This window comes from Ruegeria sp. BB1, from assembly GCF_056539465.1.
The window spans coordinates 115,344-197,752 of the sequence record NZ_JBQFVB010000007.1 but is presented as its reverse complement, the minus strand read 5'-3'; the positions used below and the strand labels follow the sequence as shown (position 1 = coordinate 197,752).

At 55.6% G+C, this 82,409-nt stretch carries 78 protein-coding genes (1 of these 78 only partly in view); 49 read left to right on the top strand and 29 right to left on the bottom strand.

What is annotated here, in order from left to right; genetic code table 11:
* The first annotated feature begins 62 nt into the window (after positions 1-62).
* Complete coding sequence (locus tag ACR0AL_RS15905; protein ID WP_170350776.1) at positions 63-1,448, top strand: MFS transporter; 1,386 nt, start codon at positions 63-65, stop codon at positions 1,446-1,448.
* Between the two features lie 617 nt (positions 1,449-2,065).
* Here ACR0AL_RS15905 and ACR0AL_RS15900 read toward each other — a convergent pair.
* Positions 2,066-2,821 carry a globin domain-containing protein gene (locus tag ACR0AL_RS15900; protein ID WP_170350777.1) on the bottom strand — a complete coding sequence of 252 codons (756 nt, stop codon included), beginning with the start codon at positions 2,819-2,821 and terminating at the stop codon, positions 2,066-2,068.
* Positions 2,822-2,881: 60 nt separating this feature from the next.
* On the bottom strand, positions 2,882-3,970 hold the full coding sequence (locus ACR0AL_RS15895) for an NAD(P)/FAD-dependent oxidoreductase (protein WP_480663804.1): 1,089 nt from the start codon (positions 3,968-3,970) through the stop codon (positions 2,882-2,884).
* A 74-nt stretch (positions 3,971-4,044) separates the two neighbouring features.
* Between ACR0AL_RS15895 and ACR0AL_RS15890 the strand changes: the two genes are divergently transcribed.
* Positions 4,045-4,380: a winged helix-turn-helix transcriptional regulator gene (locus ACR0AL_RS15890; protein ID WP_170350779.1), complete on the top strand. Its 336-nt coding sequence runs from the start codon at positions 4,045-4,047 to the stop codon at positions 4,378-4,380.
* A 142-nt stretch (positions 4,381-4,522) separates the two neighbouring features.
* Here ACR0AL_RS15890 and ACR0AL_RS15885 read toward each other — a convergent pair whose 3' ends face one another.
* Positions 4,523-5,470, bottom strand: a complete 948-nt coding sequence (locus ACR0AL_RS15885) for a helix-turn-helix domain-containing protein (protein ID WP_480641877.1) — start codon at positions 5,468-5,470, stop codon at positions 4,523-4,525.
* 127 nt (positions 5,471-5,597) lie between these two features.
* On the opposite strand from ACR0AL_RS15885, the gene ACR0AL_RS15880 reads away from it, so the two are divergent.
* The 14 genes from ACR0AL_RS15880 (at position 5,598) to ACR0AL_RS15815 (ending at position 15,496) form a co-directional block, all read left to right on the top strand.
* Positions 5,598-6,908 (top strand): sterol desaturase family protein, encoded by a 1,311-nt coding sequence (locus tag ACR0AL_RS15880; protein ID WP_170350781.1) that lies wholly within the window; start codon positions 5,598-5,600, stop codon positions 6,906-6,908.
* A gap of 182 nt (positions 6,909-7,090) precedes the next feature.
* Complete coding sequence (locus ACR0AL_RS15875) at positions 7,091-7,456, top strand: VOC family protein (RefSeq protein WP_170350782.1); 366 nt, start codon at positions 7,091-7,093, stop codon at positions 7,454-7,456.
* A 242-nt stretch (positions 7,457-7,698) separates the two neighbouring features.
* Positions 7,699-8,070 carry a YciI family protein gene (locus ACR0AL_RS15870; protein WP_170350783.1) on the top strand — a complete coding sequence of 124 codons (372 nt, stop codon included), beginning with the start codon at positions 7,699-7,701 and terminating at the stop codon, positions 8,068-8,070.
* A 3-nt stretch (positions 8,071-8,073) separates the two neighbouring features.
* Positions 8,074-9,309, top strand: a complete 1,236-nt coding sequence (locus ACR0AL_RS15865; RefSeq protein WP_170350784.1) for an RNA polymerase sigma factor — start codon at positions 8,074-8,076, stop codon at positions 9,307-9,309.
* A gap of 68 nt (positions 9,310-9,377) precedes the next feature.
* Positions 9,378-9,764 (top strand): VOC family protein, encoded by a 387-nt coding sequence (locus ACR0AL_RS15860; RefSeq protein ID WP_170350785.1) that lies wholly within the window; start codon positions 9,378-9,380, stop codon positions 9,762-9,764.
* A 24-nt stretch (positions 9,765-9,788) separates the two neighbouring features.
* Positions 9,789-10,187 carry an MAPEG family protein gene (locus ACR0AL_RS15855; RefSeq protein ID WP_480663802.1) on the top strand — a complete coding sequence of 133 codons (399 nt, stop codon included), beginning with the start codon at positions 9,789-9,791 and terminating at the stop codon, positions 10,185-10,187.
* A gap of 88 nt (positions 10,188-10,275) precedes the next feature.
* Positions 10,276-10,530, top strand: coding sequence for a hypothetical protein (locus tag ACR0AL_RS15850; protein ID WP_480663800.1), 255 nt, complete (start codon positions 10,276-10,278; stop codon positions 10,528-10,530).
* Between the two features lie 12 nt (positions 10,531-10,542).
* Complete coding sequence (locus ACR0AL_RS15845) at positions 10,543-11,202, top strand: DUF2461 domain-containing protein (protein WP_480663798.1); 660 nt, start codon at positions 10,543-10,545, stop codon at positions 11,200-11,202.
* 506 nt (positions 11,203-11,708) lie between these two features.
* Positions 11,709-12,128: a hypothetical protein gene (locus ACR0AL_RS15840; RefSeq protein ID WP_480663796.1), complete on the top strand. Its 420-nt coding sequence runs from the start codon at positions 11,709-11,711 to the stop codon at positions 12,126-12,128.
* A gap of 35 nt (positions 12,129-12,163) precedes the next feature.
* A complete protein-coding gene (locus ACR0AL_RS15835; protein ID WP_480663794.1) occupies positions 12,164-12,649 on the top strand; it encodes a plastocyanin/azurin family copper-binding protein in 486 nt (161 codons plus the stop codon).
* A 2-nt stretch (positions 12,650-12,651) separates the two neighbouring features.
* Positions 12,652-13,353, top strand: coding sequence for an RNA polymerase sigma factor (locus tag ACR0AL_RS15830; protein ID WP_480663792.1), 702 nt, complete (start codon positions 12,652-12,654; stop codon positions 13,351-13,353).
* Positions 13,354-13,485: 132 nt separating this feature from the next.
* Positions 13,486-13,758: a hypothetical protein gene (locus ACR0AL_RS15825; protein ID WP_480663790.1), complete on the top strand. Its 273-nt coding sequence runs from the start codon at positions 13,486-13,488 to the stop codon at positions 13,756-13,758.
* A 23-nt stretch (positions 13,759-13,781) separates the two neighbouring features.
* Positions 13,782-14,996: an NnrS family protein gene (locus ACR0AL_RS15820; protein WP_480663788.1), complete on the top strand. Its 1,215-nt coding sequence runs from the start codon at positions 13,782-13,784 to the stop codon at positions 14,994-14,996.
* Positions 14,993-15,496, top strand: coding sequence for a DUF2478 domain-containing protein (locus ACR0AL_RS15815; RefSeq protein WP_170350793.1), 504 nt, complete (start codon positions 14,993-14,995; stop codon positions 15,494-15,496). The genes ACR0AL_RS15820 and ACR0AL_RS15815 overlap by 4 nt, the downstream gene beginning before the upstream one ends.
* Before the next feature lie 564 nt (positions 15,497-16,060).
* Here the strand turns inward: ACR0AL_RS15815 and ACR0AL_RS15810 are convergent.
* Both ACR0AL_RS15810 and ACR0AL_RS15805 read right to left on the bottom strand, forming a co-directional pair.
* Positions 16,061-19,315, bottom strand: a complete 3,255-nt coding sequence (locus ACR0AL_RS15810; protein WP_480663786.1) for an adenylate/guanylate cyclase domain-containing protein — start codon at positions 19,313-19,315, stop codon at positions 16,061-16,063.
* A gap of 248 nt (positions 19,316-19,563) precedes the next feature.
* Positions 19,564-20,397 (bottom strand): IclR family transcriptional regulator, encoded by an 834-nt coding sequence (locus tag ACR0AL_RS15805; protein ID WP_170350795.1) that lies wholly within the window; start codon positions 20,395-20,397, stop codon positions 19,564-19,566.
* A 245-nt stretch (positions 20,398-20,642) separates the two neighbouring features.
* On the opposite strand from ACR0AL_RS15805, the gene ACR0AL_RS15800 reads away from it, so the two are divergent.
* The 9 genes from ACR0AL_RS15800 (at position 20,643) to ACR0AL_RS15760 (ending at position 30,274) form a co-directional block, all read left to right on the top strand.
* Positions 20,643-21,737, top strand: a complete 1,095-nt coding sequence (locus ACR0AL_RS15800) for a TRAP transporter substrate-binding protein (RefSeq protein ID WP_170350796.1) — start codon at positions 20,643-20,645, stop codon at positions 21,735-21,737.
* A gap of 81 nt (positions 21,738-21,818) precedes the next feature.
* Entirely contained in the window at positions 21,819-22,427 is a 609-nt protein-coding gene (locus ACR0AL_RS15795; RefSeq protein WP_170350797.1) for a TRAP transporter small permease subunit, read from the top strand.
* Positions 22,420-23,784 carry a TRAP transporter large permease gene (locus ACR0AL_RS15790; protein WP_170350798.1) on the top strand — a complete coding sequence of 455 codons (1,365 nt, stop codon included), beginning with the start codon at positions 22,420-22,422 and terminating at the stop codon, positions 23,782-23,784. The genes ACR0AL_RS15795 and ACR0AL_RS15790 overlap by 8 nt, the downstream gene beginning before the upstream one ends.
* The gene (locus ACR0AL_RS15785) at positions 23,781-25,127 is read left to right on the top strand and encodes an amidase (protein ID WP_480663784.1); all 1,347 of its coding nucleotides are present in this window, start codon (positions 23,781-23,783) and stop codon (positions 25,125-25,127) included. The genes ACR0AL_RS15790 and ACR0AL_RS15785 overlap by 4 nt, the downstream gene beginning before the upstream one ends.
* A gap of 12 nt (positions 25,128-25,139) precedes the next feature.
* Entirely contained in the window at positions 25,140-25,334 is a 195-nt protein-coding gene (locus ACR0AL_RS15780; protein WP_170350800.1) for a hypothetical protein, read from the top strand.
* A 4-nt stretch (positions 25,335-25,338) separates the two neighbouring features.
* Complete coding sequence (locus ACR0AL_RS15775) at positions 25,339-26,301, top strand: 2-hydroxyacid dehydrogenase (protein ID WP_480663782.1); 963 nt, start codon at positions 25,339-25,341, stop codon at positions 26,299-26,301.
* A gap of 240 nt (positions 26,302-26,541) precedes the next feature.
* Positions 26,542-26,784, top strand: a complete 243-nt coding sequence (locus ACR0AL_RS15770; protein WP_170350802.1) for a glycine zipper 2TM domain-containing protein — start codon at positions 26,542-26,544, stop codon at positions 26,782-26,784.
* Positions 26,785-26,912: 128 nt separating this feature from the next.
* On the top strand, positions 26,913-27,377 hold the full coding sequence (locus ACR0AL_RS15765) for a GNAT family N-acetyltransferase (protein WP_480663780.1): 465 nt from the start codon (positions 26,913-26,915) through the stop codon (positions 27,375-27,377).
* A gap of 362 nt (positions 27,378-27,739) precedes the next feature.
* Positions 27,740-30,274 carry a cation:proton antiporter gene (locus ACR0AL_RS15760; RefSeq protein WP_170552935.1) on the top strand — a complete coding sequence of 845 codons (2,535 nt, stop codon included), beginning with the start codon at positions 27,740-27,742 and terminating at the stop codon, positions 30,272-30,274.
* Between the two features lie 212 nt (positions 30,275-30,486).
* Here the strand turns inward: ACR0AL_RS15760 and ACR0AL_RS15755 are convergent, their stop codons facing one another.
* Both ACR0AL_RS15755 and ACR0AL_RS15750 read right to left on the bottom strand, forming a co-directional pair.
* The gene (locus ACR0AL_RS15755; protein WP_480648601.1) at positions 30,487-33,807 is read right to left on the bottom strand and encodes an ATP-binding protein; all 3,321 of its coding nucleotides are present in this window, start codon (positions 33,805-33,807) and stop codon (positions 30,487-30,489) included.
* A gap of 279 nt (positions 33,808-34,086) precedes the next feature.
* Positions 34,087-34,998 carry a LysR family transcriptional regulator gene (locus ACR0AL_RS15750; protein WP_480663778.1) on the bottom strand — a complete coding sequence of 304 codons (912 nt, stop codon included), beginning with the start codon at positions 34,996-34,998 and terminating at the stop codon, positions 34,087-34,089.
* Between the two features lie 107 nt (positions 34,999-35,105).
* Between ACR0AL_RS15750 and ACR0AL_RS15745 the strand changes: the two genes are divergently transcribed.
* From ACR0AL_RS15745 to ACR0AL_RS15725, 5 genes are all read left to right on the top strand, one after another.
* Positions 35,106-35,882 carry a CmcJ/NvfI family oxidoreductase gene (locus tag ACR0AL_RS15745; protein ID WP_170350807.1) on the top strand — a complete coding sequence of 259 codons (777 nt, stop codon included), beginning with the start codon at positions 35,106-35,108 and terminating at the stop codon, positions 35,880-35,882.
* A 12-nt stretch (positions 35,883-35,894) separates the two neighbouring features.
* Positions 35,895-36,866, top strand: a complete 972-nt coding sequence (locus ACR0AL_RS15740) for an LLM class oxidoreductase (protein ID WP_480663776.1) — start codon at positions 35,895-35,897, stop codon at positions 36,864-36,866.
* 5 nt (positions 36,867-36,871) lie between these two features.
* On the top strand, positions 36,872-37,660 hold the full coding sequence (locus ACR0AL_RS15735; RefSeq protein WP_480663774.1) for an SDR family NAD(P)-dependent oxidoreductase: 789 nt from the start codon (positions 36,872-36,874) through the stop codon (positions 37,658-37,660).
* Positions 37,661-37,753: 93 nt separating this feature from the next.
* On the top strand, positions 37,754-38,599 hold the full coding sequence (locus ACR0AL_RS15730) for an enoyl-CoA hydratase/isomerase family protein (protein ID WP_480648594.1): 846 nt from the start codon (positions 37,754-37,756) through the stop codon (positions 38,597-38,599).
* Positions 38,600-38,679: 80 nt separating this feature from the next.
* Positions 38,680-39,666, top strand: a complete 987-nt coding sequence (locus ACR0AL_RS15725) for a zinc-dependent alcohol dehydrogenase family protein (RefSeq protein ID WP_480663772.1) — start codon at positions 38,680-38,682, stop codon at positions 39,664-39,666.
* Between the two features lie 158 nt (positions 39,667-39,824).
* Here ACR0AL_RS15725 and ureG read toward each other — a convergent pair whose 3' ends face one another.
* The 9 genes from ureG to ACR0AL_RS15680 all read right to left on the bottom strand — a co-directional run bounded on the left by ureG (position 39,825) and on the right by ACR0AL_RS15680 (position 45,239).
* Entirely contained in the window at positions 39,825-40,454 is a 630-nt protein-coding gene (ureG, locus tag ACR0AL_RS15720) for an urease accessory protein UreG (RefSeq protein WP_170350812.1), read from the bottom strand.
* Positions 40,451-41,116, bottom strand: coding sequence for an urease accessory protein UreF (locus tag ACR0AL_RS15715; protein WP_480567557.1), 666 nt, complete (start codon positions 41,114-41,116; stop codon positions 40,451-40,453). The genes ureG and ACR0AL_RS15715 overlap by 4 nt, the downstream gene beginning before the upstream one ends.
* Positions 41,088-41,540, bottom strand: a complete 453-nt coding sequence (locus ACR0AL_RS15710) for an urease accessory protein UreE (protein WP_170350814.1) — start codon at positions 41,538-41,540, stop codon at positions 41,088-41,090. The genes ACR0AL_RS15715 and ACR0AL_RS15710 overlap by 29 nt, the downstream gene beginning before the upstream one ends.
* Positions 41,541-41,571: 31 nt before the next feature.
* On the bottom strand, positions 41,572-41,793 hold the full coding sequence (locus tag ACR0AL_RS15705; RefSeq protein WP_170350815.1) for a DUF1127 domain-containing protein: 222 nt from the start codon (positions 41,791-41,793) through the stop codon (positions 41,572-41,574).
* Between the two features lie 130 nt (positions 41,794-41,923).
* Entirely contained in the window at positions 41,924-43,684 is a 1,761-nt protein-coding gene (gene ureC / locus ACR0AL_RS15700) for an urease subunit alpha (protein WP_480663770.1), read from the bottom strand.
* Complete coding sequence (locus ACR0AL_RS15695) at positions 43,659-43,991, bottom strand: urease subunit beta (protein WP_170350817.1); 333 nt, start codon at positions 43,989-43,991, stop codon at positions 43,659-43,661. The genes ureC and ACR0AL_RS15695 overlap by 26 nt, the downstream gene beginning before the upstream one ends.
* Complete coding sequence (locus ACR0AL_RS15690; RefSeq protein WP_170350818.1) at positions 43,988-44,149, bottom strand: hypothetical protein; 162 nt, start codon at positions 44,147-44,149, stop codon at positions 43,988-43,990. Before ACR0AL_RS15690 ends, ACR0AL_RS15695 begins: the two co-directional genes overlap by 4 nt.
* Before the next feature lie 18 nt (positions 44,150-44,167).
* On the bottom strand, positions 44,168-44,470 hold the full coding sequence (locus ACR0AL_RS15685; RefSeq protein ID WP_170350819.1) for an urease subunit gamma: 303 nt from the start codon (positions 44,468-44,470) through the stop codon (positions 44,168-44,170).
* Position 44,471: 1 nt separating this feature from the next.
* On the bottom strand, positions 44,472-45,239 hold the full coding sequence (locus ACR0AL_RS15680; protein WP_174820537.1) for an urease accessory protein UreD: 768 nt from the start codon (positions 45,237-45,239) through the stop codon (positions 44,472-44,474).
* A gap of 444 nt (positions 45,240-45,683) precedes the next feature.
* Here ACR0AL_RS15680 and urtA point away from each other — a divergent pair, with 444 nt between their 5' ends.
* Genes urtA through urtE form a run of 5 tightly spaced genes read left to right on the top strand, consistent with a single transcriptional unit; the run spans position 45,684 to position 51,646 of the window.
* Complete coding sequence (gene urtA / locus ACR0AL_RS15675; RefSeq protein WP_480663768.1) at positions 45,684-46,964, top strand: urea ABC transporter substrate-binding protein; 1,281 nt, start codon at positions 45,684-45,686, stop codon at positions 46,962-46,964.
* A gap of 60 nt (positions 46,965-47,024) precedes the next feature.
* Positions 47,025-48,977, top strand: a complete 1,953-nt coding sequence (gene urtB, locus ACR0AL_RS15670; RefSeq protein ID WP_480663766.1) for an urea ABC transporter permease subunit UrtB — start codon at positions 47,025-47,027, stop codon at positions 48,975-48,977.
* 3 nt (positions 48,978-48,980) lie between these two features.
* On the top strand, positions 48,981-50,210 hold the full coding sequence (urtC, locus tag ACR0AL_RS15665; RefSeq protein WP_480663764.1) for an urea ABC transporter permease subunit UrtC: 1,230 nt from the start codon (positions 48,981-48,983) through the stop codon (positions 50,208-50,210).
* Positions 50,207-50,947: an urea ABC transporter ATP-binding protein UrtD gene (urtD, locus tag ACR0AL_RS15660; RefSeq protein WP_170350824.1), complete on the top strand. Its 741-nt coding sequence runs from the start codon at positions 50,207-50,209 to the stop codon at positions 50,945-50,947. The genes urtC and urtD overlap by 4 nt, the downstream gene beginning before the upstream one ends.
* 3 nt (positions 50,948-50,950) lie before the next feature.
* Positions 50,951-51,646: an urea ABC transporter ATP-binding subunit UrtE gene (gene urtE, locus ACR0AL_RS15655; RefSeq protein ID WP_480648579.1), complete on the top strand. Its 696-nt coding sequence runs from the start codon at positions 50,951-50,953 to the stop codon at positions 51,644-51,646.
* Between the two features lie 24 nt (positions 51,647-51,670).
* On the opposite strand, the gene ACR0AL_RS15650 is transcribed toward urtE, so the two are convergent.
* Positions 51,671-52,549, bottom strand: coding sequence for a LysR substrate-binding domain-containing protein (locus tag ACR0AL_RS15650; protein ID WP_170350826.1), 879 nt, complete (start codon positions 52,547-52,549; stop codon positions 51,671-51,673).
* A 118-nt stretch (positions 52,550-52,667) separates the two neighbouring features.
* On the opposite strand from ACR0AL_RS15650, the gene ACR0AL_RS15645 reads away from it, so the two are divergent.
* Both ACR0AL_RS15645 and ACR0AL_RS15640 read left to right on the top strand, forming a co-directional pair.
* Entirely contained in the window at positions 52,668-53,417 is a 750-nt protein-coding gene (locus ACR0AL_RS15645; protein WP_170350827.1) for an SDR family oxidoreductase, read from the top strand.
* A 15-nt stretch (positions 53,418-53,432) separates the two neighbouring features.
* Positions 53,433-53,822: an ectoine synthase gene (locus ACR0AL_RS15640; RefSeq protein ID WP_170350828.1), complete on the top strand. Its 390-nt coding sequence runs from the start codon at positions 53,433-53,435 to the stop codon at positions 53,820-53,822.
* A gap of 166 nt (positions 53,823-53,988) precedes the next feature.
* Here the strand turns inward: ACR0AL_RS15640 and ACR0AL_RS15635 are convergent, their stop codons facing one another.
* Entirely contained in the window at positions 53,989-54,630 is a 642-nt protein-coding gene (locus ACR0AL_RS15635; RefSeq protein ID WP_170350829.1) for a TetR family transcriptional regulator C-terminal domain-containing protein, read from the bottom strand.
* 190 nt (positions 54,631-54,820) lie between these two features.
* Here ACR0AL_RS15635 and ACR0AL_RS15630 point away from each other — a divergent pair, with 190 nt between their 5' ends.
* The 7 genes from ACR0AL_RS15630 to ACR0AL_RS15600 all read left to right on the top strand — a co-directional run bounded on the left by ACR0AL_RS15630 (position 54,821) and on the right by ACR0AL_RS15600 (position 63,625).
* Positions 54,821-55,684: an ABC transporter permease gene (locus ACR0AL_RS15630; protein WP_170350830.1), complete on the top strand. Its 864-nt coding sequence runs from the start codon at positions 54,821-54,823 to the stop codon at positions 55,682-55,684.
* Positions 55,681-56,475, top strand: a complete 795-nt coding sequence (locus ACR0AL_RS15625) for an ABC transporter permease (RefSeq protein ID WP_170350831.1) — start codon at positions 55,681-55,683, stop codon at positions 56,473-56,475. The genes ACR0AL_RS15630 and ACR0AL_RS15625 overlap by 4 nt, the downstream gene beginning before the upstream one ends.
* Before the next feature lie 20 nt (positions 56,476-56,495).
* A complete protein-coding gene (locus tag ACR0AL_RS15620) occupies positions 56,496-57,611 on the top strand; it encodes an ABC transporter ATP-binding protein (protein ID WP_480663762.1) in 1,116 nt (371 codons plus the stop codon).
* The gene (locus ACR0AL_RS15615) at positions 57,608-58,663 is read left to right on the top strand and encodes an ABC transporter substrate-binding protein (RefSeq protein ID WP_170398014.1); all 1,056 of its coding nucleotides are present in this window, start codon (positions 57,608-57,610) and stop codon (positions 58,661-58,663) included. Before ACR0AL_RS15620 ends, ACR0AL_RS15615 begins: the two co-directional genes overlap by 4 nt.
* Positions 58,664-58,756: 93 nt before the next feature.
* Positions 58,757-60,823 carry an oxidoreductase gene (locus ACR0AL_RS15610; protein ID WP_480663759.1) on the top strand — a complete coding sequence of 689 codons (2,067 nt, stop codon included), beginning with the start codon at positions 58,757-58,759 and terminating at the stop codon, positions 60,821-60,823.
* Positions 60,824-60,831: 8 nt separating this feature from the next.
* Positions 60,832-62,031, top strand: a complete 1,200-nt coding sequence (locus tag ACR0AL_RS15605; protein WP_170350835.1) for an aromatic ring-hydroxylating oxygenase subunit alpha — start codon at positions 60,832-60,834, stop codon at positions 62,029-62,031.
* Positions 62,032-62,056: 25 nt separating this feature from the next.
* Positions 62,057-63,625, top strand: a complete 1,569-nt coding sequence (locus tag ACR0AL_RS15600; RefSeq protein WP_170350836.1) for a trimethylamine methyltransferase family protein — start codon at positions 62,057-62,059, stop codon at positions 63,623-63,625.
* 63 nt (positions 63,626-63,688) lie between these two features.
* On the opposite strand, the gene ACR0AL_RS15595 is transcribed toward ACR0AL_RS15600, so the two are convergent.
* Positions 63,689-65,083 carry an aminotransferase gene (locus tag ACR0AL_RS15595; protein WP_480663757.1) on the bottom strand — a complete coding sequence of 465 codons (1,395 nt, stop codon included), beginning with the start codon at positions 65,081-65,083 and terminating at the stop codon, positions 63,689-63,691.
* A 171-nt stretch (positions 65,084-65,254) separates the two neighbouring features.
* On the opposite strand from ACR0AL_RS15595, the gene ACR0AL_RS15590 reads away from it, so the two are divergent.
* A complete protein-coding gene (locus tag ACR0AL_RS15590) occupies positions 65,255-65,854 on the top strand; it encodes a TetR/AcrR family transcriptional regulator (RefSeq protein ID WP_480663755.1) in 600 nt (199 codons plus the stop codon).
* 112 nt (positions 65,855-65,966) lie between these two features.
* On the opposite strand, the gene ACR0AL_RS15585 is transcribed toward ACR0AL_RS15590, so the two are convergent.
* The 3 genes from ACR0AL_RS15585 to gph all read right to left on the bottom strand — a co-directional run bounded on the left by ACR0AL_RS15585 (position 65,967) and on the right by gph (position 70,004).
* The gene (locus ACR0AL_RS15585) at positions 65,967-66,746 is read right to left on the bottom strand and encodes a HalD/BesD family halogenase (protein ID WP_480663753.1); all 780 of its coding nucleotides are present in this window, start codon (positions 66,744-66,746) and stop codon (positions 65,967-65,969) included.
* 141 nt (positions 66,747-66,887) lie between these two features.
* Positions 66,888-68,780 (bottom strand): DEAD/DEAH box helicase, encoded by a 1,893-nt coding sequence (locus tag ACR0AL_RS15580; protein WP_480663751.1) that lies wholly within the window; start codon positions 68,778-68,780, stop codon positions 66,888-66,890.
* Between the two features lie 549 nt (positions 68,781-69,329).
* Positions 69,330-70,004, bottom strand: a complete 675-nt coding sequence (gene gph / locus ACR0AL_RS15575) for a phosphoglycolate phosphatase (protein WP_480663749.1) — start codon at positions 70,002-70,004, stop codon at positions 69,330-69,332.
* A 225-nt stretch (positions 70,005-70,229) separates the two neighbouring features.
* On the opposite strand from gph, the gene hemP reads away from it, so the two are divergent.
* Positions 70,230-70,397: a hemin uptake protein HemP gene (gene hemP / locus ACR0AL_RS15570; protein ID WP_170350842.1), complete on the top strand. Its 168-nt coding sequence runs from the start codon at positions 70,230-70,232 to the stop codon at positions 70,395-70,397.
* Positions 70,394-70,870 (top strand): hypothetical protein, encoded by a 477-nt coding sequence (locus tag ACR0AL_RS15565; RefSeq protein ID WP_170350843.1) that lies wholly within the window; start codon positions 70,394-70,396, stop codon positions 70,868-70,870. Before hemP ends, ACR0AL_RS15565 begins: the two co-directional genes overlap by 4 nt.
* A 50-nt stretch (positions 70,871-70,920) precedes the next feature.
* On the opposite strand, the gene ACR0AL_RS15560 is transcribed toward ACR0AL_RS15565, so the two are convergent.
* The 6 genes from ACR0AL_RS15560 to ACR0AL_RS15535 form a co-directional block, all read right to left on the bottom strand.
* Positions 70,921-73,986, bottom strand: a complete 3,066-nt coding sequence (locus tag ACR0AL_RS15560; RefSeq protein ID WP_480663747.1) for an aminotransferase class III-fold pyridoxal phosphate-dependent enzyme — start codon at positions 73,984-73,986, stop codon at positions 70,921-70,923.
* A 109-nt stretch (positions 73,987-74,095) separates the two neighbouring features.
* Positions 74,096-74,968: an NAD(P)-dependent oxidoreductase gene (locus ACR0AL_RS15555; RefSeq protein WP_480648560.1), complete on the bottom strand. Its 873-nt coding sequence runs from the start codon at positions 74,966-74,968 to the stop codon at positions 74,096-74,098.
* A 95-nt stretch (positions 74,969-75,063) separates the two neighbouring features.
* Positions 75,064-75,453: a Cu(I)-responsive transcriptional regulator gene (cueR, locus tag ACR0AL_RS15550; RefSeq protein ID WP_170350846.1), complete on the bottom strand. Its 390-nt coding sequence runs from the start codon at positions 75,451-75,453 to the stop codon at positions 75,064-75,066.
* Positions 75,450-77,927 carry a heavy metal translocating P-type ATPase gene (locus tag ACR0AL_RS15545; RefSeq protein ID WP_480663745.1) on the bottom strand — a complete coding sequence of 826 codons (2,478 nt, stop codon included), beginning with the start codon at positions 77,925-77,927 and terminating at the stop codon, positions 75,450-75,452. Before ACR0AL_RS15545 ends, cueR begins: the two co-directional genes overlap by 4 nt.
* A gap of 314 nt (positions 77,928-78,241) precedes the next feature.
* Positions 78,242-78,862: a pyridoxamine 5'-phosphate oxidase family protein gene (locus tag ACR0AL_RS15540; RefSeq protein WP_480663743.1), complete on the bottom strand. Its 621-nt coding sequence runs from the start codon at positions 78,860-78,862 to the stop codon at positions 78,242-78,244.
* A gap of 12 nt (positions 78,863-78,874) precedes the next feature.
* Complete coding sequence (locus ACR0AL_RS15535) at positions 78,875-79,339, bottom strand: nuclear transport factor 2 family protein (RefSeq protein ID WP_480663741.1); 465 nt, start codon at positions 79,337-79,339, stop codon at positions 78,875-78,877.
* Between the two features lie 258 nt (positions 79,340-79,597).
* Between ACR0AL_RS15535 and ACR0AL_RS15530 the strand changes: the two genes are divergently transcribed.
* Together ACR0AL_RS15530 and ACR0AL_RS15525 are read left to right on the top strand one after the other, a co-directional pair.
* The gene (locus ACR0AL_RS15530; RefSeq protein ID WP_170552853.1) at positions 79,598-80,161 is read left to right on the top strand and encodes a TetR/AcrR family transcriptional regulator; all 564 of its coding nucleotides are present in this window, start codon (positions 79,598-79,600) and stop codon (positions 80,159-80,161) included.
* 108 nt (positions 80,162-80,269) lie between these two features.
* The gene (locus tag ACR0AL_RS15525; protein ID WP_480648554.1) at positions 80,270-81,427 is read left to right on the top strand and encodes an acyl-CoA dehydrogenase family protein; all 1,158 of its coding nucleotides are present in this window, start codon (positions 80,270-80,272) and stop codon (positions 81,425-81,427) included.
* Positions 81,428-81,539: 112 nt separating this feature from the next.
* On the opposite strand, the gene ACR0AL_RS15520 is transcribed toward ACR0AL_RS15525, so the two are convergent.
* A protein-coding gene (locus ACR0AL_RS15520; protein WP_170507159.1) for a LysR substrate-binding domain-containing protein crosses the window boundary here: on the bottom strand, positions 81,540-82,409 show its 3' portion. It continues 30 nt past the right edge of the window; 870 of the gene's 900 nt are visible here — the last part of the coding sequence; its start codon lies off the right edge, out of view; it ends in the stop codon at positions 81,540-81,542.

The window sequence follows — 82,409 nt, the reverse complement described above, 5'->3', positions numbered from 1 at the left end:
CTCAAGTCGACTTGAAGTAGCAGGATAGCTCCTCACTGGCACATGAGACAAGAGAGTTTACGATGACTGATACGGTGCAGGCGCAATCTTCCATTCCCATCCTGATCACTCTCGCTGCAGCGACATTGACCGCCTCATTGGGTATCAGTATTGCCGCGGTAATGCTTCCGACGCTGACGCGTAGCTTCGCTGCGACAGTTTCCGAGGTGCAGTGGGTCGTACTGGCTTACCTGACATCCGTGACCATCACGATCGTATCCGCCGGGCGGCTTGGCGATCTATTCGGCCACGGTCGCTTGCTGATTGCTGGTCTCATCGTCTTTATTGCAGCGTCGGTTCTGTGCGCTATGGCCCCGAGCCTGGGCTTGCTGATTACTGGGCGCGCGTTGCAGGGGCTTGGCGGAGCGATCCTGATCGCGCTTCCAATGTCTATCGCACGTGATTTTGTCCCGACTGAGCGGTTGGGTACGGCAATGGGATTGCTTGGCACGACTTCTGCTGCGGGGACTGCCCTGGGCCCCTCACTGGGCGGTGTGTTGTTGGCGATGGGCAACTGGCGCATGGCATTCTGGTTTCTTGCCGGCTTTGCTGGTGTCACGCTTATACTGTCTGTCACCGCAATCACGCGCGATTCTGAACGTCCGACAGTATCCTGCCGAGAATTGGATTTTCCGGGAACCATAGTGTTGGTTATTGCACTGGCAGCCTACGCTCTGGCAACCAGTGGCGGAGCCTCACGTATCCCCGTGCCACCGGTTGCATTGTTTTCTGCTGCTCTGATCGCAATCGTCTTTTTTGGGCTTGTCGAAACCCGTGTAGCTTCACCGCTGGTGCCGATGAAATTGCTCCGCGACCAGAGGACAAGTATCGGGCTTTTTTCGAACCTTCTGGTCAGCGCAATCATGATGTCCACTTTGGTCGTTGGTCCGTTCTTTCTGGCATTTTCTCTGGAATTGAACGAAGCGATCATCGGTTTGGTTATGGCAGTTGGGCCGCTGGTCGCTGCGCTCTTCGGGGTTCCGGCCGGATGGGTGACGGACAGGTTTGGTTCGGATCGCGCGATGACCATCGGCCTTGTGCAGACTACGGTTGGTCTGCTGTGTCTGGCGTACCTGCCGGGATACTTCGGTGTCGGCGGCTATTTGGCCGCACTCATCATGTTGACGCCCGGCTTCCAACTTTTTCTTGCCGCTAACAACACAGCGGTTCTGATACACGCCGCCAAAGAACAACGTGGCCGGCTCTCTGGCCTTCTCGGGCTCTCGCGGAACCTGGGTCTGATGACGGGTGCCTCTGCAATACCCACGCTATTCGTCAACATAGTCGGGAAGGGAGATGCCACTAATGCTCCGGCCGCAGATGTTGCCTATGCTTTTTCGATGACTTTCACGGCCACTGCATGTTTGGCCCTGATTGCCCTGGGGCTGGCAATTAGCAGCCGAGCCTAGCGCGCCCGCAATGCGCCGACCCCCGCCGAGTGACGTTGCCGAGAAAGGTAATCCGCGTATTGCGGGGCGATTGTGGAGCAGCCAGAATTCTTGTTTTCGGATCGAAACGGCCTTTGAAGTCACTACGGCAATGCAAAGTGGACGGGCAGGGTTGCTGATCCTCCCCCTCTGAAGTGGTCCGACGTTATGGTTAAGAAAATGAAGGAACCACATGGCGAACAAGCGACCGAAGCCGGAAGAGATTGTATCAAAGTTGCGGCAAGTTGAGTTATTGATGGGCAAGGCATGTCCCGTCTGGATGCTTTGGACCGGTGGCTTGAAGCCATGGAATCTTCTGGAATCCCGTTGTGAGGCACCCTTTACTGATCACGCTTGGATTGCGTGCCGGCATTTCTTTCCTGTTCCGACTTATAAACACTGTTGGGGACCGGCATTCATGTTCACGCCATAATCAAGAGACTGGCTATTCCGTACAGCCCGGCAATGACGGCTCGTGTGTTTGCGCAGCAGGTGAGTTCGTACCCGCCTCAGTTTTCGGTCGCCGCAAATGGCCGGTCTGGTGAAGCCTCACCACGGCTCATAACGGCCTTGCCTAAGTCCGCTATGAGCCGGATGGGTTACATCATCAGTGCCTTTCCTACCAATGCTTGCTTGTTTGGATATTGCGAAACATCAACACCGCGCTCCATCAGTGCTTCGCTAAGTTCTTCCTCGCTCAAGGCTTCGATCGCTTCGGTTGTCATTTTCATGAAATTGATCCGGCGCTTGAGCAGGCCGTTTGTGTCACCAAAAACGTGTCGATCCTCAAACGCGAACTCATCCGCGTATTTGGTCATGAAGTAAGTTAGGAAGGTGTTTAGGCTGGTTCGGACACGGGGATCATCCGCCATCAAATCCGAGGATGCATCAAGCGTTTCTCGCATCAGGGTGACCCAACGCTTGGCCCCTTTGTCGTTCATCAGGGCCATCGCGTTGTGGGTGTGATGGAAACTCAGCCGGAACTCTGCGCCGTGATAGTACGGGCCGCCGCCCATGACATCGATCCACATTGACGCCTGAGTTGTGACATGGTGGTTCAGCCCACCGACCCGTTCAAACACGGACGTGAACCAAGGCTCATCGGCAAAGACACGTTCATAGAACCTATGCACGATGCCGACGATGGGCTCTTGCCCGAGGACGGAATAGAGTTGCCAAAACTGAATGGGCTTGCTCAGGTCACCGGGGGCCGTCAGCGAGACAACCTCTGCCATCCGGAGTGCTTCCGGCGGTAGCAGCCCCTTATCGATTGCCGATTTAATATAGGCCTGCTGGATTCTCTCGCTCATGTAACCATGGCGGGTCGGAAATTTGGGAAGGTCAACACGGAGCATTGGGCGAATTCCTAGAGCGTCTTGATGCCAGAAAAATGATGGCTGGGGCAGGGCAGACCGTCACCGCCCAAATGCCTTGCGGTACTTCTGGATAAAGAGTTCTTTTCCTTTCATCTTCCGTGTGACCCAGTCACCGACAGTCGCAAAGAGCCAACTGTTTCCGATTTTGGGGCCTAGCGGAACGAGGATCGGTGCCATTTTCCAAGGCGCGTAGGGCTTTTGTTTCTCTACGGGTTGCCCGCTGAGGACCTGTTTCAGGGTCTTGATCAGCCAAGGGTTCTGACGAGAGATCGCAACAATCGTCATACTGTCACCGACGTCGGCTATGTCCCCGGCGATGAAGACATTTGGGTACTCGGACGGGCGCAACCAGCTATCCGTCTTAATCCGGCCAGAGGGCGCCACGGTCACCGCGGGCAGCGTTTGCGCCAATGCCGTATTTGGTTTGGACCCGATCACGGGGAAGACCAGATCAGCTTCGATAACGCGGCCATCTGACAGTTTTACTGATCCGGCATAAGGTTTGTCCGCGTGCTGCAGATTCTCTGCCCTTTGACCTACCACGACGTTCACGCCGGCGCGTTCCAGCTTGCGTTTGAGCTCTGCCCCCAGCTTGACGGGATACGTTGGAAACAAGCTGTTGTCAGACGAAACCAAAGTGATGCCCTTACTGGGCTGTGCCGCTGCAATCTCTCCGGCCAACTCGGTACCGACGGGGCCGGCCCCAACGATGACGACCGATTTCGCAGACGCCAGCCGAGCGCTGACATCGGCACTGGCCTTGCGAAAGTCATCCATACTTTCGCCCGCCGGTTTGAAAGGGGCTGCATAAGACGAACCAGTTGCCAGGACGATGTAATCCGCAGGGTAAGCAGAGCCGTCTTCCAGCGTTACCTCGGATTGAGTCACAGTAGCGGCACGGCCGCGGATGACCCGTCCATTCTTCAGCAAGCGGTCGTAAGGCAAAATGATCTGATCCAGCAGATCGGGATCTAGTAGCGCACGAATGGCCGCTGGCGGCTGCATGAAAGCCTCTCGCTGCTCGATCAGAGTGACATCAGCGTATTCATCCAACTCTTTTGCAACTTCAAAGCCGACGTACCCACCGCCAACTATCACGACTTTCTGCTTGTCCATTCTGTTCCTCATTGCTTTCCGTCCGTCTGAGCCGTAATTAGAAACACAAGATCACAACGACAAGTACGGTCATTTGGGATACTGTCATGGCGCCTGTTGAACCGGATGAAAATTGCCTCATTGAACCTTTGATTGAGGCGATATCGGGTAAGTGGAAGCTCTTGGTCATCTATTGGCTGGCGCAGGAAACCTCGCGGTTCAATCAATTGCAACGAAATCTTGGCAGCATCACGCACCGGACGCTGACCCGCCAGCTTAGCGAGTTGCAAGACGCCGGGTTTGTGTCGCGCAAAGATTTCAAAACGATCCCACCGCATGTGGAGTATAGCCTCACACCTTTGGGCCTAAGCCTGATACCAGTGTTACAAGTTATGCATGATTGGGCAGCGGCAAATGTGGACAAGCTAGCCACTAGGAAGTGAGGGCTTCGTACGTCAATTGTTGCGTATTTGCAGGAGAAAGAAGAATAGTCTGAGGCGCTGCACATCAATGTTCGCTTGTGAATAAACAGAAACGCTGCACTGGACACTTTGATCAAGGTCAGCAAAGGGCGGCTGGCTGCGATCATTCCTCTCGTAACAACGCTTCGTTTCGGTATTCTGTGGGGGTCTTGCCTGTTTGCGAGCGAAAGGCCCGATTGAATGGCCCAAGCGAAGAGAAGCCAACGTCAAAAGCAATGCTGAGCACTGTACGCTCGGCCATTTCCGGCTTTTCCAGCATCGCTTGCGCCTCGTGAACGCGAAATGCGTTCACGAAGCTGGTGAAATTGCGGTGCCCCATTCCTTGATTGATCGCAGACCGTAGCCGATGCTCTTGCGTCCCGAGTTTGGCCGCCATTTGTGCTACGGTCAGCCCTTCCTCTCTCCAAAGACCTGCAGCCATCGCAGTATCAATACGCTTGATCAATGCCGCTTGCGCAGGGTTCGGGTTTATGTCGCGCTGCGAGGCAGCAGAGTGTTCGATCCAAATGTCGGGTGCAACACGCACCGACCAAACCAGGAAGGTCGCTGCAGACAGGCAAATTGCTGATGCCTGTAGCGGGAATACCCAATACGGAAGCACCTGATCCAAATGGGTGATTTCAATCACCGTGATGATTATGCCAAGGGTCAATAGCCAGACCAGAAACCAACGGCGAAACCGGCGGCGTTCGGCAATCAAATCTTCGACCTCGCCTGACACAACAATTTTCAGCATGTGCAAAAAGAAGATCAGCACGCATGCGCCACGAACCACACCGAGTGGAAATTGCAGCTGGGTCAACCAGCTTGTCCCAACGATCAGAACCGCAACTGTGATCTGCCAGGGTCGAATGACGACGTCATCCTGAAACAGCTCAATCGCGGCCCAATAGATCAGAACCGGGATCACGCCCGCGATCATCACAAGTACAAACCGGATTGGCCCCTCGCTCAGATCGATACCCGGAGAGGACACGATCACATAAGGGCCTAGGCTCAGGCACAGCAGCACGACGGCCAGACTTTTCCGGGTTCGGGGTCCGTTTGCCAAAAAGATCACAGCACAGAGAAAGAGAACGCCAACGGCGCTACCACGCAGGAAAATATCGAAGACCGCTAAATCTGACATCACGCGCATAAGCGAAGTGCGAATTGGCTTGCCGGTCAATGGCTGGACCATGTCGAAAATGAAAAATACTCGCCGAAAACTCAAGTTGCCCATCGTTTTTCGAAATCAGAGGGAATCCGATACCCGCCTGCGTCAGGTCGTTTTGCATGTCCTTTCGCACTTGGAGAAGCCAATGACACATCTCACTACACTGCTTTCCGTCTATGCAAATGTCTTTGGCGGAGACTTCTTGCGCTATGTTTTGGGCGCAGGCGGTACGTATCTGTTGATCAATGTCCTTCTGGCACGTCGGCTTGCCGCGCAAAAAGTCCGCCTGTCGGATCCACCCAAGGGCCAGATCCGTCGCGAGATCCTGGTAAGCCTGCGGACCGTTCTGATCTTTACTGCTGCTGGTACATCAATCGTGCTGGGCGCCAGGGCAGGGGTCATCACGATATACCAACAGGTCGCGACATTTGGCTGGGCCTATTTCGCGTTCAGCATCGTGGCGCTGATCGTCCTCCACGATGCGTGGTTTTATTGGACACACCGCGCGCTGCACTACCCGCCGCTGTTTCGGCGGTTCCACCGGTTGCACCATAAATCACACCAACCTACGCCCTTCACCTCCTATAGCTTCGATGTCGGTGAGGCTGTGGTAAACGCGGTTTACCTGCCTTTGGTATTGATTCTCCTCCCGGCGCATCCATTGGCGTTGTTCGTTTTTGTAACCCATATGATGCTGCGCAATGCAGTGGGTCACTGCGGGATCGAGATCTTTCCAGCCGATCAGAAAGGCCGCCCTGTCTTCGGCTGGCTAACAAGCGTCACCCATCACGATCTGCATCACGCTTATGCCGGTTACAACCTCGGCCTGTATTTTTCTTGGTGGGATCGGCTGATGAAGACGGAACATCCCAAGTACCTCACCGAGTTTGCCCGCGTTGCGCCGCGCATCCGGCCTGTTGGTCTGAAAGCAGCACTTCTGTTTGTAGCGATTGTTGGGGGTCTGGCAGCCAGTCGCGGCGATGCCTTCGAGCTCAGTGGTCGCTACGCGTCGCCTGGTCTTGGTATCATAGTTGAATTCGAGGATTGTGGCGCGGATGGTGCCACCAGATGCGGTCGGTTGCTCTGGAGTTGGGAGGGGCAGACACCCCATGCGAAGAGAGGCGATTTGATCCTGACGGATCTTGTGTTCAACGGTACTGCCTGGGAGGGAATGCTGCGGGACCCAGAATCCGGGCGGACATATCGAGGCACAATCAGACAAGCGAGCCAACATCGGCTTATCCTCAAGGGCTGCGCCGGCATCATCTGTGCAAGCCAGACATGGCACTCTACAAACTACCTTCGATCCGTACTTTCTGAACACGGAGGTTAACTCCACGCATTGCGTGTGAACACGTTACCAAATCGGCGTCGGGACCGTAATGCGATAGGCGGCTTTGTCAAAGTTGCGCTGGAGGGCCAGTGTGTTCCATGGATGTCTCCTGTGGGCTGAGCTTATCAAATGACGTAAATTGAAGTAACGTATTTTGGTTAACAGTAGGTCTTGTTTTTAAGATGGAAAAAGTGCTGGGACTTGGCGGGTTTTTCTTCAGATCTGAGGATCCTCCCGCGTTGGCAGATTGGTACCGCGATCATCTGGGAATTGATCTTGTCCCCAATGATTATGAAACGCCCTGTTGGACACAGGAAGCGGGCGAAACTGTCTTTGCCCCGTTCGAGAAGGTGACCGAGTATTTCGGAAATCAGGAAAAGGCATTCATGTTGAATTTTCGTGTTCGCGACATTGAAAAAATGATTGCGCAGTTGGAATCCAAAGGTGTCGAAGTGCGTCGCGATCCAGATTCTCCTTATCCGAATGGCAAGTTTGCGTGGCTCAATGACCCTGAAGGCAATCCGATTGAGCTTTGGGAACCTGCTTAATTTCTGGGCCCACTGGTTTAATTATCCCGATCCTGTCGGCGTAATAAAGCGCCGCGAGTTTCTGTGCTGCACAATGACTGGATTTCTTCAGATGATCGACGGGAAGATATCGGTCCTCCGGGCGCAATGCGTGTTGCAATTGCAGAACCACGGTATCGAGCCAAACATCCAAATTGGTTGGCCGTCGGATTTGCATGTGCTCGCGCGTCCTTGCAGCATGTATCAAAAGGACGGAGGTAATTATGATCTATGCAATCACGATCTATGGAGAGGCGGGCGTGTTTGAGGCTCTGCCGAGAGACCGTCAGGATGAGGTAATGTCGGGCCATGGTGCACTGCAAACAGCGTTAAATAAGCGGGGGGAGTTTGTTTCGATAAAGCTGATGCCGCCGACCTCTGCAGTGATGGTCGAACCGGCCGCCAGCGAGGGCACCGCGCCGCTGATTACCGACGGTCCGTTTGCCGAGACGAAGGAGAACTTCCTTGGGTTTTACGCTGCCGATTTCAAAGATCTTGATGAGGCTTTGGAATACGCAAAGATGATTTCCTCACCCGTTGCGCGGCTCGAAGTACGGCCTGTGGCCTGGGCCGGGGGTGTCATTTCATCGGAGTAGCTCATGTCGGACTGGCTGGAGGCCACATTCGCCCTACAACGCCCACGTGCCATTGCGGCCCTGACGCGGGTGTTTCGCGATATCGATACGGCCGAAGAAGCCTTTGCCGATGCGTGCCTTAAGGCGCTGACGGTTTGGCCCAAGGATGGCGCGCCCCGTGATCCGTTGGCGTGGCTACTGACGACCGCCCGCAATGCGGGTCTTGACCATATCCGCAAATCCCAACGCCGCGCGGCAATTCTGTCGCGCCATACAGAGGAGTTTCAACCAGCGCCCACCGAAACACCTGACCCTGATGAGATGCGCGACGATGTCTTGCGACTGTTGTTCGTATGTTGCCATCCGGAATTGGATCAACGGGATCAGATTGCCATCGCTCTACGCGTGGTCGCGGGGTTGAGCGTCGACGAGATTGCCAGCGGATTCCTGGTTAAACCAAAGACAATGGAACAGCGGATCACCCGTGCCAAAAAGAAGATTGCGAGCAACTCGGTCGCTTTTGAAACGCCCAGCCCGGCAGAGAGGGGAGCGCGGCTGGGTGAAGTTTCCCTGATGGTCTACCTGATGTTCAGCGAAGGGTGGTCGACTTCGGCCGGTCCCAAACAGATGAAGCTTACATTGTGTGAAGAGGCCATCCGCCTCGCCCGCCTGCTTGTGGCGTTGTTCCCGGCCATGGGTGAGCAGTCTGCCTTGTTGGCGTTGCTGTTGCTCCAGCACGCCCGTCGGCGGGCACGTATCGATGCGGATGGAAAGCTTGTCGCGTTGGACGATCAAGATCGCGACCTTTGGGACCGTTCGGACATCGCCGAGGCAACGGGCCTTTTGCAAAAAGCCCAACGTATTGGTCATCGCGGGGTCTATATCATCCAGGCCGCAATCGCTGCGGCCCACGCCCGCGCGGCCTCATCTGAAGACGCCGACTGGGCCTTGATAGAGAGCCACTACGCCGCCCTTCATGCGCTGCAGCCGACCCCTGTGGTTAAACTCAACCAGATCGCTGCACAGGCCAAGTTGCACGGCCCGCAATATGCGTTGAAGGCGATGGAGGTAGTGGCAGAGGATCTGATCACCTATCGCTGGTATCACGCGATGCGGGGCGGCCTGTTGCAGGAAACTGGCGACCACAAAGCCGCCATCGCCGCCTTTGAGACCGTGATGACACTCGCTCCAACGGGCCCTGAACGCGTTGTGATCGCAGATAAAATCGCGATCAGCCAAAAAGAACTGCGCGGCGTGTAGGAAAGCCGGCACCTCGCGCGTCCTTGGATCAGACCCGTATGTGGCGGGCACAACCAAGGGAGACACCCATGAGTATTCTAGAGATGACAACTGTCGGCAATTCCGGATGGATCGGGCATTCCGGACCGGATCAGGGCAAAGCCAAAGCCTTTTATCAGGATGTGTTGGGCTGGGCGATAAACGACATGCCGATGCAGGACGGGTCGAGTTATTCGGCCGCAGTGGTGGGCGAGACGCCCATTGGTGGCTTTTCACCGATGCCTGAGGACAATGGAAGCTGGACGATCTTTTTTACCGTGGACGACGTGGATGCGAGTGTTGCAAAGGCGCAAGCCAAGGGTGCCGCGGTCATTCAGCCTGCGATGGATATGCCGGGGGTCGGGCGCATGGCGACGCTAACCGACCCGCAGGGCGCGCGGTTCGCGCTGATTACCTATGAAAGCATGGCGTCCTAAGCGTCGCTCGAAAGGAGGGATCAGATGGAACAACTGCCCCAAATTGCGCTGATCGTGACAGCGGTGTTTGTCTTGATGAGCATTCCCATGGCAATCGCCGTTGGCGTGCGTCGTGCCAGGACTGGGATACTTTTACTCCATGGTGAGGATGAGGGACTGCTACGCCTGATGCGGGCACACGGGAACATCATCGAATATGTCCCGCTTGCCCTGCTTGCCCTCGCGGGTGCCGAGATTGCGGGAACGGCACCCTGGCTCATAGCTGTCTGTGGTGGGGTTCTGCTGCTAGCCCGCCTCATCCACTACTTCGGTTTGCGCGCATCAGCAGAAAGCAAAGGACGCGCAATTGGGGCGGCCCTGACGACCTTGACTATGATGGTGCTGGCTTTCGCCATCCTCTGGCAACTCGGCACAGCCGCCTGATGCCGGTAGATGAAAACCTTAACACTCGTGTGCGCGATGCTTTGGCCGCGCATGCGGGCATCTCCGAAAAGCGGATGATGGGCGGCCAGTGTTTCTTTTAAACGGCAACATGCTCTGCGGCGCGCGCCGTCACAAAGATGGGGTCGGTCGGTTCATGTTCCGGGTGGGTAAGGCGAACGAGAGCATGGCGCTGAAGGATCCAATGGCTAAGGAAGTGATCCATGGAACCCGTAAACTGGGGGGCTTTGTATATGTTGAAGAGGGCGACTGCGATGACCCAGCATTGCGACGCTGGGTAGAAATTTGCCTCGAACACGCCGCAGCCCTCCCGGCGAAAGACTGAATGGAGGATGTGATGGCTACATTTGAGAGTTTCTCGTCTGAGGCACTTGGTTTTCTTGAGGGTCTTAAGGCCAACAACACGAAGGATTGGTTCGCAGCGCACAAGACAACCTACGAAACCCAGTTGAAGGACCCCAGCAAGCATTTTGCCGACGGCATGGCTGGCGCATTGCAAGACCTGACTGGGCAGGGCCACCGCAGTAAGATCTTTCGCATCTACCGTGATGTCCGGTTCTCCAAGGACAAGACGCCCTACAACGCACACCTGCATATTGCGTTCATTCCGCAGGGCAACGCGGTTCAACCACCGATGTGGTTCTTTGGGCTATCGCCCGAAAAACTGTCCCTTGGCTGCGGGGTATTTCAGTATGGCAAAAATGCACTGGACGCGTTCCGCACGGCAATGGCTGGTCCAAAAGGGGCAGAGTTGATCCAGCTCACTGAAGATATGCGACAGGATGGTTTCCGGATCGAGGACCCAGAATTGAAACGCGTTCCGACTGGCTTTGACAAAGATCATCTCCACGCAGAGGCATTGCGCCGCAAGGGCTTTGCCGTTTGGATGGACGCCGGGGCTCCTGCGTTTGTTATCGAACCGAACCTCATAGAACGAACGTCTGTGTTATTCGGGAAACTCATGCCGGTGTTTCAATTGCTTTCCAGGGTCATGTAGCCAAGAATTTGCGCTCGCAGCGAGCGGCAGCTTAGACGAGTTGCACTGCGGCGAAGTAGTCCTGTTCCGGATCGCCGATCAAGTTGTCGAACGGCATTGCAAAACATCGCAACGGGCAAGCGCTGTTTTTGACTTCAACCTCTCCCAATTCCTCGAGCCTGATATAAATGCGAGGGCGGATTTGATCCTTTGCAGCGCGCGAAAGGCATATTCCACCTGGTGCCGCCAACCGGGCACCTCAGCACTTAGTCCACAGCGGTCCAATCCTGACATCCACCCTACCTTCAGGATGCTGCGGCGCGCCCCGTCGAAGGAGACATGCGCTGAGAGTGCAAATTCCGGAAGTAGTTGAATTCATACATAGCTGACAATGCCACCCTGCAGCGCATTCACGATCAGCTTGCGCGATTTCGTCGAATTTCGGGAACCTTTCCGTGTTTCCTGCATCTAAGGAACCAGGAACGCACTAAAGCGAACCCGGTGAAACCCTTGGAAAGGACCAAACCATGTTCAGAAAAACCGTAGTTGCTTTTGGATTTATTGTCGCTGCCGCCCCAACTGCTAAGGCTCACGATGAACAAGCTCTCGCCACTGCCCCAGCCGGCGATCCTTATGTGAAAGTGAGCGACGTATTGCCATTGCCCGAGTTCATCCCTGGTCTGGGAACGCTCTTCGTCGACCCAACCACTCTGCCCGCAGGTCCGTTCCTCGCATATGATCGCGACGGTCGATTGTCAGCCACGGTCTACATGACACCACTCGACGATCTGCAAAACGGTGCATCATTTGACGGATTGAACATCGGTTCACACACCGTCAGCTCGACAGATATCTATTTCAATGCCGGGCATCCCGGCGTGGACAAGCCGCACGCGCATGTCGTGCTGTTTCACGACGAAAACGCAAAAGAGCGTCTGGCCGAATGATCTGTACGCGCCGTCATGCTGTATGGCTTGGGGGATTGGCCGTTGCTTCCGTCGCCAGTTCGCGGATCGCGCTTGCGCAACCGATCGCCACGGTTGAGATGCGCGGCAGCCCGCGCGGCGAACGTATCTGGTATGATCCTGTTGGACTTGCTGTGTCTTCAGGCACCACCGTCCGGTTCACCAATCGTGATCCCGGCAACAGTCATACAGCAACCGCCTATCATCCGGCGAACTATGATCGAAGGCGACGCATTCCCGCTGCGGCCGACCCGTGGGACAGTGACTTTTTGCTTCCGGATGAGTATTTTGAAGTCACCCTGATTACGCCAGGTGTATATGACTACTATTGCCTGCCACACGAAATGGCGGCGATGGTTGGTCGCATAGTAGTTGGAACCCCCAGCGACGCCGACTGGGAGGGAAGTTCACACGACAAGAGCGATGTTTCGGAAGATATTCTGACAGCTTTGCCTTTGGTAGAGAGGATCCTTTCGGAAGTTACCGTTCGCAGGGAGGACTGATCATGAAGGTCCAAACAAACCTCACTCAACAAGCAACCAGCGATGCGGCCAAATCAGAAGCTGAGCTTGTAAATGCCGCGCGTGACGGAAGCGAGCTGGCGGTCCGGGAACTTATCCGTCGCTTGAACCCCCGCCTGTTTCGCGTTGCCAGAGGTATCGTTGACAGCGACGCCGAGGCAGAAGAAGCGCTGCAGGAGGCTTATCTGTCGGCGTTCAGCAAACTGCAGGGTTTTCGTGAGCATGCCAGCTTTTCCACCTGGATCACCCGGATCGTGATCAACACGTCGCGTATGCAGCGCAGACGAGAGCGTACTGCTGAAGAGTACAACACCGTGGACGAAACCAGTGCACCGAGTGTGATTATGTTCCCCGGACAAAATTCTGAACTCCCCGACGCAACGCTTGGGCGCGCGCAATTGAGAGATTTGCTTGAATCTGCCGTTTCCGATCTGCCACCCCATCTGCGACTGCCGTTTCTGCTGCGCGAAGCAGAGGAAATGAGTATTCTTGCCATCGCCACCGAGCTTCAGGTCAACCCGATAACAGTAAAAACACGCCTTTATCGCGCCCGCCGCAGGTTGCAAACTACAATTGAAAACCGGGTCCGGGGCGGCTTCGAAGCAATTTTCCCGTTTGGAGGCAAACGATGCGCCAACATGACCAATCTTGTAGTAGCGAAATTGCAAGAAGTCGGCGTTCTATGACGCAGTTCTTTCGGCTCAGATCGACCATCCTGCAAACCGCGCTCAGGATTTTTCCCCGGCAACAACGCAAATGCGGCGGCAGATTGACAACGATCAATTCCTTCGCGCCAAAGGAAGCTTAGGAAAACCCGTGTGGTAAACCTTGCTAAAACAGCAGGAGGTCTGTTTGTCGAACCCTCAAAACCCTATTCTGCTATGCTCTACCGCGTGACGGGCGCGCTGCGGGTCGCCCTGCTTACGCCCCTGTCGCGTTCTTTGACCTTTATTGCGCAAAACCGTGAACCGTGTCGCCAGCTTCTCGACCGAAATGTTGGGCGAGGAGCTATGGCGGATGACTTTCTGCCCGGCGCTCCTGATTTCCAGCTGAACGACGGGTTCCTGATTGGCGTGCGTGGCGCCGAGTGATCAGGGTTGACCAGCGCAATATTGTGATTTCGCGCAAGGTCGTCCCATACCGTGTCCTGTTTCCCGCGGCATTTCTTTGCGCGTTGCTCACGATTGCCCTCTGGCCCCTAAGCGCATGGATTGATGGTTTTGGTCCAGCGTTTGAGCCTGCAATTATCTGGCACGTTCACGAGCTGATTTTTGGCTTTGTTGGCGCGGCGATTGGTGGGTATCTGCTGACGGCATTGCCAAGCTGGACAGGCCGACCGCCGGTTCAGGGTGGAGTTCTGATCACATTGTTGGCGTTGTGGGCCCTTGCGCGTGTTGCTATGGCGCTGGCGGATTTCGTGCCTTCCGGGCTGCTTGTCGTCTTCAATGCCGGGTATTTTCTCCTACTGGCGGTTGTAATCGGAACTCATCTTCTGTTGGCGGGCATCTATCAAAAGCTTGGCTTTGTGTGTGCGATAGTGGGGCTTGGTATCGGTGAATTCTTGTTTTTGACCGCGACGCTGATGGGGTCCCCGTCCCGAAGCCTGGAAATGGTTGATGTATTTCTGCTTGGTCTCGCATTGCTGATGATCAACATCGGATTGCGCGCAATTCCGGCTTTCACAGGCAATTGGCTTACTCTCCACGACCGCGTCGGGCCTTTGGTCCCGAGCACTCAGTCATTGGTCGTACCGCAGGTGCTGTTAGGTTTGGCCATTGCGGCCAGACTGATTGGCGCATCAGACTTGGCATATTTCGCGATGATTTGTGCGGCATTGGCAGTTTTGTGGTTAATGCTCAAATGGCGGACGCTGGCGATCATCCGGAACCCATTGCTTGTGGCACTGCACCTGGCCTTTTTCTGGGTACCCTTTGGTTTGATCGCCGTGGGTTTATCGGGGATTGCACCGTCGTTCTACCCTAGGGCGGACGCCTTGCATGCCATCACAATCGGCGGAATGGCCGGAATGATTATGGCGATCGCAGGCCGGGCAGCAGCGCATACCGCCGAAGGTGGCTTGAGGGCCAATTGGGGGTTTACCATTGGAGTTTGGGCGATTTGGATTGCAACCTGCATTCGCATTGCGGCACCGGTTTTTCCGGGTCTTCCTCTCGTACTCTGTGTTGCTGTGCTGTGGTGCCTTGGCTGGACTGCTTTTCTGATCGGATTTATGCCTGCTCTCAGAGGAACACCACGGCGCCCAGTTTTGAGCGGCCGCAGGCATCAGACGAAAGTGAGTGCGGCATACACTGAAAGGACAGAGGGATGAAAATTGCATACGTCTCTTCGCAGAAACGGGGCGAAGCTGACAGGTTGTTGTCGGAACTGGCCGATGAGCTGAACAACAACGGGTTTGAACTGCGCGGAATCGTGAAGGAGGCGAGCCATTCGCCCATTTATCAGGATGGGTGCGATATGAGCGTGCGAGTACTGCCAGATGGAGCGGTCATCAAGATTACGCAGAACCTCGGTGTCGGCTCGGAGGCGTGTAGATTGGATCCCAGTGCGCTTGCCGAAGCCGTGGCGCAAGTGGAGCAAAGCAGTTTCGAGAACGCCGATCTGTTCATACTGAATAAGTTCGGCCCCGAGGAATGCGCTGGCCGTGGATTCCGCTCGGTGATGGGCAAGGCCTTGGAACACGGTGTTCCGGTGCTGGTTGGCGTAGGGCCTGCATCCATCCCACAGTTTCAGGCCTTCGCTGACGGCCTTGCCATATCGCTGCCGGATGACGCCGTATCACTTCTTGACTGGTGCCTGACGCGCAATTAACAGCCAACTCAATTTGAACGGTTCCCTTAGCGCTGTTGCATTAACCGGCACTGGTAGCGATGGTTCCCGTCTGATCTTCGATCCTTGAAGCCTACGATGAGCCGGAAACCCTCCTCTATGCGAAAACCCTGAATTGTCCCATTGCTGCTAACGTCAGACACGTATGGGCGAATTCTACACCTGGCTTAAAGACGCTGAAGAGGACCCGGCGACATCAGTCCTCAGGGGATTTTGTGCGTGAAAACTATCCGCTGCAGACCGGTGCGAAAGTTCTGGGTACGGGAATCTCAGCATCCAAACTCATCACGCTTGAACGCGCGCGAGAGCGAAAGGCTGCAGTATGATTAATGGCAGTAGTGGGCTCTCATCGCAGGTTCGCAATCGTCCTGTGAGCGTAAAAATCTAGCGATCAGTCTTGTCGCACATCGTAAGTCTCGCGCAACAAGCATCAAACAAATGCCTATCCTTCAAAAAATTTCATCTGTTTTTTCGCTTTGTCCCAAGAAGCCCCTAACTTCTGCTCGAGAGGCTTCTTCCAGCCTCACACCGTTGTTCAACATGCGCCTAGGTTCGTTTGTCCCTGGGATGACCAAGTCCATCAAAAAACTTGTTTTCCCGGCTCATAGGATCTTGGGTATCGGTATGCCCTATCCTGGATTTAATTCGGCTCAGCCCGCGTTCGCACTGTGCCGCTAATGGGCGCATTTCCAGCTCAGTTGAAATCTCCAAGGCACGCTCATAGCATTTCATCGCGTCGTATTCCTCACCAGCGCCTGCATTGCTTAAGACTTCGCCCATCACAAACAAACCAAAGGCTTCGTGACCGCGTTCACCACGACTGCGCGCTATTTCGAGTGCGCGACCGAGACGTTTGGATGCGTCTTCGATGCGACCGGCTTTGAGATATCCGAAGGCCAGCTGGGTAAAAACCAGGGACTTGAACAAACCAAGCCCGATGTCATCATACAACTGACAAGACTGCTCAAGCCTCGCCAGGCCCTTCTCAACCTCTCCGGCCAGGATTTCAGCAAACCCAAGAAATCCGTTCGTGAAAGGGGATAGATAGGTGAGGCCCCAAACGTCGATGATCGAACTCGCGTTGCCAAGAGTCGCACACGCAGCCGCGATGTCACCACGTACAATCTGATAATAGCCAATATCGTAACCGATATGCGCGCGGTTGAAAGGATTGTCTTGAAGATCCGCAAGCGCGACGGCTTGTTCTGCATGATGCGAAGAACGTTCAAATTCGCCACGCTCGGCGTAAGACCAGACCAGCCAGGACCGGGCGATAATCGCAGGTGCAAAAGGCAGCCCACACTTTTCGAGCGCAGCATCGCCAGGCAGATTTGAAACAACACGTTCGAAGTATCTCTCGGCTGTGCGCAGTTCACCAGAGGTTACGAATGTACAGCCAAGGTAAAAATCAGCCGCAACTTCCAGCGATCGATCACCGGAATCCCGAGCAATATCGCGCCCGCGTTCGGCGGCTGCCTTGGAGTCAGCAGAGCGTCCGACTTGCCACAAACTTGCGCCACGATAAACGGAAACCCAACCAAGGCGCACATCGTCTTCCAACGTGAGCGACAACTTCTCGGCTTCGTCAAGTGGATCTAGAATAGCGGCGAACTGTCCCAGTGCCCAAAGAACGTTCCGTAGCGCAAATTTCGTATCTATTGCTGCGGTTGCAGTTTCGGCATCCATTTCAAAATTTTTACGCGCGTCGAGCGCCCTGCGAAACTGGCCTGCTGCTTCGCGCAGTGCCGAGCGTTCAACCGCGTCTTCGCCCGCTCTGCGAAACTCTCGGAAAGCACGCGGCCAATCCTCGCCAAGAAAGGCGTGATGGGCCACAATTCCTGCGGTCTCGCTATTGTTATCAGAACTTTTTCTTTCAAGCAGATCGGCAAATGCTGAGTGCAACTCGTGGCGTCGGCTCTTTAATAAAGTGGAGTAGGCAGCATCTTGGACGAGAGCATGCTTGAACATGTAGCTTGCCATTGGCGGAACGCCCATGCGGAGTATCAATCTAGATTCAACAAGCTTTTCAAGCGCTTGCAGGCAGTCCATGCCGACCTCTGCCGACAAGTCCACAATGTCTTTGTGATCGAATTCACGCCCAATGACGGACCCAATCTGAGCAATCGCTTTTGCCGACCCAAGCCGATCCAGGCGTGCTGAAAGCGATGTGTGAAGCGTGGCGGGAACAACATCCCCACTGCTCAACCCCGCCTCTTGAAATGCCTTGGTCAGTTCCTCGATGTAGAGCGGCACGCCATCGGCACGTTTAATAATTTGCGCGGCGGCTTCCTCGCTCACGTCTCCCCCAGAAACGGAGTTTAAAATCCGCAAAGATTGCCGCCGACCGACCCGACTAAGGACAATCTCACGCCAATAGCCGCAGTCGTTCCAATCAGGCTGAAATTCCGGTCGGTACGTTAGCAATAACATGATTGGCGCTTCAGCGGCCTCAGAAATCATGTTTTGCAGCAGCTCCAGCGTCGACGGATCGGCCCAATGGATGTCTTCAATAACTATGATGATCGGGTGCTGTGCGCTCATACGCAGCACTTGATCTATCAGGCAGCGAATTATCGCGCGGCGCAATTGCACCGGAGGGAAATCCGGGGCATCGTAGCGCCCTTCAGTTTCTACCCTTAACAGCGACGCGATCAGAGGCACGCTTTCGGTCAACGGGATATCCGTCAGCCCCAGTATGTTCTCTAGTTTTTCAAGTTGCGCCGCTACCGAGTCCTGTTCTGCAATCCCGGCTGCTCTCCGCATCCCGGTGATCAATGGAAAAAAGGCATCGTTGGTGTGATGAGGAGAGCATTGGTAACGATAGCCGAAACGCCTGTCTCCAGAGATTTCGTGCCGCATTTCTTCTACCAATCGCGATTTGCCGATGCCCGGATCTCCGGTCAATGAAATCACTTGACCCGATCCTGCCTTTGCTTGCTGCCATGCATCACGAATTAAGTGAAGGTCCGAAGCTCGTCCAACCAATGGCGTTGAACCTTGGAACCGGGATGCTTCAAAACGTGTTTCGACAGTTGTTTCCGTGCCGACGCGCCAGGCTTGTACAGGCTCGTCAAACCCTTTCAATTCATGTTGGCCAATGTCTTCCACTTCAAATCGGCGGCCCAAGAGTTGACGGGTTAATGGGCCAACAACAATTTCGTATGGCCGCGCCAGGCGTTGAAGCCGGTCAGCCAAGCCGGGTGTTGCCCCGATGACGGCGGCGTCATCATTCATGACATCGCCAACTATTGTTCCAATAACAACTTCTCCGCTAGCTGCACCTGCACGCGCTTGGAGTTGCCGTCCGTCTTGTGAGTGAATTTCCTGAATTGCTGCAAAGGCATCTTTTGCTGCCTTTACTGCTCGTTCAGCTTCATCTTCATGGGCTTCGGGCCACCCAAAATAGGCCAAAACGCCATCTCCGAGAAATTTGGCGACATAGCCTTGATACCGAAGGACAGCTGATACAACTGCCGACTGGTACTTTGTGACCAGATTCCGCATCTCTTCGGGGTCCAGCTGTCTTGAGAGGACAACGGAATCCACAATATCAACGAACAAAACAGTAAGCAGCCGCCGCTCGGGTGCTGCGTTTTCAATCGTGTCTTTCTTTACGGCTTGTGCCGCTGGCGAAATGGCCGCAAGCAGGCGACGACGGTGCCCAAGGCTGAAGCCAAGGTCTTTCAAGTCCTCGTCATTCAGATGGCGCAGAGTCTCAATGTCGACGTCGTTTTCTTCCAACAACGAAGCATAGCTCTCCAATCCCAGGCGACTCAGCCAGGCACGCAATCGTTGATCCACGTTGCCCCCCTCAGGTTTTTCGGGCTTATTGTATCACATCACAGAGAATTTATCTTTCGTATTGACAGTGTGATGGCCAGAGCCATTGGATGAGGGTCAGATTGTCAATCGTTGTCCCAAGCCGAGAATTAGCGCATTCCACAGCATTTTTTGCGGCACTGCCCCTAAAAAAACCATCCAGTGCTGCGGCTTTTCACCGAAAATTCAAAAATCGCAACAAGTTTCAATAACCTGCGGCGTTTATGCAATCAGCTTCCAATTGGGGAATTTTGGAGCCTTTCTGAAATGGTTTTGGCAGCTTGGACAACCGATGCTGCCAGATCTTCAAGCTTGTTTTCGGGAAATCTTGTAACTGGACCGGAAACCGAAACGCCCGCAACAACTTTGCCCAGCGAGTCGAAGATAGGCGCAGCAATACAACGCATACCCAAAAACCGTTCTTCATCGTCCAAGGCCCATCCACGCTGTCTGGACTTGCGGAGTACTGACTTCAGCTCTTGCAGGTCTGTAATGGAATTGGGCGTCTGGCGGACTAGTGTTTGTGGGGCCAAAAGGGTCTCAACCGCGGCCTCGTCCATAAATGCCATCATAGCTTTTCCCACACCGGATGTGTGAAAGTACGCCGCAGTTCCGTTTTTGAAAGAAGCCCTTATTGGGTTATCGGATTCGACCTGAATGAGAAACAATAGCTGCCCACATTCTTCGATTGCCAGATTTGCTGTCTCACCGGTGTCTTCTGACAGCGTGCGCATCACTGACGGCGCGACTTCGAGCAAATTTGATCCATCTTCAAACGTACTGCCGATCCGGTAGGCCTGCGGTCCAATTCGCCATTTGCCTTGCTCGGCATAATGAACAACCATGCCTCGCTGCTGCAACGTGGTCAAAAGCCTGTGTACCGTCGCAACTGGGATTGCCGTGACTCTGGCCAGTTCCGCAAGTGTCGCGCAGCGCGTATCTGAGAGAGCGATCAGCACGCGAATGCCGCGATCCAGCGCAACAACGGGCGATGTTTCGGCTTTCTCCTCATTCGCTTTTAGGCGCGGGCGTCCTCGGCGAAGCGGGTTTTTTTGTTCATTCATACTCAGGGCAACCAATGCTCAGTTTCTTGCTGAAAGATTCTAGCTCGTTCAGCGGGGTAAAAAAATGAAAAATAAAAATATAAAATAATCAATAGGTTGAATGGATTTGTTGTCCAAATTTCAAGAGTATTCCAAAATATTTTGAAATATTTGGAATCTGTCTTATCGTTACTCCTATCCGCTGGAGAGTGGATTGGTGCCAATGCCGAGGCAAAATCGGTCAAGGCCCAGTTAAGGGAGGAAACATGACAAAATCTTTGAACCGCAGAAATTTTCTGCGTGGCTCTGCTGTTGTGGGCGCCGGTGCGCTTGCAGCTCCAGCTGTCCATGCTCAGGAAGGAACCAACCTTAAGATGCAGGCCGCCTGGGGAGGCGGTATTTTTCTGGAAAACGCGCAGTCTTACGTTAACCGCGTGAACGAAATGTCCGGCGGGAAACTCACGATCGAACTGTTGCCCGTGAATTCCGTCGTAAAAACAAGCCAGATGCAGGATGCTGTTCACCGCGGCGTTCTGGATGCTGCGCACTACGTGCCGGCCTATTGGTACTCTAAGTCGAAGACAGCGTCGCTCTTTGGAACTGGCCCCTGCTTTGGCTGGTCCAGCCAGGAAGTTCTGGGTTGGGTGAACTATGGTGGTGGTCAGGAACTATTCGACGAATTGATGGGCATTCTGGGCCTCAATGTCGTATCATTCTTCAACTCACCCATGCCGGCTCAGCCGCTTGGCTGGTTCAAAGAAGAAATCACAAGCGCAGATCAAATGAATGGTCTGAAGTACCGCACCGTTGGTCTTGCGGCAGATGTTTTGCTTGAGATGGGAATGTCGGTCGTACAGCTGCCGGGAGGTGAAATTCAGCCAGCAATGAAGTCAGGTCTGATCGACGCGGCGGAATTCAACAATCCAACGTCGGACCGTGACTTTGGGATGCAGGATGTGTCCAAGCATTATCACCTTGCGTCGTTCCACCAGAGTCAGGAATTCTTCGAGGTCACGTTCAACAAGGACAAATACAACGCCCTTGCGCCTGAGCTTCAAGCCATTTTGAAGTATGCGTCAGAAGCCGAAAACTCCAACTTCTACTGGAACAACACCAAGCGCTATTCCGAGGATCTGGTCACACTGGCAGAGGAGCAGGGCGTTAACGTATATCGCACCCCCGACAGTGTGATGCAGGCACAGCTGAATGCTTGGGATGTGGTCGTTGAACGGATTGCCAACGAGGATCCGTTCTTCGCAAAGGTAATTGAAAGCCAGAAGGCCTATGCGAAGACCGTGATGAATTATCTCAACCTGAACCAACCGGACTACAAGCTTGCATACAAGCACTACTTCGGTTGAGGCCTGAATACCTTTGAAATGAGGAGGTCGCGTTGTGGCGCGGCTTCCTGAACTCCGGGCAGAACAGGCGAGGAACTGACCTTGATCAAGACAATCCACGCCATTGAAGGGCTAAGCCAATGGGTCGGCAAAGCCTTTGGATGGTGCATCCTAATTCTGACACTTTCCGTGTCTTACGAAGTGTTCGTCCGGTATGTGCTGAACAAGCCAACCGTCTGGGCGTTCGACATGATGGTCCAGATGTATGGCGCGTTGTTTCTGATGGCAGGGGCCTATGCGCTGGCGCAAGACGCGCACGTCCGCGGCGATGTTCTGTACCGGCTGTTCTCTGTCCGCTGGCAGGCTCGGGTCGATTTTGTTCTATACATTCTGTTCTTCTTTCCCGGCATGTTCGCTTTGTTCTGGTACGGGTGGGAGATCGCGAAAGACAGTTGGCGCTATGAAGAGGTCAGCTGGAACAGCCCTGCGCGCATCCAGATTTACTTTTTCAAAACCCTGATCCCGGTCGCTGGTTTCCTTCTTATGCTTCAAGGCCTTGCCGAAATGGCCCGGTGCTGGCTGGCGATGCGAAATGGCGTCTGGCTCGAGCGGCTCGATGACGTGCGCGAAACCGAAGACATGTTGATGGAAAATACCATCGACAAAATTCGAACAACTGGCACTCAAGAAGGAGGTCGCAGCGATGACTGATCCACAAGTCGCCATCCTGATGCTCAGCCTCTTCATTGTTTTGGTGCTGCTGGGTTTTCCCATTGCGTTCACGTTGCTCGCCATGGGTGTCGGTTTTGGGTACTACGCCTACTACCAGTCCGCGCCCGAGACCATTGCGGACATCTTCAACAACAACATCTTCTACCTTCTGAACCAAAACACCTATTCGGTGATGGAGAATGATACGCTAGTTGCCATCCCATTATTCCTATTTATGGGATACGTGGTCGAGAGGGCGAACATTGTCGATCGCCTGTTTTTCTCGCTCTACATGGCGGCGCGAAATCTGCCAGGCTCGTTGGCCATTGCGGCGCTGCTGACCTGCGCAGTTTTTTCGACCGCGTCTGGGATTGTTGGTGCAGTTGTTACTCTGATGGGTCTGCTTGCATATCCTGCGATGGCGAATGCCGGGTATCAGCGCAGCTTCGCCTCTGGCGTTATCTGTGCGGGTGGAACTTTGGGAATTCTGATCCCACCGTCGATTATGCTGATCGTCTATGCCGCCATTGCAGAGCTATCACCATTGCGCTTGTATGCTGCGGCTGTTTTCCCGGGTCTTTTGTTGGCGGGGTTATACATCGTCTATGTAATGGTGCGCGTCTGGATAAACCCGTCGCTGGCACCAAAACCACAAGAGGAAGACATTCCTCCGAAACGGCAGATTTATATGGATTTGCTGGTTTCGTTTGTGCCTTTGACCGTTTTGATCATGCTAGTGCTTGGCTCCATTCTTGGTGGTCTGGCGACCCCGGCTGAAGCGGCGGCAATGGGCGCATTGGGCGGTTTGGTTCTGGCGATGCTGTATCGATCGCTCACTTGGGACAAAGTCAAACAGAGTGTCTTTCTCACAGCTAAGGCAACGGCCATGGTGTGCTGGTTGTTTGTCGGCTCTTGGACCTTCGCCTCGATCTTTTCCTATCTTGGTGGACACGATGTGATCGAGCATTGGGTCGTCGGTATGAACCTTCAACCCTGGCAGTTCTTGGTCCTTGCTCAGCTGATTATCTTCCTGCTCGGATGGCCGCTTGAGTGGTCCGAGATCTTGATCATCTTTGTGCCTATCTTTCTGCCGATGCTGGATACGTTTGGGGTCAATCCGTATTTCTTCGCGATGCTGGTTGCACTGAATTTACAGACCTCATTCCTGACGCCTCCCATGGCCATGTCAGCCTATTATCTGAAAGGGGTTCTGAAGAACCAGATCCAGTTGATGGAGATCTTCAAAGGTCTGATGCCCTATCTGGCTATCGTGATCCTGTGCATGGTGCTGATGTATCAGTTCCCGGGGATCGCCCTGTGGCTTCCTGATTATCTGTTTGGGGTTTGGGTGCCATGACCAAGCATGATCTGTCACTGTTCTCGGCGGTTCAATCCGCCGAAGCTATCCGAACCGGACGCATTTCATCCGAAGCATTGGTTGAGGCCTGCTTGGCGCGAATTGAGGAAACGGATGACAAGGTTCGGGCATGGGCATACCTGGACGCCGGCGTGGCACTCGATCAGGCGCGTGAGCTGGATCGTATTCGCAAGGCAGGGCGGGCGATAGGGGCACTGCATGGCGTGCCCGTCGGACTGAAAGACATTGTCGATACAAAAGACATGCCCACGCAACGCGGATCGGTAATTTTTTCAGGCCGCCAACCTGAGACGGACGCTCGGCTGGTTGAGCATCTTCGTGAAGCCGGAGCGGTGATCATGGGCAAGACCAAGACCACTGAATTTGCCTTCATGAATCCGGCCGACACCACCAACCCTTTGGATCACAGCCGAACTCCGGGCGGGTCCTCCAGCGGATCTGCCGCTGCAGTTACGGCCAGACACGTTCCATTGGCGATTGGAACCCAGACCGGTGGTTCGGTGATCCGCCCCGCCTCGTATTGTGGCGTATACGGTTTCAAACCCTCCCGCGGAACAATCTCGCGTAGCGGTGTCTTTCGCACATCTGTGTCGCTGGATCATGTCGGCGGATTTGCAAATTCTCTGGAAGACATAGCTTTGTTTACAGACGTCCTGTCTAGCTATGACCAAGCCGATCCCGCCAGCTTTGCCAGACCGCGGGCTAACATGCTGAAAGGCGTGCGGGCAGAGGTGCCTGTCGAACCGAACATCGCCTGGCTGGATTTTCCGTTCAATGATCGTTTGGATGTGGATACCGTCGAAGGCCTTAATGCCGTTGTCGAAGGCTTGGGCGGCCGGGTCGAGCGATTTTCGGCATCCCGTCAATTAGCTAACCTCATTAATGTTCACAAAACGATCTACGATTACGAAATTCGCGAGAACATGGTTGAGATTTCCGAAGCTCATTGGCCGGAACTCAGCCTCGAGATGCAGTCTGCAATAACCCGAGGAACAGAAATAAGCTTGGCGCAGTATGAAGATGCCTTGGCTGTCATGATCTCTGCTCAAAGCTTTTTCGCAGAATACTTCACCGAATTCGATGCAATCCTTGCCCCTGCGGCTACAGGAGAGGCCGTGCCACTGACAGCAGGGCATACTGGCGATTCAGTCTTTTGCCTGACTTGGACGCTGGCGGGGTTACCGTGCCTCACCTTGCCTTTGCTGGTTGGGCAGAATGACCTGCCAATCGGCGTGCAATTGATTGGCGCAGTCGAGGAAGATGACCGGCTTCTGCGCACTGCATCATGGGTACAACGCACCCTCGCCGAACAAGAACAGTAAGGAAATTAAACGATGTCGCGACTTACAAACATTCTTATGGGCATTATCGGCACCGGTCTGATGATGGTTTTTGTTCTTGGCCTTGCACACAGCATTTCAACTGGCTTTGCCGGGTTTTGGGGCGGTTTGCCTTTCCTGTGTATTGCGGTCTTTGTAATTGCCTTGGCGCTTTATAATTTCTGGGAAGACGCCGTCAAAAAGGACTGAACGCATGAGTGACAGACCAGTCCTATGGCTGCCGCGCCGCGTGTCCGACGCAACCATAGCGCGTGCGCGAAAGGATTATGACGTGATCCTGAACGAAGCCGATACTCCGGGCACGTCAGAAGAGATCATTGAGATGAGTTCCAAGGTGGACGCAATAATGCCCTGCCATTCGGAACACTTCTCAGCAGAGGTCGTGTCAAAGCTTGACCCGCGTTTGAAAATTGTCGCGAACCATTCTGTTGGTGTGGACCATTGCGACCTGCCGGCCTTGGCAGCAAGGGGGATCGTGGTGACAAACACACCAGATGTCCTTTCTGACGCTACGGCGGAACTTGCAATGTTGCTCATGCTTGGTGCGGCGCGACACGCTGTCCGAGGCGATCGCCTTATGCGTACAGGTGCTTGGGACAGTTGGAGCCCATCTTTCATGGTCGGCAAGCAACTCACGGGTGCGCGTCTGGGCATCGTCGGGATGGGGCGCGTGGGTCGGGCATTTGCAATAAAAGCGCGCGGGTTTGATATGGAAGTTCACTATTTCAACCGCACCCGCCTGTCACCTGATAAGGAACAGGGGGCAATTTATCACGAAAGCGTCGATACTCTTTTGCCAGTGGCCGACTTTTTATCGCTTCACTGTCCTGCGACGCCCGAAACTCTGGACCTTATGAATGCCGAACGGTTGGCTGCGCTGCCTGACGATGCAATACTCGTCAACTCAGCTCGTGGCGCTCTTGTTGATGAAGACGCGCTGCTGCAAGCCATTGAAAGTGGAAAGCTGGCTGCCGCAGGGCTTGATTGCTTTAAGACAGAACCGGGCGGAAATCCAAAGTTCGCAGCGCACGAAAACATCTTCATGTTGCCGCATATAGGTAGCGCCACGACTAAAACCCGGGACGCCATGGGCTTTCGCGCATTGGACAACTTAGACGCATTCTTTGCTGGAAAAACACCGCGAGACCTTTTGTAGATAAGAAACGGTAATGGCAAAAATTGCTTTTCTCGGCCTGGGTGTGATGGGCGAGCCAATGGTGGGTTAAGCTGCGGTTCACCCCGGTATTGCGCGGCGATATTTCTCAATTGGCGAAACACCGCGCCACTAGGCGGGTTTTCGCGTCTAAATCGACCGCGGGTTGGAGAGCAGTTGAGCAGACCCTACATGTCCAGAAACAAGCATCTAAGACATACGCGTGAACGTAAGGAAACCGACATGAAGAAGACAGCAGTAGTATGCCTGCTTGGTGGCACGTTGCTCTTGGCAGCATGTGGAGCCCCGACAACACCAACTCAGGCTCAAGCACAAAACGACGCCCGATGTGCCGCTGGGATATTGGGGGGTGCAGCCTTGGGTGGCGTCTTAGGCAATCAGGTTGGTTCGGGCACAGGCCAGACCCTTGCAACGGCGGCTGGTGCCGGACTTGGAATGTATGCAGGCCAGTCGGCTTGTAACTGACGAATAGGCACAGAAAGTGGGGTGCTGGTCTTACCTTTGCCTTATCGTGCGCTGAAACATTGCGTCTGAGTGTCGAAAAAAGTCGCTCCGGATTGCTGCCCGCATCGTGGCTTAAGGTGAACTAGAAAGTGACAAATCCAATAATCAAGCCAACGTCTTCTGACGACATTCCAGGTCTCAAAGCCGTGCTGGACAATACAGGACTTTTCCCAAGCGAGATGCTTCCGGATATGCTGGCACCTACGTTGTCAGGGGAAACAGAAGCTCTCTGGCTTACGTGCCACTCAGACGACGAAGCCGTCGGCTTGTGCTACATCGTTCCAGAAGACCTTGCTGACGGAACCTGGAAGATGCTCGCGCTCGCGGTGCGCCCAGACTTGCAAGGCAAACGTCTGGGCGCGGCCTTGGTCAAGGCCGCGGAACAGTATTTGAAAGACAAAGGGCAACGTATCTTAATCGTAGACACATCTGGCACTGACAACTTTGCACTCGCGCGCAAGTTCTATGCTCAGAATGGCTATGAGGAAGAAGCGCGCATCCGCGATTTCTGGGCGGACGGCGATGACAAGATTATCTTCCGAAAGGCCCTGTGACGCAATAGGCCCTCTGCCGCTGATATGGCAGAGGGTACCACAAGAAAGCTAGCAGCTTACGCGCCTTGCAACTTCTTCATGGTCACAGCTTGGTGGATAGCACTGCTCCGAATGTGGCCAGTGATCTTAAAGTTGTTTGGCGCCCATTGAAGTCATCGGAACCTAACGCCTGGGGGCGGCCTAATCGGTTGGCTTATTCAATCCTTCAAATCGTGGGTCTGGTGCCGTAGTTTGCCCAGTCACTGCTGGCATCGGCTGCAACTGCACAGCCTGGCGAGTGTATTTTAACACTTTGATCCGATGTGGTCGAAACGCTTGAAGGGTGGATTCCATTAGGTCGAGTTCTCAGGTAATACGTATGGATGGATATCGTCGTCATTACGACCATCATCACTTCTCTTTTTGTTGTAATCGGGGTGGCGGAACCACTGGCCGCGCGATTGCGCTTGCCCTACAGCGTTATCCTAGCTGTTCTTGGGATAGTGATTGGGCTTGGCGCGGCATTCTTTCTTAACACCGACCTGACGGATGCGCTGAACCCGGGCGCGCAAGCGATTATTGACCTGCCGATCCGGTCTAACGTCTTCCTCTATGTTTTCCTGCCAACATTGCTCTTTCAGGCGACGCTTGGCATGAACCTGCGCAGGATGCTGGACGATTGGATGCCCATCCTGATGATGGCGGTTGTCGCGGTGATCGTGGCGACACTTTCCATTGGCTATGCGCTGAGTTGGGTAAGTACGCTGCCACTGGCCGCCTGTCTGTTGATCGGCGCAATTGTGTCGACAACTGACCCTTCGGCGGTTGTCAGCATTTTTCGATCGATCTCCGCACCGCGCAGGCTGTCGCGAATTATCGAAGGCGAAAGCCTCCTTAACGATGCCGCTGCCATTGCTCTTTTCGGACTATTCATGAGCTTTGTCATGCTCGGAAGGCCCGACCCATTGCTAAGTGAAGCTGTGGGGCAATTTCCGCTGCTAATCGCAGGAGGTGCTTTCACCGGTTGGCTCATGGCGCGCATGGCTGTTTGGGTGATGGCGTTCGTCGACCGCTGGGATATGGCACAAATTTCTATTTCCGTTGCACTGCCTTATCTCGCGTATATCGTTGCAGAACAAAGCATCGGGGCTTCTGGTGTTATCGCCGTGGTGGCCGCAGGTCTTACGCTTAACCTCACGGGTCCCGGTCGTTTGTCACCGGCCGGTTGGACAAATCTTCAAGAAGTATGGGACCTGCTGGCACATTGGGCGGGCGCGCTGATCTTTATTCTTGCGGCATTGCTGATTCCGAGACTGTTGGAAGGGGTGCAGCCGTCTGACTTCGGTCTGTTGGCCGTCGTGGTTCTTGCTGCAGTATTTGCACGGGCGGCGGTTCTGTTCGGCTTGTTGCCATTGCTCACGACAATCGGTCTGTCGCCAGCTGTTGAACGCCCCTATCGCACCGCGATGCTGTGGGGTGGACTGCGGGGAGCCGTGACACTGGCGTTGGCGCTGGCAGTCACCGAAAGCACGCATATCCCGCTGGAGACCAAGCGACTGGTCGGCATCCTGGCCACTGGCTTTACGCTGTTTACACTGATTGTGCAGGGAACAACCTTGCGCGCAGTGATCACAAAACTGGGGCTCGATAGGCTCTCTCCGCTTGATACGGCACTGTCACGCCAAGTGGTCGCCGTCGCCTTGCAATCGGTGCGCGAGGACGTGTCCCGCATTGCAGAAAACTACGACTTGACCCACGATATCGTCAGAAACGAAGCCAAACAGTTCAGTGAACGCCTCGACGAGGCCGTAAACGCGGCTGAAGACAGCGCGCAGATTCTTGATCGTGATCGGATCACACTTGGCCTTATTGCGCTGGCTGGGGCAGAGCGGGATTCCGTATTGGCCCGGATGCGAGAGCGCACCACGTCATCTGTGCTGAGTGAGAAGATTCTGTCCGACGCGGATCGCCTCATAGAAGGCGCACGGACCGGAGGGCGGCTCGGCTATCAGCGCGCGTCTAACCGGTCCGTCGTTTACGGCAGGTCTTTCCGGATCGCCGTTTTTTTGCACAACCGGCTTCGAATCTCGTTTCCACTCACGCGTATTACAACGGATCGGTTTGAAAGACTGCTCATGCAGCGACTGATCCTGCGGGACCTTGATGGGTTCGTCCGTGGGCGCATACGTCGAATCCACGGCCGCCGGGTTGCGGAATTGCTTGACGACCTGTTGGCGCGTCGATCCGAGGCGGTTGAGGCAGCGCTTGACGGATTGCGGCTCCAATATCCAGGCTACGCCGAAAAGCTGGAGCGGCGGTTCATCCGGCGAACGGCGCTCCGGCTGGAAGAGCGTGAATACGCGGTCATGCGCGAGGACGGCCTTGTGGGCGAAGAGCTCTATTCGGTGTTGATGCAGGAAGTGGCGGCGCGACGTGCTTTGTCTGAAGGGCGTCCGGTACTGGACATTGCCCTTAAAGGACGGGATCTGGTCCGGCAGTTTCCACTATTTTCTGATCTCGACAAAGCGTCACTGAGGAAACTCAGCAGAGCATTGCGAACCCGATATGCCAACGCGGGTGACACGATCATTTCCAAAGACGAATTCGCGGGGAGTGTATTCTTTATCGCTTCTGGGGCAGTCGAAGTGGAACTCGGCAGACATACTACGCGGTTAGGTCGTGGTGAAATGTTTGGGCAATTGGCCATGCTGTTGAAACGGCCCCGTCGCGTAAACGTGCGGGCATTGGCCCCCTCGACACTGCTAATGCTCGACGAAGCGCGTTTCCGGCGATTGCTCCGGCGCAGTGAGGCAATGCGGAATTCTGTCAAGATGAGCGCAAACAAACGCATGATCGACCCCGCAGTGTTGGATCTGGATGAGCCCGTAGGATCTTCTGAACAAGGGCCCAATTCCTGATAGGCCATCAATGGAAGGAGATTGCGACCCATTCTAGCCGTTTGTAGCCGGTTATTTTTTGCTGGGTTGCGGACGGTAAAACTAGCTATTCGCCGCGTGCGTAAAAAGGCTGCACGGACACAAACTGTGCGATTGCCGTTACAAAATCTGCACAAATACCTAACGAAAACACAAAGCTTCAGCTTCGGCCATTTCATGCGGATATCTGAGGTTCAACTGACAGATTTTTCAGCAATTAGCTTCAATGCATCACTCACATCGGTCGTATGCTCACCTCCTGTGATCCTCTCTAAAACGGCACTTAGATCAAAGGCGGCAATCTGCGCTTGTTCAAAACGATTGCATTGCTTGATGTAATCTACCGAGACGCGTAGCTCGAGCATTCCTGCCTTTTGCCGCCTCGCAGATTTCAAAGCCTCACGAAACTCTTGTTCGGCCACTTCATTCTCGCACCGCGCAAGCGCATAGACCCGATCCGTCTCAGATTGGGCCCATCCCTCATTGGTTTGAGTTTGGTATTCACGCGCCTGAGTCAAAAAGCTCAAGGCACCTTCCCGATCACCGGTTTTGAGTGCGAGTTCGGCAATCAGAGTAAGAAAGAACGGCTTATAGTTTCCCGCCCCGCTTGCCCACCAAGCTTCTGAAGCTTTCAGTAACGAAAGGATCGTTTCCCGGTTTGGCGAAAGATACGCATTCACCCAGCATCGCCAGAGGGTCGCAGTCAAGGACATGAACGTGAATGAGTGTTTGACTGAAAGCGCCTCAAGCTTTTCAACAGCCCCGAGTACGTTATCAGGTTCACGTCTCAGGAGGTAAAGCATGCACAGATAGGTCAGCGACTGCGCAATGCTGTGGGCATGCTCAAGTTCTTCTGCGCCCGCCACCGCTTGCGTCTGAACTTCAAGAGCGTTGTCTGGATCCCCGCGCATCCACATGGCCAAACTTAAAAAGCACGAAGTGATGGCCGCATGGTCCGACCCGTAAATGTACGCAAGGTGGCCATCACGTTTCCGGCTGTAGAGTTCTAACGCCTTGTTCAAATGCTCGTATGCTGAACCCAATTCCCCGATATGAAACAACACGGCGCCCATGGCGCGATGTGCCACCATTTGGTGCTGCGTCTCGCGTGTTGTAGTCGCCAATTCCAGCAATTGCGTGGCAACGTTCTTGGCCAAATCATACTCGGCGCGCACCAAATGAAAGGAATACAAACCGTTCAGAACCGGGAACAGATGATCGGTTTCTTCAACGCGTTCGCACAGGTCGCGAATCCTTGCGTAGACCGAGCCGGTCTCATCCGCTGCAATCCCAGCGGTTGATCGTAGAACGCCTGCTTTCAGAACCTGAATCTCAATTTCCTTGCGGTCTCGCTCAGTGCTTTGTTCCAGTTCACTCAACTGTTCGATCGCCAAGGAAAGCTGCGTGTTCGCCTCTGTATTCGCGGATCGTTGGACAGCACGCTGACCGGCAAGATACCGGTAATTGACGGCCTCCTTACGCATGCCAGCCATAGTGTAATGATGGGCCAGCACTTCTGGGCTGGCATCACCCGTGTGCGTCGAAGTGTCATCAAGTTGTTGCGCTACGCGAGAGTGCAGAACGCGACGTTCCCGCTTTAATAGGCTGTTGTAGGCAGTGTCACGAATGAGGGCATGACAGTAGCTGAAGGTTTCAAAATCTTCAGAGCGAGAAACGGTAACGATGCCTGCCTCTAGCAATAGTTCCAGATTCGCACGCAGCGCTTCATCGCCAATACCGGCCACTTTAGAGATCAAAGGATAGCTGAATTGCGGCCCGATTACGGCCCCTATCTGGGCCACCTCCTTGGCAGAACTCAAACGATCAAGGCGCGCCATAAGTGCATCATGTAACGTGCTGGGCACCGAGTTGGCCGGAGAGGCCCCACCCATCGTGTAAGTGTCTCGGCCTTTGGTTAGAATACCAGATTCAAGGAGATCTTTGGTCACTTCCTCTATGTATAGCGGCACTCCGTCAGATCTCGCCGCGACCGCGTCGTACATCTCGTCCGAGATCACCTCACCTTTGGCGACTTCGTCCACAATGCTCTTCACCTCTTGAAAATCCAACTGCTTCAAAACAACTTTCGTGAGGTTCGATTGCAGCGTCCAGCCCGGGTCGTACTCGGGCCTGAATGTCATGACGACCAGAACCGGAAGGTCGCGAATTCGGTCCACTATTCGGTCCAAAAGCAGCTTGGTCGTTGGATCAATCCAATGCGCATCTTCAAACAAGAATAGAACCGGCCGCTCCCTTGCTTCAGACGTGAGATTGCCTAGCAGCAGGTCTAATGACTGATCCATGAGCTGCTGAGGCGTCAGGTTCAGGGGGCCCAATTGATCCTCGAATGGGATGGACAGAAGGGACGCGGCCAGCTTCAATGCATCGTTGGAATGATCGTCCAGAACAGCGCGGACTTTTTCAAGCTTTGCCTCGTTCGAGTCTTCGGAACGGAGCTTGGCGACATTCTCAAGTTGTCGAATGACAGGATAGAACGCAGTCGCAAAATGGTAGGGAGAACACTGATATCGCATCTGGATGCCCGGCAGATCCGAAGAATTTTGCCTGAATTCTTCCACCAGCCGCGACTTGCCAATTCCAGGCTCGCCCGACACCAACACAACCTGTCCCTGACCACCGCTGGCAAGCGTCCATTTGTCATTGAGGGTCTCTAATTCTGCGGAGCGACCCACCAACGGCTTAAGCAACACATCATCTATTGCCAAAAAACGGCTGACGGTTTGCCGCTCACCCGTCACCTGCCAAGCTTCGACCTCTTTAGCAAAACCCTTGAGCTTGAACGCGCCTCGCAGAACGTATTCGAAGGTATCACCGGCCAACTGATGCGTGCTGGGGGCGACGATCATCGTACCTGGATCCGCCATTGCCTGAAGGCGCGCGGCCAGGTTCGGCGTCTCACCCATCGCCGTCCCGTCCTCAAACATGTTTTCGCCACGCAGATCACCGACGACAACTAATCCGGTCGCAACCCCGATACGGACGTTAAGTTTCGCGTGGGTGCGAATTTTCGGCATTTCATTCATAATGCGCAGGCCCGCCCGAATTGCCCGCTCTGGATCATCTTCATGCGCGTGGGGAAATCCAAAAAAGACCATAATCCCATCGCCGTAATAGCTGGCAATATGGCCATCAAACGCAGCAACCGACGCAGCACATGTTTCTTTGAAAAGTCGAAGAACATCGGCCAGATCTTCCGGATCGACGCGTTGTGAAATTTCCGTTGATCCGACCAAATCGATGAACATGACGGTAAGCTGTCGCCGTTCCGCGATGATCTCGGGGCCAGTACCGGTGTTGTGTGGGTCTAGGCCTGGCTCTGCATCGAAGCGAACAGCCTTCATGAAACGCCGCCTTGGTCCGAGGGGGAGGCCGATTGTCACAAGGTCATCGTCTGTTAGCTCAGAAAGATCACCATGTTCGATTTCGTGTTCTGCAAAGGCAGCAGCATACTTGGACAAACCATGTTTTATTAGCCAAGACGCTATATCGGACATCTACATTTTTGCTTGCCGTTTCAGCAGAACTATCGCCTGCGCCCTACCAGCATGCTTCCCCTTGTTGGTTTGACCCGTCGTGCAAACGGTGTTTTCTGATCATGTTCTACTCAATGAAGAACTCTGATTCAAAGTAGGTCAAGGATTTCATTGGCGTATTGGACGTTAAGCCGTGTACGGCAACGATCGACTTAGATTGGCGGCCTTGGCAAAATCAACATCGCTTGATGCCATAGAACCCGATCTGTGCCCACACGACAGCGACAGATCTTTTCCGGTTCATGTTTCCCATGGTGGGGCTGCGCCAATCTCTGCGATCAGAAAGTCCATGAACACCCGCACTTTGGGGGATAGCACGTTGGACTTGGGATAGATCAACCACAAGACATTGTCCTCTGCGGCTTCAAAGTTCGGCAAAACCTGTGTCAGCCGGCCTGACTTCAGTTGCTCATGCACACTCCATAAAGCGTTCAAGGAAATACCGGCCCCTGCCAGCGTGGCGCAGACCTGGCTTTGGCCGTCGTCGATAATCAATTGACCTTTGGCAGATGCGGGGTCGAATACAGCACGTTCGCCTGCTGGGCCTGTCAGCGGGCGCGGTTGACGGTTTTGGAAGGCGATCAGATGGTGGTTTGCCAGTTCGGCGGGCGTATTGGGGGTTCCGTACGTTTCAAGATAGTGCGGCGCAGCGCACAGGATGCGCCGGTCATCGGCCAATTTGCGGCCTTTCAAGCTGGTGTCCACAAGCGGAGCGTTTCTAAGTGCAAGGTCAAAGCTGCCTTCGATCAGGTCGAACTGAACATCAGAAAGGCGCAAGTCCAGTGTGAGATCAGGGTGCTGTTGAAGAAACCTCGGTAGGATCGGCGCGATGTAGAGTTGGGCAAAGCTGCTTGGCGCAGCAAAGCGCAATGTGCCCCGGATCGTTGTCGTCTGCTTGCCCAGGGCCGCAAGCGCGGCTTCTTCCTGCGCGATGATCTCGCGGGCGAAGGGCAGGAAATCGGCCCCTTCGACAGACAGCGACACTTTGCGGGTCGTTCGGTGCAATAGTTCAGAGCGCAGGCTCTGTTCCAACTTGGCAAGCTTTGCGCTGGAGACAGCTGGGGCCATGCCCAACGTGCGCCCCGCAGCACTGATGTTGAGCATTTCTGCCGCCCTTACAAACAGTCGGAGCGCATCTGTATCAAGGCTCATTATATCCAAAATCCGAATTATAAATCCTGATATTGGCAGTTTATCTGCAATTTGATCGACATTAAATCCCTTTCGTAGACGCAAAAGGGCCTAGGCAGGAGGCGCAGATGACACGGACAGCCACAGTCAACTACCATGTTCACAAGCCCTATCGGCAAGCCTTTGAACTTGATTCAGGTGGGGTTGCGGGCAACCTGATTTCCCCAGAACTGGCTCCAACGACTGTTGCGCTGGCGGATACCCGCACGAAGGCAACGTCAGTCACATTTGCATCTGATGCCGCAGAATTCACATTGCTGAAATCGCAGGTCCGGGATTTTACCGGGGACTCCTGGAAACAGACATATGATGCGGAACTGACCGGGATGCTTCTGGACAGGCTGAGTGCGCAAGAGGTTGTGATTTTTGATCACACCGTTCGGGTCGACGATCCCGGTGCCACGCGCAAGCCCGCGCGCAACGTCCACAGTGACTACAGCAAGGACGGGGCTGAGCAGCGCCTTGTCGATCTGCTGGGGGCCGAGACCGCAGCTGAATGGGCGCAAGGTCACTTTGCCTTTGTCAATGTGTGGCGTCCTGTTGAACATCCGATTAATTCCGCCCCGCTGGGCTTTGTTCGCCCGTCTTCAGTTGACCCGTCTGACTGGATTCTGCTGGACCTGATCTATCCCGACCGCAAAGGGCAAATCATGGGGTTGGTGGGAAACCCTGACCATGAATGGGTCTATCTTTCCAAGATGACGCCGGACGAGGTTGCGTTTTTCAACATCTACGACAGTCAAGGGCTACCGTCGGTGGCACATAGCGCGCTTGATATGATCGAGGATCCAAACGTCACCACCATTCGCAAGAGCATCGAGAGCCGCACCTTGGTGCGCTATTAAAGGGGTCCCGAGATGTTGGATAAAATGCAGCCTAACGAGTTTGCCCAGATCAATGTGGCCTACAACCGGGTGTTTCGTCCGGGCCGGCTGAGTGTCGGCCTTGTGTTGCCGCTTGAATCCTACGCGGTCGGCGCAGAGCCGACGATGCAGGGCCACTTAGAGGCCGCGCGGAGGGCAGAGGACCTTGGGTTTGCAGCACTTTGGCTGCGCGACGTGCCTTTCAATGTTCCAAGTTTTGGTGATGCCGGACAGGTTTTCGATCCCTTTGTCTATTTGGGTGCGCTGGCAACGGTGACAGACCGGATTGCGTTAGGAACGTCGAGTGTGATCCTGCCTCTGCGTCACCCAGCCCATGTGGCCAAGGCGGCGGCGACCGCGGACGTGCTATCGGGTGGTCGGTTGCTCTTGGGTGTTGCTTCTGGTGACCGGCCCGAGGAGTACCCGGCGATGAGCCAGGGCTTTGACGATCGGGGGGCACGTTTCCGCGATAGTGTTGAGTACATCCGCGCGGTCGGATTGGACTATCCCACGCATGAAAGCGGGCAGGGCACACTGTCTGGCGACATTGATCTGTTGCCAAAGCCGCATGGCACGCGTTTGCCGTTGCTTATCACTGGCGGCAGCCAGCAAACCTCCGATTGGGTGGCACAGAACGGGGACGGTTGGATAACCTATCCACGCAACGCCGCAGCCCAAGGGCGGGTCATCGCGGAATACCGAACACGCACGAAGGCGGCAGGGCAACCGGACAAGCCGGTTATGCAATCGCTTTATGTCGATGTCGTTGCCGATCCCGCTGCACCTCCGTGCCCGATCCACCTTGGGTTTCAGTCCGGAACTGATTTCCTGTGCAACTATCTTCGCGAGATTGAAACCCTTGGGGTCAATCACGTGGCGCTGAACTTAAGGTTCAATCAAGCACCCATCGACACAACACTTGAACGTCTGGCAGACGTTGTGCTGCCAGGCTTTTCTAAAGGATAAAACTGATGACCAAGACTGTTCTTATCACCGGTTCAACTGACGGCATTGGCTTGCTGACAGCGAAGAAACTGGCCGCTGACGGGCACCAAGTGCTTTTGCACGGGCGCAGCGCACCAAAATTGGAGAGCGCTGCCGCCGAAGTCGGTGGCAATGTCGAAACCTATACCGCTGATCTAAGCGATCTGTCCGCGGTTCGAAAACTGGCCGAATCCATACGCGCCAAACATGACCAACTGGATGTGTTGATCAATAACGCGGGTGTGTTGAAAGCCCCGCAAACGGTGCTTGAGAATGGGCAGGACATCCGCTTTGTCGTGAACACGCTTGCACCCTATCTGTTGACCGAATTGTTGTTGCCGATCATTCCCTCCGACGGGCGCGTTGTGAACTTGTCATCGGCGGCGCAGGCCCCGGTAAACGTCAAGTCCATGCAGGGCAATGTGCCGCTGACAGACATGGAGGCCTATGCCCAAAGCAAGCTGGCTATCACGATCTGGACCAGGGAAAGGGCCAAATTACAACCCGATGGGCCGGTGATGGTGGCAGTGAATCCCGGATCGCTTTTGGCCTCGAAGATGGTGAAAGAGGGCTTTGGCGTTTCTGGGAACGATATGAGCATTGGCGCTGATATACTGATGGATGCGGCCCTGGGCGGGCGGTTTGCTGACGCGTCAGGTGCCTATTTTGACAATGACAGTGGGGCCTTCGCTGATCCACATGCCGCAGCGCTCGACAAAGATCACGCGGCCAACGTCATGAACACAATCAAGGGCTTGATTAGCCAGACAGGCTGATCCGGGCGGCGCGGTAGCCTCAAACACACATCCACCTTTACCTCCTATCACCCCTCACGCGCGCCGCGTCGAGGCCCAAGAAAGGACTGCCTTATGAAATACGAAAACTTCCAAACTTTTGAGGTTGCCGTTAGAAAAGGTATCGCCACGGTGACATTCAATTTCGGTTCCGTGAACGTGCAAGGCCAGGAAATGTTGGCCGACCTCAACAGCCTGGCCATGCGGCTAGAGCGCGACCGCGACACCAAAGTAGTGATCTTCCAATCCGCCAACCCAGAAATCTGGGTTTGCCACTACGACACCGATCTTCTCAAAGACATGTCGACCGAGGCGGTATCCCGCGAGGATGCACAGCTGTTGGACCTGCAATCGGTTTGCGAACGGATTAGCAAGGTGCCGCAGGCCACTATTGCTAAGCTGGAGGGGTTCGCACGCGGTGGCGGGCACGAATTGGCACTGGCGCTCGACATGCGTTTTGCCGCGCGGGGAAAGTACAAGTTCATGCAGATGGAGGTCGGTATGGGCATCCTGCCCTGCGGCGGTGGCGCGTCGCGGATGGCACGCCAAACCGGCCTTGGCAAAGCGCTTGAGATCATCCTGAGCGCGCAGGATTATGACGCGGATGATGCAGAGCGTCTGGGCACGATCAACAAGGCTTTGGAGCCGGATGAGATTGGCCCATATGTGACCGCGCTGGCCGAACGGATCGCGCAATTTCCGGCAGAGTCGATCAACGCCTGCAAGCAGATGGTCTATGAATCCATCGACAAACCCATTCATGAGGCACTGAAGGCCGAAGCCTATTGGCTTTATCAGGCCACCAGCAAAACCCCGGCTGTCAAACGGTTTGCCATCGCGGATGAACAAGGTTTGGAACACGACATCGAAAATCAGCGTAAGTGGGGCGACCTGGTTATGCAGGTGCAAGATATCAACTGAACCCCCATCAAAATAACTATGCCCAGGCGCCCGATATCTCGATGCGCGCCCCAGCGTGGTGCTAGAAAAGGAATTTCCCAATGAAAGCAATGGTTCTGAATACCTATGGACCCGACGCACAGTTTGAGCCCGCAGAAATGCCAGACCCGGTTGCGGCACCCGGACATGTGGTGGTCCAGGTGGCGGCCACCAGCGTCAACACAGTCGACACGATGATCCGAAGCATGGGGGCAGAACTGCCCCTGTCCCCCGCGCTGCCTGCCGTACTTGGCATGGATTTTGCAGGCACAGTCGTTGCATTGGGCGACGGAGTGACAAACTTCGCCCTAGGTGATGAGGTGTACGGCTGCGCCGGTGGTCTGATGGACATTTCTGGCACTCTGGCAGAGTACATGAACGCAGACGCCCGCCTGATTGCACACAAACCCAAATCGCTGAGTATGCGGGAAGCCGCAGCGCTGCCCCTCGTCGGTATCACCGCCTACGAAGGGTTGACCCGTGCTGGTGTAGGCGATGGGCAGACCGTGCTGGTACAGGGCGGCGCCGGAGGCGTTGGCCATGTCGCAGTGCAAATTGCCCGTCACCTTGGTGCAACCGTGTCCGCAACAGGTCGCGGCGCGGATCAGATGGCTCTGATTGAGGGGTTGAGTGCGCGTCCTTTGGATTTCACAACGCAAAAGGTTGAAGACTACGTGGCTGCGCACACTGATGGCGTGGGCTTTGATGTGGTGTTCGACAGCGTTGGTGGGCCGAACATGACAAACTCGTTCGCAGCGGCCAAGCTCAACGGCCATGTCGCCTCAACCGTTGCGATGGTCGAGATTGATTTGACGCCCGCGCATTTCAAAGGTCTGTCCCTGCACGTCGTCTTCATGCTGATCCCGATGATGCATGATGTCGGGCGGCAAACCCATGGTGACATCCTCAAGACATTAGCGAATCTGGCGGATGCAGGGGGGCTCAAACCTATTGTTGACGAACACAAGTTTGGGTGGGCCGATGTCGGCGCAGCCTATGCGCACCTGACGAGCGGAGCTGCGGTCGGGAAAGTGGTTGTAGAGTTGTAATCCGCACCTGTTGAGTTTGGTGCGCACAGGATGATCGTGCGCACCAATCTTAGGTAGCTTCCGGACAAGCGTGAAAAACACGATTGTCCTTTTGACCCCTTCAATCGATGTCCAACATCGGCTTTGTGTGCCGACAACTTACCATCTTTGCTGGCGATCTAACGCGCTTGCGAAATCCTTAGACCTCCGCCTTTCACAAGGAGGTCCACAATTGCGTCGACCCCTTTTCTGCGACGAAGGGACGAGAACAAAAACGGCCGTCCTTTGCGCATTCTTTGCGCATCACGTTCCATAACTTCTAACGAAGCACCAACATGCGGCGCCAAGTCGGTTTTGTTGATGACCAGAATGTCCGATTTCGTAATCGCCGGCCCGCCTTTGCGTGGAATTTCCTCTCCGGCGGCGACGTCAATCACATAAATTGTTAGGTCTGCGAGTTCCGGACTGAACGTAGCCGATAAATTGTCCCCGCCGCTTTCGATCAGAACCACATCAAGATCGGGATGGCGGTCTTGCATTTCGGCGACCGCAGCCAAATTAATCGAGGCGTCTTCGCGGATCGCTGTGTGTGGGCACCCACCGGTTTCCACGCCAATGATCCTGTCTTGCGGCAGGATCTGCATGCGCATCAGCGCTTCGGCATCCTCCTGCGTGTAAATGTCATTGGTGATAACGCCCACTGAGCAGACATCGCGCAGGGCTTCGGATAACGCTGCGGTCAAAGTGGTCTTTCCGGCGCCCACCGGACCACCGATGCCAACGCGCAGGGGGCCGTTCATACTGCTCATGTTCGGAACATCCTTGAATACTGTGTTTCGTGTTTCATCGACGCGATGTCTGTCAGGAACGCGGTCGAGTTCAAATCATCCAGGCTGGCCTTTTGCGCCGTTTCGGCAATACGGGCGCATAGCGGTGTCAATTCTCGGATCACTTTCTGAGACGCGGTCTGGCCCAACGGCACAAGGCGTGTTGCGCAAGAGGCTAGGTTGCTTGCAAAGGCTTGCAGAAACATCTTTGTCGTCAGCAAAAGGGGAAGGCCTTGCAAACGCGCGGCCTGGCCTAGTGAGACGGGATAGGAGTACTTTCGAAGGTCTAAATCCCAGACATTTCCAGTCACCGTCCCGAATGCCTGTCCTAGGAACTCGGTTTCCATTTTTCTTTCGGAGGACGCGCAAAAGGCCCGTGCAGTAACGTCGATGCCGATAAGTTCATCTTTATCCGGCGCGTTGTATGCCGAAACAACGAACAGAGCGTCGTTCCAACCAGAACCATGTTCCAGCACATCTGAAATCCAGGCTTGGGTGCATCGTGAATCGGTGACGGTCCCTTCGTCAATTGCGGTCTCTAGCCCGTGAGAATAGGCAAAGCCCCCTACAGGGTAAGCGGGCGACAACCATTGCGTCAGCGTCAGGATGTCGGCGTCAGTGGGCGTGGCCATGAGTCCTGCCATGGCCATAGGCCCCGCCTTCGGGGGTGAACGGTTCATGCACTTCCCGCACCGAAGCCCCGATTTTCAAAAGCATGTCTTGGATGACGTGATCGACTTGGATCAGCAGATGATCCTTTTCGATCTGACAAGGCGTGTGGCGGTTGCCGATATGCCAAGCGACGCGCGTCAGATCCGGGGCGGTTATTTCCAGCAACGCTTCGGGTGCAGCTTGTATTTCTACTTCGCGGCCATCATCCAGAACCAAAGCGCCGCCGTGGTTCAACGACGTCGTTTGCGCCAGATCGACAAGAATCTGTTCGCCACTTTCGCAGGTCAGAACCTTGCGGCGCAAAAAACGGTCATCATAGGTCAGTGACAGGGCGTCCGCAGGCTCGCCGTGTAAATGATCAGAATATTGCCGTGCTGTACAAAGGAGGATGGTCATGCCAACGCCCCCTCTGTGGAACGGGCAGCTGTTACCAGATAGAACCCGCGAAAACGTGTTGTACGATACGGTCGCGGGACAGGCCGCGTTTGCGCAGTTCTTCGTCGCTCAGCGATTGCAGGAACTGGATTTGATCGGTGCGCGATCGTGCTTCGGCCAATCGAGCAAGAGCCGAATAGATCGACGAACCAATCGTCGAGAACAGACCGAATACGGAAAAACCGGAATGCGGTTGATTTTCTGTGTGTGCCATTGGGACCCTCGTATGCTTGCGAGACGTTGGTCCTCCCTTGCGTGATAGTATCCGTCATATTGCACTCGCTTAGTAGTGGGCAATTGGTCATGCCCGGGATGCGCTTGCTGCAATGCAGCGAAATTTTTAATCAGAACATGAAGTATCGCTGTGCCATCGGTAGAACTTCGGCTGGCTGACAGGTTAGCAATTCACCATCCGCACGGACCTCGTAGGTTTCCGGGTCGACATCGATCTGGGGTGTTGCATTGTTCAGCAACAGATCGCGTTTGCCGATATTCCGCGTGTTGTGCACGGCGACAGTTTGCTTCGCCAAGCCCAGTGAATCACCAATCCCGTCGGTCTGTGCGGCCTCAGAGACAAATGTGATCGCCGAATGCTCGACCGAGCGGCCATAGGCCCCGAACATCGGACGGCTATAGACAGGCTGCGGTGTCGGGATTGAGGCATTGGGATCGCCCATCTGCGCGCAGGCAATCGTGCCGCCCAGCAAAACCATTTCGGGTTTCACGCCGAAAAACGCCGGGTTCCACAGCACCAGATCAGCGCGTTTGCCTTCTTCGATACTGCCGATCTGATGGCTGAGCCCATGGGCGATAGCCGGGTTGATGGTGTATTTCGCGATGTACCGGCGGACGCGCAGGTTGTCGTTGTCCCCGGTTTCCTCGGGCAGCCGGCCCCGTTGTTTCTTCATCTTATCAGCCGTTTGCCATGTACGGATCAGCACCTCGCCCACACGGCCCATGGCCTGACTGTCGGAGGCGATGATGCTGAACGCGCCCATGTCGTGCAGGATATCTTCTGCGGCAATGGTCTCGCGCCGGATGCGGCTTTCGGCAAAGGCCACGTCCTCGGGGATCGATTTGTCGAGATGATGGCAGACCATCAGCATATCCAGATGCTCTTCGACCGTATTCACGGTGAACGGTCGCGTCGGGTTGGTCGAGGACGGCAGAACATGGTTCTCACCGCAGATTTTGATGATATCTGGGGCGTGACCACCACCTGCGCCTTCGGTGTGGAAGGCGTGGATGGTGCGACCTTTCATGGCAGCCACGGTATTCTCGACAAATCCGGATTCGTTCAGCGTATCGGTGTGGATCATCACCTGAACATCCATCGCATCGGCCACTGACAGGCAGCAGTCGATGGCGGCAGGGGTCGTTCCCCAATCCTCGTGCAGTTTCAGCGCGCAGGCCCCGGCCTTGACCTGTTCCTCCAGCGCCGAGGGTAGTGAGGCATTGCCCTTGCCCGCAAAGGCAAGGTTCATCGGAAAGGCATCCGCAGCTTGCAACATCCGACCGATATGCCAAGGGCCGGGGGTGCAAGTGGTCGCCAAAGTACCATGTGCCGGGCCGGTACCACCGCCAAGCATTGTCGTCAGGCCGGAATGCAAGGCGTCTTCGATCTGTTGTGGGCAGATAAAGTGGATATGGCTGTCGAACCCGCCCGCCGTCAGGATGCGGCCCTCGCCTGCAATTGCCTCGGTTCCTGGGCCAATGATAATGTCCACGCCAGGCTGCGTATCCGGGTTTCCGGCTTTGCCGATCTTGGCGATACGCCCGTCCTTCAGCCCCACATCCGCTTTGTAAATTCCGGAATGATCTACAATCAGTGCGTTGGTGATGACCGTGTCAACGGCCCCCTCGGCGCGTGTGGCCTGAGATTGGCCCATCCCGTCGCGAATGACTTTGCCACCGCCGAACTTGACCTCTTCTCCATACACATCTTCGCGGTGCCCGGTTTCGCTGAACCGTGCAGCTGTTGCGCGTTCCACGATCAGATCTTTTTCAACCTCTAGGATCAGATCGGTATCCGCCAATCGTACTTTGTCGCCGACCGTTGGGCCGAACATAGAGGCATAATCACCCCGACTGATCTTGCCCGGCATCTTTCAAAGCCCCCATGATGTGCATATTGAAACCGTAGATGTGCCGGCGCCCCTCAAATGGCACCAACATAACTTCGCGAATTTGGCCCGGTTCAAAACGCACAGCGGTGCCTGCGGGGATGTCCAGCCGCATCCCCAAGGCCGCGTAGCGATCAAAATCCAAGGCAGAGTTTGCTTCGGCAAAGTGGTAGTGGCTACCGACCTGAACTGGCCGATCACCAGTATTGGCGACAACAACAAGACGGCTGCTGCGACCGGCGTTGAGCGTCAGTGACCCTTCGGCAGGTATGATCTCACCTGGGATCATTTCGGCAGCTTCAAGATCACGGTGATGGCGATGACGGCGATCAAGGCCAACCCAGCTGCCAACGCGGCGTAATCGCTGCCGTGTGCATGAACATGAGTGTCCGTGTGGGCCATGGCCGGACCAGCCAGAATAAGAGCGGGAAAGAGCATGCGGTTCATTTGTATCTCCTTTGGTAATTAGCGAATGGGGTTGTGGACTGTTACAAGCTTGGTGCCATCCGGGAAGGTGGCTTCGACCTGTACCTCGTGGATCATCTCGGGCACGCCTTCCATGCATTGGCCTCGGGTGATCACTTCCGCCCCGGCTTGCATCATATCGGCGACCGAACGACCATCGCGCGCGCCCTCGACCACGGCATCGGTGATCAGGGCGATAGCCTCGGGGTGGTTCAGCTTGACGCCGCGGGCCAACCGTTTTCGGGCGACCTCGGCTGCCATGGCGACCAGCAGTTTGTCTTTTTCACGAGGGGTCAGGTTCATGTCAGAGCATCCAGCATCGGGGTAACGTGTCTTTGTTCAGTCTGCGCAAAAGCGGCATCAACGCGCTCCGAAGGGCAAAGCTGCTTTTGGCCAGAACACGGATAACCAGCAGGTCGTCCCGGATAAGGGTTGCACCGGCGGTTTCGGGCAGCATTTCGCGAACAGGGTCCAACTGACCTGCGGCGGACCTTGAAGCAAAGACGATCAGCGCCATCGCCCCTGCGCCATTTGCGGTATGCGGCTTGGACATATGCGCGTGCCAATCGCCAGAGAACCGGATTGCATCCAGAAACACCGGCACCCCTTCGCGCCGTATCTCGATCCGATCGTTTAGGCGGATATCGGTCAATGTTTCGCCCATGGCCGCGCGCCCAAAGACCAGCGGCTCTACCATCAGCGTCTCGGCATCCGGGCACAGGTCGATCCTGAGGCGTCGGTCCAAAGTGCAGCCATTGAACAGAATGGTTTCTTGCGGCAACCAGTTCAGCCGGGCGCCTGTCTCGACTGTCAGATGGTTGGTGATCTGGCCGCATTCTTCGGGCTGAGCCTTGTAAGCGCGTTCGCAGGCTTGTGTTGTCAATGTCAGCGCCGTGCCTTCCGTTGCCTTGCCGGAAAACCGGAATGTGTCGCCTCCGGTCACGCCACCTGCTGTGTTCAATAGAACGGCATCAAGATCAGGCGTCGTGGTTCTGGGAAACAGGCACTTAAAGGACCCCGACTGGCGAAACTTGTCCAGAACCGTTCTGTCGCCCAATTTCTTGGTGCTCAAACTGACGGTGCCAGCAGCACGCGGCGGCACTGCACTGTGCGTGGGTAATATGGCTGAAACTTGGGTAATAAGGCACCTTTAGCGCGTGGTTTGGTGCCTCTTGTTTCTCTGTTGAAGGGTCAGAACACTAACTTGCAGTGTCGGAAACTGCTTATTTCCAAATCGTGCGTCTAATTTTTAGACAGTGACCTTAGTCTTGGATGAAAAATTGGGCGCTTCTGGCTGATTCCGTAAATTGAGTTAGAGGCAAGTTGCCAATCTTGCTGCAATGCAGAAACCGTATAGGTGCCACCGCGGAGATGACCCGGGGGTGTGTGACGGCTGCGCGAATTGGACCTCGAACACAACCGCCACACGTAAACGCAACAACAGTTGCGGGGATCAGGTAGAAGAGAAACGTGCCTTTGCGCAAGCCCTCTCTCCCGGCCCCGCCAGGAGGATTACATGAAACCGCTCAAATCCACGCTCGCCGGATCGGTTGTCTTTGCGGCCATAGCTACTGCTGCATTGTCGGCCGAAGATACGATCAAGGTCGGAGTGCTGCATTCGCTTTCGGGCACGATGGCAATCTCGGAAACGACGCTGAAAGACACCATGCTCATGCTGATCGATCAGCAAAACGCCAAGGGCGGTCTGTTGGGTAAACAGCTTGAAGCGGTCGTCGTGGACCCCGCATCGGACTGGCCCTTGTTCGCGGAAAAAGCGCGTGAGTTGCTGACTGTTCACGAGGTGGATGTGATCTTTGGCAACTGGACATCGGTCAGTCGCAAGTCGGTTCTGCCGGTGATCGAAGAACTCAACGGTCTTTTGTTTTACCCGGTTCAGTACGAGGGAGAAGAAAGCTCGAAAAACGTGTTCTACACCGGTGCCGCGCCAAACCAACAGGCAATCCCTGCGACCGACTATTTCCTGGATGAACTGGGAGTCGAGAAATTTGCGTTGCTTGGCACCGACTATGTCTATCCCAGAACCACGAACAATATTTTGGAAAGCTATCTGAAGCAGAAGGGGATCGCGGATGACGATATCTTCGTCAATTACACGCCCTTCGGCCATTCCGACTGGTCCAAGATCGTGGCTGACGTGATTGCGCTGGGCGCAGATGGCAAGAAGGTTGGCGTGATCTCGACCATCAATGGTGATGCAAATATCGGCTTTTACAAGGAACTGGCCGCGTCCGGCGTATCGGCGGATGACATCCCGGTTGTGGCCTTCTCGGTCGGGGAAGAGGAATTGTCGGGTCTCGATACCGCCAACCTTGTCGGCCATCTAGCGGCTTGGAACTACTTTCAGTCGGCCGACACCGATGAGAACGCCGAATTCGTTGACACCTGGAAAGCCACCATGGGTGACGGGCGCGTGACGAACGATCCGATGGAGGCGCATTACATCGGCTTTAACATGTGGGTGAACGCCGCGACCGCAGCCGGTTCAACCGAAGTCGACGCTGTGCGCGCCGCGATGTACGGGCAGGAATTCCCGAACTTGACCGGTGGTACTGCTATCATGCTGCCGAACCACCACCTCGCCAAGCCGGTTCTGATTGGCGAGATTCAGGAAGACGGCCAGTTCGACATCATTAGCGAGACAGATGTTGTGCCAGGCGACGCCTGGACCGATTACCTGCCGGAATCGGCGGTCCTGAAATCGGATTGGAAAGATCTTGGTTGCGGTATGTACAACACCGAAACCAAGACGTGCGTTCAGACCCTGTCGAACTACTAATCTGCAAGCAAGGCGGGTGTAATCGCCCGTCTTGCCGCCAAGACACACGGGTTTCACCACATGTTTCGACTATTCCTTGCGAGCCTCGCAATTCTGTTTGCCTGCCTGCCCGCCAACGCGCAAGAGGCTGGCCTGGAGCCGATCTTGCAAAGCCATCAGGAGATCATCGCCAAGAGCTCGCGCAAGACGATCAAACCGGCGATTGATGCGATTACGGCCAGTGGGTTACCACAAGCGCAGGTGATGCTTGAAACATGGGCCGCCAAGGACATGTGGATGCGCAAATCCGATGGTTTGTTCTTTGCGGGAAAAAGGGTTGAAGGGCGGTCATACGAGCTGACCGATTTCGACACAGGCGAGGTAATCGGCACCTACGAGAAATCCGATCTGAAACAATTGAAACCCAACAGCGGCGTCCGCGCCATGATCGGGACCGCTTTGGTGCAGTACCAACTGACCGATCAGGATCGAAAAAGGCGCCTGGCCGCTCTTCAATCTATTCAACGTGACCCCGAAGGCGCTCTGCTTGAACCTTTGCGCGCCTCGATCGAGGATGAAACGGATGCAGATTTGAAGGCGCAGAAACTGCGGCTCGAACGATTGCTGACCATTGGGTACGACGCAGACACCGCGGCTCGCGTGGCTGCGGTTGAGGAAATGTCAAACGACTTGGGTGTCGACGTGCGCGCGGCGCTGAACCCTTTGGTGGTGACCACACGAATGGTCGCGCCGAATCTGCCGACGGATGAGAATATCGCTGTCGTTCTGGAACCCGGATCAGAGGCCTTGTCGCGGGACGAAGCATATGACTTGCTGGTCGCCAGCAACCTTGCGGCTCCGCGTGTGTCTCAGGACGACATCCGCACGGCTTTGTCAGCGAATATCGACCGAGGCCGCGTCGGTGGCGTCCCGGTTGCACAATTGAACAACGAAACCGCTCGCACTCAAGCATATGCCGCCTTGGCTGAAACGGTGGCGGTTTCCGCGTTGGTAACAGAGGCGGATATCGATGACGCGCTGGGCAAACATGTCTTCTTTGAAACCTATCGCGAGGCCTCGCCTGCGGTAACTGCCGCTGCCGAGAAGGCTTTGGATCATATTGAATTCAAGGTCGGGTTGAACCAGACACTCGACCTGTCGCTGGACGCGATCTCACTGGCATCAATCTATTTTCTGGCGGCCATCGGTTTGGCCATCACTTTTGGGGTGATGGGCGTGATCAATATGGCCCATGGCGAATTCATCATGATGGGCGCCTATACGGGCTATGTCGTTCAGCAATTCATCCCCGACCACACGCTGTCGATTATTGTCGCGATCCCGATGGCCTTTGCCGTCACCTTCGCCATGGGTGTCGCGATGGAGCGGTTGGTGATCCGCTGGCTCTATGCCCGCCCGCTCGAGACGCTTCTTGCGACATTCGGCATCTCAATTGCCCTGCAACAACTGGCCAAGAACATTTTTGGCACGCAGGCCCGTCCACTGACAGCGCCGGGTTGGCTGGATGGGGCGTGGGTGCTGAATGATGTGGTTTCGATCAGCTATATCCGCATCGCGATCTTCGTGCTGGCTCTGATCTTTCTGGGGCTGTTCCTGTACATCATGAAACGCACACGGCTGGGGCTTGAGATGCGCGCGGTTACGCAGAACCCACGCATGGCTGGATCAATGGGGATCAATCCCGGGTGGGTGAATATGCTGACCTTTGGCTTGGGTTCCGGCATCGCCGGGATTGCAGGGGTCGCCATTGGCCTTTTTGCCAAGGTCACGTCGGATCTGGGCAGCGACTATATCGTTCAAAGCTTCATGACCGTGGTCGTAGGCGGCGTTGGCAACATCTGGGGGGCACTGGCCGGGGCGGGGATGATCGGCTTCCTGCAAAAAGGGATCGAGTGGATGAACCCCTCGAACACCCTTGCGGCACAAACCTACATGATCGTCTTCATCATTGTTTTCATCCAGTTCCGACCAAGGGGCATCATCGCCCTCAAAGGTCGCGCGGCGGGGGATTGAGACATGGAACGCAGCTTCGTCGCCAAGAACCCGTCCGTGCTGGTCTTTCTGGCCATCCTGTCATTGTTCACATTGGGCGTGACCATCCTGTCCGAAGGGTTCGGGATCGGCGTAATCTCAACCAGTTTCGTCAAGACCTTGGGCAAGACCCTATGCTTGTGCCTGATCGCAGTGGCGATGGATCTGGTCTGGGGTTTCACCGGTATCCTGTCGCTGGGCCACTTCGCCTTCTTCGGGCTGGGCGGCTACATGATCGGCATGTGGCTGATGTACGAACGCACCCGCCTGATCGTGGTCGAGTCGTTGTCGCAGGCCGACATCCCGCCAACACCGTCCGAGGTCGTGGACGCCATCGGGACGCAGATTTTCGGCGTCGTCGGATCATCGGAATTCCCGCTGATCTGGGCATTTTCCCACAGTTTGGTTCTGCAGTTGGCGATGATCGTGCTGGTGCCCGGTCTTCTTGCGCTGATTTTTGGCTGGTTGGCTTTCCGCAGTCGCGTTACCGGTGTGTACCTGTCGATCCTGACTCAGGCGATGACATTGGCCTTGGCGCTGTATCTGTTCCAAAACGACAGCGGTTTGCGTGGCAACAACGGGCTGTCGGGCTTGCAGAACTTGCCCGGCGTGACCGCCTCGCAGGACGTGGTGTCGATCTGGTTCCTCTGGGCTTCGGCATTGGCGCTGGGACTGGGTTACATGCTGGCGGCGTGGATCGTTTCGGGTAAGTTTGGCTCGGTCATCCGCGGCATCCGCGATAACGAGGCGCGGGTGCGGTTTCTTGGATATTCGGTCGAGGTTTACAAGCTGACCGTCTTCACCCTGACCGCCTGCATAGCCGCCATCGCGGGTGCGCTTTATTACCCGCAGGCAGGCATCATCAACCCCGAGGAGATGGCCCCCATCGCGTCTATCTATCTGGCCGTCTGGGTCGCCATCGGTGGGCGCGGGCGTCTTTATGGTGCCGTGATCGGTGCGGCCTTTGTAAGCCTGCTCAGCACCTGGTTCACCGGCGGGCAAGCGCCCAACACTCCGTTGGGTTTCTACACCGTCAAATGGGTCGACTGGTGGCAGGTGCTGCTGGGCGTCTCGTTCGTGCTGGTCACTCTGTTCGCTCCGCAAGGGATAGGCGGGTTATTCGACTTATGGAGCGACCGGCGACACCCGGATCGCCACGGTGCCAACCTGGGCCCCGATGACGGAGCGTTGCGTGAAAAGGAGGCCATTGAATGAGTACTCTGCTAGAGGTGAGCGGTGTCTCGGTCACTTTTGACGGTTTCCGCGCGATCAATAACTTGTCGTTCCAAATTGGTGATGCCGAATTGCGCGCCGTAATCGGCCCTAACGGTGCAGGCAAGACCACGTTCATGGACATCATCACAGGTAAGACACGACCTGATGAGGGGCGGGTTATCTGGGGAAAGAAGTCCATTTCTTTGTTGGACATGACCGAGGCAAAAATCGCGCAGGCAGGGATCGGGCGGAAGTTTCAGAAACCAACCGTCTTCGAAGATCAGACCGTACAGGATAACCTGCTGATGGCACTTAAAAACAAACGTGGTTGGCTGGGTGTGTTACTTTATCGCCCTTCGGCAAATGATCTGCAGAAAGTCAAAGATCTGGCCGCCGAAATTGGTTTGCATCAGGAACTAAGCCGCAAATCCGGTGAACTGAGCCATGGGCAGAAACAGTGGTTGGAAATTGGCATGCTGCTTGCACAAGACCCACGTCTGCTATTGGTTGACGAACCCGCCGCGGGCATGACACCGCAAGAGCGTGAACACACTACAGACTTGCTTGTTCAGGCCGCAAAAACCCGCGCTGTTGTGGTGGTTGAGCATGACATGGAGTTTGTGCGGCGTCTGAACTGCAAGGTCACGGTTTTGCACGAAGGATCTGTTTTGGCCGAGGGCGGTCTTGATCACGTGACATCTAATCAGGACGTCATCGATGTCTACCTGGGGCGCTAAACAATGCTGAAGCTGACCGATCTGACTTTGCACTATGGGCACTCGCAAATTCTTAACGGGATTTCCATGGAAGCCAGGCAAGGTGAAGTGACCTGCGTCATGGGGACCAACGGTGTCGGGAAAACCAGCCTGATGAAGGCAATCTCGGGCACGCATCCGCGTTCCGGTGGAAAACTGGAGCTTAACGGGGAACAATTGGGTGTCTTACCTGCGCATCGGATGGCCTGGAAAGGTGTGGCCTATGTCCCGCAAGGGCGCGAGATATTCCCTTTGTTGACAGTTCGCGAGAATCTGGAAACTGGGTTCTCTTGCCTGCCTGTCAGTGAGCATTTCGTCCCGGATGAGATATTCGACCTGTTCCCGGTCCTCAAACAGATGCAGAACCGGCGCGGCGGTGACCTTTCCGGCGGCCAGCAGCAACAGCTGGCCATCGCGCGGGCGCTGATCACAAAGCCGAACCTGTTGCTGCTTGACGAGCCAACCGAAGGCATTCAACCGAACATCATCCAACAGATTGGCGAAGTGATCCGGCACCTCAGAACGACAAGTAGAATGGCAATTGTTCTGGTCGAGCAGTATTTCGACTTTGCCTATGACCTTGCTGACAGGCTTGTCGTGTTACGGCGTGGCGAAGTCATGATCAAAGGCACAAGAGATAACCTTACGCGTGATCAGTTGTTGCAGGCCGTATCCGTCTAGGGGGAATTTGATGAAACCCGTAGGTCAAATCGACAAAAGCCATTTCTTGAAAATTCTCACCGAGACTCGATCCTGATCGCTGGGTCGACAGACAAAGTAGAGCCCGCGATCTAGTGGAACATGGCTTTCGTCCAGACGGATCAGACGACCAAATTCCAAGTCTCTCGCCGCCAAGAGGTGTCTTGCCAATGCCACGCCCTGTCCGTCAATCGCGGCCTCCAAAAGCACAGCACTATCCACGTATTTGATGCTCTGCGAGTTGATCTGATCCGCGTTCAGACCAACTTGCGCGGCCCAGCTTTCCCAGCCGATGTTGAAGGCATCGTGCAACAATGGAAGATCGGTGATGTCAGTGGCACGCATTGGCAGCTGTGTATTCTCGACAAGCGATGGCGCGGCCACGACGACCAGCTCCTCTTGTCTTATTTGCTCGTGATAAAGCCCGTCCCAACCCGGTTCTCCAAATCGCAGGGCTACATCAACCTCGGACGTATCGAAATCGGCAAAGGCATCATTTGTGTCCAGTAATAGCGCGATACCCGGATGTTCTTGTTGAAACGAACTTAGTAACGGCACAAGCCATTTGAGTGCCAATGATGTGGATAAAGACACTGTAATCGACTGGCGGTGATGTAATCGCTTCACCTCCATCACGCCCAACTGCAATGCAGAAAATGCCCCGCGTGTTGATTGGTGCAGGCGTTCGCCGGCTTTGGTCAATTCAACACCGTTGGGGCGGCGATGAAAGAGTGTCACCCCAAGGTGCAGTTCCAGCAACTTTATTTGTCGGCTGATCGCTCCGTGGGTGACGTTCAGCACACCCGCTGCCTTGGTCAGGCTGGAATGGGTTGCAGTTTCGTCAAACGCCTGAAGGGCACGAAGGTGTCTGAGATTTTCCATCATGTGAGAAAATCTAACAGTAACGTGCTAAAAATTCGATAGATGCGCCTAAATGTAAGAAGTTAGACTGATTTAAACACAAAAAATCTCATACTTTGCTTGCCTAAAGAAGGGAATTCCCATGCCCGAATCCAAAGTCGCGCTGATGACAGGTACAGGCCAAGGCATTGGCCGGGGCTGTGCGGTCGAAATGGCAAAAGCAGGCTACAAGGTCTCGCTGATGTCCCCGTCGAACCGCTCGGTCGAACTGGCCGAGGAGCTTGGGGGCATCGGCCGCCGCGGTTCTGTGCTGGATGTCGATGATCTGCAAGCAATGATCGACGACACCATGAGCGAATATGGGCGGATTGATGCAATCGTCAGCAACATGGGCCACGGCGGAACGGTGCCCGAAGCCATCAAAACGGTGGGATTCGACCCCGACTTTGACGGACCGCTTTTGGAGCTGAGCGATGAGTTGTGGCACGAAAGTCTGGACATGTATGTGCTGAACGTCGTCAAGATTGCTCGTATCGTCACGCCTATCTTGATTGAACAAGGCGGGGGCGCTTTCGTAAATATTTCGTCCATGAACACAATCGAACCACGTGCGCCCTATCCCATGAGCATGCTGCGCGGCGCTTTGCACAGTTTCTCAAAGCTCTATGGGGATCGCTATGCACGTTACAATATTCGAATGAATAACCTGCTGCCCGGCTTCTGCGAGAACGTAAACCTGTCCGAACGGGCCCGCCGTGAAATTCCCGCTCAGCGGTCAGCAACTTTTGAAGAGATTGGACAGGCTTGTGTCTTTCTTTCCAGCGAGGGAGCCCGGTATATTAACGGTCAGAGTATATTGTCCGACGGCGGGATGAACCGCGCGGTTCGGTAGCAACGAGGCAGAAATATGATTGTTAGGGCACTCAATGAAATCCTAGGTACAGATCGGGATGTTTCCGGTCCGGGTTGGAACAGCAGACGACTGTTGCTGGCATCTGATGGCATGGGGTTTTCGCTTACGGATACGATCATCAAAAAGGGTGAAATGCTTGAGCTTGAATACACCCATCATCTAGAGGCGTGTTACTGTATCGAAGGCAAAGGGCAGATAAAGACCTCAGGCGATGAAACCTGGCATTCGCTTGAGCCATTTACTCTTTATGCATTGGATCAACATGACCGGCACCTCGTTCGCGCAACAGACGCTGATTTGCGGCTTGTCTGCGTCTTCAATCCGCCACTCAGCGGGCGCGAAGTGCATCGCAAAGACGGAAGCTATGCGCCGACTGAATCCTGATGAGGGCAGGGACGAACCACCGAAGGACGCCTATTGCTGTAGGCAATCTTATGTATGGAAACCTGGCGCGTTCAGTCAGTCTTGTGACTGCAACACAAGAAGGAAAGCGCAAACCTTGTCGGGTACCCCAAGCTAAAATGGCCAGACAGGCACTGTGTCGCAAGCTTCATTGATATAACCGGGCGCCACTAAGGTCGAAATGTTTGGGGAACATTGCCCTCAGGAACCGAAAGACAATTCGCATTGCTTCGTCGCGATCAAAGGAATCCGGGTGAAGCAGGTAGTCAGTCCACATGCCTTCCAACATGGCGAGCGTGCCGTGAGTGGCGTCGCGCGCAACTTGATTTGGGTGTTCGATTTCAGTCTCTTTCGCTATGCGGGCGAACGCGTTGAAGATCAGTTTCCGAAGCTTTGCATCGCGGGTATCTGAAAACGCAGCGATTGCCGCTCTGTTCCTGGCCTCACCTCGAAACGCGTACCATATTGCGACGTTTTTCTTATTGAGAATGGCTTCGCTCAAGTCACCCCGAACGATCATCTCAATATGTTCCTGGCCTGTTTGTCCGGTCGTTTCCAGCATGGCATAAATGCCATTGTAATATTGCTCGGACGAATAGCGCGCAGCTTCGTCGACAAGGTTGTCCTTACCCCCGAAATGAAGGTGAATCATGCCGCGGGATAAATCGGCGCGTTGAATGATTTCGCTGACCGACGTCTCGGAAATCCCCTTTTCTGCGACCGAGTCGAGTACCGCCTCGATCAGTGATAGGCGGTTTCGTTCTCGAATTTCTTGTCGTCTTCCAGTCATCTGATCAGGTGGTTTTGTTTGTTTTCAGTCTCTTGCGGGTCCTTCTAATGGCCTTTGGGAAATTGGCCAGCCCCGGTTGTGAAAATATCAGTTGACACAGCTAGCCCTAAAATTCCAGATTTAAATGGACGATTGTCCATTTTGTGATCGATATTGTCGCGCCACCGAAAGCAAAGTTCAGCAGGGAAGCATGGCTGGAGTCATACGAAGTGAAATGGGCAAGGGCCTGGCACTGAGCGCGCCTGCGACGCTCTATGTCGGTCTGCTTGTGGCCGTGCCCCTGTGCATTCTTGTCGCCTACAGCTTTTGGACCCAGACCTATGTCGAGATTGACCGCACGCTGACATGGGCGAATTACCAAGAGGCGTTCACCGATCCGTTGGTCCGGCATCTTATGATCCGATCGGTTGCGATAGCGGGGGCGGTGACGCTGGCAACAGTCGGTCTGGCCTATCCGATTGCCTACTTCATCGCATTTCGGACGCAGAAAAAGACCCTCTGGCTATTGCTGATCACCATTCCCTTCTGGAGCAGCTACCTGCTGCGGGTGTTCAGTTGGAAACTGATCCTAGGCTTTAATGGGGTGATGAATTCGGCCCTTATTTCGCTGGGGTTGATACAGGAACCACTGACCTTCCTGCTCTACAATGAATTCGCCGTTGTCCTTACACTTGCACATGCATGGGCGCCATTTGCGATCCTGCCGATTTACGTGTCGCTGCAAAAGATCGACCGCAGCTTGTTAGAGGCCGCAACCGACCTTGGGTGCAGCAAGCTGGAACGGTTTGTGCGCGTGACTTTGCCCCTGACGGTGCCGGGGATCATCGCCGCCTGCTTGATCATCTTTATCCCCACTGTGGGCGACTACGTCACGCCGGCCCTGGTCGGTGGATCGCAGGGGAAAATGGTGGCCAATTTAATCCAGGTTCAGTTTGGCGCTGCCAACAACTGGCCCTTGGGTGCAACCCTGTCTCTGCTTGCCATGCTTTCGGTCGGCTGCGTCGCGATCCTGTTCGTGGTGGTCGTCACCGCTCTGGGGCGGAGGATCAGATGACCAAGGCCATTCGTATCCCATGGTTGCTTGTTTACGCGATCGCCTACCTGGTGTTTCTCTACCTGCCGGTTCTGCTTTTGCCGTTGTTTTCGTTCAATGACGGAACCATCGTGGCCTTCCCTTTAAAGGGTTTTACGCTGAAATGGTACGCGCAGTTGGGTCAGCAGGACACACTGCTTCAAGCGATGGTGAACTCGCTGATCGTTGGCAGCGTGACTGCCTTGATGGCGACGTCTCTGGGCCTTTTCGCTGCGCGCGCCTATGTCCGGTACCGGTTCAAAGGGCGGGAATTCTCCGAAGGTCTGGTCATGCTCCCGCTGGTCGTTCCCGGCATTATCGTTGCTAGTTCCATGCTGGTGCTGTTCATCAGCGTCGGACTGAAGCCATCGCTGACAACAGTGATCCTTGGCCATGTATTCGTGGCCTTGCCCTTTGCCGTGTCGATCATGAAATCCGCCTTTGACGATTTCGACCAGTCGTTGGAAGAGGCCGCGTTTGATCTAGGTGAAAGCGTTGTGGGGACCTTTCGGCGTGTCACTCTGCCAATCGTTGCGCCGGGCATCATCGCCAGCCTTTTGGTCACGTTCACCGTGTCATTCGACGAGTTTGTTCTGGCCTTCTTCCTGTCCGGCAACAGCCCGACATTGCCGGTCTATATCTGGAGCCAGATCCGCTTTCCGGCAAAGCTGCCTAATACACTGGCGCTGGGGTCGCTGCTTTTGCTGTCCTCGGTTCTGCTGCTGTTGATTGCCGAATATTTCCGCCGCCGTTCCATCCAATCCTCAGATTGAAACCTAAGGAAACCAACCTGATGAGCGAACAGAACATCATCGAAATACAGGGCGTCGAAAAACGCTTTGGTTCCTTTGTGGCCGTGTCCGACCTGAACCTGACCTTGAAAGAGGGCGAGTTCTTTTCGCTGCTTGGGCCTTCGGGCTGCGGAAAGACAACGGCCTTGCGCATCATCGCGGGGTTTCAGGATCACGAAGAGGGCGAGATCCGGATTGACGGACGGACGATGGGCGAGGTGCCCGCTAACAAGCGGCCCACCAACATGGTGTTCCAAAGTTATGCGATCTTTCCGCACCTGAATGTGGGTGACAATGTCGGGTTCGGCTTGCGAAAGACAAAGCTGTCGCGAAATGAAATCAAGGAACGCGTTGCCGAGGCGCTTGAGATGGTGGAACTCGGCGGCTTGCAGGATCGCAAGGCCAATGAGTTGTCAGGCGGGCAACGGCAGCGTGTGGCGCTGGCCCGCGCATTGGTCATGCGGCCCAAGGTGTTGCTGCTGGATGAACCATTATCCGCGCTGGACAAAAACCTGCGCGAAGCGATGCAATTGGAAATGCGCCGCCTGCAGCAAAAGCTTGGCATTACCTTCGTCATGGTCACGCATGACCAGTATGAGGCGATGACCATGTCCGACCGGATCGGGGTCATGTTTGCTGGGCAGCTCAAGCAAGTCGACAAGCCCGAGGTTCTTTATTCCCAACCTTGCAACCGAGAAGTGGCCTCTTTCATCGGCGGGATGAACTTTCTGAATGCCGAAGTGACTGCTGAGAACGCCGACACGCTGGACGTGAATGTTCAAGGGTTTGGCTCGATGACTATTGGGGTGAACCCCAACGTTCAGGTGCATGACATGGATCTATTGGTCGGCGTTCGCCCCGAGCAATTGGAGATCAGCGCAGAAAAACCGGATGGGTACGACGCGCATGTTCAGGGCAAGGTGTCGGACGTCGCCTTCTATGGCGAAAGCGTCCACTATTATGTGCGCGTCGACGGGTTGCCGGAAAGCATCGCCGTTGCAGTGCCAAACTACTTTCACACAGTTGATCACAGCCGCGACGATACCGTCTGGCTTGGGGTTCAAAGCGCCTCGGTGATCGACTTGGGTAAACGTGAATCTTTGGGAGGAGAGAAATGAATAAAGCAGCATCACTAACGGCAGCAGTGGTTGCCACCTTCACGGCAAGCCAAGCATTGGCCGACGCGGCTGATCTGACCGTTTTCGACTGGTCCGGATATGAGGATCAGGGGTTCTTTGGTGATTACGTCGAAAAATACGGCGGGCCGCCCAGCTACACTTATTTCGGCAGCGTGGAAGAGGCTTTCACCAAGCTTCAATCTGGGTTTGAGGCCGATCTGGCCCATCCGTGTACGGACGCCCTGAGAAAATGGGTCGCAGCGGATATGATCAAGCCGATTGACACCAGCAAGCTGGAAAACTGGGACAAACTGATGCCCAAGATCAAAGAGGTCGATGGTATCACGATCGACGGTCAGACCTATATGGTACCCTTTGAATGGGGGAACACCGGCCTGATCTACCGCACCGACATGATTTCGGCTGATGATGTTTCGCTGCAATTGTTGTTAGATCCGGCCTATCAGGGCAAGGTTGCCGTTCCGGATGCAGCCTCCAGCGCGTTCGCCATGGCTGCACTGGCAACTGGTGCCTCAAGCTATTCCGATATGAGCGAAGAGGAGTTCCAGAAGGCGGCGGATTACCTGCGGGCAATTCATCCCAATGTACGTTTCTACTGGTCTGATGCAGGTCAACTGGATCAAGCCATTGCCAGTGGTGAGGTGACCCTGGGTTGGGGCTGGAACCAATCGGAGTTGAACCTGATTTGGAACGAAACCCCGGCAGTCATGATGCGTGATGTGGACAAAGGCATCGCCACCTGGGTCTGCGGTTACGTGCATCTGAAGTCTGCCAAACAGTCCGATGAACAGGTCTACGACATGCTCAACGCGCTCAGCTCGGCCGCCAGCGGTAAGTATATCATCGAAAGCTGGGGTTATGCCCATGCCAATGAAGACGCATTTGCGCAAGCTGATCCAGAGTTGATTGAGACCTACGGGTTCTCGGACGTGGACAGCTTCTTTGAAGGCAGCCTGTTCTTCGACGCGGTCAATCCTGAGATTGAAGCGAAGATGTTGAAGGAGTTCGAGCGCATCAAAGCGGGCTTTTAGAACCATCTAACTACACAATTGGGAATGGCGGTGCCTTAGAAAGCCCGCCGATCCCACAGAACCATTTCCAAATTTTCTGGAGGAAGCGCGACAATGTCAGGCGCTGACGGATATTCTGTTCTCTTTGAACCGGTTCAGATCGGACCTGTATCGGCCCGAAACCGGTTCTATCAGGTGCCCCACTGCAATGGTATGGGACATCTGCGACCGCAGGCCGAAGCTGCCATGCGGGCAATGAAGGCCGAGGGTGGTTGGGCCGTAGTGTCCAATCAGGAGACGGAAATTCATCCCACTTCAGATTTGTCCCCATATGCGGAAAACCGACTATGGGACGAACGGGATATTCCAGCGCTGCGTCTGATGACCGATGCAGTTCATGCCAAGGGTTCGTTGGCGGCCATTGAATTGGCACATAACGGCCACCATGCGCAGAACCACCTGAGCCGCGCGCCTTTGCTAGGCCCGTCAGAACTTGCCTTGCAAACGGCGTATCCCAAACAGGCTCGGGCGATGGATAAGTCGGACATTCGCGAGTTTCGCAAGTGGCACCGCGCGGCGGCGCGGCGGTCGCGCGAGGCGGGCTTTGACATCGTGTATGTTTATGCCGGTCATCACATGACCCTGCCGCATCATTTTCTGCTGCCTCAGTTCAATGACCGAACGGATGAATACGGAGGCTCGTTGGAGAACCGGGTGCGCTTAACCCGAGAGCTTCTGGAAGAAACCAGAGAAGAGGTCGGGGATGAGTGTGCTATCGCCTTGCGTTTCGCAGTTGATGAAATGCTGGGATCAGACGGGATGCAGGCGCAGGAAGAAGGCCGTGCCGTAGTCGAATTGCTGGCAGACCTGCCAGACCTATGGGACGTCAACGTCGCGGACTGGAGCAATGACTCGGCGACGACACGTTTTGAGCCCCGCGACGGTTTTCAAACCTCATACATTGAATTCGTCAAACAGGTGACGTCCAAGCCTGTTGTGGGTGTCGGGCGTTTCACGTCTCCGGACTTGATGGTGTCACTTGTCAGGAAAGGTATCCTTGATTTCATCGGCGCAGCGCGACCATCCATTGCCGACCCGTTTCTTCCCAACAAAATAAAGGAAGGTCGGATCGAGGAAATTCGCGAGTGTATTGGCTGCAATATCTGTGTGTCCTCCGACGCGCTGGGCGTTCCTATCCGATGTACTCAAAACCCGACGATGGGGGAGGAGTGGCGCCGGAAATGGCATCCTGAAATCATAGAGAGCCGAGGAAAAGAAGAAGCCGCGCTTGTTGTCGGCAGCGGTCCCGCCGGGCTTGAATGCGCCATGCAATTGGCGCGTCGGGGCTATGACGTAACCTTGGCCGAAGCCAAGCAAGAGCTTGGGGGGCGCGTGTTGCAGGAATCCGGTCTGGCCGGGCTATCCGCATGGAGGCGCGTGACAGATCACAGGATCTATGACTTGCAGCAACGCGGGAACGTGCAACTGTTCACTGACAGTTCCTTGTCAGCAAGCGAGGTTATCGAGTTGGGCATTCCGAATGTCTTTCTGGCAACTGGCGCGTCATGGCGGCGAGACGGTCGCGGGAAGTCTGCGTTCCGGGGCGTATCGATAGAGGTAGGTTCACAAGTATTCACTCCGGACGACATCATGTCAGGGGTAATGCCGGGGGATGGCCCGATTATGGTCTACGATGATGATCAGGCCTATCTCGGTGGTGTGTTGGCGGATCATCTGGCGCAGGCCGGGCGAGAGGTCGTCTTTGTAACCCCGGCCTCGATGGTTTCACCTTTCACTGAATTGACCTTGGAACAGGTCAAAGTGCAACGCGGCTTGTTGGAAAAAGGTGTTCGGCTGGTGTTGTCCCAGACCCTGGTCGAAATCACGCCCGGAATGGCGAAAGTTCAATGCGCCTATACCGGACGCGAACAAAGCGTCGAGTGCGCATCAGTTGTTTTGGTCACGCAGCGCGCGCGAGAGACTGCCCTTTATGAGGAACTGCGAAATTTGCCCGACAAGCCACTGACAAGTCTGGAACTGATCGGTGATGCGGCAAACCCCGGTTTGATCGCTGACGCTGTATATTCGGGCCACATGGCAGCCAGGAATTTTGAACGCGACGCGGGCGACATCGACCGTGAATTTTTCCGTCGGGAAATCGTTTCCCTTGAATCTGCATGAGGTGCGCTATGCCAAAAGATGACTTGCAAGTAATGCGCGACTTGATGGAAGCGCAGCGGGAAGGGTTCGCCTTGCCGCGCCATTTCTATACGTCTCAGGCAGTATACGAAAACGATATCAGCACGTTCTGGAATCGCAACTGGATCTGGGTCGGACATATCAGCCAGATTGCCGAGCCGGGCGACTATTTCCTGTTCGACTACGGACCTGAATCCATCATCATCGTTCGGGATCGCGAGGGTGAGGTGCGCGCGCATCAAAATGTTTGCCGCCACCGGGGATCGCGCGTTTGCATTGAACAGAAAGGCAAGGCGCGAAACTTCATCTGTCCCTATCACGCGTGGACCTTTGACCTGAACGGTAAGCTCAGAAACGGGCGGTCAATGGGGGCGGATTTTGACCCGGGCCAGTACGGTTTGTTTCCGGTTCAGGTAAAGATATTTCAGGGTCTGATTTTTGTTTGCCCGTCCGAAGACGCGCCGCCGCTGGACGCCGCTTTGGATAGGCTGGCCCCGCTGTCAAAGCCGTTCGGTTTTGAGAATCTGAAGATTGCCCATGAGGCCTCATACCCGGTTCCGGCGAACTGGAAGCTTGCTCTGGAGAATTACTTGGAATGTTATCACTGCGCGCCATCTCATCAGGACTATTCGCGCAGTCATTCCTTGAAAGATCCGGCCCAGGTTCTTGAGTTCAGCGGGGCCCTGCACGAGCGGATGAAAGAAGCCGGGGTTCCCCTCGAGGAGCTTGATCTGACTGGAGAAAACGCAGTCGCACCGGGCGCAGATGTCTATTGGCGGCGTTACCCACTGTTCCCCGGCTACTTGACCGGCAGCAAGGATGGCGCGCCCTTGGCGCCGCCATTGGGTGAGCTGAAATCCCAAGACGGCGGGGCCACCGATCTGGGGATCGGTACGCTAAACTATTTCCTCGTTTATGCCGATCACGTGGTCGGGTATCGGTTCGTGCCGCGTGCTCTGCAAGACACCGATATTCAGATCGTCTGGTACGTACGCGGCGACGCCGAAGAGGGGCGCGACTATGACAAGGATACCCTGACATGGCTGTGGCATGTCACGTCGCTCGATGACGAACGGATCATCCGGCACAATCAGGAAGGCGTGAACTCGCACCATTTCGTCCCCGGGCCATTGTCCGAGATGGAATGGAGCATTTCGGGCTTCTATCGCAACTACTTCAGCATGATCTGAGACGCGCAAAATTCGGAGAAAGAACATGACAGAGCTAACGCAGCGCAGATCAAGACGGCGCGGGGGCGGGCGTGAGGCACGCGCAGCCGTGCGAACCAGCAACGCAGCCTCGCAAGCAATCTGGCCGGGTATTTCGGGTGGGCGATACAAGCCCCTGTCAGACGCGGACATGTCGCGCATTCACGAGGCCGCGCTTAGCATTCTGGAACGCACAGGCGTGGGGGACCCAACGCAGGAAGTTCTCGATCTTGTGGTGCCAAAAGGGGCGACATTGAACGCGCACGGCAGGTTGTGCTTTCCTCGCGCCTTGATGGAAGATCTGTTGGCCAAAGCCGCCAGTGAATTCTTTGTCCATGCACGCGGATCGCGGGCCGGTAAGGACGACATGCACTGCACCAAGGACAAGGTGTATTACGCAAATTCCGGCACGGCGGTGACAACCTTTGATGCCGAGACTCGCAGTTACAGGCCATCAACGCTTAAGGATATTTACGACTTCACCCGCTTGGTCGACCGGCTCGATAATATTCACATGACCGGTGACACGGTTTTGGCGACGGATGTGCCACAGGATTATGAGCATGACATGAGCATGCTCTACGCCATTCTGGCAGGCAGCGAAAAACCTTCCTGCCTGACCTTCAGAACCCGCGAGCACATTCAGGATGCGATCCATCTGTTCGATCTGGCATCGGGTGGCGAGGGCAAGTTCCTTGAAAAGCCCTCGGTCATCTTTGGAGGCTGTCCCATCGTATCCCCGCTTAGGTTCGGGCGCGAAAATCTGGAGATCTTGATCGATACGGCGAAGATGGGGCTGGTGTGCGATCTTGCCGTTCCCCCACAGGCCGGGGCGACTTCGCCGGCGCCTTTGGCAGGAACCTTAGCGCAAGCGGTTGCTGAGACCTTGTCTTGCGTCGCTATTGCGAACCTCATCAATCCGGGCACTCCGGTCGTTTTTGCAGCTTGGCCTTTCATCACCGACTTGCGTACTGGGTCCTTTACTGGCGGCAGTGGCGAACAGGCGTTAATTTCAGCTGCGGCCATCCAGATGGGCAATTTCTATAACCTGCCGACCAGTGTTGGGTGTGGTATGACGGATTCTAAAATCCCGGATGCGCAATACGGTTTGGAAAAGGCACTGACCTTTGCTTTGGCGGCGCATGCCGGTGCCAACAGGCTCTGCGAATTTGGCGGTATGCTTGGCAGTCTGATGGGCTGCAGCTTTGAGTCTATGGTCATCGACAACGAGGCTGCGGGCATGATCTCGCGAACGCTGCGCGGGATCGAGGTGAGCGACGACACGCTTTCGGTCGACGTTATCCATGAATGCGCAATTGATCCGGGTCATTTCCTTGGTAACGCGCAGACCCTGCAATATATGGAGACGGAATATGTCTACCCGACCCTGCTGGATCGGGAACTGACCGATACTTGGGAAAAGGCAGGTCGACAGGACATGTTTGAGCGGAGTCGGTCGGTGGTCAACGACATCCTATCCAATCACTATCCGAACTACTTTGGCAGCAAGGCTGATGCAGAGGTGCGGGCCAAGTTTCCGATTAAATTACCGCCTGAGGCGATGCAGGCGGGTTGAGGACAGCGGAAGGCGATGCGGCATTGAAACTTGTAAAATAGTGATGCCGCATCAAGACGGCTTCTAAGCCTTAAACGCACCCTGCTGTGTCAGGTCTTCAGTCGCCAACCGAATACCTTTCTCAAGGATATCGAACATCCGGTTCAACTCGCCTTCCGTGATGATCAGCGGTGGGGAAAACACGCACATGTTGATGATCGGTCGCAGGATCAACCCGTTTTCCTGGCAATGCTGGTCAATCAATGCGCCAACAGACTTATCAAGGTCCAAAAGATTATCAGCATTAGCATCGGCAACGCATTCGACGCAGCCAACCAGCCCCATACCTCGGGCGTCACCCACAAGTGGCAAGGCCGCCAGAGCCTGAAGGCGTTCTTCGAACAGCGGCGTAAGCGCGCGGACATGTTCCAGAATACCGTCGCGCTCCATGATTTCGATGGTTTTCAAACCAGCTGCCGCGCTTACCGGGTGGCCTGAATAGGTGAACCCGTTTGAAAACGTAGCCTCCTGCGCGTTCTCACCACTGACATCTGCGATCAGTCGATCAGAGATAATGCAGGCCCCCATGGGGACATAGCCAGACGTCATACCTTTGGCGCAGGTGATGATATCTGGTTGAATGCCAAAGACGTCTTCGGATGCAAACCAATGCCCAAGCCGCCCAAATCCAGTCACAACCTCATCTGAAATATACAGGACATCGTACTTCCGGCAGATGTCCAAGCAGCGCTGATGATATCCATGCGGCGGCACGATGACCCCACCAGAACATAGGATCGGTTCAGCGATGAACGCCGCGACTTTGTCAGGGTCGGTTTCCAGGATCATGTTCTCTAGATCAGCGATTTTTTCGTCTAGAAAATCTTCAACCGTTTGATCGGCGCGGCGCGTGTACGGGTTCACATTCGGCAGGAAGCGCGTCAGGTGAGAGGCTTGGTCCAACCACCCTTTGTCGCGCTCTTTTCCAGATACTGAGGCCGCCAAATAAGTCGAACCGTGATAGGCCTTTTGCCGCGATATCACGATCTTTTTTTCAGGTTTGCCAAGCAGGTTATTGCGGAACTGCACAAACCGCAGGGCGCTATCAACGGCTGTTGAGCCGCCGGTTGTAAAGAACACATGGTTCAGGTCACTCGGCGTTCTTTTGGCGATCTCATGTGCCAGCCGGGCTGGGGCCGAGTTGGCGTTGTTGAAGGGCGAAAAATACGCCATCTCTTTCGCTTGCTGGGCCATTGCATCGGCAATTTCAGCGTTCCCATAGCCCAGTTGAACGCACCACATCCCCGCAGGCCCATCAATCAAGCGTTTTCCGTCCTCTGTCACGATGTGAACGCCTTGGCCACTTTCGGCAAAGGTTCGTTCATTTTGGCCAAGGAATGACATCCCTTCCCACGGATGCAGGAAGTGTTCGTTGTCCCAGTCACGTACGGACTGAAAGTCGGAGTTGAACAGGGTCATGGGGCACCTTGATGTAACATATATCACAAAATGAACAAACATTCATTCAATGTCAATCCTTGAACTTTCGCTTCACTAGATGCGAGAAAGCAAAGGCGAGTAACCCAGCGAAGGAAAAACAAGATTACTCTCGAGGCCGATACTCCGACCAATGCCCGCGATCTGAGTAAGTTGCAGAACCGACAGCAGCTGATTCAGGCGGCTGCGGATGCCATCCATAAATACGGTATTCGCGGCACGACCTCGGCCAGAATCCAGGAGCTGTCAGGACTGTCGAGGGGGATGGTGAACCTGCACTTTGGTTCCAAAGAGAAATTGCTGCTTGCCGTGGCCGAGGAGTTGTCAGCGCGCTATGCCGGGCAGTGGAAAGCAATCGCGAACAGTCCGGAATTAGGCCCTGCGGACAAGTTGATCTCAATCCTCAAGGCGGATTTCGACCCTTTGGTCCTGAATGCACGGGACGTTGCGATCTGGTTTTCATTTCGGGCCGAAGCGCTCTCGAACCCCGACATATTTCCTTTCATCGACTCACGGGACAAAAGTTTCCGGGCAGTGATCCTTGAACTGTTACAGCAAATCATAAGCGAAGGTGGGTACAAAGACGTAGACGCCAAACTTGCAACAGATGCATTGATTGCTTTGCTGGAAGGGCTCTGGACCGACTTCCATTTGCACTCAGATATTTTCAAACCCCGAGAGGCTTTGAAAATCTGCTTGTTTGTCTTGCAGTCGGTGTTTCCAGGTCATTTTGATTTTAAATCAATATCTTAAATTGCGAGACGGCGATTCTACGAGCCACCTCAGAATTGGACTCAGTGGAATAACTGGCGGCCTTCCAGGTCCCATTTCGCGCATGTTCGTACTGCATTGCAGTAAGCCGACGTCAGTTCAATCGACCGTAAAAGGTCATGCGGGCACTCTCTGACAGTTCCACATCAGGTTCCGAGTTATAGGCCAACACGGCGAGCATTCTTGTCTTGTCACTCTCATTCGGTGAGACCCGGTGAATGGAGTTTCTACCGCGAAACAGAACCAGCGTGCCTTGATCCATGTTCAGGATTTGCGGCTTCAATTCTTTGTCCAGAACGGTCCTGACACCTTCATAGTTCATGTCGCCTGCGCTCGCGTCCCGCAGGTCCTTTACATATTCGAAACGGCTACCGGCGTCGGGTTTCTGGATCAGCAATGTGATTGCGAACGAGGAATTGTCGAAATGCCAACCGAGTTCTTGCCCTCGGGTTGCGTAGTGAATGTTAATTGACGACAGCGGATCGACATAAGGGTGCAGTTCAGTCTCGCCCGTGACCTGCTTGATGAAGCTGTGAAAGGATGGGTCGTTATACAGAATGCGCAGGGGCGATGTCAGTGACACCACGTCGTCGCAGATACATCCTTTGGACGACTCCACTTGACGATTTGCCGGGTGTGATGCGTCAAACTCTGGATTTGGCGGCGTTAGGTAGACCGAGTGGCTTTGAGTGCAGAAATATGCCTGGTCTTGTCCCGTCAAAGCCTCGGCTTGCATCATTGCCAGTGCCTCGGGGCGGATGAATTCCTCAAGGACCAAGACACCGGTTTCATTCAGTGACGATCTTGCCTTCGTACCGAAATCTTCATTTCCCAGAGGGTAACGCCCAAAGTCGACGATGTCTGCAATATTCATGCCACTGACCCATTTAGCAAAAGCTTAGAACGGGTGGATTAAACCTTTTCTGACAGCGCGAGAAAAGCTGCTTTTTCAGTGCGGCTTGTTTGCCTCCCAAGAACGAACCCAGGCGAATTCGGGTCGGGGGAACGTTTCAGCTTACTTAGAACGTCTCGGTACAGAATTGCCGCCCTTTGCCGCGGCAGCGCGTGCGCGGTTTTTCTTGCTGTTTGGCTTCCCCTTGGGCGGCGGCGGGCCCTTTGGGCTGCGGTTTGGCTTTTTGCCTTTACTGCTTAGGCTATCGCCATCGCGCTTGGGCTTAGTGTCGACTTTGGTTTTCTCAGGCGGCTTTGATGCCGTCTTTTTTCGCGCCTTCGCAGGCTGTGGATCGACAAGGCGAGGCGGTCTGCGCTCAGACTTTTGCGGGTTTCTCTTGCCTTTCACACCTCGTTTTGGGCCTGTCTTTGTCGGTTTCGAAAAGTCGGGGGCCGTGTCCAGCCGCACGATGTCTTTTGTGCCCTCGACCTTCATCTCAGGTCCGATCGCGTCCAAAAATCCGGAAACGCTGCTCTCGCGAATTTCGATAAAGGTCACATCGTCAGCGATGCGGATCGCGCCGATATCGGATTTGGTGAGGTTCCCGGCCTTGCACACCATGGGAAGAACATAGCGCGGAGACGCGTTATCGTTGCGTCCTTCCGACAGCGAAAACCACACACTCGGGCCAAAAGGTGCCTCTGACTTTGTCCCTGTGGTTTTGACGTCGCTTAACTCTTCCGGAGCAGAATGCTGACGTTTATATTGACGGACATAGGCCGCGGCGAGTTGTTCCGGCGAGAATCTGGCCACCAGTTCGTCGACCGATGTGCGCTCGCTCTCGACGAGATCCACCTGCCAGTCGTCCGAGCCGAACATCCGCTGTAGATCCTGTGCGTTGACTGCGTCTGCGGAAGGTGCCGGACCCCAATCAGCAGTCAGTTTGGCGAATTTCAACAGCCGTTGAGCCTTTTTGAACGAAGCCGGTGCGACGATCAGGGCGCTGACCCCTTTGCGCCCCGCGCGCCCGGTTCGACCTGAACGGTGCAGAAGAGTTTCGTGACTGTTGGGCAGTTCGGCATGGATCACCAGATCCAGATTCGGCAGGTCAATCCCGCGCGCGGCCACGTCGGTCGCCACACAGACGCGGGCACGCCCGTCGCGCATGGCCTGCAGGGCATTTGAGCGTTCGCTTTGGGTCAGTTCACCGGACAAAGCCACAACCGAGAACCCACGGTTCGACAAGCGGGCAGTCAGGCGTGCAACCATCGCACGTGTGTTGCAAAAGACGATGGCGTTCGGGGCCTCGTAATAACGCAGCACGTTGATGATCGCGTTTTCACCATCGCGCGGGGCCACATTCATTGCACGGTATTCGATATCGGCGTGTTGCGTCCGTTCACTGACGGTACTTACACGCTCGGCATCCCGTTGATACCGGGTGGCAAGGGTGGCAATGGCGCGCGGAACCGTGGCGGAAAACAACAGTGTTTGGCGGTCTGTGGGCGTTTCGTCGAGAATGAACTCCAGATCCTCGCGGAACCCAAGGTCAAGCATTTCGTCGGCTTCATCCAAAACCACAGCGCGCACGGCCGTCAGATCAATCGACCCGCGCATGATATGATCGCGCAAACGCCCCGGGGTCGCGACCACGATATGCGCCCCACGTGACAGAGCCCGGCGTTCGTCGCGCATATCCATTCCGCCAACGCACGAGGCAATGAACACCCCCGCGTCGGCGTAAAGCCATCCCAATTCGCGTTTGACCTGCATTGCCAGCTCTCGCGTTGGCGCAATCACCAGTGCCAAAGGCGCGTCTGCCGTGCCGAAAACCTGCGCATCGCCCAAAATGGTCGGCGCGATGGCCAGGCCGAACCCAATGGTTTTTCCCGATCCGGTTTGGGCCGACACAAGCAGGTCTTTTCCTTGCAACTCTGGAGCGGACACGGCCTCTTGGACCGGGGTCAGGGTGTCATATCCTTTGCGCTTCAGCGCATCTGCGATTGTCTGTTTCATAGCTCGGCTCTCTTGGGTGATGCGGTCACCCTCAGAGCGTCCAACACACGGATCATTGTCGAAGCACGCTCCTTACCGAGAGACGAACCGGATGTATAGAGTGGAAGATGAATGGCCGCTGAACCGGCGGATTTTTCGACCACAGTCGCGCGGTGTGGTACAAACAAGCCTGTGAATCCAGCGTATATTCCAGGTCAACGCCAGGGTGGTGGACTGTACCGTCCAACGTCATTTGCCCGGTAGGACAGGCAGCCGCACGGTCCTGCCTTACAAGCGCGTTAAGGGTTCGCCTATTTTTCTGTTTTCAGGGCAAAACCCCTGTTTGCGCTAAAATGGGCGAAAAAATTAACTGTGATTTCAACACTATCCGGGGGGCTACGGGAAACCCCCTATATCGAAATTCAGGCCGATTCGTTAACTGTGTTTTATCGAACGGGTCATATCGGACGATACCACTTTTCCCCTGTGAGGGGCTGGCTACTTACCCCCTCGGCCGGCCCCTCAGTCACTGGCCGCGACCCGTTTCGATCCCCCTCTAGAAATAGGCTCTCAGGCGCTTTGCTCCAGAGATAGCAGTACTTGTGCAACCAGTTTGGGCAATTCAGAGGATCGGTCGTAGCTTGCTGTATGTGGAATGTCGGCAACCGGTGATTTTCGATAACCTTCGGTGAACAACAAAAACGGCACTTGTGCGCGTTGAGCGGTTTCGGCATCCACCTCGCTATCTCCGACAAACAACTGCGGACCGGCTGTGGTAACGGCGGCAAAGCTGGCCTCAAGATGGGCCGGGTCGGGTTTGCGGGTGTTCAGGCTGTCACCGCCAAGGACGGCATCGAAATGGGGTGCAAGCCCCATCGCCTCAAGCACATGGCGGGCAGGGGCTTCGGGTTTGTTGGTACAAACCCCCAGAACGCAGCCCATTTCACGCAAATGCTCCAGCGCCTGCAGCACACCGGGATAGACCACGGTTTTATCGCTGGAGGCGGCGTTGTAATGGGCAAGCGTCAACCGGGTCAGATCACCGTGCTGGGCCATCGGCAGGTCGCAATGCTCAATCACACGCTCGACCAGTTTGGGTAGCCCGTTGCCAACAAATTGTTTGATCTGGTCCTGTGATAAGGGCGCTACGCCGGCGTCACGCAACATATTGTTCGCGGCCGCGGCAAGATCAGGAAGACTGTCCACGAGCGTTCCATCCAGGTCAAACATGATAGTCGCGGCCATTGGCTGCCCCCTTGGTTTGATATTCTGAGAAAGTGGTACCCTGCCTGAATTTTTGGTGCAATCGTGCGAGGTTGGAGAATTCACCAGAACGGGCCTTGACATACCTGACTATTTTAATCAGATTACTATTCAAGTCCACAGCCAACCCCTGTCAGGGTCAGCCAGATCAAGTGAAACGCGAACAGATTAAGGCATTTCGCCCCAGCCCCCTCTGGAGTTGTCCTGATGAATATGCAGACCCCGAATCCCAGCCAATCCTATGCTGTATCCATGCTGCCATCGCATAAGGCCGAAGAACTGACCAATGGCGGTAACCTGGCCCATATCGAATTGGGCGACCAGCTGTATACGCTGCGCATCACCCGCGCAGGCAAATTGATCCTGACGAAATGAGCGCGAATTCCTCTCGGGGTGGGGCGGCTGTTGGCCGCTTAACTGACCTTGGCCCCGTCGAAGCCGGAGCCGTGATGTACTTGCGGCTTTGGGGTGATGGTGCTCAGGGCCGCGCAGATGCCGCCAGCGATTTTGAAATTGCGTTGGGCGCAGAATGCGGGCGCGCTGCGATGATGTCGCTTGACCGCCTGTGTTCGCTGTGCGCGCATCACGGGCGCCGCCCGTTGATCCGTCACGGATTGGGGTGTTCTTGTCTTGGCGCTGACGAAAATTGCTTTGCGCAGATGATCGCGGCGGCCTCTGAAGGGTCCCGTGAAGACGCAATGATGATGGCGTCCCTGATTGTGCGACCGGATTTTGCCCCCGCTCTGGCCTCATTATCAGAAGAACTTGGACTGGCGCTGCGACGCATGACCGCGTCGATTCCGCTGCCAACAACCGGGCACCAACCCCCCGCAGCCCTGCTGCATTAGGCAGCAGCGTGGCGCAGAACCCCGGCCCTCCCTAGGCCGGGGTTTATTTTTCAGCAGCACCCGCACCCAGCATGGTGACGCTCGTGATCGCAGGCTGGGGCAGGGGTGAAATCACCCACTCCGGTCAAAACGTCCCGCAAAGCCCAGAGGATCATGTCGACGTCCTCGGCCTCGATCGTCAGCGGTGGGCGGATTTTCAGGATGTTGTCCTTGGGCCCTTCGCTGCCGATCAGAATACGATGATCGCGCATCCGGTTTTTGACGTATTTGCAGATTTCGGTGCCCTCGGACCCATCCGGGTTGATCAGCTCAACCCCAAGGAACAGGCCCATTCCTCGCACATCGCCAACGCATCCGAAATCGGACTCAATCTGACGCAGACCATCCATCATGCGCGCGCCCATATCGCGGGCGTTGTCCTGCAGGCCTTCGTCATCGACGATGTCCAGCACCTCTTTGCCGATCCGGCATGACAGGGTCGAGCCGCCGAAGGTTGAAAAGAACTCGATCCCGTTGTCAAAGCTCTGGGCGATTTCCTTGGTCGTAACCAGTACGCCCAGCGGATGGCCGTTACCGATAGGTTTGCCCATGACGACGATGTCCGGCAGCGCGCCTTGATGTTCAAAGCCGAAATAGTACTCACCCAGTCGCCCAAGCCCGGTTTGTACTTCATCGGCAATGCACACACCGCCCGCAGCGCGGATTTTCTCATATACCGCTGGCAGGTAACCTTTGGGCGGAATGATTTGGCCGCCGACCGAGGGGAAGGTCTCGGCAATGAAACCTGCGACCCCGTGCCCCTTGTCTTGCAGAGCAGCGATTGCAGGGTCTACAAAATTCGCGAATTTTGTAGCGCGGTCCGGGTCGTCACGTTTGAATGACCCGCGATAGTCGTCGGCAACCTCAACCAGCTCGACCCAGTCGGCCTGACCGACACCGCCGGGTTTGTTGAACTTATAGGCCGAGATCGCAACAGCCGCGTTGGTGTTGCCATGATAGCCGTGATCCGGGGTGACAATGCCCTTGGCGCCGGTATGGGTGCGGGCCAGTCGCAAGGCCAACTCGTTCGCCTCGGTGCCTGAATTGACAAAAAAGCAGACCTCGAAATGATCCGGCAGTTTCGAGAGAATCTTGTCGGCAAAGGTCGTTTGGGCAGGGTGCAGATAGCGCGTATTTGAATTCATTCGCTTCAGCTGATCCGCCGCCACCGCCTGAATTCGCGGATGCGCATGGCCCACATGGGGGACGTTGTTATAGGCGTCCAGATAGGGCCGTCCCCATTCGTCAAACAGATGATGTTTCCACCCGCGCACCAGCATGACTGGATCGTCATAGGTCAGGCTAAGGTTGCTGCCGAAGTGGTCGTGCCGCCCCTGCAGGATCGCCTGTTTATCTGTGGGCCGATAGAATACCTTGTCGTCTGGCAGGTTCAGCAATGCCGCGGGGTTGGGGCAGACGGCGTGCCACAGCTCTATCTCATCCGGATCGCCGACACCGGGCCAGTCGGTCTGCATCCCATCCGTGGTTAGCGCCAGTTGGAAATGCACATGTGGGGCCCAGCCGCCATTCTGACTAGCATCGCCCAGCCGGGCAAATGCCGCGCCTTGCGCCACCGGATCGCCCGGCTTCAGACGGTCACAAACTTCGGGGTCCAGATGACCATAAAGCGTATAGAAGGGATCACCTTCGGGCGTTTCGTGGTGCAGGATCACGACGCCGCCATAGTCCAAATGGGCGTCGCGGTTCTCGACCGCTTCAACCCGTCCGCTCATCGGCGCGTGCAGCACGGTGCCTGCCGGGGCAAACACATCCACCGCCAAATGCACGGTGCGCCGATCCGAAGCCTTCCAGGGCCCCTTGCGGAACCCGGGCTCGGCATAGATCAGGCGGGGTTCGTTGTAATAGCCCAACCACAGGCCTTGGCCAAATTCCTCACCCACACGCGCGGCCTCTTCCAGTGGCATGTGGAACGGGTTCTGCGGCCAGGTCGAGTTCTCAACCGACAGCGAGCCCATGGGCGCATCGCTCAGATCCTGATTGAACATCAGGGCGAACTGGCCGCGATGTTCGGACAGATAGGCGTGGATGCGTTCGGCCCCGTCAGTAACGGGCAAACCGCAGGCCGTTCGTAGCCGCGCCGCCATCAGGTCACCGTTCAGGCCTGCATTCTCAAGGAACCGCCATGCGGGGGCCTGACTGATCGTCACATAAGGATCGTCCGGGTTCTCGATCGCCATAAGGGTCGAGTTCACAACGGACACCGCCAGCCGCATCCGCAGCAAGGGCCAGATCAAATCAATCTCATCGGGGCGCAGCCGATTAGCCGCGTGATAGCCCTGCACAAGAGCGGCAAGCGCGCGTTCCGGTTTGGGGTGATCCAGAGCGATATAGGCCCCCGCAATCGCCAGATCACAGACACGCGGCGCAGCACACATATCGCCCAGATCAATCAGGCCCGAGATACTCTGACGTTGACCCAGTTCGCCCTCAACCAGAATGTTGTAGTCGTTGACGTCATTATGGATCGCCTGTTTCGGCAGTTCCGCCAACGGACCCGAGATCGCCGCGAACTGGTCACAAATCTCGGACAGCAAAACCCGGCGAGCAGGATCAGTGATCGCATCCAGCCGATCGGCGATCCAACCGGCTTGCGTAAGGTCCCATTTGAAATCTGCACGATGCAGCCCGTCATGGGTAAACCGCTCCAACGCTTTGTCGGTGGCACCCAGAACACGCCCCAATTTTAAGATCAACGCCTCGGATTTAGGCGCGGCCTTGGCGTAACATTGCCCCGGCAGGCATTCCAGCAACCAGACCAGCCGCATCTGCCCTTGCTGATCGGCAATTTGCGGCAGCTGCGCCCCGGTAAGGGCGGGATAGACCTGAGGGAATGGCAGCCCCGGCGCCTCACCCGCGATATGGGCCAATGCCTTGACCTGCAGATCAACGAACTCTGCTTCGCATCCGGGGCGCATGACTTTCAGTACATAATCCTGACCATTGGTAGCCCGCACCATAAAGTTCAGATCATATTCGCCATCCAGCCGCGTCAGCTTGGCGTCCAGCCCCCAATGGGCGCGCAGGGCATCCGCCCAGAATACGGTCAAGTCGCTCATACGCTTCCCTGTCCAATTTTCACGAGGTTCCCCTTCATCTGGCCGAAAATATCCTCGGGGGTGAATTGGCCGAACGGTCCAAAAGGGGGCAGACAGCCCCCCAATGCCGTCAGTCCAACGCGCGCAACCGCTTGAACAGCGAAGATGTATCCCACCGTCCGCCGCCCAGCTTTTGCACATCTTTGTAGAATTGATCGACTAACGCCGTAACCGGCAGGGACGCCCCGGTTTCGTTTGCCGTCTCAAGGCAAATCCCCAGATCCTTGCGCATCCAGTCAACCGCAAAACCGTGTTCGAAATGATCATCCAGCATGGTTTCATAGCGGTTCGCCATCTGCCAGCTGCCCGCAGCGCCCTGGCTGATCACCTCAACAACGGATCGACCGTCCAATCCGGCTTTTTCAGCGAAATGTAGCGCTTCGCTGAGACCCTGAACCAGACCGGCAATGGCGATCTGGTTGCTCATCTTGGTCATCTGCCCTGCGCCGCTGTCGCCGATCCGACGGCAGATCTTGGAATAGACCTGCATGATCGGTTCAGCCGCATCATAGGCGGCCTGATCACCACCGCACATGATCGACAAGACGCCATTCTCGGCTCCCGCCTGACCGCCCGAGATCGGGGCGTCCACAAATGCGATACCCTTGCTTTGGCCCGCCGCATAAAGCTCACGGGTCACCTTGGCGGAAACGGTGGTGTGATCAATGAAAGTTGTGCCGTCGGCCATTCCGTCAAAGGCACCATTTTCACCCGTGCAAACCATCCGCAGGTCATCATCGTTGCCGACGCAGGCCATGACGAACTCCGCGCCCTGGGCGGCTTCTTTCGGGGTGGTCGCCATCGCGCCACCATGTTGGGCAACCCAGGCTTCGGCCTTTGCGGCAGTGCGATTGTATACGGTTACTTCATGGCCCGCCGCCTGCAGGTGACCAGCCATTGGATAGCCCATGACGCCCAAACCCAGAAACGCAACTTTTGCCATATTGTGATCCTCTCTGTTGTCCGGGCCATTTCATTTGGCGGGCCGGATTGCCAGGCAGAGACAAAGCAAAGCCACGCGCAAAGAGCAACCCCGTGTCAGGGTTTGCCACCCAAATCCTGCAGGATCGGACAATCAGGCCGGTCATCTCCGGCACAGGCGTCGATCAGGTGGCCCAGCGTATAGCGCATCGCGTTGAGGTCGGCGATCTTGGTTTCGATCTGCGCCAGATGCGCGCGGGCAACCTTTTTGACATCGGCACTGGCGCGGGTTTCATCCTCATAAAGGGCCATCAGAGTGCGGCAATCCTCGATCGTGAACCCCAGCGCGCGGGCGCGGCCTAGAAAGTTCAGCTTATGCACGTCCTGTTCGCGGAACCGGCGATAGCCGTTGTCGTCCCGCATAGGTTTGATCAGGCCGATATCCTCGTAATACCGGATCGTCTTGGCGGGCAGGCCGGTTTGGGTTGCAACGTCTCCGATATTCATGGCGTCACCGTTTGGGATGTGTGGTCTTGGGATGTTTCGGGCAGTGCAGCCCGGACACGGCGCAGGCGCAGCGCGTTGGCGACCACGAAGACGCTGGACAACGCCATTGCCCCGGCAGCGAGGGCAGGGGATAGCAGATGCCCGCTGAACGGGAACAGCACCCCAGCGGCCACCGGGATCAGCAGGATGTTGTAACCAAAGGCCCAGCCCAGGTTCTGGCGAATGTTGCGCATGGTGCGGCGGCTGATCTCGACCGCATTGGCCACACCGCGCAGATCACCCGACATCAACACCACATCCGCCGTTTCAATCGCCACGTCAGTGCCGGTTCCGATGGCCACGCCGATATCCGCCGCCGCCAACGCTGGGGCGTCGTTAATACCGTCGCCGACAAACGCCAATGTGCCGAATTGTTCACGCAGCGCGGTAATCGCGGTCAGTTTACCGTCCGGCAAAACCTCGGCCGTGACATGGTCGATGCCCAGCCTGTCGGCCAGCGCTTGTGCAGTGCGGGCATTGTCGCCGGTCACCATCGCCAGTTTCAGGCCCATCGCGTGCAATCGTTCTAACGCGTCCTGCGTGCCGGGTTTCACCGGGTCCGAGACCGCCAATAGAGCCGCCGCCTGACCGTCAATGGCGACGAACAGAGGAGTGGCACCTTCGCTGGCGCGCAGATCGGCCTCGGCAGTCAGGGTGGTTAAGTCCACCCCGTTCTGCGCCATCAGCCGCGGCGACCCGATCAACAGATCGTGTCCGTCGACCGTCGCTTGAACGCCTAGCCCGGTTAGGGATTTAAATGCGGATATTGCGGGCAGATCGTCCGGGCCCGCGCGGGTGATTGCGGTGGCGATGGGGTGTTCTGACTGCGCCTCTACCGCTGCGGCCAACCGCAGAACGGTGTCGCGATCAAAGCCGTTCGTGGTGGTGACGCTTTCCAGTTCGGGCCGCCCCTGCGTCAGGGTTCCGGTCTTGTCCAGCGCGATGACCTTAGCCTGCTGCAATTGCTGCAGCGCATCGCCTTTGCGGAACAAAACCCCCAGTTCAGCTGCGCGCCCGGTGCCGACCATAATCGAGGTTGGCGTCGCCAGACCCATCGCGCAGGGGCAGGCAATGATCAGGACCGAGACCCCGGTGACCAGTGCCATCGGCAGCGCAGGCGCAGGGCCAAAGATCAGCCAGACGACAATCGTCAGCAGCGCGACGGCGATGACCACCGGCACGAACCATGCGGTGATCCGGTCGACCAGCCCCTGAATCGGCAGCTTGGCCCCTTGCGCCTGTTCGACCATCCGAATGACCTGCGCCAGAACCGTATCAGCCCCGACCCGCGTGGCGCGCAGGCGCAGCGCGCCGGTGCCGTTTACCGTTCCGCCAACAACCTGATCGGTTGGGGATTTGCCCACAGGAACGGGCTCGCCCGTGATCATGCTTTCATCCACGTAGGAGGTGCCCTCAAGCACCTCTGCGTCCACAGGAACCCTCTCACCTGGGCGGATTTGCAGAATGTCCCCAACAGTAATGTCGGCGATCGGACGGTCGATGAAGCGACCGTCCATTTCGACCCGCGCGGTTTTGGGTTGCAAGCCTACCAGTTTGCGGATTGCGGCCCCGGTGCGGCCCTTAGCGCGGGCTTCCATCACGCGACCCAGCAAGATCAAAACGACGATGACCGAGGCGGCCTCGAAATACACGTTTGCGCTGCCCTGCGGTAGGATTTGCGGCGCAAAGGTGGCCGTGGCCGAGAACAAGTACGCCGCGCCCGTGCCCAAAGCCACAAGCGCATTCATATCCGGCGATCCGCGCAGCAGCGAGGGGATGCCCTTTGCGTAGAAAACCCGCCCGGGCCCCAGCAAAATCACTGAGGTCAGCGCGAATTGGATCAGATGGCTGGTTTGCGTGCCGATGCTTGCCTGCACCCAGTGATGGAAAGCCGGGATCATATGCCCGCCCATCTCTAATACGAACACGGGCAAGGCCAGGATGGCGGCAAACAGGGTGGCGCGGGTCAGCGCATGGGCCTCTTCGGTTTTGCGCCCATCGGTCTGGGGGTCGGCGGCGTCCGCCACGCGCGCCGGATACCCGACCTCTTCGCAGCGTTTCGCCAGCATCTGTGGATCGGTTACACCGTCGACATAGGTGATTTGCGCGCTTTCCGTGGCCAGATTGACCTGAGCGTCCACCACTGCCGGATCAGCTTTCAACGCGCGCTCGATTTTAGAGACGCACGAGGCACAGCTCATACCGGCGATCTTCAGGGTCGTTTGCCGGGTCGCAGCGGGATATCCGGCATGTGACAGTGCGTTGATCAAACCGCCGAACTGACCGTCATAGGTAACCTGCGCGGTTTCCGTCGCAAAGTTGACCGATGCGTCAGACACACCCGGCACATCCAGCAAGGCGCTTTCCACCCGACCGACGCAAGAGGCACATCCCATGCCAGAGATTTTCAACTGAGTTGTCTGTGGCGCAGCCATCCGACTCATCCTATCGTCACTTTTACCCTCCAGATGAGGGTTCCAGTCACGGGAAGGTCAAGGGGTCATGTCAGATTTCCGTAGAATTCCGCAGCGCAGATCAATTGTTCGATAGCTGATCAAGCAAAAGGGAATCGTGCGAAAAGGGAAGAGGGGAACGCACGGATTCAGGCGAGGCAAAAAACGCCAACGCAAGGCCCATAGCCAGCAACAGTGCCCCAATCAGGCCGAGATGAACAACATTCAAGGCAAAGCGTAGCATGGTTGTGGACCCTATTATCTGATTTAGTTTGCGAATTTTGGGTGCAACGGGGTCAGGACCGTTGCGCTAGTTGTTGTCTAAGTTTTTCGTTCTCGGCCTGTAACTGAGCCAGTTGCTGGCCCAGCGTGTTAAGATGCGGGCGCAACTCGGCTTCGGTAAAGCGGGGTGTAATGTTGCTGGGGCAGTTCCAGTCCAGCGCCTCGACCCGAATTCGGACGGCGCGTTCGGCGGGGGCTTTTGCATCTTCGGGATAAAGGTCGGCGGCGGCGGCCGCGCCCTCAGTAAACTCCACCCGACCCAAAATCTTGAGGCGCCTCTGGTTGGCATAATCCATCAGGATCAGGGCGATCCGGTCGTTTCCATCCAGGTTCCCGCGCGAAATATACTGTTTATTCCCTGTGAAATCGGCGTATCCGATGGTCTGTGGGTCCAGAACCTTTAGAAACCCAATCGGTCCGCCGCGATATTGAACGTAAGGCCAGCCGGTCTCGGAAACGGTGGACTGATAGAATCCATCGCGCGCTTCGATAAAGGCCTTTTCAACCGGTCCGATCTGATGGCCTTGCTGCGGACCGCCGTCAACAAACTTGGCGTAAGTCTTGGCTGAGCCCATCCTTTCCTGATGCGCACGGACGGCTGGTGTAAATGTCAGTTCGGAAAAGGCACGCGGCATGTTTTTACCCCTTTACAACCCCAGGTCAGACAGCCCGGCGTGATCATCGGGACGGGGCCCTTGTGGCCAATGAAACAGGCGATCGCCCTCGGAAATTGGTAAGTCGTTTAATGAGGTATAGCGTTTGGCCATCCGTCCATCTTGTGCAAATTCCCAGTTCTCGTTGCCATAGGACCGAAACCACTGTCCGCTGTCGTCCCGCCATTCGTATGCATAGCGCACGGCGATACGGTTGCCGGAAAAGGCCCACAGTTCCTTTATTAAACGATAGTCCAGTTCCTTGCTCCACTTTCGGGTCAAAAAGGCGTGGATTTCGGCGTGACCGTTTAGGAACTCTGCCCTGTTTCGCCACTGGCTGTCATCAGTATAGGCCGGAGTGACCACATCCGGGTCGCGGCTGTTCCAAGCGTCTTCCGCCATTCGGACTTTCTGTTTGGCGGTTTCCAAACTGAACGGGGGCAGCGGGGGTCGGCTCATTGCGTGGTCTTTCATGTCAGTATGGCTGCAAGCATCGCCAAGGTTAAAACAACCGGGACGTACTGGGGTGGGAAAAGGCTGGCATGGTGTCTCATCTGAACGCTCCATGGTTTACTGATCGGTACATCATGTTGGCAATGTGTACCGATCTGTAAACTTTTGCAAGTCTTATTTTGAAATTTCACCGCAGCGCACTCTACGGTTGCCGTGAGGACAGTGCGGTATTATGTACTGATCTGTACATGTAGGAGGTGACACATGCGCCCAAACAAACGCGATGAACTGGTCCGCAAGTCTTTGCAGGTCTTTTATCGTGACGGATTTCACGCCACCGGAATGGACAAGCTGGTGGTGGAAACGGGCGTGTCAAAAACCTCGATGTACAAACACTTTCGCACCAAGGAAGAGCTGATTCTGGCTGCCTTGCAGTTGCGGGATGAGAACTTCCGAAAAGAGTTCTTTTCTCGGATCGAGGAGCTCGCAGATACCCCTGCCGGCCAGTTGCTCGCCAGTTTCGATGCGCTGGGCGAGTGGTTTGATGAGAAAGAATACCGCGGCTGCATGTTCATCAAAGCAGGGGCGGAGTATCAGGAAATTGACCACCCGATCCACAAGCAATCCGCCGAGCACAAGCGCATATTGCTCGATCATTTTATCGATCTGGCGCGGAAGGCCGGTGCCCGTGATCCAGAACATCTGGCCTGCCAGATTGTTCTATTGCAGGAAGGCGCGATTGTGACGGCTGTGTTCTTGAAAACCTGTGACCCGGCGGGGGATGCTAAGGCGGCTGCCCGGGTCTTGCTGGACGCGGCGCTGGCCTGACCAGACCCGAACATTCAAAAGAACGTTACGTTCCAACGCGTTGGATGGATTGGATTGCAATGCCTCCAAAGCTACCTTGATCAACGGAAGATTTGGGGAGGATACCGCATGCAGCTATTTACCACGACCGCCAGTTGGGTAACCGAAGAACACCGGATGTTTGCCGAAATGGCGGATCGGTTCATGGATGATGAGCTGATCCCCAACATCGAACGCTGGATCGAAAATGGTGTCGTGGATCGCGATATGTGGCGCAAGGCTGGCGACATAGGGCTAATGGCAGGCGCGATCCCCGAGGTTTACGGCGGTGTAGGTGGTGGCATCGGATTTGATGCAGTTACGATGTACGCGCAATCCTCGCACGGGGATTCAGGATGGGGTTATGCGATCCAATCCATCGTCATTCACTACATCAACGCCTATGGCAGCGAGGATCAAAAGCAAAACTGGTTACCGAAACTGGCGTCGGGCGAGATGGTCGGCGCGCTTGCCATGACCGAACCCGGGACTGGCTCGGATGTGCAGGCCATTCGCACGACGGCCGACAAGGATGGAAATTCCTACCGTTTGAACGGATCCAAGATATTCATCACCAACGGGCAATCGGCAGACTTGATCCTTGTGGCGTGCAAGACGGACAAGGCGCTGGGCTCAAAAGGGGTTTCACTGATTGGGGTTGAGACCGAGAGCGCCGAGGGCTTTCGCAAGGGGCGCAACCTCAAGAAGCTGGGGATGAAGGCCAATGACACGGCTGAGCTGTTCTTTGAAGACGTTAAGGTGCCTATGACCAACCTTCTGGGCGCGGAAGAGGGGCAGGGGTTCTACCAAATGATGAACCAATTGCCCTGGGAACGCCTGACGATTGGCATCGGTGCGCTGGGCGCAATTGATTTCGCCATCGCTGAGACGGTGAAGTACACGCAAGAACGCAAGGCATTTGGTCAACGGGTGATGGATTTCCAGAACACCCGCTTCAAGCTGGCCGAGTGCAAGACCAAGGCCGAGGTTTTGCGCAGCTTCGTCAATGATTGCATCGCACGGCTTGAAGCTGGCACGCTGGATGCGGCGACCGCTTCGATGGTGAAATACTGGGGGTCGGAAGTTCAAAACGAAATCATGCATGAATGCTTGCAGCTGTTCGGTGGGTATGGGTTCATGATGGAATACCCGATTGCCCGCCTTTACGCGGATGCCCGCGTTCAGATGATATATGGCGGCACCAATGAGATCATGAAGGAACTCATTGCCCGATCTTTGGATACTTAATCAGACCGGTTACTCCCGCCCGTCATCAATGTTTCTGACGAAACATCTCCTCCCGTTGGGCCAGGCAGGACGCAAGGCCGAAGGCGGCGCAGAGCCGCATTGCACCTTTGGCTTACGTGTTGGGGGCCTGATCAATCTGACCTTGCAGCCACGCTCGGAATGATCTGAGTGGTTCGGATTCCGCCCGCGATTGTGGCCAGACCAGATAGAAATTCCCAAGGCTGACACCCGGACCGTGCCACGCTGGGACAAGCCGCCCCGCTGCCAGATCAGCATCGATCAAGTAACTTGGGAGCAATGCCACGCCCAGCCCGTGGATAGTGGCCTGTCCCATGGTCGAGAATTGATCGAATAGCATTCCCTGTATCCCAGAAACCTCGCGGCCTTGTGCGGCGAACCATTTCTCCCAGGCTTCGGGGCGTGTTTCCAAATGCAACAGGGGCGCTTTGATCAACCACTCAATGTCATCGCTGTCGTCGGGCAGCATATCGGGTGCGCAAACGGGCACTACATCTTCGCGCATAATGGGCAGGTAATTCACGCCGGCCCAGTCGCGTTGACCAAAGTGGATCGCGGCGTCGAATTGTTCTGTGTCGAAGTCAAAGGGCCGCAGCCGCGTATTCAGATTTACCGTGACTTCTGGATGGCGGCGGGCGAAATCCTGCAGGCGTGGCGCCAGCCAGTGCATGCCGAATGCAGGCAGGATTGACAGGTTTAGCGACCCTCCGGTCGGGTTGGCCTTGAGCTTCAGCGACGCCTGCGCCAGTTGATTCAGCGCTTTGCGGGCGACCTGGACATATTCCTTTGCCGCAGGCGTCAGATGCAACCGCATCTGGCTGCGCTGGATAAGGGCGACGCCAAGCTGTTCCTCCATCGTCTTGAGCTGACGGCTGATTGCGCTTTGCGTCAGTGACAGTTCTTCGGCGGCGGCAGAGGCGCTGCCAAGGCGATCAACGGCCTCAAGCGCCAGCAAAGAGGGGAT

Bases quoted from the DNA above. Each gene is read 5' to 3' on its own strand.
- ACR0AL_RS15905 (WP_170350776.1), top strand. From the start codon at position 63: ATGACTGATACGGTGCAGGCGCAATCTTCCATTCCCATCCTGATCACT.
- ACR0AL_RS15900 (WP_170350777.1), bottom strand. From the start codon at position 2,821: ATGCTCCGTGTTGACCTTCCCAAATTTCCGACCCGCCATGGTTACATG.
- ACR0AL_RS15895 (WP_480663804.1), bottom strand. From the start codon at position 3,970: ATGAGGAACAGAATGGACAAGCAGAAAGTCGTGATAGTTGGCGGTGGG.
- ACR0AL_RS15890 (WP_170350779.1), top strand. From the start codon at position 4,045: ATGGCGCCTGTTGAACCGGATGAAAATTGCCTCATTGAACCTTTGATT.
- ACR0AL_RS15880 (WP_170350781.1), top strand. From the start codon at position 5,598: ATGTCGAAAATGAAAAATACTCGCCGAAAACTCAAGTTGCCCATCGTT.
- ACR0AL_RS15875 (WP_170350782.1), top strand. From the start codon at position 7,091: ATGGAAAAAGTGCTGGGACTTGGCGGGTTTTTCTTCAGATCTGAGGAT.
- ACR0AL_RS15870 (WP_170350783.1), top strand. From the start codon at position 7,699: ATGATCTATGCAATCACGATCTATGGAGAGGCGGGCGTGTTTGAGGCT.
- ACR0AL_RS15865 (WP_170350784.1), top strand. From the start codon at position 8,074: ATGTCGGACTGGCTGGAGGCCACATTCGCCCTACAACGCCCACGTGCC.
- ACR0AL_RS15860 (WP_170350785.1), top strand. From the start codon at position 9,378: ATGAGTATTCTAGAGATGACAACTGTCGGCAATTCCGGATGGATCGGG.
- ACR0AL_RS15855 (WP_480663802.1), top strand. From the start codon at position 9,789: ATGGAACAACTGCCCCAAATTGCGCTGATCGTGACAGCGGTGTTTGTC.
- ACR0AL_RS15845 (WP_480663798.1), top strand. From the start codon at position 10,543: ATGGCTACATTTGAGAGTTTCTCGTCTGAGGCACTTGGTTTTCTTGAG.
- ACR0AL_RS15840 (WP_480663796.1), top strand. From the start codon at position 11,709: ATGTTCAGAAAAACCGTAGTTGCTTTTGGATTTATTGTCGCTGCCGCC.
- ACR0AL_RS15830 (WP_480663792.1), top strand. From the start codon at position 12,652: ATGAAGGTCCAAACAAACCTCACTCAACAAGCAACCAGCGATGCGGCC.
- ACR0AL_RS15815 (WP_170350793.1), top strand. From the start codon at position 14,993: ATGAAAATTGCATACGTCTCTTCGCAGAAACGGGGCGAAGCTGACAGG.
- ACR0AL_RS15805 (WP_170350795.1), bottom strand. From the start codon at position 20,397: ATGAATGAACAAAAAAACCCGCTTCGCCGAGGACGCCCGCGCCTAAAA.
- ACR0AL_RS15800 (WP_170350796.1), top strand. From the start codon at position 20,643: ATGACAAAATCTTTGAACCGCAGAAATTTTCTGCGTGGCTCTGCTGTT.
- ACR0AL_RS15790 (WP_170350798.1), top strand. From the start codon at position 22,420: ATGACTGATCCACAAGTCGCCATCCTGATGCTCAGCCTCTTCATTGTT.
- ACR0AL_RS15785 (WP_480663784.1), top strand. From the start codon at position 23,781: ATGACCAAGCATGATCTGTCACTGTTCTCGGCGGTTCAATCCGCCGAA.
- ACR0AL_RS15780 (WP_170350800.1), top strand. From the start codon at position 25,140: ATGTCGCGACTTACAAACATTCTTATGGGCATTATCGGCACCGGTCTG.
- ACR0AL_RS15775 (WP_480663782.1), top strand. From the start codon at position 25,339: ATGAGTGACAGACCAGTCCTATGGCTGCCGCGCCGCGTGTCCGACGCA.
- ACR0AL_RS15770 (WP_170350802.1), top strand. From the start codon at position 26,542: ATGAAGAAGACAGCAGTAGTATGCCTGCTTGGTGGCACGTTGCTCTTG.
- ACR0AL_RS15760 (WP_170552935.1), top strand. From the start codon at position 27,740: ATGGATATCGTCGTCATTACGACCATCATCACTTCTCTTTTTGTTGTA.
- ACR0AL_RS15755 (WP_480648601.1), bottom strand. From the start codon at position 33,807: ATGTCCGATATAGCGTCTTGGCTAATAAAACATGGTTTGTCCAAGTAT.
- ACR0AL_RS15750 (WP_480663778.1), bottom strand. From the start codon at position 34,998: ATGAGCCTTGATACAGATGCGCTCCGACTGTTTGTAAGGGCGGCAGAA.
- ACR0AL_RS15745 (WP_170350807.1), top strand. From the start codon at position 35,106: ATGACACGGACAGCCACAGTCAACTACCATGTTCACAAGCCCTATCGG.
- ACR0AL_RS15740 (WP_480663776.1), top strand. From the start codon at position 35,895: ATGTTGGATAAAATGCAGCCTAACGAGTTTGCCCAGATCAATGTGGCC.
- ACR0AL_RS15735 (WP_480663774.1), top strand. From the start codon at position 36,872: ATGACCAAGACTGTTCTTATCACCGGTTCAACTGACGGCATTGGCTTG.
- ACR0AL_RS15730 (WP_480648594.1), top strand. From the start codon at position 37,754: ATGAAATACGAAAACTTCCAAACTTTTGAGGTTGCCGTTAGAAAAGGT.
- ACR0AL_RS15725 (WP_480663772.1), top strand. From the start codon at position 38,680: ATGAAAGCAATGGTTCTGAATACCTATGGACCCGACGCACAGTTTGAG.
- ureG (WP_170350812.1), bottom strand. From the start codon at position 40,454: ATGAGCAGTATGAACGGCCCCCTGCGCGTTGGCATCGGTGGTCCGGTG.
- ACR0AL_RS15715 (WP_480567557.1), bottom strand. From the start codon at position 41,116: ATGGCAGGACTCATGGCCACGCCCACTGACGCCGACATCCTGACGCTG.
- ACR0AL_RS15710 (WP_170350814.1), bottom strand. From the start codon at position 41,540: ATGACCATCCTCCTTTGTACAGCACGGCAATATTCTGATCATTTACAC.
- ACR0AL_RS15705 (WP_170350815.1), bottom strand. From the start codon at position 41,793: ATGGCACACACAGAAAATCAACCGCATTCCGGTTTTTCCGTATTCGGT.
- ureC (WP_480663770.1), bottom strand. From the start codon at position 43,684: ATGCCGGGCAAGATCAGTCGGGGTGATTATGCCTCTATGTTCGGCCCA.
- ACR0AL_RS15695 (WP_170350817.1), bottom strand. From the start codon at position 43,991: ATGATCCCAGGTGAGATCATACCTGCCGAAGGGTCACTGACGCTCAAC.
- ACR0AL_RS15690 (WP_170350818.1), bottom strand. From the start codon at position 44,149: ATGAACCGCATGCTCTTTCCCGCTCTTATTCTGGCTGGTCCGGCCATG.
- ACR0AL_RS15685 (WP_170350819.1), bottom strand. From the start codon at position 44,470: ATGAACCTGACCCCTCGTGAAAAAGACAAACTGCTGGTCGCCATGGCA.
- urtA (WP_480663768.1), top strand. From the start codon at position 45,684: ATGAAACCGCTCAAATCCACGCTCGCCGGATCGGTTGTCTTTGCGGCC.
- urtB (WP_480663766.1), top strand. From the start codon at position 47,025: ATGTTTCGACTATTCCTTGCGAGCCTCGCAATTCTGTTTGCCTGCCTG.
- urtC (WP_480663764.1), top strand. From the start codon at position 48,981: ATGGAACGCAGCTTCGTCGCCAAGAACCCGTCCGTGCTGGTCTTTCTG.
- urtD (WP_170350824.1), top strand. From the start codon at position 50,207: ATGAGTACTCTGCTAGAGGTGAGCGGTGTCTCGGTCACTTTTGACGGT.
- urtE (WP_480648579.1), top strand. From the start codon at position 50,951: ATGCTGAAGCTGACCGATCTGACTTTGCACTATGGGCACTCGCAAATT.
- ACR0AL_RS15650 (WP_170350826.1), bottom strand. From the start codon at position 52,549: ATGATGGAAAATCTCAGACACCTTCGTGCCCTTCAGGCGTTTGACGAA.
- ACR0AL_RS15645 (WP_170350827.1), top strand. From the start codon at position 52,668: ATGCCCGAATCCAAAGTCGCGCTGATGACAGGTACAGGCCAAGGCATT.
- ACR0AL_RS15640 (WP_170350828.1), top strand. From the start codon at position 53,433: ATGATTGTTAGGGCACTCAATGAAATCCTAGGTACAGATCGGGATGTT.
- ACR0AL_RS15635 (WP_170350829.1), bottom strand. From the start codon at position 54,630: ATGACTGGAAGACGACAAGAAATTCGAGAACGAAACCGCCTATCACTG.
- ACR0AL_RS15630 (WP_170350830.1), top strand. From the start codon at position 54,821: ATGGCTGGAGTCATACGAAGTGAAATGGGCAAGGGCCTGGCACTGAGC.
- ACR0AL_RS15625 (WP_170350831.1), top strand. From the start codon at position 55,681: ATGACCAAGGCCATTCGTATCCCATGGTTGCTTGTTTACGCGATCGCC.
- ACR0AL_RS15620 (WP_480663762.1), top strand. From the start codon at position 56,496: ATGAGCGAACAGAACATCATCGAAATACAGGGCGTCGAAAAACGCTTT.
- ACR0AL_RS15615 (WP_170398014.1), top strand. From the start codon at position 57,608: ATGAATAAAGCAGCATCACTAACGGCAGCAGTGGTTGCCACCTTCACG.
- ACR0AL_RS15610 (WP_480663759.1), top strand. From the start codon at position 58,757: ATGTCAGGCGCTGACGGATATTCTGTTCTCTTTGAACCGGTTCAGATC.
- ACR0AL_RS15605 (WP_170350835.1), top strand. From the start codon at position 60,832: ATGCCAAAAGATGACTTGCAAGTAATGCGCGACTTGATGGAAGCGCAG.
- ACR0AL_RS15600 (WP_170350836.1), top strand. From the start codon at position 62,057: ATGACAGAGCTAACGCAGCGCAGATCAAGACGGCGCGGGGGCGGGCGT.
- ACR0AL_RS15595 (WP_480663757.1), bottom strand. From the start codon at position 65,083: ATGACCCTGTTCAACTCCGACTTTCAGTCCGTACGTGACTGGGACAAC.
- ACR0AL_RS15585 (WP_480663753.1), bottom strand. From the start codon at position 66,746: ATGAATATTGCAGACATCGTCGACTTTGGGCGTTACCCTCTGGGAAAT.
- ACR0AL_RS15580 (WP_480663751.1), bottom strand. From the start codon at position 68,780: ATGAAACAGACAATCGCAGATGCGCTGAAGCGCAAAGGATATGACACC.
- gph (WP_480663749.1), bottom strand. From the start codon at position 70,004: ATGGCCGCGACTATCATGTTTGACCTGGATGGAACGCTCGTGGACAGT.
- hemP (WP_170350842.1), top strand. From the start codon at position 70,230: ATGAATATGCAGACCCCGAATCCCAGCCAATCCTATGCTGTATCCATG.
- ACR0AL_RS15565 (WP_170350843.1), top strand. From the start codon at position 70,394: ATGAGCGCGAATTCCTCTCGGGGTGGGGCGGCTGTTGGCCGCTTAACT.
- ACR0AL_RS15560 (WP_480663747.1), bottom strand. From the start codon at position 73,986: ATGAGCGACTTGACCGTATTCTGGGCGGATGCCCTGCGCGCCCATTGG.
- ACR0AL_RS15555 (WP_480648560.1), bottom strand. From the start codon at position 74,968: ATGGCAAAAGTTGCGTTTCTGGGTTTGGGCGTCATGGGCTATCCAATG.
- cueR (WP_170350846.1), bottom strand. From the start codon at position 75,453: ATGAATATCGGAGACGTTGCAACCCAAACCGGCCTGCCCGCCAAGACG.
- ACR0AL_RS15545 (WP_480663745.1), bottom strand. From the start codon at position 77,927: ATGGCTGCGCCACAGACAACTCAGTTGAAAATCTCTGGCATGGGATGT.
- ACR0AL_RS15540 (WP_480663743.1), bottom strand. From the start codon at position 78,862: ATGCCGCGTGCCTTTTCCGAACTGACATTTACACCAGCCGTCCGTGCG.
- ACR0AL_RS15535 (WP_480663741.1), bottom strand. From the start codon at position 79,339: ATGAGCCGACCCCCGCTGCCCCCGTTCAGTTTGGAAACCGCCAAACAG.
- ACR0AL_RS15530 (WP_170552853.1), top strand. From the start codon at position 79,598: ATGCGCCCAAACAAACGCGATGAACTGGTCCGCAAGTCTTTGCAGGTC.
- ACR0AL_RS15525 (WP_480648554.1), top strand. From the start codon at position 80,270: ATGCAGCTATTTACCACGACCGCCAGTTGGGTAACCGAAGAACACCGG.